Source organism: Limnohabitans sp. JirII-31 (assembly GCF_002778315.1).
Classification (GTDB): domain Bacteria; phylum Pseudomonadota; class Gammaproteobacteria; order Burkholderiales; family Burkholderiaceae_C; genus Limnohabitans.
Genome location: NZ_NESA01000001.1, coordinates 561,513 through 676,855 on the forward strand (window position 1 = coordinate 561,513; position 115,343 = coordinate 676,855).

A 115,343-nucleotide genomic window follows, 5' to 3' on the forward strand; every position below is an offset into this window, starting at 1 on the left:
GGAGGGTGAGTACATCGAAGAGTCGATCGAGTCCTTGCCCATTGGCCGCATTGGCGCCATGGCGGCCAAGCAAGTTATTTTGCAAAAGATCCGCGATGCAGAGCGCGAGATGCTGCTCAACGACTTCATGTCACGTGGCGACAAAATCTTTGTCGGTGCCGTCAAGCGCATGGACAAGGGCGACATCATTGTTGAATCCGGCCGTGTCGAAGGCCGCTTGCGTCGCAGCGAGATGATCCCCAAAGAAAACCTGCGCAATGGCGACCGCGTACGCGCCATGATCATGGATGTGGACCTGACTTTGCGTGGCGCACCCATCATCTTGTCGCGCTCGGCACCTGAATTCATGGTGGAGCTGTTCCGCCAAGAAGTGCCTGAAATTGAGCAAGGCTTGCTCGAAATCAAATCGTGCGCCCGCGACCCTGGCTCGCGCGCCAAAATCGCTGTGGTGTCACACGACAAACGTGTGGACCCCATCGGCACTTGCGTTGGCGTGCGCGGCACCCGCGTGAATGCGGTCACCACCGAGCTCGCTGGCGAGCGCGTGGACATCGTGTTGTGGAGTGAGGATCCTGCACAGTTTGTGATCGGTGCCTTGGCCCCTGCCAACGTCAGCTCCATTGTGGTGGACGAAGAAAAGCACGCCATGGACGTGGTGGTGGACGAAGAAAACCTAGCCATCGCGATTGGCCGTGGCGGTCAAAACGTGCGCCTGGCCTCTGACCTGACCGGTTGGAAGATCAACATCATGGACGCTGCCGAGTCGGCACAAAAACAAGCCGACGAAACACATGGCATGCGTGCCTTGTTCATGGCCAAGTTGGACGTGGACCAAGAGGTGGCTGACATCCTGATTGAAGAGGGCTTCACCAGCTTGGAAGAGGTGGCTTATGTGCCTCTGCAAGAGATGCTCGAAATCGAGAGCTTCGATGAAGACACCGTCAATGAGCTGCGCGCACGTGCTAAAGATGCGTTGCTCACCATGGAAATTGCACGCGAAGAGAGCGTCGAAGAAGTCTCGCAAGATCTGCGCGACTTGGAGGGTTTGAACGTTGACCTCATTGCCAAGTTGGCAGAGGGCGGTGTTCACACCCGTGACGATTTGGCCGATTTGGCCGTAGACGAGCTCACAGCCATCACCGGCCAAAGCGAAGAAGAGGCCAAAGCCCTGATCTTGAAGGCACGCGAACATTGGTTCGCGGGTCAAGAGTAACGGTCATGGAGAGGAACCACGATATATGTCCAGTACGACCGTTGCCGAGTTTGCGAACGAACTCAAAAAATCAACCGACACCTTGCTTGAGCAATTGAGCGCAGCAGGCGTGTCCAAATCTTCGGCCAATGATGCGCTGACCGAAGGCGACAAACAAAAGCTGTTGAGCCATTTGCAAGCCAGCCACGGCACCGTGGCCGCTGATCGTAAAAAGATCACCTTGGTAAAAAAGTCAACCAGCGAAATCAAACAGGCCGATGCTTCGGGCAAAGCCCGCACCATCCAGGTAGAAGTGCGCAAAAAACGCACCTTCGTCAAACGTGACGAGCCCGATACAGTGGAAGCACCGGCACCTGTTGTGCACGAGGTTGAAGCGGCTGCACCCGCTGCACCGCTCATCAACGAAGCTGAATTGGCCCGTCGCGAAGAAGAAGCTCGCCGTCAGGCTGAGTTGATTCGTCGCCAAGAAGAAGAGCTGGCTGAAAAGCGTCGCCAACGCGAAGCGCAAGAAGCCCAAGAGCGCGCGCAAGCCGAAGCGGCCAAAGCTGCTGCCGAAGCTGCAAAAGCCGCAAAAGCTGCTGAGGCACCAGCTTCGGCCGAGCCTGTTGCTGTCGTGGAAGACACTGCAGCTGCTAGCAAAGCCCAAGCTGAAGAAGCTGCACGCGAACAAGCGGCCGCTGCATCCAAAGCACGCGCCGATGAAGAGACTGCACGCGCCAAAGATTTGGATTCACGCCGTCGCAAAGCCTTGGCTGAAGCCGAAGCCATTCGCGCCATGATGAGCACGCCGCAAAAAGTGATGGTGGCTAAAAAGCCCGAACCCACCGCGGCTGAAACTGCCAAAGCTGCCATGAAAGGCACCCTGCACAAGCCGGCGGGAAGCCCAGGCGCCGTGGCACGTCCAGGCGCACCTGCTGCGCCCGGTGCACCCACAGCACCCGGTGGCAACAAAGAAGTCAAGAGCGCCAAGCTGTCATCAAGCTGGGCCGACGAACAAGCCAAGAAAAAAGAAATCAAAACCCGCGGTGACAGCAGCGGTGGTGTGGGGCGCAACAGCTGGCGTGGCGGTCCACGTGGTCGTCGTGAGCAACGTGGGGGTCGTGATGACAACCACAGCAATTCGGCACCCGTGGAAGCACGCGTGATCGAAGTGCACGTGCCCGAAACCATCACCGTGGCCGAATTGGCGCATAAGATGGCAGTCAAGGCCTCTGAAGTGATCAAGCAATTGATGAAGCTCGGCCAGATGGCCACCATCAACCAGCCCTTGGACCAAGACACCGCCATGATTTTGGTGGAAGAAATGGGCCACAAAGCCATCGTGGCAGCCCTGGACGACCCGGAGGCCTTCACCGAAGAAGAAGCCTCGGCACACCACGCCGACGCGGTCACCCGCGCGCCTGTGGTCACGGTCATGGGTCACGTGGACCACGGCAAGACCTCGTTGCTGGACTACATCCGTCGTGCCAAAGTCGCTTCTGGCGAAGCTGGCGGCATTACCCAGCACATTGGTGCCTACCACGTGGAAACACCACGCGGCATGATCTCCTTCCTGGACACACCGGGTCACGAGGCCTTCACGGCCATGCGTGCCCGTGGTGCCAAGGCGACCGATATTGTGATCTTGGTGGTGGCGGCCGACGACGGCGTGATGCCCCAAACGAAAGAAGCCATCAAACACGCAAAAGCGGCGGGTGTGCCCATCGTGGTGGCCGTCAACAAGATTGACAAGCCCGGTGCCAATCCAGAGCGCGTCAAGGGCGAGCTGGTGGCCGAAGAGGTGGTCCCTGAAGAGTTCGGCGGTGAGTCGCCCTTTGTGTTGGTGTCGGCCAAAACCGGCGCAGGCATTGACGAGTTGTTGGAGCAAGTGCTGCTCCAAGCCGAAGTGCTGGAATTGAAAGCACCTGTCGACGCCATGGCCAAAGGCTTGGTGATCGAAGCGCGCTTGGACAAAGGCCGTGGTCCTGTGGCCACGGTGCTGGTTCAGTCGGGCACCCTCAGCGCGGGCGATGTCATCTTGGCAGGTCAAACCTTTGGCCGCGTGCGCGCCATGCTCGACGAGAACGGCAAGCCCATCAAGTCGGCAGGTCCTTCCATTCCGGTGGAAGTCCAAGGCCTCACCGAGGTTCCTCAAGCAGGTGATGAGTTCATGGTCATGACCGACGAACGTCGTGCCCGCGAGATTGCCACTTACCGTGCAGGCAAGGTGCGCAACACCAAGCTGGCCAAGCAACAAGCGTCGAAGCTCGAGAACATGTTCTCGGACATGACCTCGGGTGACGTGAAGATGCTGCCTATCATCGTCAAAGCCGACGTGCAAGGTTCACAAGAAGCCTTGGCCGCTTCTTTGCTCAAGTTGTCGACAGACGAAGTCAAAGTCCAACTCGTGTATGCCGCTGTGGGTGGCATCAGCGAGAGTGACATCAACTTGGCCATTGCATCCAAAGCTGTGGTGATTGGTTTCAACACCCGTGCCGATGCCGGTGCGCGCAAGTTGGCCGAAGGCAATGGCGTGGAGATTCGTTACTACAACATCATTTATGACGCTGTGGATGAACTCAAAGCCGCCATGTCGGGCATGCTCACACCAGACAAAAAAGAAGAAGTCATCGGTACCGCCGAAATCCGCCAAGTGCTGCGCGTCAGCAAGATCGGTGCGATTGCGGGCTGTATGGTCACTTCGGGCTTGGTGCGTCGCACGGCCAAGCTGCGTTTGTTGCGCAACAACGTGGTCGTCTTCACGGGCGAACTCGACAGTTTGAAGCGTTTCAAAGACGACGCCAAAGAAGTCAAAGAAAACTTCGAGTGCGGTTTGACCATCAAGAACTACAACGACATCGTCGAAGGCGATGTGTTGGAGTTCTTCGAAATCAAAGAGGTTGCACGCACGCTGTAAAGCGTCATTGGTATGGCACGTAAACCGAGTAGCAGCCCCAACCGCAGTTTCAAAGTGGCCGACCAGATCCAACGCGATCTGGCCGAGTTGATCGCGCGCGAATTGAAAGATCCGCGCGTGGGCATGGTCACGCTGCAAGGGGTGGAAGTTACGCCCGATTACGCCCATGCCAAAGTGCACTTCAGCGTGCTCAACGGCGACGCCAAAGCGTGTGCCGAAGGCCTCAACCAAGCGGCAGGTTTCTTGCGCAATGGCTTGTTCAAGCGCTTGCACATTCACACGGTACCTACCTTGCACTTTGTCTTTGACCGCACGCCCGAGCATGCCTCAGACATGAACGCCTTGATTGCCAAGGCCGTTTCTTCCAAAGCTAAGGAAGATTGATGAGCACCGCCGGGCCGCCCCAAGGTGCGAAGGCCCCCTTGGGGGGCAGAGAACCACACGAAGTGGGTGAACGTGGGGGCAATGCTCGCGCGCCGCGCACCAGGGTGCAGCGACGCCCTGTGCATGGGGTGTTGCTGTTGGACAAGCCCTACGGACTCTCCAGCAACGATGCCTTACAAAAGGCCAAGTGGTTGCTGCGCGCCGAAAAAGCGGGCCATACTGGCACGCTGGATCCGCTGGCCACCGGTGTATTGCCTTTGTGTTTTGGTGCAGCCACCAAATTTAGCCAACTCCATTTGGATGCTGACAAATCTTACGAAGCCATTGCCGTGCTCGGCATTCAAACCAGCACCGCAGATGCCGAGGGCGATGTGATCGCCGAAAAATCCGTCGACTTCACGCCCGAGCAGTTGCAGGCCGTGCAAGAACAATTCACGGGACCGATCTCCCAAGTGCCTCCGATGCACAGTGCCTTGAAAAAAGATGGCAAAGCCTTGTACGACTACGCCCGTGCAGGCATTGAAGTCGAGCGCGAAGCGCGACCAGTCACCATCCATGCCTTGAGCCTGCAAGAGATCGAACCAGACAACGGCCATCGTCGTTTGAAGATCACCGTGACATGCAGCAAAGGCACGTACATCCGCACCTTGGGCGAAGACATTGGTCTGGCCCTCGGGTGTGGTGCGCATTTGAGCGCGTTGCGTCGCACGGTGACCGGCCCCTTCCTGGCAGACCAGTGCATCAGCCTGAGCGATTTAGAGGCCTTGCCCGAGCCTGATCGACAAGCGCGCTTGTTGCCCGTGGATGCTTTGCTTGGGGGACACACGCCTGTCACCCTGGCACCCGAAGATGCAGGGAAATTTTTAAGCGGCGTGCGCCGTCGTGGTGCTTGGCCCGACTGTGCGCGCACCGCCGTGTACGGCCAAACACCGCGTGCCCTGTTGGGCACGGCGCATGTGACTGCCGGTGAACTGATTCCGGGGCGTTTGTTGAGCCCCATCGAAATTCAATCAATCTTGGAGAGTGAAGTATGAGTAAACAAATCCGCAACATTGCCATCATTGCCCACGTTGACCACGGCAAAACCACCATGGTGGACCAGCTGCTGCGTCAATCGGGCACCTTTGCCGAACACGAAAAAGTGGTCGACACCGTGATGGACAACAACGCCATCGAACGCGAGCGTGGCATCACCATTCTTGCAAAGAACTGCGCCGTGAGCTGGCAAGGTACCCACATCAACATCGTCGACACCCCAGGCCACGCGGACTTTGGTGGCGAGGTGGAACGTGCCCTGTCCATGGTCGACGGCGTGGTGCTGTTGATCGATGCGCAAGAGGGGCCCATGCCCCAAACCCGTTTCGTGACCAAAAAGGCCTTGGCCTTGGGTCTGCGTCCTATTTTGGTGGTCAACAAAGTGGACAAGCCCGGTGCCCGTCCTGACTTTGTGGTCAACGCAGCCTTTGACTTGTTTGACAAACTCGGTGCCACCGACGAGCAACTCGATTTCCCTGTGGTGTACGCCTCCGGCATCAACGGTTGGACCTCGCTCGAAGAAGGCGCACCTGGTGAACAGTGGGGCCCCGACATGTCGGCCCTGTTCGACACCGTGCTCAAGCACGTGCCTGCACAAAAAGGCGACCCAGCTGCGCCATTGCAACTGCAAATCTCCGCACTTGATTTCTCTACCTTCGTGGGCCGCATCGGCGTGGGCCGTATCAGCCAAGGCACCATCAAGCCCATGATGGATGTGGTGGTCATGGAAGGCCCAGATGGCAAGACCGTCAAAGGCCGCATCAACCAAGTGTTGACCTTCCAAGGTTTGGAGCGCGTGCAAGCCAGCGAAGCAGGCCCAGGCGACATCGTGTTGATCAACGGCATTGCCGACATCGGCATTGGTGTGACCATCACCGACCCTTTGAACCCCGCTCCGCTGCCGATGTTGAAGGTGGACGAACCCACGCTGACCATGAACTTCTGCGTCAACACCAGCCCCTTGGCCGGTCGTGAAGGCAAGTTTGTGACCAGCCGTCAAATCTGGGACCGTCTGCAAAAAGAACTGCAACACAACGTGGCCTTGCGCGTCAAAGAAACCGATGAAGAGGGCGTGTTCGAAGTGATGGGTCGCGGTGAATTGCACCTGACCATCTTGCTGGAAAACATGCGCCGCGAAGGCTATGAGTTGGCTGTGTCCAAGCCCCGCGTGGTGTACCGTGACATCGATGGCGAGCGTCACGAGCCGATTGAGCTGGTCACTGCCGACATTGAAGAAACCCACCAAGGGGGTGTCATGCAAGCTCTGGGCGAGCGCAAAGGCGAACTCGTCAACATGGAACCCGATGGCCGTGGCCGCGTGCGTTTGGAATACCGCATTCCTGCCCGTGGTTTGATTGGTTTCACCAACGAGTTCTTGAACTTGACCCGTGGCTCAGGCTTGATCTCCAACATCTTTGACAGCTACGAGCCTCACAAAGGTGAGATCGGTGGTCGTAAAAACGGTGTGCTGATTTCCATGGACGATGGTGAAATTTTCACCTACGCCTTGGGCAAGCTGGACGACCGTGGTCGCATGTTCGTCAAGGCCAATGACCCTGTGTACGAAGGCATGATTGTGGGCATCCACAGCCGTGACAACGACCTGGTGGTCAATGCCACGCGCACCAAGCAGCTTACCAACTTCCGTGTGTCTGGCAAAGAAGATGCGGTCAAGATCACGCCGCCTATTGACCTCACGCTCGAATACGGCGTCGAGTTCATTGAGGACGACGAATTGGTCGAGATCACGCCCAAGAGCGTGCGTCTGCGCAAGCGCTACTTGAAAGAGCACGAGCGCAAGCGCAACAAGTAAACACCCTGGGCTCCAAGGCCCCGGAATGACAAAAAGCCGAAGGTTGATCCTTCGGCTTTTTCACAAGCCTCGACGCATGAGGCCACAGGAGCTTGTATGAATCGCTTCACATCCGATGTATCCCATGCGCGTGTCGGCCACGTGGGCTTGATCACGCTTAGTCGCCCGCAGGCGCTCAATGCCTTGTCACTGGCCATGGTGCGTGAACTTACCCAGGTGCTCATCGACTGGCAACACGACCCGCAGGTGTGGGCTGTGGCTGTAAGAGGCAGCAACAAGCAAGGCCCCTTCGGTGCTTTTTGTGCAGGTGGCGATATTCGTTATTTCCATCAAGCGGCTTTGGCGGGCGATGCCTCGCTGGAAGACTTCTTCACCGAGGAATACAGCCTCAACCATTTGATTCAGAACTATCCCAAACCCTACATCGCGTTCATGGACGGCATCGTCATGGGCGGAGGTATGGGCATCAGTCAGGGGGCTGCTTTGCGGGTGGTCACAGAGCGCACCCTGATGGCCATGCCAGAAACCCAAATTGGTTTGTTTCCAGATGTGGGCGGTGGTTATTTCTTAAGCCGCTGCCCAGGCCACAGCGGTGAATACTTAGCCCTCACTGGTCAACTGTTGCACGGCACCGATGCATTGACCGTCGGCTTGGCCGATGTGTGCCTGCCCTCAGACGCTTTGCCTGCCTTATGGGACGCCTTGAGCAACCCCAACTGGAGCAGTGGCGAGGCTTTGTTGGCAGGTCTGCAAGCGCAAGCAGAAAATTTGCAAGGAGCATGTACTGTGCAAAACGCCGCAAGGCCGAGTTGGCACGACGCGCAGCTCGACAGCGTGTTTGCGTTGCCCAGTGTGGGAGAAATGGTTCAGTCTTTGACGCGCTTGGCGGCTGGTCAAGCCGAGGGCTGGGCTGCACACACCTTGCAGGCACTGCGACAACGCTCGCCGCTCATGCTGGCGGTCAGCCTTGAGCAAATACGCCGAGGTAGGCACTTGAGCTTGGCCGATGATTTGCGCATGGAGCGCGACTTGGTGCGTCACTGCTTTCACACCGATCACCTCCAGCGACGTGGCACACAAACAGAAACCGTGGAGGGCATTCGTGCCTTGGCGATTGACAAAGACCGTCAACCCAAGTGGCAGCCCGAGCGCATCGAAGATGTCACGCCTGAGATGGTGGCAACGTTTTTTGTCAGCCCATGGCCGAGCCAAAGCCATCCGTTGCGTCATCTGGTTTGATCATCAATCACGGATGCCGCCACTGGTGACTTTGATGCGCATGAAGCCATTTGCATCCCGTCCAGAATCTCTCACTACATTGCTAGGCCCCGCTTGTAATAAGGCAACGTTATTTTCTGAAAGATTGGTGTTTGCAGGCGCTCTCACCAATAACAGTCCGCCGACAAATACCTCTGCTTGGACTTGAGGCTGGGCCAAAGGTGCGGACACGGTGATGACAGTGGTCGCCGGTGTTGCCGCTGAAGCTTGAACGGTTGGTTCATCGTTGGTATTGGTGGTGACAGCTGTCGATACCGTTGATGTTTGAACGCTCGATCCACCGCTAGTGGCGGTATTCACAGCTATTGCTGGCGCACTTGCAGGTGTTGGAGCCAGGGGCAAGCCTAGAGTTGGCGCATTAGTCGATGCCGTGCTAACTTTGGCGATTTGTTGTGCGATGGTGATTGAGGCCGTACTGATGGCTGGGCTGACATTAGGGCCTGTGATGGTTGCTAAGTAACTACCTCCAAGGAGCGTGTAATTACTGGCGGTGCCATTGTTACTGTCGTTGAGTGCCAAGCTGCCTAAATTCACCTCTTGCGTTCCAGCCGCGACCAATGGACTTGCTACGGAGCCACTGCCACTTAGCACCAAGTCTTCGTTATTGACCAAATTGCTTAAGCTGAAAATACTGGCCTTGACGACTGTGGAGCCATCATAGGTTCGTGTACCCACCAGACTGATGGGCCGCGCATTGATGGTCAACGTGCCAGCGCTGTAGGTGATGGCGTAGTTGTCGTTGTTGGCGTTTGTGAGACTGCCTTGTGTGATGTCGTAGATGCCCTTGTTACTGGCACTCGTCGCGGCTGTAGTGACTGAGCCGGAAAGGGTTTCAAAAGCACCATCCAAAGAGGCTAAGCCACGACTGGTGGTGTTAGCAACGCCTTGATCGACTTGCACGGTGTAGGTCAAACTGGGATTACTGTCGCCATAGACACGGCTGGTGCTCACGCCAGACACAGTGATGGGACGTGCATTGACAGTGAGCGTGGCCTTGGCGTAGCTCATGTCGTAGTTGGTGTTGCTGCTGGACAAGCTGCCTTGCGCGATGTCGTACGAGCCCTTGCTGCTGGAGGCAGTGGCGTCAGTAACAAGCGAACCACTCAAGCCCAGGCTGTCACCTGCCACCAAGCCACGGCTGGTGCCAGCGGCTTCGGTGGTGTAGGTCAAGCTGGGGTTGCTGTCACCGTAGACACGGCTGAGGCTGTTGGCTGTGACGGTGATGGGGCGTGCATTGACGGTGAGCGTGCCTTTGGCATAGCTCATGTCGTAGTTGGTGTTGCTGCTGGACAAGCTGCCTTGCGCGATGTCGTACGAGCCCTTGCTGCTGGAGGCCGTGGCGTCAGTAACAAGCGAACCACTCAAGCCCAGGCTGTCACCCGCCACCAAGCCACGGCTGGTGCCAGCGACTTCGGTGGTGTAGGTCAAGCTGGGGTTGCTGTCGCCATAGACACGGCTGGCGTTGTTGCCTGAAACGGTGATGGGACGTGCATTGACGGTCAGAGTTCCGTTGGTGTAGCTGATGTCATAGTTGCTGTTGTTGGTGTTGGTCAGGCTGCCTTGCGTGATGTCGTAACTGCCTTTGCTGCTCGCGCTCGTTGCGTTGGTGCTCACAGCGCCGATCAGGCTGTCACCCGCCACCAAGCCACGGCTGGTGCCAGCGGCTTCGGTGGTGTAGGTCAAGCTGGGGTTGCTGTCGCCATAGACACGGTTGGTACTCACGCCAGACACAGTGATGGGACGTGCATGGACGGTCAGAGTTCCGTTGGTGTAGCTGATGTCATAGTTGCTGTTATTGGTGTTGGTCAGACTGCCTTGCGTGATGTCGTAACTGCCTTTGCTGCTCGCGCTCGTCGCGCTGGTGCTTACAGCGCCGATCAGGCTGTCGCCCGCCACCAAGCCACGGCTGGTGCCAGCGGCTTCGGTGGTGTAGGTCAAGCTGGGGTTGCTGTCGCCATAGACACGGCTGGCGTTGTTGCCTGAAACGGTGATGGGACGTGCATTGACGGTCAGAGTTCCGTTGGTGTAGCTGATGTCATAGTTGCTGTTGTTGGTGTTGGTCAGACTGCCTTGCGTGATGTCGTAACTGCCTTTGCTGCTCGCGCTTGTCGCGCTGGTGCTCACAGCGCCGATCAGGCTGTCGCCCGCCACCAAGCCACGGCTGGTGCCAGCGCTTTCTGCGGTGTAGCTCAAAGTGGGGTTGCTGTCGCCATAAACACGGCTGGCGTTGCTGCCCGTGACGGTGATGGGGCGGGCATTGACGGTGAATGTGGTGTTTTGCACGGCATAACCAAGGCTCGCCAAATTGGTGCTGGTGATGCTGTATTGCCCAGCATTGAGATAACTAGATACAGAGTAGCTTGGGGACACCATGCTTAAATCAGTGTTGCTATCCCCATTTTTCGTACCCGTCACAGTTGCTTGAAGTGTGGGTAACGCATCACCGTAAATCGCGGCCTGACTGCCACTCAGTATGACGGTAGGCTTCTCACGATACACGGCATACAAACCGGTGCCTAAAACTGTGCTGTAGTTCGTCTCGCTTTCATCACTGTTGTAGCGATAGTGCCCACTGCCTGAAACTGCCAAGTTGCTCAGACCCGTGCTGTCGTTAACGCTGCCGGTGTACAACACAGCACGTCCACCAGTACCGACGGTGATGGTTTTGCCATTAGCCATCAGTAAGTTGCCGCCACTGCTTGTGCCTGCTATTGCATCCTTGCCCGCGTTGAGTGTGACAGCGCTTGTGCTGCTGTCTGTTGTGGTGATGTTGGCGTTGACGCTCAGATCGCCTGTCCGGGTGCTGATGTTCACCGCTGCGCTAGATGCAACTCCGCTTACCCCGCCTGATTGGCCAATGCTCAATGCGCCATTGTTTAAAAAGTTAAAGGTGCCCACGCCAGTGGCTGCCAATGTATTGACTTGATTGTTTGAATTGTTCAAGGTCACTGTGTTAGCACCCAAAATCACCAGCGTATTACTTACCAGTGCAGCACTTTGCGTGACATTTCCCGCGGCCGTGATCGACAGCGTGTTGTTAGGGTTGGTGATGGCTTGGTTGATGCTGACGTTGCCACCGAAGAGGTTGATATCACCTGTCATGCTCAACGCACGATTGATCGTCAAGTCGGCAGTGTTGCCACTTTTACCAATACGTAAGCCGCCTAAAGAACCAAGTGCCCAACTACTGCTGTCAAAGCTATTAGCAAAACTGCTGTTACTGGACTCGATCACCAATTTTCCGGAGCCAGAAAAGCTACTGCTTGCTGTGCTGGGGTTATCGTTTTGAATGATCAAACTTCCAGCCGTAATGCTCGTGCTTCCTTGATAGGTGTTGGTGCCCGAGAGCGTCTCGCTGCCCGCAGCCACGGTCAAGCCACCGGTGCCACCGATCACGCCAGCGTAATTGCCCGACGCATTGCTCAGCGTGAGTGTTTGGCTGCCAAGCACCACCCCGGTGGCGGCGGTTGAAGTGCCCGTCAAAGAGACCAAGGTTGCACCACTGGTGGTGCCAGAAATATCCAGAACACCAGAGCCGGAGGTTGTCACGCCCGACGAAGCCGCAATGCTGCCTGTGCCAGACAGTGCCAGCGTGCCGTTAGAAATTGTGGTGGTGCCGTTGTAGGTATTGGTGTTGGTGAGGGTGGTGGTGCCCGTGCCCGACTGAGTGAGTGCACCCGTGCCTGAGATCACACCCGAAGCAGTCAGCGTGCCGCTCTGCGCAAAATCAACCGTCCCGTTGTCGATCACCGTATTCGCAAAGCTCGACCCTGTCGCCTCGTTGAGGCGCAGCGTGGCACCGCTGGCTACTGTCACCGCGCTTGTTGCATTGAGCGAGCCTGTTGTGCCATTGCCGACTTGCAGGGTGCCGATATTGACCGTGGTGCTGCCGCTGTAGGTGTTTGCACCGGTGAGTGTTGTGGTGCCTGTGCCAGACTGGATGAGTGAACCCGAGCCCGAAATTGCACCCGAAGCTGTCAAGGTCCCACTTGGAGTGAATGTCACTGTGCCCTGATCAATCACTGTATTCGTAAAGTTTGCACCCGTTGCTTGGTAAAGCAAGAATGTCGCGCCGTTGGCTACCATCACTTTGCTCGACCCAGAGAGTGAACCAGCAGTGTTATTTCCTAGCTGTAGCTTTCCACCATTGATGGTGGTGTCACCGGTGTAGGTGTTTGCGCCGGTGAGGGCTTCTAGGCCCGCAGCCAAAGTAAGGCCGCCTGTGCCAGCTATGACGCCAGCGTAAGTGCCCGAGGCATTGCTCAGCGTGAGTGTTTGGCTGCCAAGCACCACCCCGGTGGCGGCGGTTGAAGTCCCCGTGAGCGAAACCACACTGGCACCACTGGTGGTGCCAGAAATATCCAGAACACCAGAGCCGGAGGTTGTCACGCCCGACGAGCCAGCGATGCTGCCTGTGCCAGACAGGGCGAGCGTTCCGTTAGAAATTGTGGTGGTGCCGTTGTAGGTGTTGGTATTGGTGAGGGTGGTGGTGCCCGTGCCCGACTGGGTGAGTGCGCCTGCGCCTGAGATCACACCCGAAGCAGTCAGCGTGCCGCTTTGCGCAAAATCGACCGTCCCGTTGTCGGTCACCGTATTCGCAAAGCTCGACCCCGTCGCCTCGTTGAGGCGCAGCGTGGCACCGCTGGCCACTGTCACCGCGCTTGTGGCATTGAGCGAGCCTGCTGTGCCATTGCCGACTTGCAGCGTGCCGCCACTGATGGTGGTGCCGCCGGTGTAGGTGTTGGTGCCCGAGAGTGCTTCTAGGCCCGCTGTCAAAGTGAGGCCACCCGTGCCACCGATGACGCCAGCGTAAGTGCCCGACGCATTGCTCAGCGTGAGGGTTTGGCTGCCAAGCACCACCCCGGTGGTGGCGGTTGAAGTACCCGAGAGCGAAGCCACACTGGCACCACTGGTGGTGCCAGAAATATCCAGAACACCAGAGCCGGAGGTTGTCACGCCCGACGAGGCCGCAATGCTGCCTGTACCAGACAGGACCAGCGTGCCATCACTGATGGTCGTGTCGCCTGTATAGGTGCTGGTGCCGCTGAGGGTGACGGTATTGCTGGTCGACTTGTTCAGAGCCGCCGCGCCAGTCAAGTTGGCGCTTACGGTGCCGGCTTGTAAATCAAAACCACTGCTGGCGGTTAACGTGCCGTTGCTCAATGTGCCTGATGTTTGTTTGTAATTGGCGGTGGTGAGGGCGTAGCCACCCAAGTCGAGTGCGCCACCTTGCAGCAAGACAGGGCTGCCCATGCTGCTGGCGTTGATGGTTTGAGACAGGGTGTAGCTAGACGTTGGCGACAACGCCATGAGCTGGAGTTGGTTGGTCGTGCGTATTTGATTGGAATACTCCATCGCTAGGATGGGTCGACCGGCTAGGTTGTTTCCACTGTTGATCGCACCAGCGGTATCGACCATGACCCAGCCACTACCGTCAGTTTGGCTGGTCGTAGTCCACGCAGAATAATTGGCAATGCTTTTGAATTGCGCAGTTGTTAGGCCCGTGCCTGCAGCGCTCGTTGATTTGCCTGAAGTGGTGGTATCCCAATAACTGTTGGTGACTGTTCCACCGTTTATGACAACCAATCCGTTACTGCCAGTCCCGGTCACGGAGCTTATTGAATAGCTATTGGTGATGGCCCCGCTGTTTGATGCAACCAATCCACCTGCCTGGTTGCCACTCACAGAGCCTGTCGAATAAGAGTTTGAAATTTGGGCTGAATTTAGACCAACCAAACCCGCCCCATAACTGGGCTGAGAAGCGGGTGCTGTTACAGCGACCTCTGAATAACTATTGCTTATGCTCGCACTGTTTTGGTTGTAGCCAGCGAGGCCACCGTAAGCGTTGCCACCCGTATTGTTGACAGTTAAAGAACCCAAAGAGTAACTGTTAGAAATAGTTCCTCCGGTATTGTTTCCAACAAGACCGCCAATTCCGTAGTTGGCACCACTATTTACAACTTTGAGGGTGAGGTTTGCGTAGCTTCGTTGAATAACTCCCGTGTTATATCCCACCAAGCCACCAAATCCATTACCCACAGCATTAAGAGTCAAAGACCCTAGGGCGTAGCTGTTGTTGATCGTTCCACCGTTGTTTTTTCCTACTAAGCCAGCTGTGTAGTAAGTGCCAGAACTTGTGACTGTGAGTGCGATGTTGGCGTAGCTGCGATTGATCGTTCCAAAGTTCTCTCCTACGAGCCCAGCGACTAATGTGCCGTTTAACGAATTTAAAGTGCCTATGACGTAAGAGTTGGTGATGGCTCCGTAGTTGGTAGCGACCAATCCTCCGGCCGTGTTATTGGCCGATAGGTTGAGCGAAGTCAGTCCTATATCTTGAACGCTTGCAGTGCTTTCAAGCTTGCCAAAAAGCCCGATGGACGATGAACCAGGGCGGTTGATGGTCAAGTTGCTGACGGTATGCCCCAGACCTGCAAAATTTCCTGCATAACCAGCATTTGTTCCGCTTGTGCCAATAGGGTTAAAGCCTTGGTATACGCCACTGACTAAATTCCAACCAGAAGTCGCGCTGGCATTGATATCCATGCCGATTGCGTAGTTGGTAGACAAGTTGTTGCGGACATTTTGCAAGCTGGCTACATCAGTAATGACGGTGTACGTCTTCTTGTTAGCCGCATTGCTGCCTAGTTGGGTTGAGAAATGGTTGCCCGCGCTGAGCGTGACGGTGCTCCCATTGAGCACGCGGTAGCTGGCGGCAGTGCCGTTGATCGTGCCGTTGGCAGAGCCTTGACCGTATTCAAGGTTGAGCGAGCCGCTACTTGTGTTTTTGATGTTGGCGTTGATGTAGATGTTGTTGTAGGCGCTGAGTGTCAGGTTGCTGGTGCTGCTCCACGTCACATCGCTGTTGACATTGATGTTGCCACTGTCTATTCCATTCACGTTGTCGGTGGCAATCGACACCGAGCCGTTGGCCAAGTTGTTTTGCAGTGTGGTAGCCCCTATGCCAGATGATGTCTGGCCAGTTGTGCCCGCACTGACTGTGAAGTCGGTGGGGTCAATCAGCCAAGTACCGCTGGCAGCGTTGCCACTTGCGAGTGTGGTGACTTTGGTGTTGTCGTTGATGTGTACTTGCGCTGCGCTGGTTTCTACAAAGCCGCCGTCTCCGCCGTTGGGGGCGCTGGCGTCTAAGGTGCCGCCTACGTCAATGCGGTTGGTTTGCTTGCTGCCCATCAAAAAGATTTGGCCTTTTTCCCCTGTGGTCAAGGTTTGTGCGCGGCTGGTGCCTGTGTGCTTGATGCTGCTGGCCACCAAGTCGCCTGCGGCTTGCGCGGTGAGGTAGATCAGTCCGCCATCGGCTTGAATGGCACCGCCTTGTTCAATCAGTGCATCCACACTGCTTTGGCTGACCTTGATTTTGACGGGGCCTCCCAAATCCAGCGTGACGGCATTGCCTGCGCCAATCAATACGTTGCCTTTGTCGGCGGTGATGTTGCCTGTGTTGACCACTCTGGCCGCGATCAAAGCCACGGTTCCCCCCGCGCCCGTTGAATCGCCATTGACGGTGATGCGCCCCTGGTTGATGACCGCACCTGCTGATGTGCTGCCGCTGTTGCTGAACTGGTAGTTGCCGTTGAGGAAGTCTTTGTCACTCAACGATAAGGTAGAGGCCACCAGTCCGCCCACACTGACTTGCGCGGTGGAGGTGAAGAGCACGCCGTTGGGGTTGATCAGAAACACCTGTCCGTTGGCATTGAGCGCACCTTGAATGGTGGACACGTCAGCCCCTGTGACGCGGTTGAGCGCCACAGACGATGCCGAGGGTTGCACAAAGTTGACGGTGTGGTTTTGCCCAATGTTGAATGACTGCCAGTTGGTGGCCAATTTGTCGCTGCTTTGGGTGATGGTCATCGTCTTGCCGCTTTGACTGATGCTGGCCTGGCCCGCCACGATGCTGGCCCCCGTGGGCAAGGTTTGAGCCTGTGTATGGGCACTCAAGCAAGCGATGCTGAACAACAAGACTGAGCGCGCAATGCATAGATTGAGATGCTGAGGGTTCACTGCCGGGGCGGTGCCAGCAGCTTTGACGCAGGTGGACTTGCCACGTGCTGTGGCGGCTTCCGTGACAGCTTGCCATACGCCTTGCGAGGCGTTCCAAATGACGCGATAGATGTGATTCATGGTCTTTTGAGGTGCTTAGAAGTAACGGTTAAGGCTGACCCACAGGCGTGGTCTTGGATCGCTGCTGGTGTCCGCCTGAGGGGTGCCACCTTGGCTGCGCCAGCTCAACAAGGCATCGCCGCTGAATTGCCCATCGGCATAGCGCACGCCAATGCCGCCTCCTGCACGAACTTTGTCTGCGCTGGGTGTGCTGAGCAGCTCAGGTTTGGCGTTGACCTTGATTCGTCCCATGTCATAGAAGAGGAAAGGAGTCCACAGCGCTAGGCCGTAGCGCAGCTCAACCTGTGTGAAGAATCCTTGATCGCCTGGTGCTTCGCCCACTGGATAGGCGCGCACGGACGTTGGGCCACCAAGTGAAAAGTTTTCAGATGAATCGAGGTTTTTGCCTGCCCAAGAGCGATTCAGTCGAGTGAACAAGCTCCACGATTCGGGCAGGTTTTGAACGCGGCTGACGTCGAGCACGACTTTTTTAAAGCTTCCTCTGGTTTGCCCACTGTCGTTGGCTGCTAGGGTGCTGTCCAAATACAACTTGCCCGATGTCCAGGTGAGGTTGCCGTAGGTCACACCGCCTTGTCCCAAACTGTCTCGGTGGTCGAACAGCAGGCTCAAAGGAATGGTTTCGCTGCTTTTGCTGCTGTGTGTGCTGGTGATTTCTGTGTTGTCGTTGAGTCGGCTGTGTTGATAGCTGACGTTGAGGTTGACATTGGATTGTTGAGAGCGCAGCCACGGATAAGTCAACCCAGCGCTGTTGATCTTGGCAGTTCCATAGGCACTCAAACTCGCAAATTCTTTGCCGAGTTTGTAGCTGGTGGTGGCGTAGCCCAGGGTGGCGCGTAAACCACTGCCACCCAAGGGGCGGCTGTAGTTGGCATTGCCAAGCCACATGTCTTCTTGCGTGTAAAGCCCTGAGAGGTTGATTTGATCGCCCAGCGCAAATGGGCTATTGATTGACAGGTTGCCGCGCGTGCGGGCTTGGCCGCTGTAACGGTTGCCGTAGTTGTCTAAGCCAAGGCTGCCGTTGACGGCAGACGCACGTGAGACTTGTACCTCCAAGTCACCCGTACCAGCCTTACTGCCAGGGCTGATGACCGGGCTGATACCGATGCCGGGCAGGTCAGACAAGATCAAGCTAGCCCGCTCCAAGCTGGGCCCATAAATTACCTCACCGCTTTGCAAATCGCTGAGAAAGGGCTGTGCTTGTTCGGCTAATTCTGGTTCAGTGCTCTGAGGTTGAATTTGCCCATAGCGCCCTTCGGTAATGTCGAGACGAACGACACCATCGTTGACCGTTTGCTCAGGAACTTGAGCACTGGCGAAAGGGTAGCCAAGGGCTTGATACAACTGCGTGATCCGAGCGGCTAAGTTGTGCAGGCCGGCAAGGTCTAAGCGCGCACCGGATGTCAGACCTACCGCTTTCGTCAGGCTGTCGTTGTCGATGACGGTGTTGCCTGTGAATGTGATTGCCAGCACTTCAAGTTGTGGTCCGCCAGGTGCTATCGCATCTTGAAGGGGGGGGAGGTGGTAAGAAAAGGACGGACTGGTCGTTGGCTGTGTTGGGCCTGGACGCACTTGCTGCAAGATGCTGCCAATGCCAGGAGCTGTTTGCGCAAACACGGCCCCAATCGAGCATGTCAGCAGTGCTAGCCACACACACAGCTTTTGACACTTCGAATTGTTAAAATTCATAATAGTTAATAAATTGACATTAAAGAATTCATTTTGATGAATTCTAGTCAATAAATAACTATTAAGTTTACTTTTAAGTTTAAATAGTCATTGCCAGCCTTTTAGGCTTACATGGGCAAGGTGTGCAGCGGAATATCTTTGGCATTGGCCAGCCGATCCAGTTGCTGCCGTGTTTGGTTGGCAAAAAATGTTGCCAAAGCTTGGTGGGTGCTGCGTTTGTGCATCTGCTGTGCGGCCCCTTGAGGCAAGCCTGCGGCTTCGCACAAGCGCGCGGCAAAGTGAGGCTCTAGGGCTGCCACAGCCACGCGGCCGTTTTTGCAGGCATAAATACGGTAGCCCGCATGGGCACCGCCCACGTCCCCGTCTGGTGTGGTCAAGCCCCAACTGCGTGGCAGGGCCAAATAAGCCGCCGCATCGCTCAAGGCAATCTCTTGAAACACGCCGCGACCGAATAGACGCCCAGAGCGTTGGCGCATCAGCAGGGCTTGCAACACCGCTTCGGTGGTCAACAAAGAGCCGCCCATGTCGGCATACAGGCTGGCAGGCATGTCCAAGCCATTGACCAAGCCGTTCTCGGCCAAATAGGTCAGGTCGTGTCCGGGTTCTTCGGCCCGCGCACCCAAAGCACCCACCACGCTGACCATGCACAGGGCCGGGTATTGGCGGTGCAGCGCCCTCCAGCCGAGTCCAAGTTTGGTCAGAGCAGAGGGACGAAACGAGGTGATCAGCACATCGGTGCGTGCCAAGAGCTTGTGCAAGCGGGCTTGACCGCGCTCGGTTTTCAAGTCAGCTTGCACCACCTGCACGCTCTGGTGCATGGCCTCGTAGGCCGCCGGTTTGTACAGCCCCATCGGGTCGGCAGTCGCGGCTCCTGTTGGGGCCAACGGTTCGAGCTTGGTGCAGTGGGCACCCATGCCATGCAAGCGCATGAGCGCTGCAGGACCTGGCAGATTGAGCGCAAGACTGAGAATGCGCACCCCCTTCAGAGGGGACAGGGGGCGGGGCTTGGAATCGGCAGAAGTGGGCAGCGTCATGCGCCCAATTATCTGCGGCGAATCAGCGGCTGGCAGGATCGAGGCCGGTCTCACGGACCAGCTTGGCCACCGAGGCAGAGCTCAGAAAACGCACCAAGTGCTTGGCCGCTTCTTGCTCTTGCGAACCTTCGACCAAAGCTGACGAGAAGAAGATGGTTTGCTGCACCGCATCGGGCAAGGTGCCCACGAAGTCGAGTTCTTTGAAGTAAATCAGTTCGCTCACTTGCTGAAAGCCCAGCTCGGCATCGCCGCGTGCCACCACCGCGCCCACGCGCTCGCTCATGATGCGTTTGGCAGTCACCTTCATTTGCTCAGCTACGCCCAGCTTGGGGAACAACTCAGTCGACAAATAGGTGCCACTGGCGCTGGCCGAGTAGGCGATGGATTTGGCTTCGAGCAAGGTTTTCTTCAATGCTTCGACGGTGCTGATGTCGGGCTTGGGCGTGCCTTTGCGCACAGCCACACCGATTTGCGAGCGGGCCAAGTCAACGCGACTGCCTTTGACCAATTTGCCTTGCGCCATCAGGGCTTCCAGGCCACCTTCGGACAAGATCACCAGATCAAACTTTTCGCCACGCGCGAAGCGGCTGGGAATCGAGTCAGGCGCATTGCCCACCGACGCACCGAACGCGCTGATGACTTTGTTGCCGGAAGCCTGTTCGTACATGGGCACCAGTTGCTTGTAGGCCTCGGTGAATGCGCCGGAGGTGATGACGCGAATTTCTGCGGCGTGCACCAGTTGGGCTGCAAAGACAAACAGACCCAGGCCAAGCAGGCCTAAGCGGCGCGTCAACGAAGGAGCAGAGAAAGAACGGAGGTTCATGGTGTGTCTCGATTTGGTCAATGAAAAATTATTCGGCAGTGATCTTGCGCTCGCGAATCACACGGCCCCAGGTGGCTGTTTCTTTGGCCATGTAAGTAGCCAATTCATTGCGCGTACCGGGCAGCGGAGTCAGGCCGTGGCTGTTGAGTTGCTCCACCACATCCGGAGACTTCAGCACTTTGACCAACTCCACATTCCAGCGGTCCAAGATGGCCGTAGGCACTTTGGAGGAAGCAACGAACGCGTACCAGTTGGTGGCGCTGAAGCCTGGATAGCCCGACTCGGCAATGGTCGGAATATTGGGCAACGAACGCAGGCGTTGTGTGCCTGTGCTGGCCAAGGGAATCAGTTTGCCGTTGTCGATGTAGGCCTGTGAGGTGGAGTAGGTCGAGAAGTAAGACGACACGCGACCACCCAACAAGTCTTGCAGGGCCGGCGCACCGCCTTTGTAGGGCACGTGGACGGTCTCGATCTTGGCCATGTCGTCGAGCAGTTCGCCGGCCAGGTGTGATGCGGAACCTGGGCCGGTGGATGCGTAGTCAAGCTTGCCGGGGTTCTTCTTGGCATAGGCAATGTACTCGGCAAAAGTCTTGATGCCTGTGCCTGCGTGGACCACCAGCACATTGGGAAAGTTCACGCCCATGGTGATGGGGGCCAAGTCTTTGACCGGGTCATAAGGCAACTTCACCAAGTGTGGTGCGATGGTGAGTGGGCCGACCGAGCCAAACAAAATCAAGCTGCCATCGGTGGGGCCTGTGGCCGTGTATTGGTGCGCAATGTTGCCACCAGCGCCGCCCTTGTTGTCGATGACGACCGAGGCCCCGATGTTCTCGCCGAGCTTCTTGGCAATGATGCGTGCCGCTGTGTCGGCGGCACCACCAGCAGCGAAGCCGACCACCATGGTGATCGATTTTTTGGGAGGGAAGTCTTGCGCGGTTGCCGAGAAGGCCAGCAGACCGCTGAGCAAGCACAGACTGAGATGGCGACGTGTGGTGGTGATCATGGGAACTTTCGTGACAGTCATGACAGCCGAGAGCTTACTCGCCGCTCAAGCCGATGGTTTTGGGTTGACGTTTTTCCACGGCATAGCGCAGCAGCGCGGCGGTGCGAAACACGCCATGCGCGAACTTGCCGTAGGGCAGGGTGGCAAACAAGGCCATCACCACGCCTAGGTGAGCTGCCAGCAAGGCCGGCAAGGCCGCGCTGTCACGCGCCAACCACAGGGCCAGGCCTGTCAAGCTGGTGAAAAACAACAGGGCGATGAAGCCATAGTCCATGGGTTTTTGTGCGGCGTCCCCGTGCATGGGGTGACGTTGCCATTTGAGTTTGAACAAGCCCACCGTGCCCAGCAGCAAACTCAGCCCGCCCACCACGCCCAAAATTTTGGGCAAGCTGGGCAAGTCATACGGTGCCTGCCAACCCAGCACATAGTGGTACAGCGTGGCCACGCTGGTGGCCGCAAAGCACAACATGAATCCATAGAAGGTCAAGTGGTGGGCGCGTTGACGCGACAGACTGAAGGCGTCGTCTTCGTTGTTGCAACCTTGGCCGTGACCAGCTTCTAAGTACCTCAGACGCAGCACATCGTGTGCGGCTTCGGCGGTGGCGGGTGGTGTGAGCGCCGCGCCGCTGGTGGCTGGGGTGACTTCCCGCCAGAAACGGCGCACACCCAAGCCCAACGCCAGTGCAGCAAACAAGAACACGGGCGCAAACAAACCCACCAACAGGTTGTGCGGGAAGATTTTGTAAAAGTTGCCGCCCAAGCCTTGGGCTGTCAGCGTGCCATTGAACTGCAAGGCCAGCAGCAAGAACAAGGTCAAGCCAGCCGCCAACGCCAACGACAGCGTGAGGCCGTTGCGCTGGTACAGCGCACCCAGGGCCGGTGGCCAGGCGTAGTCGGTGTAGGTTTGGCCACGCAACTGGGCCATGGACTGGGGCACGTTGACGGCAAACACATGGGGCGGTGCGTATTGGCAGGCATGCAAACAGGCACCACAGTTGTGGCACAGATTCGCCAGGTAATGAACATCGGCTTTGCCAAATTCAAGGCGGCGGGTCATCGCAGGAAACACCGCGCAAAACCCTTCGCAGTAGCGACAGGCATTACAGATTTGCAGCTGCCGCGCCACTTCGGCTTCGGCGGTGGACAGGGGCAGAGCACCTTGCGCTAAAGCGCGTGCTTCTTGGGTCAGGGCTTCAAGCGTTTGCATGGTTTGCCCCTTGTGTGTGGCCGAGCGCCGCGCGTGCCGCGTTGCTGCCTGCGATGCGGCCAAAGGCCGTGCCAATGGACATGCCAACACCGGCTGTGTAGCCTTTGCCCAGCACATTGCCCGACATGATCTCGCCCGCGGCAAACAAGTTCTCGCTGGGTTTGTCTTGGAAACGCACAGCGGCCGTCTCGTCGGTTTTTAGGCCCAAATAGGTGAAGGTGATGCCAGGGCGCAATGCGTAACCATAGAAGGGGCCGGTATCGATAGGACGTGCCCAATGCGTTTTGGCAGGGGTAATGCCTTCGGTGTGGCAGTCGTCTTGCACGTTGTGGTCAAAGGTGCCGACGCGGCAGGCTTGGTTGAATTCGGTGATGGTGTGCATGAAAGTGTCTACAGGCAAGCCCAGCAAGGCGGCCAGTTCGGGCAAGGTGTCGGCTTGGATGCCGTCAAATACCGGAGGCATGAAACGACCAATCGCTTTGCTGTCGATGATGGTGTAGCCAATTTGCCCTGGTTGCAGCGCCACCAAGCGGCCCCAGATGGCGTAGCGCTTGGGCCAAAAGTCTTCGCCCTCATCGTAGAAGCGTTTGCCTTCTTGGTTCAGCACCACACCGAGCGACACACAGTCTAGGCGGGTGCAAATGCCGCCGTCGTATTCCGGCGCACGTGCGTCAATGGCCACCATGTGGGCTTGGGTTTTGTCGCCAATCATGTCAGCGCCATGGGCCATGAGGTCTTTGATCATGAGGCCTTGGTTGTAGCGGGTGCCACGGACCAAAAAGTTGTCCGCTGTCCATTCGCCCCATTCGTTTTGACCCCAGGCTTCGCGCAGCCACTCACGGTTGGATTCAAAGCCGCCACATGCCAACACGCAGGCTTTGGCGGTGATGCGTTCTTGGCCCACATAGGCCGCCACAAAACGCCCATCTTCCATCTCGATGTGGTCGACGGGGGCGTTGTAGCGCACCTTCACGCCCAGTTCTTCGGCGCTGCGAAAGTAGGCGTTGACCAGGGCTTTGCCCCCGCCCATGAAAAACGCGTTGGTGCGGGCCACATGCAGCGTGCCTGATAGCGGTGGCTGAAAGTGCACGCCGTGTTGGCGCATCCAGTCGCGGCAGTTAGACGATGCGCGAATCACCAAGCGGGCGAGTTTTTCGTTGGTGATGCCGCCCGTGACTTTGAGCAGGTCTTGCCAATACTCTTCTTCGGGGTAGGCCTCGACCAACACGTCTTGCGGGGCGTCATGCATGCAACGCAAGTTGCGTGTGTGCATCGAGTTGCCGCCACGCCATTCTTTGGGAGCAGCCTCCAGCAAGGTCACGCTGGCTCCCGCTTCTGCAGCCATCAGCGCTGCGCACAAGGCGGCATTGCCGCCGCCTATCACCAGTACATCGGTACTCATCCCTCGTCCTTAAAAGCCAAACAGTCGGGCTGGATTGTCTTGCAGAATTTTTTGCCGCGTCGCGGCATCGGGGGCCCAGTCTTTGAGCAAATTGAACAAGGCCACCGAACCCACTTTGTCAGCGAACGACAAATGCGGGTAGTCGCTGCCCCAGATCACGCGGTCTGCGGCTACGCCCAAGATGGCTTGTGCCATCGGCAGTGCGTCGTCAAACGCAGGGGCCGTGGCCATGCGGTAGGTGCCGGTGAACTTGATCCAGGTTTTGCCAGGGCCGTTTTTCAGCAAATCGAGCAACTGCACAAAGCCGTCTTGCTGTGGGCCTTGCGCACCCAAGAACATGCCCATGTGGGCCAAGCTGTGGTCGACTTTGAGTTGCGCCAAGGTGGGCAACATTTTGTGGGTCAACCAGCCGGGCAGCAAAAAGTCGAGGTGCCAGCCCAGCTCGGCGCAGCGCGCATCCAGGCGCTGAATGCGCGGCAGCATGTGCTCTAGTAAACCTTCTTCGTAAGGGTGCACAGGCGACACGTTGATGCGCACACCCCGCACGCCCAAATCGTTCATGACAGCGAGTTCTGCGTCTGAGATGTGCTCGTCCACATCCACAATGGCGCGTCGCAGCGCAGGGTCCATGTGACGCATGGCGTCAAACATGCAACTGTTGTCACGGCCATAGGCCGAGGGCTGCACAAACACAAAGCGTTTCATGCCTAGCAACTCGGCCAAGCCAAGGTAATCGCTCAGCTCAGCAACGGGTGGCGTGTAGCGCAAGCCACCCGCGTAGGGGTAGCGCTCGGCCGGTCCAAACACATGAAAATGGGCATCGCAAGCAAGTGCGGGAGACTGAAACGCGGGTTCTGCGTCGTGATGTGTAAGCATGCTAATTATTTTACGCAGGCCTTACGCAGTGCCTGAACGTCTTGTCGTGCGGCGGACATCAGATACGCCACGTCGTTGCCAGCAATGATGAAGCGCGCGCCCAGTGCGGTGAGTTGGCTTTGCAATTCCAAGTCACCGCGAATACCGCCAACGCCCAAAAACTTGCCATGCTTGCGACACGCTGCGGCGGTGGTTTCGTAAGCTTCTTTGATCTTGGGGTGCTTGAGCTGTCCGGGGATACCCATCTCGGTACACAAATCGTTGGAGCCAATCAACAGCATGTCCACGCCTTCCACGGCTGCAATGGCCTCGGCGTTTTCAATGCCCTGTGGCGTTTCCAGCATCACGATGACCACCGTGTCATGGTTGAGGCGGCTGTTGTTCTCGGCCAGGGGAATCGCTTGGTAGCCCAAGGCCGGGTTGGCGCCCATGACCGAGCGGTGTCCGATGGGTGGAAATTTGCAAGCTGCGATGATGGCTTGGGCTTGTTCTGCCGTGTTGACGTGCGGAATGATGATGCCTTGCGCACCTCCATCGAGTACGCGGCTCATGTCGCTGGCCAAGTGGCCGGGTACACGCACGAAGGGCGTGATGCCGTGGCCAATAGCGGCCACGCAAATGGCGGAGGTGGTGTCGTGCGAAATGGCGCTGTGCTCCATGTCGACGTAGATGGCATCAAAGCCGCACGAAGCGGCCATCGGGCCGATGTCTGCAGTACGCGCTTGGCGCAAACCCATGCACAACACCAGTTGGTCGGCGAGCAGGGCTTGTTTGGCTTTATTTTGGTAGGCTGGTGTGGTCATGACAGTTTCTTCTTTCGGGTTATTCAACTTTGATGGCAGATTTGGTCACCACGCTTTTCCAGAGGCGTGATTCGTCTTGAACTTTCTTGCTGAAATCTGTACTGCTGCGTGCCACGGCGCGCGCGCCTGTGGCGGCAAACACCTCGATCACTTTGGGTTGCTCCACAGCACGCGCCACGCCTTGCTGAATGCGCGCCAGCACGGCGGGCGGCAAACCAGCAGGGGCCATCAGGCCAAACCAATAGACCATCTCATAGCTGCCGTAGCCGGCTTCGGTGAAGGTGGGCACCTCGGGGATGAGTGGGTGACGCTCCTTGCCCACCACCGCCAGGCCGCGCAACTTGCCACCTTTGATGTGCTGTGCGGCGGAACCTGCGCTGGACAAACCCACATCAATGCGGCCGGCCATCAAGTCGAGCAAGGCGGCGGCGACGCCCCGGTAGGGCACATGGGTGAGTTCTGCATTGGCTTGGATGAAAAAAAGTTCAGTCGCCAAGTGCGCGGAAGAGCCTTGACCGCCTGAGCCATAGGTCAAGGTTTTCGGGCTCTTGTGGGCTTGGTCCACCAAGTCTTTCAAGGTTTTGTAAGGCGCGTCAGCTTTGACCATCAGCACCGCAGGTGCTTCGGCGATGGTGCTGATTTTGACGATGTCTTTGTCCGGGTCATACGGCAGTTTGTCGTAGAGCGCAGACGACACCGCAAACGAGTTGTCGGTGACCAGCAAGGTGTAACCATCGGGGGCTGACTTGGCCACCATGTCGGTGCCTACTGTGCTGCCTGCACCGCCTTTGGTTTCGACAATCACGGGCTGCCCCCATTGGTTGGTCAGTTCCGCGCCGAGCGTGCGCGCCGCTGTTTCGGTGAATGAGCCGGCAGCGAACGGCACGATGATGCGAATGGGTTTGCTGGGCCAGGTGTTTTGCGCCATGGCGCTGTGCATCAGCAGCAGGCCGAGGGCGACATGAAAAACGCGCAACATCAAACGGTGCATGGTGTTCCTGATGATTTAAAGGTGGAGGGTGGCGCGCAACTGTTGGGCAGTGGCCTGGATGGAAGACAACACAGGGCGACCGAATTCGGCGCTCAGGCCCTGCAAGATATCGAAGGTGGGCAGTTGCGAGCAGGCAATGAACATGGCATCGCAACCATCGGTCATGACTTGGCGTGCCATCTGCGCCACTTCGGTGGAGGTGATGCGCCCCAATGCGTCCACGTTGGGGGCGCGCAAGCTGTCAAACGACGCCACATCAATCCCTCCATCGGCCAAGAAGCGTTTGAGCTGATCATTGACTTCGTCGTGGTAAGGAGTGACCAAACCAATGCGTTGGGCTCCTTGCGCTTGCAAGGCTTTCACCATGGCACTGGCTGTGGTGACGACGGGCTTGCCAATCAACTGGGTAAGTTCTGCACACAACTCGGCGTCACCTTGCGCACCAGACAAAAAACTGGCGGCGGTGCAACCGTAGGCCAAAGCCTGAATGGGCTGCCCAACCAAAGTCTGTGCCAGTGCCAGCGCTTGGGCTTTGTAGGCCGGAATGGTCTCACGCGTGAGCAGACCTTGACCGCGCGGAATCTTCAGCGTTTGACAATCGGTGCCTGAAGGCAGCCAGCCCACCAACTCGGTGGCCATGGTGGTGTTGTTGATGGGAACCATCAACGCAATGTGGAGTGGGTTGTTCATACAGGTTCGATACGACGGGTGAGGGAGTGGTCTTGTTGGCGTATGCCTGGACGCAAAGGTCGCCAGTGCAGGGCACGGATTTCGCCAAACTCCTGGGGCAAGCGCTCCCAATGCCAACCGCCATCTTGGCTGGCGAAGACCTGGCCCAAGTTGGTACAGGCCCACAGATGCATGGGTTGTAAGGGATGGGTGGCCACGGTCCAGACCGTGCTGTTGACGGTGCCGGGCAAGAGCACCTCTTGCCAGTGTGCGCCGTAGTCTTCGCTGATCAGCAGGCGTCCCCGGTTGCCCGGAGGGCCATTGCCGTTGGTGAGAAACACCACGCCGGTGTGATCGAGCCGGGGCACGATGGCGCGGGTGTATTGCCAGGGCGAGTCGATGGCTTGGAACTCCCAATGCAAACCGCCATCGGTGCTGCGGTGCAGGCCTTGGTTGGTGGTGGCGTACATCAGGCGTTGGTGATTGGGTTGGTCGAGGATGGCGATGCCATGCACATCCGCAGAAATCAGTCCTTGATCGCGTGCATGCCAGGTGTCACCGTCGTCATGACTGACAAAGATGCCGCCAATTTCAACGCTCAGCCACACCGTGTGAACGTCCAGGGGATCAAACAAAATTTGCGTGACCCGCGTGGCCCCCATGTTGATGGTGGAGAACTGTTGCAAGCCTGGAACTTGGAGCGCTTGCCAAGTTTTACCGCCGTCACGGCTGCGACAAATGCCCGCTGGGCGGCTGCCGACAAACCACAACTGAGGGTCTTGCGGGTGGATGGCGGCCACCCACACGTCTTGCAGCGGCGACGCAATGGCGGTCCACCGCGCACTGGCTTCGTGCCATTGGAACAAACCCATGTCGGTGCCAGCCAGCAGCCAGTCGGGATGCTCTAGGTGACTGGCGAAACTCCACACACGGGCTTCGAGGTACATGCCCGAATGGCTGTTGGGGTGCACCCAGTTCAGGCCACCGTCCTCGCTGAACCAAGCTGAGTGCCCAGCGGTGCCGACATAGACATGCGGTTGCAAATTCATACTCAGTTCAAGCCTTGCACGGGGTGGTAAATTGCGTGCGCTGGATGATAGAGACTATAAAAACTGCAACCGTCATGAAGGAGACAGCCGTGCTGAAGATCAAACAATGGGGAGTTGGAGGGGCCTTATTTTTGGGGTGTGTGCTGGGCGCTTTCGCACAAGCCTTTCCTCAAAAACCGGTGCGCGTGGTGATTGGTTTTCCGCCCGGTGGTGGCATCGACATGGTGGCTCGCTTGATGGCGCCCAAGCTGTCTGAGTCGCTTGGGCAATCGGTGCTGGTGGACAACCGTCCGGGCGCCAACGGTGTGCTCGCGATGGACCACGTGGCCAAATCAGCGCCCGATGGTTACACCTTGTTTTTGGGTACGTTGGGCAACTTGAGCATCAACCCTTCGTTCTATGCCAACTTGCCGTTCAATGTGGACAAACAATTTGTGCCGGTGACCGAGGTGGCTTCGTTGTCGTTTGTTTTGTTTGCGAACCCAGCGGTTCCTGCCAACACTTTGTCTGAGTTGGTGTCGTACGCCAAGGCCAATCCAGGCGTGCTGAATTACTCGTCCAGCGGGGCAGGGGGCTTGCCGCATTTGGCGGGTGAGTTGTTCAGTTCCGCCGTGGGCTCGAAGATGGTCCACGTGGCCTACAAGGGCAGCGCACCCAGCATCAGCGATGTGATGGGCGGGCAGGTGCAGATGACGTTTGAAGCCGCAGCAGCGGGCGCTCAGCAGCTCAAAGCAGGTCGACTCAAGGCCTTGGGTGTGACGGGTAACAAACGCGTCGCTTTTTTGCCCGATGTGCCTGCGGTGCAAGAAGTGGTGCCGGGGTTTGAGGTGCTCAATTGGTATGGCTTGGTGGCACCCGCAGGCACACCCAAGGAGACCATTCGCAAGTTACAGCAAGAGATTGCCAAGGTGATGGCACTGCCCGAGATTCGCGACAAGATGCTGGCCATGGGCACCGACCCGGTGGGGTCAACGCCTGAGGAGTTTGGTCAGTACATCAAGTCTGAGACGCTCAAGTGGGGGCGCATCATCCGCGAAGGCAATATTCGCCCCGACTGACGCTGAACTTGAATTTATTCGCCAAAGTTCAGGGGCAGCCCGACGTAGTTTTCCGCCAATGAGTGAGAGGCGGCCTCGCTGTGTACCAAGTAGTCCAGCTCAGCCTCTTGCACTTTTTGACCAAACCCTGCGGTGTCTGGAAACTGGTGCATGAGTGAGGTGAACCACCACGAAAAACGTTCGGCCCGCCAAATACGACGCAAGCAGCGTTGCGAGTAGTGGTCAATGCCGGCTTCGCTTTTCTCGGCGTAGTACTCGGTCAAGGCGTGGCTGAGGTACTTCACATCGGTGGCGGCCAGGTTCAAGCCTTTGGCGCCCGTGGGGGGCACGATGTGGGCGGCGTCACCTGCTAAAAACATGCGGCCAAAACGCATGGGCTCAGCCACAAAGCTGCGCAGAGGGGCAATGCTTTTTTCAATTGAGGGGCCTGTGACCAAGTTGGCTTGGGCCTCAGGGTCGAGGTGGTTTTTCAAATCAGCCCAGAAGCGCTCGTCTGACCACTCCTCCACCTTGTCGGTCAAAGGCACCTGCACGTAGTAGCGGCTTCGAGTGGCACTGCGCATGGAGCACAGGGCGAAGCCACGGTCGGTGTTGGCATAGATCAGTTCATGAGAGACGGGCGGCACATCGGCCAAGATGCCCAGCCAGCCAAAGGGGTAGACCTTTTCGTATTCGGTGATGGATCCTTCGGGCACGCTGGCACGGCACACGCCGTGAAAGCCATCACAGCCCGCAATGAAATCACACTCTAAGGTGTGGCTTTGACCATCTTTTGTGTAGGTCACACGGGGGTTGGCGCTGTCGAAATCGTGCACATGGACGTCGTGTGCGTCGTAGATGGTGGTCAGCCCTTTGGTGGCCCTGTCATCCATCAAATCACGGGTGACTTCGGTTTGACCATAGACCACCACGTTTTTGCCACCGGTGAGTTTGTTCATGTCGATGCGGTGGCGTTTGCCTGCAAACAGCAATTCAATGCCGCCATGCACCAGACCCTCGTGGTGCAAACGTTTGCTCACACCCACCTCATCGAGCAAGTCGACCGTGACCTGCTCCAACACTCCAGCACGGATACGTCCCAGGACATAGTCACCGCTTTGGCGCTCTAGGATGATGTTGTCGATGCCCGCTTTGTGCAGCAAGGCTCCGAGCAAAAGGCCTGATGGGCCGGCACCGATGATGGCGACTTGTGTACGCATGGTGTGTCTCCGTTTTGAATGCAGCAAAGCATAAAGTGCTGCGGCCTCTTGTGTATGTCATGCAAAGTCAGCTTTGTGCGATGATTGGATTGATTGTGCGATAGTCGCGCAAAGAGGACGGTGTATGTCGATAGCCAAAGCGGATGTGATTGAGGGGATGGTCAAAGGCATGGCTGTGCTGGAGAGTTTTGACACAGAACGCCAGCGGCTGAACGCCACCTTGGCGGCACAACGCGCAGGCATCACGCGCGCTGCTGCACGTCGACACTTGTTGACCCTGCATCACTTGGGTTATCTGGAATCCGATGGCAGCTACTTCTGGTTGGCTGCCAAGGTGATGCGTTTTTCGGGCAGCTACTTGGCTTCGTCACGGTTGCCACGTGTGATACAGCCAACCCTGAACCGTTTGGCGGCCCAAGCGCAACATTCGTTTTCAGCCGTGGTGCTAGATGGAGAAGAGGTGGTCATCATTGCCCGCAGTGACGGGGCCCGTGTGCTGGCGTATGGCTTGCACTTGGGCGCACGTCTACCCGTGCATGCCACGTCCACAGGGCGCGTGTTGTTGGCAGGTAAAACAAAGACGGAGTTCAATGCCTGGCTGAAGGGACGCAGTTTGTCGCGTTTGACAGGCCACACGGTCACAGACCCCAAGACCCTGCGTGAGCAGGTGGCCCAGGCGCAAATCAACGATTACGTCATCAGCTGTGAAGAGCACGAGCTGGGGGTGAGTGCCATGTCTGTGCCTTTGCGCAACGCACAGGGCAAAGTGGTGGCAGCGCTGAACGTGGTGTTGCCGTCCCATGTCATGACAGCGGCCCACATACGGCAGCAATTCTTGCCCTTGTTGCAAGGAGCTGCGCAAGAGTTGCGTGCTTTGTTGTGAGTGATCAGGCGCGCAGCTTGAAGCGTTGAATTTTCCCCGTAGCCGTTTTGGGCAGCTCGTGGACAAACTCAACCCAACGGGGATATTTGTAGGGTGCCAATTGCGATTTGACGTGTTGTTTCAAATCATCGGCGCTGAGCTGCTGCCCCGATTTGAGAACCACAAAAGCCTTGGGCTTGATCAACCCATCGGTGTCGGCCAAGCCCACGACCGCAGCTTCCAAAATGCTGGGGTGCGTCATGAGCGAAGCTTCGACTTCGAAGGGTGATACGTAAATGCCACCGACCTTGAGCATGTCGTCGCTGCGACCACTGTAGGTGTAGTAGCCGTCAGCGTCGCGGATGTATTTGTCTCCGCTGCGCGTCCACTCGCCCGCAAAGGTGGCCTTGGTTTTGGCCCGGTTATTCCAGTACATGAGGGCAGCGCTGGGGCCGCTGATTTGGAGTTCCCCAATGTCACCGTCTTGGCATTCTTGGCCATCTTCCCCCACGATGCGCAGGGCATAACCCGGCACAGCTTTTCCTGTGGTGCCATAGCGCACCTCACCAGGACGGTTGCTCAAAAAGATGTGCAGCATTTCGGTGGAACCAATGCCGTCCAAGATTTCGCTGCCGTATTCAGCCGTCCATTTTTTGCCAATCTCTGCGGGCAAGGCCTCGCCTGCGCTGGTGCACACACGCAGCTTCAAAGCCGATTTGGCCGGGCGTTGTGGGTCTGCCAACAAGGAGGCATACAAAGTAGGCACACCGTAAAAAATGGTCGGTTGATACTTGGTCAAGATGCCAAATACATCGGCTGTTGTGGGGCGGGCAGGCAGCAAGATGGTGGTGGCTCCGACGGCCATGGGAAATGTCAGCGCATTGCCCAGACCGTAGGCAAAAAACAGTTTGGCGGCTGAGTAAACAACGTCTGAAGCTTGGATGCCTAAAACGCCTTTGCCATACAACTCGGCGGTTTGAATCAAATGGCTGTGCAGATGCACGGTGCCTTTCGGGGCGCCTGTTGATCCGCTCGAATAGAGCCAAAAGCACATGTCATCAGCACAGGTGTTCAAGCAAGAAGGTGTGGCATCCGCTTGGGCAATGAGTGACTCCAATGACTGATCTGCGCCAGCATATGTTTCGCCGGACACGATGACAGTTTTCAAGTCGGGGAGTTGGCCGATCAAACCCTCAAACGCAGGGCGAAGAGCACTCGATACCACCAAGACTTGTGCGCGGGAGTCACGCAGCATGTACTCAAAATCTTTGGCTGTCAGCAATGTGTTGGTAGCAACTGGCACCACGCCAGCCAGGATGCAACCCAAAAACACCACGGGCCAAGCTGGTGTATCCAGCATGCACAGCATGAGCCGGGTTTCTGGTGCGAAGCCTTGCGAACGCAGGGCGTTGGCAAAACGGTGAGCTTGTTCGGTCAGTTCGCCATAGGTCAGCGTCTGACCAGACAGGGCGTCGATGAAAGCCACTTTGTGAGGGTGTGAGGTGTTACGCGCCAGCAGATCCTGGGCTGCGTTGTATGAATGAGGTATGTTGACGAGGGGTTGCATGGTGTCTCCTGCACTAAATTGCAACTTTATCTAATTTCGGCAATATATTTCATCGTGGTTTCCCCGTGGTCAACTCAGGCTACAATAGTCAGCTTCGGGGCGTAGCGCAGTCTGGTAGCGCATCTGGTTTGGGACCAGAGGGTCGTAGGTTCGAATCCTATCGCCCCGACCATTCATGAAATAGGCCCCTCACGGGGCCTTTTTTCATGGTAACTGCCCGTAGCTCAGTTGGATAGAGCAACAGCCTTCTAAGCTGTGGGTCGGGGGTTCGATCCCCTCCGGGCAGGCCAAGCGTCTTGATTCAGTTGAACAACCAATCAGGGTTCAACGCGACATAACAGTTCTTTTCACCCAACAGTTGCCCTTCTGGCGAGACGCAAAACGAGCCACGTTGGTATTTGTGCTGATCCGTCAAAACATAAGAACGATAAATCTCTTTGCTGTGTTTGCCGGTTTTGTCCTTGGGGAACAGCATCACAAGACGTGTCGCACCACATTCACCTTTTTGCATGCATTGCACAGCCGCTTTGTCGTCTACATAGAACTCTAGGTAAACCGCCCCTGGAAATTTGGTGTTCGGTTTGGCCACTTTGACCATGCAGGGTAGTTCTTGTGCATGGGGCAAGCCCATGCGGTCGGCGAAGGTGTTCATTTCGCCGAGAACGGTTTTTCGGTATTTGGTGCTCACGACATCGCGACATAAAAAATAGTCAGCGGTCTTGGTCGTGCGAGAAACAGTCGTGAACGGGCGGTTGTTGCCATCGAGCTTGATGATGGCCTTGTCATAGAGCGCACTGACGGTGGGTTCTTCCTTTTTGGCTTCTTTGCCATGTGCATTGCCATGGCCGCCGCCATGACCGTCATCTTTCTTCTTTTCTTCTTTTTTAGGCTCTTTGTGGTCATCCCCGCCATGACCATCGTCTTTCTTTTTTTCTTCTGGCTTGGCGTGCGGATCTTTGCCATGCGCATCTTTGGATTCGGCCTTGGGGGCTGGCTTCGGTTCTTCTTTGGCAACGGGTTTGGGCTCTTCAAAAGCTTCTTTGATCACCCGTTTGTAGGTGTAGCCGCGTCCGGTTTCTCCCTCTTCATCGACGTACTTGAATTTCTTTTCTTCCTTGACAGGCTCGGCCTTCTTGGGGTCGTTGGCCCAGGATGGCGTGCTCAGACAGCCTATCAAAGCGATCAGACAAGAGGCAACAGCAAGGGGGGAGAAATAGGTCGACAACTTCATACCAAACAGGGCTTATCCCCAGAAGATCGACACCTCAAGAGCAGGCTTTAACGCAGGGGATGAATAAAGTGCTCAGTCAACGGTGTAGCAGGTGGTGTCGCTGTGCAATTTGCCCTTGTCCGTCACGCAGTGTTGTGCAATGAGTTTGCGTGACATGTCGGAGAGAAAGTAGGAGCGGTACAAGACTTCACCCTTAGGAATCAAGGTGATGCTGCGAAAGACAGGGCATTGCTCGTTGCGTACGCAAGCCGTCAAGCGCTGATTGTTGGTGTAGAGGTGGATGCTGATACGACCGGGGGTCAAACTCTTCGCAGTCCCAATACTGACCACACAAGCATCGCCTTTGACAAAAGGAATTTCATTGAGTTCTGCAAAGTAGTTCATTTCAGCGACGACAAGCTCGCGAAACCAAGGTGCGACGATGCCCTCGCACTCGAAGTATTCGAGTTTGATGGTGTGGGCGATGGCCTCGGTGTAAGGCCTATTTTTAGGGCCCAGCAGCAGCATGGGTTCTTTACCCGACTGGGGTGGGCGTGCCAGCAATGCGCGCGAGGCAGTGGGCGGGGCCGGCTTGCTGAAATTGGGTTCGGAACTGGTGGACTCCTCTCCCTTTTTGATCGTATAAGGCTTGTATCTAGGTTCGGGTTTGTCTTGTGCGAAGGCAGTTGTCCATACCGTCAGGAGCAAACAGGTCAGCAGGCAAAACTTCTTGAACATAGTGGGAGTTATCGGTTGTAAGAAGGTCAACTTTATCAGCATCGACGCATGTGCCGAGTGCAACTCAAGTAAAGTGATGCCAAACCGATCAACAAGATCATGAATACAAAAATCTGGGGATATGCCTTCTTGCTTCTGGCTTTGGTTGGGTGCGGAGGCGGCGGCGGCGGTGGCACAGTCTCCACACCTGGTGCAACAGGTGCTAGTGTGAACGTGAGTGTGTTTGCTGCTGGCAACTTATTGAGTGAGCCTCGGCACATGGTGTTTGATGGCACCGATCTTTATGTCGCCAATTACGGCGGCAATAACATTGTGAAGATTGACAGCACAGGTGCTCAGTCTGTTCGCATGACAGGTATCTCACACCCATTTGGCGTTGCAACGGATGGTGAGGACTTGTTTGTCACAGGTACGGTTTCGGGAACCGGACTTGGTATTTATCCCTTCACCATCAATGGTGGCAGTTTGCGCGCCTTGATCGCGACTTGTAATTGCTACGGTGTCGCCGCGACTGCTGGCGTCCATTTGTCATCTGGCACAGGTCGGTTGTACGCCGTAGACTTAACCACCCGAAAGGTGAACGTTTATTCAAGTGCAGGCGCTGTCGCAAGCCTGGACGTGGTGGGCGTGCCAACGGGCTTATCGATCAACAACGGTTTTACATACACCACACTGTTTGACAGCAGTGTCAATCCCGTCATTAAAAAAATAGACAACACGACCAACACGGTCAGTGACTTTGTAAATTCGAGCCAACTGGATCGACCCAACGGCATAGCCGTTGATCCTGCAACGGGGAATGTGTATGTCGTGAATCAGGGAACTTCTGGCTCAAGCAGTCTTTTAAAAATCACCCCCGCCGGGGTTGTTTCTCAGTATCTATCAGCGTCGGATGGTCTCTGTGCCGCAACGGGTGTTGCCATCCGTAGCGGCAGCTTGTATGTCAGCAATGGTCCGTGTGTCAGTGCAACGACGCCTGAGACCACCAACTTTATTTTGAAAGCCTCGTTGACTTAACGATTTTCAGCGCGCTTTGTATTGGGTGCTGCCAAACAACACCTCACGCGATTTGTCATCCGTGATGGGTTTGCGCAAATCGGCCAACACCTGAACACCGCGTTGCACGGCAGGACGAGCGCTGATACGGTCAAACCAGTCTTTGAGGTGCGGATAGTCTGCCCAGTCGATGCCTTGGTTTTGCCAGCTGCGCAGCCAAGGGAAGATGGCGATATCGGCAATGCTGTAGCTGTTGCCAGCGATGAACTTGGTTTTTCCCAACTGCTTGTTCATCACACCATACAAACGCTTGGCTTCGTTGGTGTAACGGTTGACGGCGTACTCAATTTTTTCGGGTGCGTAAATTCGAAAGTGGTGTGCCTGGCCCAGCATGGGACCCACACCACCCATTTGGAACATCAGCCATTGCAACACCTCGTATTTGGCGCGGTCACTTTTGGGTAAAAACTTGCCCGTCTTTGCCGCCAAGTACAGCAAGATGGCGCCTGATTCAAAGAGGCTGATCGGTTTACCGTCGGGACCGTGTGGATCGACCAATGCAGGAATTTTGTTGTTTGGACTGATCTTCAAGAACTCCGGCTTGAATTGGTCACCTTGACCAATGTTGACAGGATGGGCCAACCAGTCACGTCCAAGTTTGAGCCCACATTCTTCGAGCATGATGTGGACCTTGTGTCCGTTGGGGGTAGGCCATGAGTAAACGTCGATCATTTCAATTCCTTAACAGCCACGGGTGATGGGCATTTCAACTTCCTGGGGTGCCGAGACAATGTGTCTCGCCAGTTCGAGTTTAGCGATGGCGTTGCGATGCACTTCATCGGGGCCATCGGCCAAACGCAGCGTGCGTTGGTGAGCATAAGAGTAGGCGAGGGGAAAGTCATCTGACACACCCGCAGCGCCATGCGCTTGAATGGCCCAGTCAATGATTTGTGTCGCCATGGTTGGGGCAATGACTTTGATCATGGCGATTTCAGCACGCGCCACTTTGTTGCCCACGGTGTCCATCATGTAGGCGGCTTTGAGGGTCAACAAGCGAGCTTGCTCAATCATGATGCGTGCGTCGGCAATTCGTTCATGCCACACACCTTGCGCCGATACAGGTTTGCCAAAGGCGACACGGCTATTGAGTCGACGACACATCAACTCCAGCGCGCGCTCGGCAGCACCAATGGTGCGCATGCAATGATGAATGCGTCCTGGTCCTAAGCGACCTTGCGCAATTTCAAAACCACGGCCTTCACCCAGTAGTAAGTTGCCCACAGGCACGCGAACATTTTTGAGGACCACTTCCATGTGACCATGTGGTGCGTCGTCGTAGCCAAACACGGTCAGGGGCCGCTCAACGGTGACGCCAGGGCTGTTGCTGGGTACGATGATCATGCTTTGTTGTGAGTGACGTGGGGCCTCAGGGTCGGTCTTGCCCATCACGATGTAAACCGCACAACGAGGATCTCCTGCGCCGGAGCTCCACCATTTGCGGCCATTGATGACGTAGTGGTCACCATCGCGCTCAATACGGCACTGGATGTTGGTGGCGTCAGACGATGCGACCTCGGGTTCAGTCATCAAAAATGCCGAACGAATTTCGCCCCGCAGCAAAGGCTCCAGCCATTGGTCTTTGAGTGATTCACTGGCGTAGCGCTCAAAGGTTTCCATGTTGCCCGTATCGGGTGCCGAGCAATTGAAGACTTCAGCAGCAAAAGGCACCCGCCCCATGATTTCGCACAAAGGTGCGTATTCAAGATTGGACAAGCCTTGGGGTGCGCGCGGGCTGTGCGGCAAGAACAAGTTCCACAAGCCTGCGGCTTTGGCCTTGGGTTTGAGCTCTTCCACAATTTGGGTGGGTACCCAGGCGTTGCCCTTGGCGCGGTTTTGTGCAATCTCAGCATAAAACCGTTTTTCGTTGGGATAGATGTGTTCATCCATGAATGCGAGTAGGCGTGCTTGCATGCCCTTGACTTTGTCGGTGTAGTCGAAATTCATGGTGATTTCCTTGGTGTTGTCTTGTTGTGCGTGATCACGCTTGTTGTGCAAATTTCCAGGCCAACTCGGCCATGGGTCGAGCGCCAGCGCCCGATGCTTTGGCTTGTGTGCTGGAGGCGGTACCAGCTTCCACGCGCTTGGCAATGCCTTGCAAAATGGCTGCAATGCGAAACATGTTGTAGGCGAGGTAGAAATTCCAGTCGGTTTTCAGATCTTGTGGTTTGGCTAACCCTGTGCGGTCGCAATAGCGATGGATGTATTCAGATTCGGTGGGAATGCCCAAGGCGGCGACGTCAACGCCGCCAATGCCACGAAAGGTGCCCGGTGGAATATGCCAAGCCATGCAGTGGTAGCTGAAGTCAGCCAAGGGATGACCAATGGTGGAGAGTTCCCAGTCCAACACAGCCAACACTTTGGGTTCGGTGGGGTGGAACATCAAATTGTCGAGACGGTAGTCGCCATGCACGATGCTGACTTTGCTGGCATCCAAGGCGCTGGCAGGCATGTGCGCAGGCAGCCAAGCCATCAGCTGATCCATTTCTGCAATCGGCTGCGTGACAGAGGCCACATATTGTTTGCTCCAACGACCAATTTGACGTTCGAAGTAATTGCCGGGTTTGCCGTAATCGGCCAGGCCCCGTTCAGCAAAAGGCACAGTGTGGAGTGCCGCGATGACACGGTTCATTTCGTCATAGATGGCGCCACGCTCTTGGCGGTTCATGGTGGGGATTGTTTGATCCCACAGCACGCGCCCTTGCACAAACTCCATGACATAAAACGCCCTCCCGATGATGGACTCGTCTTCACACAACACATGCATTTGGGCCACGGGTACATCGGTGCCATACAGACCGCCCATGACCTTGAACTCACGCTCGACCGCATGGGCTGAGGGCAGTAGCTTGGCCACTGGGCCAGGCTTGGCCCGCATCACGTAGCTTTTGCTGGGGGTGATGAGTTTATAAGTAGGGTTGGATTGGCCGCCTTTGAACATTTCCACGCTCAAAGGACCTGCAAAGCCTTGCAGATGTTGACTTAGCCAAGTTTGTAAGGTGCCCACATCAAAGCTGTGGGCATCGCTGACAGCACGGGTGCCGACAAATGCGTCATCCCGGCTCATACGACGGCCTTATTCAGTGATCGGCTTCGCTGATGTGAAGCAAAGCTTCTCGGTTGCGAATGACCAATCCACCCGCTTCGATGCGAATGGCTTCTTCGCGCTCCATGGCCTTGAGCTCTTGGTTGACACGTTGACGCGAAGCACCCAGCAATTGAGCCAGTTCTTCTTGTGCCAGGTGCAAACCAATGCGCGTTTCTTGTGCGTTGGTCAGGCAAGGCACACCGTAACTGCGAGCCAGGTGCAGCAGTTGCTTGGCCAAGCGCGAACGCAAGGGCAGGGTGTTGAGGTCTTCCACCAAACCAAAGAGTTGGCGAATACGACGCGCTTGCAAACGCAACATGGCTTCGTAGAACTCGACGTGTTGCGTCAAGATTTTTTGGAAGTCGGCTTTGGCCACACACAAGATGGTGGTGTCGCCATGCGCGTACACATCGTGGGTGCGACGATCGCCATCCAAAATTGCCACGTCGCCAAACCAAATGCCAGGCTCCACATAAGTGAAGGTGATTTGCTTGCCCGACAGTGAGGTTGAGCTCACTCGTACGGCGCCTTTGGCGCAGGCCATCCACTCTTCGGGCGCATCGCCGCGCGCTGCGATCAGGTCGCCGTCTTTGCATCGTTTGACGTAAGCGCATCGAAGAATGTCGTGTCGAAGTGAAGGAGAAAGAGATGAGAACCAACGACCTGCGTTGATTGACTCGCGTTCTTCGATATTAAGAATGGGATCGTCCATAAACTGTCTTGTGTGTGACCTAATGTTGATAAATTGTCGCTCGGGCGACCTGTTCAAGATTTGTAGATTGGTTTTTCTTTGTGAAGAAATGCGGCGATACCGATGCCCGCGTTAGCGTGGTGTAAGTTCTTCACGAAGTGATCTCGTTCTTGAGACAAGTGCACCGTCATGTTGTGCGTGCTGGCATCGTTGAGCAATTCCTTGATGCTAGACATGGCGTTGGGTGCGCGTGCATTGAGACGCTCAGCCAATTGCAGCGCCTGATCGAGCGCGTTGCCACTGTCGACCACTTGATTGACCACGCCAAGTGCATGCAAGCGTTCAGCGCCAATGCGCTCTCCCAGCAAGAGCATTTCCGACGCCAATTGGCGCGGCAGTGCCTGAGCCAAGCTCCAGCTGCCGCCACCGTCGGGTGACAAGGCGATGCTGCTGTAAGCCATGACAAAAATACTGTCGCGTGCAGCGACCACCAAATCGCACATCAGCACCAAGGAAAAACCAGCACCTGCTGCCGCGCCTTCAACGGCTGCGATCACAGGCTTGGGGAAGGTGCGGATGGCCTCAATCCAGCTGTGCAAACCTTCAATACTTTGGGCTTGTACTTCAGGCGCTTTGTCGCGGTTGCCTTGCAAGCGTTGCAAGTTGCCGCCTGCGCAAAAGTTGGCGCCTTCGCCCGTGATGATGACGCTGCGTATTTCGGGGTTGGTCTCGGCGACATTGAGCGCCTCTATGCCAGCGGCATACATCTCTGGCCCTAGCGCGTTGCGCAGCGAGGGATCGGACAGGGTCAAGATCAGGGTCTGACCTTGGCTGGTGCTTTTGAGTTGTGCAGTCATCGCAATACAGAGTTCAAGACTCGACGTGGCTCAGACTGAGTCCAATCGCACCGCGTCGACGCAGCCAAGGGCTCGGGCGATAACGTGGGTCGCCGTAGACGGTCTGCACATTGAACAGAACTTCCAAAATCTCGGTCGGACCGAACTTGTCCCCCATCATCAAGGGGCCCATGGGGTAACCCAAGCCTAGTGTGACTGCAGTTTCCAAGTCTTGTGGTGTGCACACGCCTTGTTGGCAAATGTCGCAGGCAATGTTGACGATGGTGGCGACCACGCGTTGGGTCACAAATCCACCACTGTCGCGGATCACACTGACAGGCTTGCCATCGCGCGCGAAGAGGGCGTGCGCGGCGTCGCGCATGTCGGCTCGGGTGGCGGGGTTGGTCGCCAGTACACGGCGCTTGGTGACCTTATCGTCAATCAAGAAATCAATGCCAATGGTGCGGGCTGGGTCAAGCCGCTCGACGATAGCGACTGTGGTGACATCAAAGCCCAGGGGTGCCACGATGGACAGGGCTTGTGCCGAGGGAGATGCACCCGTTTCAATCTTGGCGCCTAAGTCTTTGAGCAATTGCAACAACTCGGCGCGCCGCACGGCGCGGGTAGAGACCCACACAGGAGGCATGTCGGACACGACAGGCACGGCTGGCTCGGGGGGTACTTGTGCCACACCCTCGATGTATTTGTAGAAGCCTTCTCCTACTTTTTTGCCCACAATCCCGCCAGCCAAGCGTTGGGCGGTGATGACGCTGGGGCGGTAACGCGGCTCGTCGTAATACTGCTGGTAGATCGACTCCATGACGGGATGCGACACATCGAGTGCGGTCAAGTCCATCAACTCGAAGGGGCCGAGTTTGAATCCCACTTGGTCTTTCAAAATGCGGTCGATGGTGGCGAAGTCGGCAATGCCTTCGGACACGATACGCAAAGCTTCGGTGCCGTAGCCCCGACCCGCGTGGTTCACGATAAAACCCGGCGTGTCTTGCGCGTGTACAGCTTTGTGGCCCATCTGGGTTGCGTATTTGGCCAAGTCTTGGCAAACAGCGGGCTTGGTTTTGATACCGGCAATGACTTCAACCACTTTCATCAAAGGCACGGGGTTGAAAAAGTGGTAACCCGCAAATTGCTCTGGATGCTTCAGCGCAGAAGCGATGGCCGTGACAGACAAAGACGAGGTGTTGGTGACCAGCACTGTGGTGGGTTGCACCAAAGATTCAAGCTCAGCGAAGAATGATTTCTTGATGTCCAAACGTTCAACAATGGCTTCAATGACCAAATCGCAATCGGCCAAATCTGTCAGTTGCGCGGCGGGTTGAAGTGCTTGTTTGTACTGAGTTGCCTGTTCAGGGCTGAGTCGTTGTTTCTCGACCAGCTTGTCCCATTGAGCCCCTACGGCAGCGATGGCTTTGGATACAGCATCGGCCTGCATGTCAAACAGTTTGACGCGGCTGCCGGCTTGTGCCGCAATTTGCGCAATGCCGCGCCCCATGGCTCCGGCGCCGGCGACGCCTACAGTTTTGTAAATCGGATTCATGCGCAAGATTATGACCGAGCCGACGCCCCTCTCTGCGCTGGAAAAAGAGGCTATGAGCTTGGTCTACCTACCCATCTCCTCTTGATGTCTGTGCAAGAATATTCAAGTAAAAAGTCAATTTTGGAGACATCTATGACCCTCAAGCTGTGCGGCTTTTCAGTCAGTAATTACTACAACAAACTCAAAATTCAGCTTCTTGAAAAAGGCGTTTCGTTTGAGGAGGAATTGGTGTGGGTGAATCCGGTCGATCCAGACACCTATCGTCGATCGCCGATGGGAAAAGTCCCTTTTTTGGAGACGCCTCAAGGCTGCCTGTCGGAGTCGGTGGTGTGTGCCGAATACATTGAGTCGGCCTATCCACAGTCACCTCTGTTGCCCACGGACCCCTTTGCGGCAGCCAAAGTGCGTGAGTTGATTGTTTATTTGGAGTTGCACATTGAGTTGGTGGCACGTGAGCTGTATGGCCAGGCCTTCTTTGGCGGCAAAGTCAATGAGGCAACCCAAGAGCGCGTGCGCAAACAATTGACCAAAGGCGTCGAAGGCTTTGCCAAGCTCACCAAATTTTCGCCTTATGTGGCGGGTGACAGCTTCACATTGGCCGATTGCTCAGCCATCGTGCACTTGCCTGTGGTGTCGTTGGCAACCAAGTTGGTATTGGGCGAAGACTTGTTGGCAGGATTACCTGTCAAGGAATACAGCAAACGCATGGCGGAAAGAACCTCGGTGCAGCAAGTCAATGCAGACAGAAAAATCTGTTCAGAGTTGATGGCTGCACGCTACGCCAAGCCTGCGTCCTGAGAAATCAGCTCAGCGTGTGGTTGTCCGGTGCGCAGCACGTGCGGCTTGAAAGCTCAGAACCAAGGCCAGCACCATGCCGGACCAGCCAAACCAGTGAAGTTGTTCTATGGCGTGGTTGCTGATGAGCCAACCCCCGCCTGCGGCACCAATTGCCTGTCCCAGGTAAATGGCCGAGGTGTTGAGGGCAACAGAGCCGGAAGCCAAAGAAGGTGCAAGTTGAATTAACCGAGCTTGTTGTGCTGAGTTGCAAGCAAACATACCCAAACCCCAGGGCACCAGAATCAAAGCCGCCAACCATACGGTGCTGCCTAACGACCAAAGCAATAGGCTGACCGACATCAAGAGCAAACACAGGTTCACGGCACGTGCGCTACCCATGCGGTCAATGTGACGCGAAATGAGCATGTTGCCCAGCAAGCCACAGGCACCAAAACAAGCAAACAAGGCACTCAACTCGTTGGGGCTGGTTGCTAAAGTTTGTTTGAAATAGGGCGCGAAGTAAGCGGTCAGAACAAACTGCCCGGAAGCGCTCAAGACAGTGACACCAACGGTCATCATCAACGGCATGGAACCGAAGGTTTGGCGCCATGCCGACAAAGACATAACGGGCGGTGACAAGCCTTTGGGTATCACGAGCCAGACCCAAATCGCGCTGACCAAAGCCAAGCATGACTGCAAGCCAAACACGACTCGCCAGCCATAGACTTCGCCAACCCAGGCTGCTGTCGGCATGCCAACCACGGAAGCGACAGACCAACCGATGAAGATGAATGTGATGGCTCGACCACGGTTTGCAGGGCTCGCCAATTGACCGATACATGCCGCAGCTTGAGGGGTGAAGATGGCTGGGGCGACCATGGCCAACACACGCATCCACAAGATGTATTGAAAACTTGGCATGAGCACGCACAGTGCATGGGCGAGTCCATACCAGAACATGACCCAGCCGAGCAGTTGTCGTCGATCACGTTTACCCAAAATGGTGGCAAATACAGGTGCACTCAAACACATCAAGACTGAGCCTGCGGTGATCAGAAAACCGGCCTGCGCCACTGAAATTTGCAGGTCATGGCTGATGTCGTTCAGGGAACCTGGAACCATCAGAACACCCAACCCGATGACAAAATTTCCGAAAAGGAAACACCACAAAACGGCCGGCGTGGCGCGATTCATGGTCAACGCCGAACTTGCAGTGCGCCTGGATTGACGATGTTGGTGGGCGTGCCTTTGATGAAGTTCACCACGTTGTCAAACGCAGTACCGAAATACAACTCGTAGCTGTCTTGTTCCACATAGCCAATATGCGGCGTGCAGATGCAGTTTTCCAAACGCAACAATGCATGGCCTTGCAAAATAGGCTCACTTTCAAACACATCGATGGCGGCCATACCGGGTCGGCCTCGATTGAGTCCTGCGAGCAAGGCATCGGGTTCAATCAACTCGGCTCGTGAGGTGTTGACCAGCAAGGCGGTAGGCTTCATGCGTTGCAAGTCGGCGGCAGTGACAATTCCGCGTGTGGCCTCATTCAGACGCAGATGCAGACTGACGACATCCGACTCGGCAAAAAACTCTTCACGTGAAGCGGCCACGTTCAAGCCTTCTTTCAAACCACGTTCGCGCGAAGCTTCACTGCCCCACAATAAAACGCGCATACCAAAAGCTTTGCCATAGCCAGCCAGTAGTTGACCAATCTTTCCGTAACCCCATATGCCCAGAGTTTTTCCGCGTAACACCTGGCCCAAGCCAAAGTTGGTTGGCATAGAGCCAGCTTTCAGCCCTGCTTGCTGCCAAGCACCATGCTTCAAGTGGCTGATGTATTGAGGAATGCGACGCATCGCGGCCATGATCAGGGCCCAAGTCAACTCAGCAGGCGCAACGGGCGAGCCAAAGCCTTCGGCGACCACGATGCCACGCTCGGTACAGGCGGCCACATCAACATGGCTGCCGACTTTGCCTGTTTGTGAAATGAGTTTGAGGTTAGGCAACTTCTCGATCAATTGACGTGTAATTTGGGTGCGCTCACGGATGAGGACCAAAATTTCAGCATCTTTGAGACGAACGGAGAGTTGGCCGATGCCTTTGATGGTGTTGGTGTAGACCTTGGCTTGATACGGGTCAAGCTTGGACGCGCAGTTCAGTTTGCGGACGACGTCTTGGTAGTCGTCTAGGATAACGATGTTCATGTTGCAATTGTGCCTTGTCACTCGATGGGGCAATTGTCGCTCGGAGTACTCCATGTCTATTTCTATGTCTTCTGCCAGCGTGCCTGTTTTTCAAACGATGTTGACCAATTTGAGCCATTTGCTGGCCAAAGCCCAAACCTATGCGGAAACAAAAAAATTTGATCCCGTTGTTTTGACCCAGTACCGATTGGCTCCAGACATGTTGCCGTTCACGCGACAGGTTTTGATTGCCTGCGATGCCTCTAAGTTGTGCGTTGCGCGTTTGTCGGGCTTGGAAGCTCCGAAGTTTGACGACACCGAGACCACTTTATCTGAGTTGATGGTGCGTATCCAAAAGACCATCGATTGGATCAAAACAGTGCCTGCCTCTGCGCTAGATGGCAGTGAGCTCAAAAGCATCACCTTTCCAGTAGGCAAGGACAAAACACGCACCATGACCGGGGAAGACTATCTCAAGCATTGGGCTTTGCCCAACTTGTTTTTCCATGTCACCACGGCGTATGCGATCTTGCGACACAACGGTGTGGACCTTGGCAAGGCTGATTACTTGCTTGGCCCAAATGCCTGATTGCCGTTGAGTCACACGCTTCTGGGGAGCGCCAAGCTTCATCCCAGTGCGTGAGTGTGTTCAATGTCTGTTTTCTAATTCGGCCAAGCGGTCAAGTTCAGCGCATACATCGGCCATGCGACCAGAAATGACCATGCGGCCTGCGTTGTGGCGGCTTTGTTGGGCTTCCATCACGCGTGCCACGCGCAGTGGTAGAGGACGTTTGGCGGAGGGGGTGCTTTGCAAAGCTTGTGCAGGCAAAAAGCTTCGGACAGTGTTTTGCAGCGGGTTCAGCAGGCGGTAAGCGCCAAAGAGGGCAAGGCTCATGGTAGATCTCTCTTTACATCAACATGGTGTTACGAATCAATCCGACAGCGAGACCTTCAATTTCAAAGGGCTCACCAGGTTCGACCACGATGGTTTGGTAGTCGGGGTTTTCTGCTTCTAGCTCGATGCGAGTGGCTGTACGGCGAAAACGTTTCACCGTGACTTCATCGCCAAGTCTGGCCACGACAATTTGCCCGTTTCTTGCGTCACGCGTAGATTGCACTGCCAATAAATCCCCATCCATGATGCCGGCGTCTCGCATGGACATGCCACGGACTCTGAGCAAGTAGTCTGGTTTGTGCTGGAACAAGCTGCTCTCAACGTAATAAGTTTGGTCCACATGCTCTTGGGCCAAGATCGGCGAGCCTGCAGCAACTCGCCCGACCAAAGGCAGGGCCAGTTGGGCCAAACTTTGCAAGGGCAGGGTGAACTGCTGAGACAAAGAGTTTTGCATGGAGCGCAGGTTTTGGCCTTTCAGGCGAATGCCGCGCGAAGTGCCGCTTACCAATTCGATCACGCCTTTACGAGCCAAAGCTTGCAGATGTTCTTCGGCTGCGTTGGCAGATTTAAATCCCAGCTCGTTGGCGATTTCAGCCCGCGTAGGAGGTGATCCCGTGTTGGCAATAGCCGATTGAATCAGCTCCAAAATTTGTTGCTGTCGTGGGGTGAGTTTTGGCGTGTCATTCATCGATGCGGCTCCTGCACAATGTGAGTGTCTTGAATACAACTGTCTGCATATCCAGTAACTGTATTTTTAACCAGCTTTTTAGGTTTGGCAAGCGATGAATGTGAAAAAAAGCAAAAAAATCGTGGTTTTGGCCACAGGTGGGACGATTGCCGGCTGGGCAGACGATGTCGATCGAGCACAAAACTACCGGGCAGGACAGATCGGAGTGGCTCAATTGCTAGACAAACTCGAGGCGAGTGCTCATACCCTTGTCTCTGAACAACTGGCCCAGATAGACAGCAAAGACGTGGACGATGAGTTGTGGCGCTGCCTGGCTGAACGTGCCGCGCATTGGCTGGCGCAGTCCGATGTGCAAGGGGTCGTTGTGACGCATGGCACAGACACTTTGGAGGAGACAGCTTATTTTTTGCAAACTCTGTTGCGCCCTACAAAGCCGTTGGTATTGACATGTGCCATGCGAGCAGCCAACGCGCCAGACAGCGATGGTCCTCGTAATCTACAAGATGCCATCGCTTTGGCCGCAAGTCCAAGTGCGATCGGTGTGCTGGTCGTATGCGCTGGTGAAGTGCACGCCGGGCAGGAGGTTCAAAAGCTGCACAGCCAGCGCTTGAACCCATTCAGTTCGGGTGAATTAGGACCGATCGGTCGCATGCAAGCGGGACGCTTCGAGCGATTGCGTGATGTGTGCGTGACCGCCGAACAGGGGGCCATGCCCACGCTGAGTGATGTTCTGGCCTGTGCGCCCTGGCCTCGTGTGGTCTTGGTATTGAGTCACGCAGGCGTGACAGGCGAGATGGTGGAGGCTGTGCTTGCCAGCCAGCCGCCCGATGGTTGGGTGGTTGCGGGCACAGGCAACGGCACCGTCCACAAAGCCTTGCAAGCTGCATTGGAAAAAGCACACACCCGAGGAGCCATGGTTGTGCGTGCGTCACGATGTGCATTGGGGGGCGTGCAAGACCGAACGGATGATGTGTTTGCACATGCCGGCACATTGACTGCGGTGCAGGCTCGCGTAGCTTTAATGTTGGTTTTGATTGCCAAGAAAAAGGCCGCTTAAGAGCGGCCTTGAGCGGGGTCAAGCACAGGTTTTAGCTGGCCAAGGCTGCGAACGCACGCTCTTTGATTTCGTCTACTGAACCGATACCGGCAATGGCGCGGTACTGAGGTGCCGCAGCGTCTCCCGTTTTAGCCCAGTTGGCGTAGTAGTCGACCAAGGGGCGCGTTTGGGCACTGTAGACATCGAGACGTTTTTTGACAGTTTCTTCTTTGTCGTCATCGCGCTGGATCAGTGGTTCACCCGTGACATCGTCTTTGCCTTCAACTTTGGGTGGGTTGAATTTGACATGGTAAGTGCGTCCACTGGCGACGTGGGCACGACGTCCGCTCATGCGATCGATGATGGCGTCAAATGGCACATCAATTTCTAGCACGTAATCAAGTTTGACGCCAGCAGCCTTCATTGCGTCAGCTTGAGGAATGGTGCGTGGGAAGCCATCGAACAAAAATCCTTTGGCGCAATCGGCCTGCGTGATGCGCTCTTTGACCAAGCCAATGATGATGTCGTCACTGACCAAGCCGCCAGCGTCCATCACTTTTTTAGCTTCAATACCCAATGGGGTGCCCGCCTTGACGGCAGCACGAAGCATGTCACCGGTTGAAATTTGGGGAATGCCATATTTCTGGCAAATGAAGGTGGCCTGTGTGCCCTTACCGGCACCTGGGGCGCCCAACAAAATCAGTCTCATGCTTCTTCCTAGAATTTGCTTGTTTGTTCTCTGGTGAGGATAGCATGCGATCCCCTTGCAAAGTCTTACGCGGCGCTCTCAAAAAGAGCACGAACGCGAGCCAAGTCTTCCAACGTGTCAACACCCGGTCCAGGTGAGTCCGTGGTGACGTGGACTGCAATTTTGTGGCCGTGCCACATGGCCCGCAGCTGCTCCAAGGACTCCGTAAGCTCAATCGGTGCTTGGCTCAATGTAGGAAATTGGCGTAAAAAACCAACCCGGTAAGCATAAAGCCCCACATGACGCAAAGGTGCGGGATCAGGCAGGCGGGTGATTCCTTGTGCGAAGCCATCACGCCACCAAGCAATGGGGGCACGACTGAAGTACAGCGCCGTATTGCGTGCATCCAGCACTACTTTGACAACATTGGTGTTACGTAAGTCGTCAACAGTGTCGATGGCGTGCGCCAACGTGCTCATGCTGCAATCTGGACGTGATTGGAGAAGGGCCGCGGCGGCATCGACAGAGCTTGGATCGATCAGAGGCTCATCACCTTGCACATTGACAACGATGTCTTGGTCGTGCAGTCCTAACAGCGTACAAGCCTCTGCCAGGCGATCACTCCCAGAAGGGTGATCGTCGCGGGTCAGGATGGCTTCGATGCCATGTGATGCGCAAGCAGACCGAATGCGCTCATCATCAGCGGCAACCACAATCCGTGAAGCACTGGACTGTGTGGCTCTTTGAGCCACACGAACCACCATGGGCAAGCCCGCAATGTCTGCCAAGGGTTTATCGGGCAGGCGTGAAGAGCCCATGCGAGCTGGGATCAAAACACAAAAAGACATTCAGGATTCCAGCTCTTGGTCGGTCAATACGCGTGCTTCATGTTCAAGCAGCACAGGGATGCCATCGCGCACTGGGTAAGCCAATCGGGCACTGCGAGAAATTAACTCTTGTCGCTCGCGGTTGTAGTCGAGTGGGCCTTTGGTCACAGGGCAGACCAGCAGTTCAAGTAGTTTGGAGTCCATGGTGCGATGATAACTTTGAGTCCAAGCGTGCATCAATGGCTTGCAGCAATTCGGGTGGCAAGGTCGTGAGCAGCGGGACGGCCCAAACGGTGGGATGCAAGGGCCATAGCTTGACGGCATCTTTCTCTGTGCACAACACATCACCTAAGCGCTCATTGATAACCACGTCGCGCATGTCAGCGTGATCTGCCAGCGCTTGGGTATTCGTCAACGACAGGCCTTGCGCCGCGAGCATGTCAAAAAAGACCTGAGGTTTGGCAATACCCGCAATGGCTTGCACAGGTGTCATCCGCAAATCTTGCAAGCTGCGCTGCGTGCCGTCTGCGCGTACCGCAAAGTGAGCCAGTTGCTTGCGCACTTGGTAGCGCGGCGAAGAGGGCGTGGCAGCGCTGGTGAGTTCAAACCGATTGACATCAAGCGCAGCAGCACGCGGCCATGGCTCACGCAGAGGGCCGGCAGGCAGCAGCCAGCCGTTGCCGACATCTCGTTCATCAAACACACACACCTCAATATCGCGTGCCAAGGCCAGGTGCTGTAAACCGTCGTCACACACCAGCACTTGGATGTTTGGGTATTTTTGCAACAAGGCTTCGCCAGCTGCTGCGCGGTCAGCAGCGACCCAAACGGGCACGCCACAGCGGCGGGCAATCAGCAGTGGCTCGTCACCCACATCTTGCGCTTGACTACTGGCGTGAACCTCTCGCTGATCGCGTGTTGTGCGTCCATAACCGCGCGACAGTACGCCGACATGGAGACCGCGTTGGCGCAAGTGCTCCACCAGCGCCATCACCACCGGTGTTTTACCGACGCCTCCCACCAAGACATTGCCAACGACCAAGACGGGCACGGGTAAGTGTTGGGATTTGAAAACGCCCAAGCGATAAAGCCACTGCCGACTCCTGACCAGGCATCCAAAACAGGCAGATATGGGCCACAAGATGCAGGCTAAAAGCCCTCGCTTGAGCCATACCTGTGTCAGGACCTTGCGCATGTGGTCTTTAATCGGATTTGCCAGCCAGCTGGGCGGCAAAAGTGAGTTGGCTCAAGCCGTTGCGACGCGCTGCCTCCATGACCAGCATCACAGACTGATGGCTGGCTTGGGCATCTGCACTGATGACGACCATCGGGCTTTCTAAACCTTGCGTTGCTTGCGTGAGTGCTTGGCTCAGGCTTTGCACATCGCGCCCAGGAATTAGGGTTCGGTTCACGCTGTAACGACCATCGCTACTCACTGACACCAAAATTTCGCTAGGACGGTCTTTTTGCAGTGCAGCGTCGGCGACAGGAAGGTTCAACTGCATTTCAGTGAACTTGCTGTAGGTGGTGGACAGCATCAAAAAAATAAGGACCACCAACAGCACATCAATGAACGGGATCAGATTGATCTCGGGTTCGGGAGAGTTAGATCGATGAAATTTCATGCGGCGTTCACGAACTCAACGGAGTTTGTTGCGCAAGGAGAGCAAATGGCGGGCAAAGCGCTCGGCATCGAGTTCAAGCCCTAAGACATAAGCGTCCACGCGCGCACGTAAATATCGCCAAAACATCAAGCTGGGAATGGCCACGATCAAACCAAAAGCTGTGTTGTACAAGGCCATCGAGATACCTTGCGCGAGTTGCGCGGGGTTGCTGCCACCTGGTGTTTGTGCGCCAAAAATATCAATCATGCCAATCACTGTGCCCAACAAACCCAGCAGCGGTGCCGCAGAAGCGATGGTGGCCAAGGCGGAGAGGTTTTTATCCAGTTCGTGCGCAGCTTGACGACCCGCAACCTCCATGCTGTAGCGTAAATCTACATCATTGATACTTTGATTAGCTTGCAAGGCATGCCAACCACTGGCCAAGACCTGGCCCAAAAAGGAGTGGTGCTCAAGCTGAGCCATCACATCGACGCTGGGCAGACTGTGTTGCGAGGCCAAAATAGCTTGGTCGAGTAGCCCTTGCGGTGCCACCAAATGCACGCGCAAACTGAGCAATCGTTCGATGATCAGGGCCAGGGCCACCACGGAACAGCCTAATAGGGGCCAAATCGGCCAACCAGCCGCTTGTATGATCGACAGCAATGCGCAACTCCAATGAAACGACGTCGCGATTATCGCCCACCGTTTCATGCACATTTACTGTGGATAACTTTGTGGGTAAGTTTCAATGCAAGCGCCTACAAGCCGCATGAATGGCCGTTTCCTACAAAATGATTGAATTTTCAGCGCAAAAAATGCCAATGAAATCAAAAACTTACACCGACAGCTCGACATTGTTGGTCGATTTGATCTCTCATCCACTCAAGGTTTCGTTCTGTGGATGAGTTCAGCTTGTCAGGTCCGGAAACCATCGGTTTGACGCCGCGAATTTGGGCGGTTGGCGCGCTGTGCCGCGCCATTGCTGATGCTTTGGAAGCGCGTTTCAATCCAGTTGCGGTACGCGGAGAGATTTCGGGCTTCACACGCGCATCCAGCGGGCATTGCTACTTTTCGCTCAAGGATGGACAGGGTCAATTGCGTTGTGCCATGTTCAAACGCGCCGCCCAGTTGTTGGATTTTTCTCCAGCAGATGGTGAGTTGGTCGAGTTGCGTGGTCGCCTGGGTGTGTATGAGCCACGTGGTGAATTGCAGCTGATTGTGGAAAACATGCGCCGCGCGGGCCAAGGTGCATTGTTTGAGCAATTCTTGAGGCTCAAATCCAAGCTGGAGGCGGAGGGCTTGTTTTCTGTAGATCGCAAGCGTGCGATTGCCAGCCAGCCGCGCTGTATTGGGGTTGTCACCTCGTTGGGGGCAGCGGCCTTGCATGATGTGGCGACAGCCTTGCAACGACGGGTGCCACACATTCCGGTGCTGCTTGCTCCATCGCCCGTACAAGGCTCTGAAGCGGCACTTGGTTTGGTTCGCGCTATTCAAGCCTTGATTGAGCACCCCCAAATGGATGTGATTTTGTTGGTTCGAGGCGGCGGTTCAATTGAAGACCTGTGGGCTTTCAATGATGAAACTTTGGCACGCACCATTGCGCAAAGTCCGATCCCCGTGATTGCGGGTCTAGGGCACGAAACAGACTTCACCATTGCCGACTTTTGCGCTGATTTACGTGCCCCCACGCCGACAGCTGCCGCCGAATTGTGCGCCACCTCACGCCAAGAATTACTGGACAATTTACAAGCTTGGGCAAACGTCATTCAGACCCTGATGGGACGCCAACTGGACACCCAGACACAACGCTTGGACAGGGCGCAAGCTCGTCTGGGACGGCCTTCACAAGGTCTGACACACGAAAAAATGCAATTGCTGGGCATGCAGCAAAGGCTACAAACAGGTTTGCAAAATCATCTACAACGCCAGCAGCACGCCTTGACGAACTTGGCAAACAGTTTCAACCGAAGTCTGGAGCAAGCACCACATCAAGCGCGCGAGCGCTTGCAGCGTGCCGCTTTGCGGCTTGAGCTATTGGATCCTAAATTGGTGCTGCAACGTGGGTTTGCCTGGTTAAGCAACACCGATGGGCGTGCCGTCACATCCGTCAAGCAAACCCAGATTGGGCAGCCCTTGCAAGCAACCCTTGCGGATGGCGTGGTTGAATTGCAGGTCACTGCATCACGTGAGATATAGTTTTTACAATCCGTTTTTTTCACCTCAGAGGACTTCATGGAACATACGCTCCCCGCATTGCCATACGCCATCGACGCATTGGCTCCCCATTACTCTCAAGAAACCTTGGAGTTCCATCATGGCAAGCACCACAACGCTTATGTGGTCAACCTCAACAACCTGCAAAAAGGTACTGAGTTTGAAAGCATGTCGCTGGAAGAGATCGTGAAGAAATCCAGCGGTGGCATTTACAACAACGCCGCCCAAATCTGGAATCACACCTTCTTTTGGAGCTGCATGAAACCACAAGGCGGCGGCGAGCCCACAGGTGCTTTGGCTGCAGCCATCAACGCCAAGTTCGGCAGCTATGCAGCGTTCAAAGAAGCTTTCGTCAAGAGCGCTGTCGGTAACTTTGGCTCAGGCTGGACTTGGTTGGTCAAAAAAGCCGACGGCTCTGTGGACATCGTCAACACGGGCGCAGCAGGTACCCCGCTGACTAGTGCTGATAAAGCCTTGTTGACTGTGGACGTGTGGGAACACGCCTACTACATCGACTACCGCAATATGCGCCCTAAGTTTGTTGAAACCTTCCTCGACAAACTCGTGAACTGGAGTTTTGCTGAGAGCAACTTCGCCTAAATTCTGCGTATTTAGAAACAAAAAAGCCGACTCAAGGGTCGGCTTTTTTGTTGTGGCAACTTATTTCAGGGTTTGAACGGTGTACCACCCAAGCGAGTGCCGGCTTTGAAACCTTTTTTGGCAAACCAGCCTTGGTGCATTTCCAGCACGAAACGCACAGGCTTGGTTGAGCAGTGCGCGTCGGTAGTTTGTGGCTTCATATCAGCCAAGTTCACGATGGTGCCGTCATCGGCGACAAAAGCCGCGGTAAGAGGTAACAGCGTGTTTTTCATCCAAAAGCACTGCGCACTGGGCTGCTCAAACACAAACAACATGCCTTCGTGTGTAGGCATCTCCGCGCGGTACATCAGCCCGATGCTGCGTTGTTCAGGCGTTTGTGCCACCTGCGCGTCAATTTGGTACATGCCTGCCTGCAACTTGATGCGGGGCAAGTTGGTTTGTGGCCCATCTTGGGCCATCGCAACCAAGCTTGTGAAGGTGATCAGGAGAATATGGATGAGGCGTTTCATGTGCTCATTATCTGGTGGTCTAGTGTCGCCAAAGCTGAGTCCTGTAAGTCGATGTCGTGAGTCGTGTCACTAGAATCAGGCCGAAATTTCACCATTCGGAGCGCTATCCATGTCTTACTTGCACATTCAAGTGCCAACCCAAGGTCAAAAAATCACGGTCAACGCCGACATGTCGTTGAATGTGCCTGATCAACCCATCGTGCCTTTTATCGAGGGCGATGGTGTGGGGCAAGACGTCACCCCGGTCATGCGCCAGGTGGTGGATGCTGCGGTGGCGCGTGCCTACGGCGGCAAGCGGCAAATCCATTGGATGGAAGTGTTTGCCGGCGAGAAGTCAACACGTGTGTATGGCGCCGATGTGTGGCTGCCTGACGAAACCACCCAAGTCTTACGCGATTACGTGGTTTCGATCAAAGGCCCACTCAATACCCCCGTGGGTGGTGGCATTCGTTCATTGAATGTGGCCTTGCGTCAAGCCTTGGATTTGTATGTTTGTTTGCGCCCTGTTCAGTATTTCAAAGGCGTTCCGTCCCCATTGAAGGAGCCTGAAAAGACCAACATGGTCATTTTTCGAGAGAACTCTGAAGACATATATGCGGGCATTGAGTACGCAGCCGAAAGCGTAGAAGCCAAGAAATTGATTGCGTTTTTGAACCAGGAGATGGGGGCTACCACGATTCGTTTTCCCAACACCTCGGCCATTGGTATCAAGCCCGTGTCCATTGAGGGCACAGAGCGCTTCATCCGCAAAGCCATCCAATACGCGATTGACCATGACAAACCCAGTGTGACCATCGTGCACAAGGGCAACATCATGAAATTCACCGAAGGCGGTTTTCGTGACTGGGCGCTGGCTTTGGCGCAAAAGGAATTCGACGCCAAGCTGATCGACGGCGGGCCGTGGTGCCGCATCACCAACCCTAAAACGGGCAAAGGCATCATCATCAAAGACGTGATCGCGGATGCTTTCTTGCAGCAAATTCTGATGCGTCCTGCCGAGTACTCTGTGGTGGCAACCTTGAACCTGAACGGCGACTACATTTCCGACGCGGTGGCCGCGCAAGTGGGGGGCATTGGCATTGCGCCGGGCGCCAACCTGTCTGACACCGTGGCCTGTTTTGAAGCGACTCACGGTACCGCGCCCAAGTACGCCGGCAAGGATTACGTCAATCCGGGCTCCATGATCTTGTCGGCTGAAATGATGTTGCGTCACATCGGCTGGACCGAGGCAGCAGACCGCATCATTGACGCCATGGAGGCCGCCATTGCAGCCAAACGGGTGACCTATGACTTTGCGCGACTGATGGATGGTGCCACCCAAGTGAGCTGCTCAGGCTTTGGCCAAATCATGATTGACCACATCTAAACCTTGTGCGTTTTAGCAAAGCAATTAAGCCCTGCCTAGGCGGGGCTTTTTGCCACAGGGGCATCGATAGAATCACCCCATGCCCAGCAAAAAACCAACGCCCAAAGTTCAATTGCCCGACCGCGACGATGGCGGTTCGGTTGTTTTAGAGCGTCGCACCCAACGCACCGAGCCACCCCAAATGTTTCAGGTGGTGATGCTCAATGATGACTTCACACCGATGGAGTTCGTGGTCATGGTGTTGCAAGAGTTTTTCTCGAAAGACCGCGAAAGTGCGACGCAGATCATGCTCAAGATTCACTTGGACGGCAAAGGCGTTTGCGGGGTGTACAGCAAAGACGTTGCGGCCACCAAGGTGGAGCAAGTCATGGATGCCGCCCGCAAAGCGGGTCATCCACTGCAATGTTTGAGTGAGCCTGTTGAATAAATGGCTTTCGTTTCCATATACAGTCAAAGCACAGTTGCAAGCCGGAAGGAAAACACATGATTGCCCAAGAACTTGAAGTCAGCTTGCACATGGCCTTTGTAGAGGCCCGTCAGCAGCGCCATGAATTCATCACAGTTGAACACTTGTTGTTGGCTTTGCTCGACAACCCCAGTGCCGCAGAGGTACTGCGTGCCTGTTCTGCCAACATCGATGACCTGCGCAAGTCGCTAGCCAACTTCATCAAAGACAACACGCCCCAGGTCGCAGGTACCGAAGAAGTCGACACGCAGCCCACCTTGGGTTTCCAGCGTGTGATTCAGCGCGCCATCATGCACGTGCAATCCACGGGCAATGGCAAAAAAGAAGTCACAGGCGCCAACGTCCTGGTGGCTATTTTTGGTGAAAAAGACTCGCATGCCGTGTACTACTTGCACCAGCAAGGTGTCACGCGACTTGACGTCGTGAACTTCATTGCCCACGGCATCAAAAAGACAGACCCGCCCGAGCCAGTCAAAGGCTCAGACATCCCTCAAGGGGAGGGTGAAGAAGGGGGGGCGCCCGAAAGGAATGAAAAAGCATCCCCTTTGGAGCAGTTCACTCAAAACCTCAACCAAATGGCCAAAGACGGCAAGATTGATCCGTTGATTGGCCGTGAATACGAGGTCGAGCGCGCCATCCAAATCCTGTGCCGTCGTCGCAAAAACAACCCCCTCTTGGTGGGTGAGGCTGGCGTGGGTAAAACCGCCATTGCCGAAGGCTTGGCATGGCGCATCACACAAAACGATGTGCCCGAGATCTTGGCTGAAGCCGTGGTGTATTCCCTGGATATGGGGGCACTGCTTGCTGGAACCAAATACCGTGGGGACTTTGAGCAACGTCTCAAAGGCGTGATCAAGTTACTACAAGGCAAGCCCAACGCAATTTTGTTCATCGACGAAATTCACACCTTGATTGGTGCAGGCGCTGCCTCGGGCGGTACTCTGGATGCGTCCAACTTGCTTAAGCCTGCGTTGTCTAGTGGTCAACTCAAGTGCATCGGTGCCACCACGTTCACCGAATACCGCAGCATCTTCGAAAAAGATGCAGCTCTGAGCCGTCGTTTCCAAAAAATCGATGTGGTGGAACCTACCATCGAGCAAACGGTGGACATCTTGAAAGGGCTGAAGTCACGCTTTGAGGAACACCACAACGTCAAGTACGCCGTGGCCGCCTTGCAAGCGGCGGCTGAGTTGAGCGCCAAGTACATCAATGACCGCCATTTGCCTGACAAGGCGATTGACGTGATCGACGAGGCGGGTGCGGCTCAGCGTATCTTGCCTGTGTCTAAACGCAAGAAAACCATCAGCAAGGCTGAGATTGAAGACATCGTGGCCAAGATCGCCCGTATTCCACCGGCCAACGTGTCCAACGACGATCGCGGCAAGTTGCAAACACTGGAGCGCGACCTGAAGAGCGTCGTCTTCGGCCAAGACAAAGCGCTGGAAGTACTGGCCTCTGCGGTCAAGATGGCGCGCTCTGGCCTGGGTAAAAACGACAAGCCGATCGGTGCTTTCTTGTTCAGCGGCCCCACCGGCGTGGGTAAAACCGAAGCTGCTAAGCAGTTGGCCTACATCATGGGTATCGACTTGATTCGCTTTGACATGTCTGAGTACATGGAGCGCCACGCAGTGAGTCGACTGATTGGTGCGCCTCCTGGCTATGTCGGCTTTGACCAAGGTGGTTTGCTGACCGAAGCCGTCACGAAAAAGCCGCACTGCGTGTTGTTGCTCGACGAAATCGAGAAGGCTCACCCGGACATCTTCAACGTGTTGTTGCAGGTGATGGACCATGGCACGTTGACTGACAACAATGGCCGCAAAGCCGATTTCCGCAATGTGATCTTGATCATGACCACCAATGCGGGGGCTGAAACCATGAACAAGGCCACCATTGGATTTACCAACCCACGGCAAGCGGGCGATGAAATGGGCGACATCAAACGCTTGTTCACGCCGGAGTTCCGCAACCGTTTGGATGCCATTGTGGGCTTCAAGGCCCTGGACGAAAACGTCATCATGCGTGTGGTCGACAAGTTCTTGCTCCAATTGGAAACCCAGTTGGCAGAAAAGAAAGTGGATGTCACCTTCAGCGACAAGTTGCGCAAACACTTGGCCAAGAAAGGCTTTGACCCCTTGATGGGCGCCCGTCCGATGCAGCGTTTGATTCAAGACACCATTCGTCGCGCCTTAGCCGATGAACTTTTGTTTGGTCGCTTGACCGAAGGTGGCCGCTTGAGTGTGGACATTGACGACAAAGACGAGGTGTTGCTAGACATTCAGCCTTTGCCCAAGAAAGAAAAAGGCGCAAAAGTTGAGCCTAACTCGTCAGAAGAAACCGCTGCGGGTTGAACCTGGGCGACGCACAACGGATAAGCGGCTGGCAACAGCCGCTTTTTCTTTGCTTTTCACAAGATCTGGTCACGTAAAATCGTACCCAGTTTCAATCTGCAAAGGACATCACGTGGCGGGACATAGCAAATGGGCCAACATTCAGCACCGCAAGGGGCGACAAGACGAAAAGCGTGGCCGCATCTGGACCCGACTCATCCGTGAAATCATGGTGGCAGCCCGCTTGGGTGGTGCTGACCTGGACATCAATCCGCGCTTGCGACTGGCCATTGAAAAGGCCAAAGCGGCCAATATGCCTGCGGACAACATCAAGCGCAATATTGACAAAGCCACCGGCAACCTGGAAGGCGTGAACTACGAAGAGATTCGCTACGAGGGTTATGGCATTGGCGGCGCCGCCATCATTGTGGACACCATGACCGACAACAAGGTGCGCACCGTGGCTGAGGTGCGACATGCGTTCAGCAAACACGGCGGTAACTTGGGCACCGAAGGCTCGGTATCCTTCCAGTTCAAACACTGCGGTCAGTTGATTTTTGCCCCCGGAAGTAACGAAGATCAGATCATGGAAATCGCGCTAGAAGCAGGTGCCGACGATGTGATCACGGGTGATGACGGCGCGATCGAAGTGCTGACGGCTCCTACTGAATTTGAGTCGGTACAAAAAGCGCTAGAGGCTGCGGGTCTCAAGCCCGAGGTGGCTGAGGTGACCTGGCGTCCTGAAAACACGATTGAACTCAACGGCGACGACGCCATCAAAATGCAAAAAATACTGGATGTGTTGGAAGACCTTGACGATGTGCAAGAGGTCTATCACAACGCCGAACTATGAAAATATTGGTCATTGGCGGCGGTGGCCGCGAACACGCACTGGCTTGGAAACTTGCCCAGTCACACAAAGTTCAAGCCGTGTATGTCGCACCTGGCAATGGAGGCACAGCACGCGATAAGCGGCTACAAAACGTGGCCCTGACGGATGTCAAGGCTTTGCGTGAATTCGCTCAGTCAGAACGCATCGAGCTCACCGTGGTGGGGCCAGAAACGCCATTGGCCGCTGGCGTGGTGGATGAGTTTCGCGCCCATGGCCTGCGTATCTTTGGTCCCACGCAAGCAGCGGCCCAGCTGGAAAGCTCTAAAGCTTTCAGCAAAGCCTTTATGAAGCGTCACAACATCCCCACCGCGGAATACGAAACCTTCACAGACCCCGCCGCTGCGCACGACTATGTCAATGCCAAAGGCGCCCCCATCGTGGTCAAGGCCGATGGCTTGGCTGCAGGCAAGGGCGTGGTCGTGGCCATGAATCTGGCAGAGGCCCATGAAGCGATTGACTTCATGCTGGTCGACAACACTTTGGGCGTCACCCACAATGCGGGTGGCGCGCGTGTCGTGATTGAAGAGTTTTTACAAGGCGAAGAAGCCAGCTTCATCGTGATGTGTGATGGTAAAAACGTGTTGCCTTTGGCCACCAGTCAAGATCACAAACGCTTGCTGGATGCCGACGAAGGGCCCAACACCGGCGGCATGGGGGCGTATTCTCCAGCACCTGTCGTCACGCCAGAGGTGCATGCGCGCGCCATGCGTGAAATCATTTTGCCAACCATCCGTGGCATGGAGAAAGACGGCATCGTATTCACAGGCTTTTTGTACGCGGGCCTGATGATTGACGCCCAAGGTAAACCCAAAACACTGGAATTCAACTGCCGAATGGGTGACCCCGAAACCCAACCCATCATGATGCGTTTGAAGACGGATCTGGTGGATGTCTTGATGGCTGCCACGGACCCGAATGCACAGATTCGATTCGACGACTTAGAGCTCGAGTGGGATCGTCGCAGCGCGGTTGGCGTGGTCATGGCAGCACATGGTTACCCCATGCATCCACGCAAAGGCGACGTCATTTCAGGCCTCCCACAAGACGCTGACGATGTGGTGGTGTTCCATGCCGGCACAGAAATGAGTGGTGGTCACGTGCGTACTTCGGGTGGACGGGTGCTTTGTGTGACGGCGTTGGGTGGCACCTTGAAACAAGCTCAGCAGCTTGCGTACGAGACCGCACAAGACATTCACTTTGATGGACAGCAATACCGCCGCGACATTGGCTATCGCGCCATTGCTCGCTGAACTACGCGTAGCCAACGCATGACGCAAACCTTGACTTTGCCTTTGCCCATTCAATTCAAAGGTAGCCGCCTCGCCCGTGCTCTGTTGTGGCTAGGGGGATGGCGCTTTACCTTTGAAGGTCTGCCAAGCTTGCAAGGCGTCATCATTGGTTATCCTCATACCAGCAATTGGGATTTCGTGGTGATGGTCTTGGTGAAATGGGGCATCGGTCTGCCAATTCAATTTTTGGCCAAAGACAGTCTCTTTCGAGTGCCCTTATTTGGTCGATGGCTGGCTTGGCTAGGTGGCGTGGCCATTGACCGCTCTTCATCGAAAGGTTTGGTCGCTCATTTGGTCGCGATGTTCAAGCAGCATCAACAAGACAACCGATACCTCTGGTTGGCATTGTCGCCCGAGGGCACACGCCGCCTCACCGAGGGTTGGCGCAGTGGGTTTTATCAAGTGGCTTTGTTAGCCAGCGTACCCTTGTGTTTGGTGCGCATTGACTACGGCCAAAAAACGGTGCACTTCTCGAACTTTATGCATTTGACTGGCGATGAGGCGGCAGACTATGCACAGATTGCTCGCGTTTACGAGGGTGTGATCGGCTTTCATGCAGCACAAGCTGCACCCATTCAACCGCTCAAGCAGTTGTCTTCCCCCACAACAAGGATTTCTCCATGACTCCCATAGCCGCGACTGTGCGCGAATACCTGATGGGTTTGCAAGCCCGTATCGTCGGCACCATTGCCCAAAAAGACGGCGGTATGTTTGTGTCTGATGCCTGGGAGAAAGGACCGACTGAACAACTCCAAGGCCATGGCATCACCCAAATCCTAGAAAACGGCGCTGCGTTTGAACGTGCAGGTTGTGGCTTTTCTCACGTGCGTGGTCCGAAGCTACCTCCTTCAGCCACCCAACACCGCCCTGAACTTGCTGGCGCACCGTTTGAGGCCATGGGGGTGTCCTTGGTATTTCATCCACGTAACCCCTATGTGCCAACAGTCCACATGAATGTGCGCATGATTGTGGCAACACCCGCCAACGGTGACCCGGTGGCATGGTTTGGCGGGGGCATGGACCTGACGCCGTATTACGGCTTTACAGAGGATGCGGTGCATTTCCACGCGACTTGCCGAGAGGCCTTGCAGCCTTTTGGAGCCGAGCTTTACCCACGTTTCAAGAGCTGGTGTGACGACTACTTCTGCCTGAAGCACCGCAACGAACAGCGTGGGGTTGGCGGGGTGTTCTTTGACGACTTTTCGGAGTTGGGTTTTGACGACAGTTTTGCCATGCTGCGCAGCGTAGGCGATGCTTTCTTGCCTGCCTACATGCCGGTCGTCGAACGGCGTGAGCATATGGTTTATGGCGAGCGTGAACGAGCCCATCAACTTTATCGTCGTGGCCGTTATGTGGAGTTCAACTTAGTGTGGGACCGTGGCACACACTTTGGCTTGCAGTCGGGTGGACGCACCGAATCCATCTTGTTGTCCATGCCTCCCCTGGTCAGCTGGTCCTACCAACACCAAGCCGAGCCAGGCACCCCGGAGCACGCATTGACACATGAATTTTTGGTACGTCGTGATTGGCTGACGTGACACGCATTGGCATCTTTGGTGGGGCATTCGATCCGCCACACATCGCCCATATCGCCCTGGCGCGTGCCGCTGTGGCTCAGTTTCACTTAGACGAACTGCGCGTGATCCCTACGGGATCGGCGTGGCACAAGAGCCGATCACTCTCCAGCGGCACGCACCGCTTGGCCATGGCTCATTTGGCGTTTGATGAGATCGACAAGGTCCACGTGGACAGCCGAGAAATTGACCGCGATGGCCCCACCTACACGGTCGACACATTGACGGCGCTCAAAACCGAGCATCCGCGAGCCATGTTTTATTTGTTCATTGGCGAGGACCAGGCGCTTGCGTTTAAAACTTGGCACCAATGGCCTGCGATTCTTGATATGGCCACGGTGGTTGTCGCTCAACGTGCAGGCTTGTTGGATGCCGAAAAATCTAGCCGCGCAGCTCAATGGCACAATGGAGTACCTGCCAACGTGCAAAGCTTGGATATGCAGCCTATGGCTGTGAGTGCGACCGAGATCCGGTCACACCTTGCCAACGCAGCGCCCATGCCTCCGTGGTTACCTGCCTCTGTGCAGCGCTACATTGACCAACATCGCCTCTATACAACACACGCCAATGACTGAATCCACCGCTAAAAAAGATGTTCAAAAACTCCAACGATGCATCGTCGATGCCTTGGAAGACGTCAAGGCGCAAGGCCTGGCTGTTTTTGACACCGAGCACTTGTCGTCTTTGTTTGAGCGCGTCATCATCGCCTCAGGGACATCCAACCGCCAAACCAAAGCCTTGGCAGCCAGCGTGCGTGACAAAGTGCGTGAGGCGGGTTTTCCCAAGCCACGCATTGAGGGCGAAGACAATGGTGAGTGGATCATTGTGGACTGTGGCGCTGCGGTCGTGCATGTGATGCAGCCCAACATCCGCCAGTACTACAACTTGGAAGAAATTTGGGGCGAAAAGCCTGTGCGTTTGAAGTTTGGTGCGCCTAAACCTGCTGCACCTGTGGTCGAGCCGAAAGTAATTGCGAAAAAGCCAGCGGCTAAAAAAACACCTGCCAAAAAAACCACAGCCAAAAAAGTTGGGGCGTCGCAATCTGTTGCCACCAAAACTGCTAGTAAATCCAGCATCAAACCTATCTCTAAGCCTGTGACCAAAGTGGTGGGCAAGCCTGTTGCGCGAAAAACCACAGCCAAACCTGTAGCGAAGAAATCTGCGGCTAAAAAGACTGTTGCACGCAAGGCATGAAGCTGTGGGTGGTTGCAGTCGGCCAGCGTGTGCCCGACTGGGCGCAAACGGCGTGGGATGACTATGCCAAACGCTTTCCGTCTGAATTAAAACTTGAGCTCAAAGCGGTCAAAACAGAACCGCGTGGCTCCAAAACCTTAGAGACGCTGTATGCGGCTGAACGCGAACGCATTGAAGCGGCCATTCCACGTGGTTGTCGCATCGTGGCGTTGGATGAGCGTGGCACGAATCTCACCACGCTCGACTTGGCGCAAAAACTCAAACACTGGCAACTTGAAGCAGACGACGTCGCTTTGGTCATTGGTGGCCCAGATGGCTTAGATCCTGAATTCAAAAAGATGGCCCACGAGCGCATTCGCCTCTCAGACTTGACTTTGCCGCATGCGATGGTCCGTGTCTTGTTGGTCGAGCAGCTCTACCGCGCTTGGTCCATCAACGCCAATCACCCCTACCATCGCGAGTGATCTGATGTCCGTGCCCCCCTTTGTTTATTTAGCTTCCCAAAGTCCAAGACGTCGCCAATTGCTCGACCAATTGGGGGTGGCCTATGAGTTGCTGTTGCCCGACGATACAGAAGATGCCGAGGCCTTAGAAGCAGTTCTGCCCTCTGAGACCCCAAAGGCTTATGTGCAACGCGTGACATTGCTTAAGCTTGGAGCAGCATTGACTCGCATGAAGCGACGCGGCTTACCAGCCGCACCTGTGTTGTGCTCAGACACCACCGTCGCGTTGGGGCGCACTATTCTTGGCAAACCCGACGATGCCAACCATGCCCAACAGATGTTGGGCTCCTTGAGTGGTCAGACGCATCGGGTCCTGACCTCTGTCGCTATTGGTTCTGCGCGGAAACACGTTCAGGCATTGAGCGTTTCAAACGTGCGTTTTGCAACGTTGACGCGCACACAAATTAAAAGTTATGTTGCCAGTGGCGAGCCCATCGGAAAAGCAGGGGCCTACGCCGTGCAAGGCAGAGCTGCCGCGTACATTGAGCACATCAGCGGCAGCTACTCTGGCATCATGGGACTGCCCATGTTCGAGACCGCGCAGTTGTTGCGTGAGTTCGGTTTCAAGGTGTAACCCTCTAGGCTCGCCATGCAACAAGACATTCTGATCAACTGGTCGCCACAAGAAACCCGCGTCGCCGTGGTGGAGAGTGGCGCCGTGCAAGAGCTCCATGTCGAACGAACCCTGGAACGCGGCCTAGTTGGCAATGTGTATTTAGGGCGCGTTTCACGCGTGTTGCCAGGTATGCAGTCGGCGTTCATCGACATCGGCTTAGAGCGTGCAGCGTTCTTGCACGTGGCGGACTTGATGAGCAGTGTGGCTGCCCGTCATGCAGAAACAGATGGTGGTGCAGTGGCGACCGCTATCCCCATTGAAAAGCAAGTGTTTGAAGGTCAGTCCTTGATGGTGCAAGTCATCAAAGACCCGATTGGCACCAAAGGCGCTCGCTTGTCGTCGCAAATCAGCATTGCTGGACGTTTGCTGGTGTTTTTGCCGCAAGATCAACACATTGGGGTGTCACAAAAAATACCCGCCGAACAGCGTGATAACTTGCGTCGCCGTTTGCAAAAACTGGCCGAAGAAGCATCTCCGAATGGTCAAACTGGTGGCTATATCCTGCGTACCAATGGTGAAGACGCCACTGATACCGAGCTGGGTGAAGACATGGCCTACTTGCGAAAAACATGGAGTCGTATCAAAGAAGCCTCCATGCGCTTACCACCCATGTCTTTGCTGCATCAAGACTTGAGTTTGTTGCAACGTGTTTTGCGCGATTTGGTCAGTGATGTCACACAAACCATTCGCATTGACTCGAACGAACAGTTCAATGCGCTGCAAGCGTTTGGTGCCGAGTTCATGCCTGCTGCAGCGAGTAAGTTGCAACTCTACAAAGGTGAGCGCCCCATCTTTGATTTGTTTGGCATTGACGAAGAAGTCGCCCGTGCGCTGGGTCGACGCGTTGACTTGAAGTCAGGTGGTTATCTCATCATCGACCAAACCGAGGCCTTGACCACCGTGGATGTGAACACGGGTGGTTTTGTCGGGGCACGTAATTTTGACGAGACAATTTTCAAAACCAATTTGGAAGCAGCAGGTGCCATCGCACGGCAATTGCGATTGCGCAATCTGGGTGGCATCATCGTGGCTGACTTCATCGACATGCTGCGAGAAGATCACCGCGATGCAGTTTTGAACGAGTTTCGCAAACAACTCGCCCGTGACCGCGTGAAAACCATGGTCAGTGGTTATTCGGCGCTCGGGTTGGTTGAAATGACGCGCAAGCGCACCCGCGAATCCTTGGCGCACATGCTGTGCGAACCTTGTCCTGTGTGTGAAGGTAAAGGCAGCGTCAAAACTGCACGCACGGTGACCTACGACATTTTGCGAGAAATTTTGCGTGAGGCACGCCAGTTCAACCCTCGAGAATTTCGCATCATTGCCGCACCCAGCGTCATCGATGTGCTGCTGGACGAGGAAAGTCAGCACCTGGCCGGTTTGAGCGATTTCATCGGTAAACCTATTTCCTTGCGCAGCGAAATGGCCATGGCGCAAGAGCAATACGACATCGTGCTGTTATGAGTTCAAGCGTTAGGCTACTAATTTGTAATGTTTTCGGCTGAAATCCCACCCGAACATTTTTTCCAGTTTCATTAGCAATCGATGCCTCCGCTCCCTTGAGGTCAATTGGTAATTAGAAGCGATGTGGAACTCCTTTTCAGCGCTGGTTTCTAACCAGTTTTGAATCAACTTTGGGTGTTGCCCGTTGAAAGGTTGCAAGACACGCGCATCGAAATTGCTATATCTCACAGGCGTCGAGGTTTTTGACCAAAATTTACTGACTTGATCTAATTTCTTTTGCATTGATTCATTGCTGCGAACCCATCCGTAATGGTAGATATAAGCGTTGGCTAAAGCAGCCTGAGGGTTACGGCCTTTTTTGTGTTCCTTAGTCACTAGCCAATACTGACCGTCAGGGGCATAGCTTCGAATGGTGTTACGGATCATCCGGCATTCACGCCGATACCATGCCGGACTATTGGCTACCCATTGTGGTGAGCCATAAAAATGCAGATAGTCAAATACCAATGCTTCTACCTGCGGGTTCTGGTGATGCTTTTCAACACTGGCGCGAATTTTAGGAAGATCGTTTTCATGAATGATCTCATCGCCTTCCAAATAAAACGCCCAATCACCTGTGCATGCGTATTGCGCAATCATTTTTTGCTGTGCATAAACAAATCCGCGATCAGCCATTCGTTCATTCCAAATGGTTTCAATCACCCGAATCTTGGGATCTTTTATTGCATGAATGCGAGCCAAGGTGTCATCAGCGCTACGTCCCACTGCGATGACAAACTCATCGACCAAAGGCAACAAGGATCGGATCGATTCTTCAAAGGGAAAACCCAACTCAACTCCGTTGCGAATAAAGGTGAAGCCGCTGATGGAAACAAGACTCATAGCTTGGTACTTTCTAAAAAGGTTGCCTCTGTAGATTTGCTGGATGTCTGGTAAAGCGCTGTGTACATACCGTTCATGTCTAATAACGTTTGATGTGACCCCATCTCAACCACGCGACCGTGTTGCATCACCACAATCATGTCTGCATGCTCAATGGTTGAGAGCCTGTGTGCAATGACCAATGAGGTACGCCCCTCCATCAGCACTTTGAGCGCACTCTTCACGGCTTGTTCGGATGCCGTGTCCAAAGCCGATGTGGCTTCATCCAAAATCAGAATTGGTGCATTTTTATAAATGGCACGGGCAATGGCCAAGCGTTGACGTTGCCCGCCCGAAAACTGCGTCGCGTTGTGACCCACCCAGGTATTTTCTTGCTGAGGTAGGCTGCGCACAAAAGCGTCTAAGTTTGAGGCCTCCAAAGCCTGCCAGATACGCCCATGATCAATCTTGGCACCCAATGCAATGTTGTGGGCCACGGTGTCATTGAACATCACCACGTCTTGACTGACATAGGCCATGTGCTGACGCAGAGCTGCCAAAGACCATTCCTTGAGCTCCACGCCATCCAGCGTGACACGTCCCGAGCTGGGTTCTAAAAATCGCGGCAACAAATTGGCCAGCGTGGTTTTACCCGAGCCCGATGCACCCACCAAGGCCACGGTTTGCCCGGGCTGAATATGCAGGGTAACGCCGTCCAAGGCGGGCTGCGTCGCCAAAGGGTATTGCAAACGCACGTCGTCGAAACATATCTCGCCTCGAATTTGTGTGCTGGTGTGACGGCCTTGTGATTCGTCAGGGGTGTTGTCCAACAGTTGAAGTCCTCGTTCTAGTGCGGTGACGCCGCGCGTCAACATGCCCGTGACTTCGGACAAATGCTTGATGGGCGAAATCAACATCAACATGCCCGTGATAAACGAAGCAAAGCTGCCCACGGTCACGGCGTCGGCGTGACCACTGGCGGTGCTTTGCCACAGCGCCACTGTGATCACAGTCGACAGTGCCAATGCGGCCAGCATTTGAATCAAAGGTGTCATGACTGAATTGGCGACCACCGCCTTCAACGCTAACTGGCGCAGCTTTTCATTGAATGAGGCAAATCGTTGCGCTTGGTCATCTTGGGCGTTGTGCAGGCGCACCATGCGGTAAGCCAGCACGTTTTCTTCCACCACATAGGCCAGCTCTTCGGTGGCATCCTGGCTGGCGCGGGTCACGCGGTCGAGGCGAGCAGACAGGTGTTTGACCACCCAGGCCACGGGTGGCACGATGGCAAACACAATCAGTGTGAGTTTCCAATTCAAAAACACCAAATAGCCCATCAGGGCAATCAATGTGACCAAATCTTTGGCAAACGACAGCAGGGTCGATACCAGCAACGACGCACCGTTGTTGACTTCATACACCATGGTGTTTGTCAGGCCGCTCGCATGTTGGGTCTGAAATAGCTGCGGATCGGCGCTCAGCAACTTTTCAAACAAACGCTGGCGAATCCGCTCCATCGAGGCATTGGTCACACGTGCCAAACAATAAGCGGCCACAAAACCGGCCACACCGCGCACAGCGAACAACAGCAGCAACACCACTGGAATTTGCCAAAGCGCGAAAGCTCCTTGCTGAAAACCGTTGTCCAACAACGGTTTCATCAACGCTGGAATCGCAGGCTCGGTAGCCGATCCGATCAAAATACCCACAATCGCCAAGGCCATGGTGCCGGGATGTCCTGAAAACCAAGGCGCCACGCGGCGCAATCTTTGCCACAAAGAAGCCGATGCAACGGATGAGGGGGCAAGAGTCATGGTGGGGGTGTTTGTCAGGACAGCAAATTGAGCATTATCGCCACTCGTATAGCCACTAAAATTCAGCCCCATCCTTAAGAAACGCCTTTTAGGCGAATCCAAAATTCACCATGACTTTTTCTCGACGTAATGTTTGGCAAATGCTGCTTGGCGCGCTGCTCTTTGGAATCGCCGCCTTGCCTGCAATGGCGCAGTTTCGTGTGGAAGTATCCGGCGTTGGCTTGACCCAAGTGCCCATTGCGTTTGGTCCATTTCGTGGCGAGGAGTCCTCACCGCAAAAAATAGCCAGCATCGTGCAGGCCGATTTGGAGCGCAGCGGCCAATTTCGCGGCTTGGCTTCAGGCAAAACCATCGATGAAACTGAACGCCCTGATCTCAGTGCCATGCGTCAACTCGGCGCCGATGCGTTGTTAACCGGCAGCGTTGGAAAAATGGCCGATGGCCGCTTTGATGTGCGCTTGCGACTGTGGGATGTGGTGCGAGGCCAAGACTTGGGTGCCATGAGTTACGTGGTGGTAGCCGGCGACTTACGCCTCGCATCGCACCGTATTTCAGACTTTGTGTATGAAAAACTCACCGGTGATCGCGGCATTTTTTCGACACGTATTGCCTACGTGACCAAGGCCGGTGCGCGCTACAACTTGTGGGTAGCTGACTCGGATGGTGAAAACGCACAGTCGGCACTTGCCAGCCCAGAACCTATCATTTCGCCAAGCTGGTCACCCAGCGGCAGTCAGTTGGCCTATGTCTCATTCGAGTCGCGCAAACCCGTCATTTATGTCCACGACGTGTCTTCCGGCAAGCGTCGTGTGGTGGCCAATTTCCGGGGTTCCAACAGTGCGCCAACCTGGGCGCCAGACGGTCGCTCATTGGCGGCCACACTCAGCCGTGATGGGGGTTCGCAACTGTTCATGATCGATGCGCAGGGTGGCGAACCACGCCGGTTGACCCAATCGTCTGGCATCGACACTGAACCGGTGTTTTCGCCAGATGGCAGCGCCATTTATTTCGTCAGTGACCGTGGCGGTGCGCCGCAAATCTACCGCATGCCAGCTATGGGAGGGCCGGCCAACCGCGTCACATTCAACGGGACTTACAACATTTCACCCGCACTGAGTGCCGATGGTCGATGGCTGGCTTACATTTCGCGCGTGGGTGGGGCTTTTAAGCTGTACGTGATGGACTTGGCCAGTGGCAACGCAACCGCCATCACAGACACCACTGCCGACGAACGACCTAGCTTTGCCCCCAACAGTCGTTTGCTGGTCTATGCCACACAACAAGGCGGTCGCGAAGCCTTGATGACAACCACCTTGGATGGTCGCATCAAGGCACGTCTGTCAGGACAAGGGGGGGACCTGCGTGAACCGCACTGGGGCCCTTACGCCAAGGCGCAACCTTAAAATTTTCATCTTCTTCAAACTTCATCACCATGAAAAAATACCTCTTACTTTTTGCTTTAACAGCTCTGTTGGCTGGCTGCGCTTCGGGCGTCAAGCTCGACGACGTGCCCGTGGATGAACGCTCGGGTTCGGGCTCTGCCGCGTCAGGCAATGCCGGTGTCGCTGGGCTGGATGCCCGCGGACTTGGCGGCGTTGGCAACATCGTCAAAGCGGGTCCTGCTGGCGTGGAAACCGTCATTTACTTCGACTACGACAGCTACAGCGTCAAGCCTGAGTTTCAAAGCATGCTCGACGCACATGCCCGTTTCCTGCGCGCGGACAAAAACCGCAAAGCTGCCATTGAAGGACACACCGACGAACGTGGTGGCCGTGAATACAACCTGGCCCTGGGGCAAAAGCGCGCCGAAGCTGTGCGTCGTGCGCTGACCGTCTTAGGGGTGCCTGACAGTCAAATTGAAGCCGTGAGCTTTGGCAAAGAAAAGCCTGCCGTCCAAGGCATGGACGAGTCGGCATTTGCCAAAAACCGCCGCGCTGAGATCAGCTACCGATGACTACACCACGCGCACTCAAGGCCCACGCCATCGGCTGGGCGATCGCCTGTCTGTTGATGCCCAGCGCCAACGCCGCTTTGTTTGAGGACGACGAGGCGCGCCGAGCCATTTTGGATTTGCGCCAACGTGTGGAACGCCAAAATGAAGAAATGCAGCAAGTGCAGCGCAGCTTGCTGGAACAGCAAAATCAATTCGAGGCCGTGCGCTCGGAGATCGCCCGTTTGCGCGGTGAAAAAGAGCAACTCTCTCAAGAGTTGCGTCAACAACAAGAAGCCTCCAAGATCGTCACACAAGTCTTGGAAGAACGCTTGCGCAAGTTTGAACCCGTCAAAGTGAAATTCGATGGCGTGGAGTTTTTGGCTGAACCTGCTGAAATCAAAGCGTACGAGCAAGCCCTGGCTGTTTTCCGACAAGGTGACTTCGTCAATGCCAGCTTGGTCTTTTCAGACTTTCTCAGACGCTATCCCAGCAGTGGTTATGCAGCTTCTGCTTGGTTTTGGCTGGGCAATGCCCAGTATGCCAATCGCGACTACAAAGAAGCCATACGTAACTTCAGTGCATTGCTGAACAAATCAGCCGAGCATCCCCGTGCGCCTGAGTCCATGCTTTCAATTGCCAATTGCCAGCTGGAACTCAAAGACATCAAGTCTGCTCGCAAAACGCTGGACGATCTGATTAAAAACTACCCACAGTCCGAAGCAGCCGGTGCGGCCCGTGAACGATTGAGCAAACTGAAATGAACGACGTCACCACTCTGACCCAACAGGTCCTGCTGGCCTTTTTCATCATCGCAGTCGCCGTTGGGGTCATCAGCCAGCGGACCCACTTTTGCACCATGGGTGCCATTGCCGATGTGGTCAACATGGGCGACTGGACCCGCGCACGGCAGTGGATGTTGGCGATCGGTGTGGCCATGATTGGTTTTGCCGCATTGGTTCAGTTGGACCTGATTGACGCAAGCAAAACCCTCTACGCCAACAACCGCTTCATGTGGTTGTCCTCTGCGGTAGGTGGATTGATGTTTGGTTACGGCATGGTCATGGCTTCGGGGTGTGGCAACAAAACCTTGGTGCGCATAGGCGCTGGCAACCTCAAATCGCTGGTGGTATTTTTGGTCTTGGGGTTGAGCGCCTTTGCCACCCTCAAAGGCATCACCGCTGTGGTTCGTGTCAACACCGTCGACGCTGTGGCGCTGAGCATGCCCAATGGTGCCGACTTAGGCGCCTTGATTGCAGCTGTAACCGGCCACACCTCCAAACTGACGGCCATCTGGAGTGGCTATGCGTTGGGCACTGTGTTGGTGTTGTGGGTACTGCGCCATGCTGACTTCTGGACCGTTGAGAATTTGTTGGCAAGCGTTGGCATCGGTGCCTTGATCGTTGCCATGTGGTGGGTGAGTGGGCATTTCGGTTTTTTACCTGAACACCCTGAAACGCTGGAACCTGTTTATTTGGGCACCAACTCGGGCCGCATTGAAGCCATGAGCTTTGTTGCTCCCTTGGCACACAGCCTCGACTGGTTGATGTTCTTCAGCGACAAGTCCAAAGTGTTGACAGTGGGTGTGATGTCGGTGGTGGGCGTCGTCGTCGGCTCTGCTGCGTCAGCATTGCAGCAAAAAACATTCCGTTGGGAAGGCTTCGCCAACGTGGAGGACTTGTCACAACACCTTTTGGGTGGTGTCTTGATGGGTGTGGGGGGTGTCACCGCAATGGGATGCACCTTCGGTCAAGGGCTTAGCGGCATATCGACCCTGAGCCTCAACTCTTTCGTGGCTGTAGCCGCCATCGTGACCGGTGCGGTTTTGTCCATTCGTCACCAAGTGGCGCGCTTGGAGCGCAGCCTCGCGTGACTGAGGGCGCTGACCTACAGCGCCGCTTTGGCGGCCTTGAGCGTCTCTATGGCGTTGCAGGGGCCCAACGCATTCGTGATGCGCACGTTGCCATCATCGGCATCGGAGGTGTCGGGTCCTGGGCTGCTGAGGCCTTGGCTCGCAGTGGAGTAGGGCGCTTGACCCTGGTCGATCTGGACCACGTCGCCGAGTCCAACATCAACCGTCAAATTCAGGCGCTTGATACCACGGTGGGACAAGCCAAAGTGTTGGCCATGCGCGACCGAATTGCGCATATCAATCCGAGTTGCCAAGTTCAATGTGTGGAAGAGTTTGTCGATCCTCACAACTGGCCCGCGATCTTGGGTGGACCCATCGACGCGGTGATTGATGCATGCGACCAGGTCAAAGCCAAAACAAGCATGGCAGCCTGGGCACTCAAACACAAAGCCTTGTTCATCAGTGTGGGCGCCGCAGGTGGCAAACGCTTGGCGCACAAAGTCGATATCGACGACTTGTCACTCACCACCCATGACCCCTTATTGGCACAACTGAGATATCGTTTGCGTCGTGAGCATGGCGCCGCGCGAGACGGAAAAAAGATAGGCGTGCCGTGCGTCTTTAGCCGCGAATCTGTTGCACCTCCAGATGCCAGTTGCGCACTAGAGGGGGATGGCAGCTTGAACTGTCACGGTTACGGATCTGTGGTCAGTGTGACGGCGACATTTGGTCAATGTGCTGCGGGTTGGGTGATTGATCAAATTTCTTTGGGCGCTCTGGAAAAGTCAAAAAAATAGCGCTATAATTTGAGTCTTCGCGATGCAGTGAACATCACTTGCAAAGCGTGATGGGACCATAGCTCAGTTGGTAGAGCAGCGGACTTTTAATCCGTTTGTCGTGGGTTCGACCCCCGCTGGTCCCACCAAGTTTTAAAGCACTTTGTACGCAAGTACAAAGTGCTTTTTTACTTTAGGCATGCCGCTTGAAATTCAAAGAACCTCTCAATAACGCGCAGGTCAAGCTACCCATGCATGCCAATCATTTCTTCAGTCATTAGAGACGCGTTGAAAGTAGCCATGCCTTCGTCGGTACTTGTCATCATTGACAGAATAAAAAATTAGAGCCTGAGGCACAATAGCTTCAAGCCCATCTTCTGAATCACATCTGTTCAAAGCCACCTTGTTTTCACGCGCAACGTGGCTTTGTGCTTTTGAATTCATACCTCATCCAGGACGCTGCACCATGCTTACAACAAGCCCCGTATCCCTTGTCTCTCATACCTTGGCTCGCAGCTCTCAGTTTGTTGCCTTAGCTGCTGTCATGGCCTTGGTCGCCTGTGGTGCAAAAGAAGGTGCGCCTGCTGGCGCCAACGCAGGGCCACCGCCTGCTGCGGTCGGCGTGGTCACCGTGAATCAACAAGTGGTGGCGCTGCAAACCGAATTGCCAGGGCGTGTCAGCCCCATCCGCGTGGCGCAGGTGCGTGCACGCGTCAATGGCGTGGTGTTGCAACGTTTATTCAAAGAAGGCAGTCAAGTCAAGGCAGGCCAAGTGCTGTTTCAAATCGATCCAGCGCCTTATCGAGCCGCACACGACAGCGCGCAAGCCAGCCTGGTCAAGGCACAAGCCAATTTATTGCAATCCAACGCACAGGTGGTGCGCTACAAACCATTGGTCGAAGCCAATGCGGTGAGTCAACAAGAGTTCACCTCTGTGGTGACGGCACAAAAGCAGGCAGAGGCAGATGTGGCAGCCGCCACAGCAGCACTCCAAAGTGCGCGCATCAACCTCGATTACGCCAGCGTGACCGCCCCCATCTCGGGTCGCATTGGTCAAGCCTTGGTCACTGAGGGCGCATTGGTGAGTCAAACCGAAGCCACCCAACTGGCCTTGATTCAACAAACCGACACGGTCTATGTGAACTTCACCCAATCGACCACCGACGTGTTGAACTTGCGCAAAGCAATTGCAGCCAAGCAGGTGCGCAGCGCCGCCGATGGCTCCGTGGCTGTGCGTGTGGTGTTGGAAGATGGCAGCGAATTACCGCGCAAAGGCAAGCTGTTGTTCACTGACTTGACCGTGGACCCGACCTCTGGCCAAGTCACTTTGCGGGCTGAAGTGCCCAATGGCGATGGGCTGTTACTGCCTGGCCAATATGTGCGGGTGCGTTTGTCACAAGCCGAGTTGCCATCAGGCATTTTGTTGCCTCAACAAGCCGTGACGCGCACGGGGCAAGGCGACACCGTGTTGGTGGTGGGGCCAGATAGCAAGCCTGTGCCGCGCTCGGTCAAAGTGGGTGCTGCACAAAACAACCAATGGCTGATCCTGGAGGGATTGCAAGCAGGTGAACAAGTCATCGTTGACGGCTTTCAGAAAATGATGGTACCCGGTGCACCTGTCAAACCTGTGCCTTGGGATGCAAAGGTTATGTCGCCTGCGACAGCGCCAGTCTCGGCCACCGCATCGGCCGCAGCTTCTGCGGCTAGCAAGTAAAGGGCCGCAGCCATGGCGCAGTTCTTCATCAACCGTCCCATCTTTGCATGGGTAATTTCGCTCTTCATCCTCGGCCTCGGTGGCTTGGCCATCACCCAGTTGCCTGTTTCACAGTACCCACCTGTGGCACCTCCATCGATCTTGATCACCGCAGGCTACCCAGGCGCATCGGCACAAACACTGGAAGACAGCGTGTTCAGCGTGATCGAGCGCGAGATGAACGGCTCACCCGGCATGATTTACATGGAATCGGTCGCACAAGCCAACGGCACCGGCACCATCACCATCAGCTTTGAGCCTGGCACCAACCCAGACTTGGCACAGGTTGATGTGCAAAACCGCCTGTCGCGTGCCGCACCCCGCTTGCCTGCGGCGGTCACACAGCAAGGCGTTCGGGTTGAAAAATCACGCACCAACTTTTTGGTCTTCATCATGCTGTCGTCGGACTCACCCGACTTCGACATCGTGGCGTTGGGCGACTTTGGCTCACGCAATGTCTTGCCCGAAATTCAGCGCTTACCTGGTGTGGGCCAGGCACAGCTGTTTGGCACCGAACGCGCCATGCGCATCTGGATCGACCCAGCCAAGCTGACCGGCTTTAACCTGTCGGCTGCCGATGTCAACAACGCCATCCGTGCACAAAACGCGCAAGTGTCGTCGGGGACCATGGGCGACTTGCCCAACCTCAACACCCAATCCATGTCGGCCACCGTGATCGTGGACGGGCAGCTCAACAGCGTCGAGCAGTTCGCCAACATCATCTTGCGCGCCAACACCGACGGTTCTGCCGTGCGCTTGAAAGATGTGGCCCGCATTGAGCTGGGAGCCCAAACCTATGCCACCTCCGCGCGCTTGAACGGCAAGCCTGCTGCAGGCATTGGCGTGCAACTTTCACCCACCGGCAACGCCATGGCTGCCGCACAAGCGGTGCGCGAGCGCATGGCCGAGCTGGAAGCCTATTTCCCCAAAGGCGTGCACTGGACCATTCCTTATGACAGCTCACGCTTTGTGAAGATCTCCATTGCACAAGTGGCAGAAACCTTGGTCGAGGCCATCGTGCTGGTGTTCTTGGTGATGTACCTGTTCTTGCAGAACTTTCGCTACACCATCATCCCCACCATCGTGGTGCCCGTGGCCTTGATGGGCAGCTTTGCCACCTTGATGGCCTTGGGCTTCTCAATCAACGTGCTGACCATGTTCGGCATGGTGCTGGTCATCGGCATCGTGGTGGACGACGCCATCGTGGTGGTCGAAAACGTTGAACGCATCATGAGCGAGGAGGGGCTGTCACCGCTGGTGGCGACCCGCAAAGCCATGGGGCAAATCTCGGGCGCCATCATCGGCGTGACCGTGGTGTTGATTGCGGTGTTTGTGCCCTTGGCTTTTTTCAAAGGTTCGGTCGGCAATATTTACCGCCAGTTTTCGGCTGTGATGGTCAGCGCCATCGCTTTCTCGGCGTTCATGGCTTTGTCACTCACGCCAGCCTTGTGTGCCACCTTGCTCAAGCCGGTCCAAGCAGGGCACCACCACGCCAAGACAGGCTTCTTTCGCTGGTTCAACCGAGGCTTCACGCGCACTGCCAAAAATTACGAAAGCTGGGTCGGGCGCATGCTGCAACGTGCTGCGCGTTATTTGTGGATTTATCTGGCCATCATCGTCGCTGTGGGCGTGATGTACCTGCGTTTGCCCACCTCGTTCTTGCCCGGTGAAGACCAGGGCAACATCTTGGTCAACGTGCAGTTGCCACCCGGTGCCACCCAACAACGCACCCAGGCGGTGATGGAGCAGGTTGAAGGCTTTGTCTTGAAGCAACCCGAAGTGCAAAGCATGGTCGGCATTTTGGGGTTCAGCTTTTCTGGCCAAGGCCAAAACGCAGGTCTGGCCTTTGTCACACTCAAAGACTGGGCCGAACGCTCAGGCCCTATGCAGTCGGCACAAGCACTCGCAGGGCGTGCGTTTGGTGCGCTCATGGGCGTGCGTGATGCCTTCATCTTCCCCTTGAGTCCGCCGCCCATTCCCGAGTTGGGCACGGCCTCGGGTTTTACCTTCCGCTTGCAAGATCGCGCTGGCAAAGGCCACGAGGCTTTGGTGGCGGCGCGCAACCAACTGCTGGGCTTGGCCGCCAAGAGCCCAGTGTTGACACAAATCCGCCCCGATGGTTTGGAAGATGCCCCTCAGCTGCAAATCGACATTGACCGTGACAAAGCCAACGCCTTGGGCGTGAGTTTTGACGCCATCAACACCACCATCTCCACGGCCTTGGGTTCGGCCTACATCAACGACTTTCCCAATCAGGGCCGCTTGCAGCGTGTGGTGGTTCAGGCCGATACCTCGGCGCGCATGCAGCCGCATGAGTTGCTGCGTCTGAGTGCCCCTAATGCGCAAGGCAAACCGGTACCCCTGTCGGCCTTTGCCAGCACGCGCTGGGTGAAAGGGGCCATGCAAACCGTGCGCTACAACGGCTACCCCGCCATGCGCATTGGCGGTGCCGCAGCGCCAGGTTACAGCTCGGGCGCTGCCATGGAAGAAATGGAACGCCTCATGACCGAACTGCCCGAAGGCTTTGCTTTTGAATGGACCGGGCAATCACGCGAAGAAAAATTGGCTGGCTCGCAAGCCGTCATCTTGTATGGGTTTGCTGTGCTGGCTGTGTTTTTGTGTCTGGCCGCTTTGTATGAAAGTTGGTCCATCCCGCTGTCTGTGATTTTGGTGGTGCCGTTGGGCGTACTCGGCGTGGTGCTGGCCACGTGGATGCGCGGCTATGCCAACGATGTGTACTTCCAAGTGGGCTTGATCACCATCATCGGTTTGTCGGCTAAGAACGCGATTTTGATCATCGAATTCGCCAAAGACTTGCATGCTCAAGGCCACAGCTTGGTGGAGTCAGCATTGGCGGCCGCGCACATGCGTTTTCGCCCCATCTTGATGACCTCCATGGCCTTCATGCTGGGCGTGCTGCCCTTGGCCATTGCCAATGGCGCAGGCTCTGCCAGCCAACGTGCCATTGGTACCGGCGTGATCGGTGGCAGTTTGCTCGGCACAGTATTGGCTGTGTTTTTCGTGCCGGTCTTTTTTGTGGTGGTGCGCAGCGTCTTCAAAGGCAGCGAACGCCAGCATCGGTTCGATGTGGAACATGGTCACCAACTGGGAGTCGACACGCATGAGTAAGGCCAAACCGTTGAGCGGGCACAAACCCGTGCGTTGGATCGCGACACTGGCGGTGATGGGCTTGGCGGGCTGCAGCCTGATTCCCACTTACGAGCGCCCTGTGGCTCCGGTACCCGCCCATTTTTCGTCTGCCAACGACACCGCCCAAGCGGGGTCACAACAGCCTGCCGCCGCTGACATCGCCTGGCAAGACTTTTTCAAAGACACACGCCTGCAACGCTTGATTGAACTGGCGTTACAAAACAACCGCGACCTGCGTGTGGCAGTGCTCAACATCGAGCAAACGCGTGCCTTGCTCCAAGTCAAACGTGCCGATGAGCTGCCTACCGTCAATGCTGGTGTCACCGGTTCACGCGTCCCAAATTCATCGGCCAGCATCACCAGCACGTTCACGGCTGGCTTGAGTGTGACCTCTTACGAGGTGGACTTGTTTGGTCGCGTGCGCGCCTTGAGTCAGGCTGCACAAGCACAGTTGTTGGCCAGCGAAGAAGCGCGCAAAACCGTGCACATCGCCCTGGTCGCCTCAGTGGCCAATGCCTACTTGAATGTGCGTGCCGATGAGGCCTTGCTGCAGATTGCCCGTGACACCGTGGCGTCACGCGAAGCGTCGCTGCGACTCACGCAGCTCAAGTTCAACAACGAAGCTGCGTCGCAGCTTGAGCTGAGCTTGGCCCAATCCTTGTTGGAAGGTGCCAAAGCCAGCTTGGCGCAATTCACCCGTCAGCGCGCGCAAGACGACAACGCACTGGTCTTGTTGCTCGGCCAAAGCCTGCCCGCCGATTTGCCTGAGGGCTTGCCACTGACACAACAAGCTTTGCTGCCCGACTTGCCCGCAGGCACACCCGCAGAGTTGCTGTTGCGCCGCCCCGATGTGCGTCAAGCCGAACAACTGCTTCTGGCCAACAACGCCAACATAGGTGCTGCACGCGCCGCGTTTTTTCCGCGCATCAGCTTGACGGGCAGCGCTGGTTTGGTCAGCGGCGAAATGAACAGCTTGTTCAACAATGGCAGCGCTGCGTGGTCGTTCACGCCACAGGTATTGGTGCCCATCTTTGATGCCGGTCGTAACCAAGCAAACCTGGACACTGCCAAATTGGGCCGAGACATCGCCGTGGCGCAGTATGAAAAAGCCATTCAGGTGGGGTTCCGCGAGGTCTCAGACGCCTTGGTTGCACGTGACACCTACAACGAACAAGTGCGTGCCCAAAGCGCACAACTTGCAGCTGAAGAAACACGCTTGCAACTCACCGACCTGCGCTACACCCATGGTGCCTCCAACGCCCTGGAGTTGCTAGATGCCAAACGTTCGCTGTTTGCCACGCAACAAGCCACTGTGCTGGCGCAAGTCCAACAGGTACAAAGTTTGGTGAACCTTTACAAGGTTCTGGGAGGTGGTTGGACGGCAAAATAGGCCCATGACCGAAGTCTTGTTTGTCGCTTATTTCGTCGTCTTGCTGGCGACGCTGGTATTTAAAACCCCGATCGTCAAAGGCCCGTGGCTGTTTTTGCTACGGGCGTTCTTTCCGAACTGGAAGTTCTTTCACGCTGTCGGGCATGTGCCCCAGCTGTTTGCGCGCGCGGCGGTGCGCACCCAGACAGGCGATACCGTGTGGTCAGAGTGGGGGTTGATTTATCCGCGCCGTACCCGGCGCTGGCACCACCTGCTGCACAACCCCGACACCAACCTGGGGCTCGCACAACAAAATCTGGTCGATCACTTTTGGGCCGATTTGTATGACTTGCCTGAAGGGGCTGACCCACGAGGCTTGGTGACTTACGCCATGGTGTCGCGCCTGGCGCAGCAGGTCCTGCGTGCGCAGCACCCCGACATGCGCCAATACCAGTTCGAGTTGCGCATGGTGTTGTCTGACCGCACCCACGTGGTCGACACCCAAGTGATGATGACCGCACCGGTGGCCACATGCTGATCGACACGCCCATGGCGCTGGCCATTCGGGCCCTGGAAATCTTGTTTGCCTGGAGCCTGGCCATTCAGACACTGGAGTTTTTGCGCATGGGTACAGCCACTGCCAGCGACGGCCTGTGGTCATGGACGCTGCAACGTGCCGACATTCCACAGGGGTGGATGCGGCGGGTACTTGACGGTGTGTTTGCACCTGCGGTGCATCGCGTGCATCTGTGTTTGCGCTTGGCTGCTGCGCTGTGGCTGGCGCTGTCTGGCAGCTCGCTGGGCTTGGTGGCGGGCCTGTTTGCCAGCAACATCTTGGTGTTGATCCGCTGGCGAGGGGCCTTCAACGGCGGCAGCGACTTTTTGACGGTGGTGGTGTTGACGGGTTTGCTGATCGCGCAGGTGGTCGGTGCTTGGGGCGATGTGGTGTTGGGATGGCAAGCCGGGCTGTGGTACATCACCATCCAAGCCATCACGTCGTACTTCATGTCGGGATGGGTCAAGATGCTGCGGCGCGAATGGCGCAGTGGGGCAGCCATGACCATTTTTTTGAACGCCGCCATTTACGGACCTTTGTCACCTCGCCATCCGCTGCGCAACCGTGGCATGGCCCTGTTGGGGTCGTGGGCCTTCATCGTCTGGGAGTGTTGCGCGCCCTTGGCCTTGCTCAACCTCAAGCTCGCCACGCTGTTTTGTGGCGTGGCTGCGGTGTTTCACTTCTTGGTGTTTTGGTTCTTTGGCTTGAACCGCTTTTTCTGGGCCTGGTTGGCGTCATTTCCCGCCATCCTCTGGTGTGCCACCCAGTTTCAGTGAACCGCGCTCTCGAGTTGCTCCATCGCCTCGGTCAGCTCTAGCCAACGCAATTCCAGTGCGGCCAATTCGTCTTCGACGGTCTTGAGGCGTTTGCCTGCTTCGGCAATCTCAGCGGGTGCCAGCGTACTGGCCAGCTTGTCGTGCAGGCTTTGCTTTTCAGCTTCCAGAGTGGCCATGGTTTTTTCAATGCCGTCCTGCTCTTTTTTCAGCGGACGTTTTTTCTCATTGATCTCTTTGCGCTGTTGGGCATCGTCTTTGCGTTGGTCGCGCGAAACGATCGGTGCTTTGGCCTGCGGCGGGGCCACTGCTGCCACCACAGGGGCAGACACGGCCACAGAGACAGGCGCTTTTGCTGCCAAGTTGGCAGCGGCCGTTGCCTCGGCGCGCAAGCGCTTGGCTTCGTCCAACAAATAGCGCTGGTAGTCGTCCAAGTCGCCATCAAAGGGGGCTACGCCACCGCGTGACACCATCCAGAACTCGTCGCACACAGCACGCAGCAAAGCGCGGTCGTGGCTGACCAACATCACCGTGCCTTCAAACTCGTTGAGCGCCATGCTCAAGGCTTCGCGGGTGGCCAAGTCCAAGTGGTTGGTTGGCTCGTCCATCAACAGCAGGTTGGGGCGTTGCCACACCAGCATGCACAACACCAAGCGGGCTTTCTCGCCACCGCTCATGCTGCCCACGGCTTGTTTGACCATGTCGCCGCTGAAATTGAATTGACCTAAAAAGCTGCGCAGGTCTTGCTCGCGGGTGGCTTGGCCCGCAATCTTGCCTTCGCTGGTGAGCTTCTTGACCAAGTCGATCATGTGTTGCAGCGGCGTGTCCGCCGGGCGCAGCACATCGAGTTCCTGTTGCGCGAAGTACCCAATGTTGAGGCCCTTGCCCTCGGTGACTTCACCGCCTAGGGCCGCCAAGTCACGCGCAATGGTTTTCACCAAGGTCGATTTGCCCTGACCGTTGGCGCCCAAGATGCCAATGCGTTGACCTGCCAGCACCGAGCGGCTGACGTTTTGCACAATCACCGTCGGCGGTGTGCCCGCTGGCGCATCGTCGGGCGCTGGGTAGCCAAAGCTCACGCCCTGCATGGACAGCATGGGGTTGGGCAGGTTGGCTGGCTCTTTGAATTCGAAGTTGAAGTCGGCATCGGCCAACAGCGGCGCAATTTTCTCCATGCGGTCAAGTGCTTTGACCCGGCTTTGCGCCTGCTTGGCTTTGCTGGCCTTGGCTTTGAAGCGCGCGATGAACTTTTGCAAATGGGCAATCTTGTCTTGCTGTTTGGCAAATGCGTTTTGTTGCAGCTCCATTTGCTCGGCGCGCATGTCTTCGAACTTGCTGTAGTTGCCACCGTAGCGCACCAGCTTGGCCGCGTCGATGTGCAAGGTCACATTGGTCACCGCATCCAAGAACTCACGGTCGTGGCTGATCACCACCATCGTGCCTTCGTAGCGCTTGAGCCAAGCCTCCAGCCACACCAAAGCATCCAAGTCCAAGTGGTTGGTGGGTTCGTCCAGCAACAGCAAATCGCTGGGGCACATCAACGCGCGCGCCAGTTGCAAGCGCATGCGCCAACCACCCGAAAAGCTGTTGACGGGGTTGTTCAACTCAGTGGTTTTGAAACCCAACCCCAAGATCAAGGCTTGCGCGCGCGAGGCGGCGTCGTGTTCGCCCGCGTCGTACAGCGCCATGTAGGCGTGCCCCATGCGGTCACCGTCGCCGGAGGCTTCGGCAGCGGCCACTTCGATGCGCGCGTCGGTGAGCACGGTGTCGCCTTCAATCACAAACTCGGTGGCGCTTTGGTCGGTCTCAGGCATGTCTTGGGCCACTTGGCCCATACGCCATTGGGCGGGGATGTAGTATTCGCCCGCATCCTCGTGCAAGCCGCCATTGAGCAAAGCAAACAGCGACGACTTGCCCGCACCGTTGCGGCCGACCAAGCCTACTTTTTCTCCGGGATTGAGGGTGACCGAGGCACTGTCGAGCAACACCTTGGCGCTGCGGCGCAAGGTGACATTTTTCAAAGTAATCATTGGGGAAGGGCGCCTTGCGTTAACGCGGTGTGTGTGAGGAGTAAGACCTGGTCGTCACCAGCACTGGTCGATAGCCACACGACATCTAAATGGGGAAAGGCTGCTTCAAAGTAATCGCGTTCGTGGCCAATTTCAAGCACCAAGACCGCGTGTTCACTCATGTGTGCGGGCGCGTCGCGCAGCAATTGTCGGATGAAATCCATGCCGTCGTCGCCACCGGCCAGCGCGAGGGCGGGCTCAGCCTTGAACTCAGCGGGCAGGGTGGCCATGCTTTGGCTGTTCACATAGGGTGGGTTGCACAAAATCAAATCAAACAGTCCCTCGGCCTGACGCAGTCCATCGGACTGGGCCAGTGTCATGCGCGCTTGCAAGCCATGGCGTTCGATGTTGATGCGTGCCACCTCCAGCGCGTCTTGTGACAAGTCCAAACCCATCACGGTGATGTCCGGAAACGCCAAGGCGGCCAAAATGCCCAGGCTGCCATTGCCCGTGCACAGGTCAAGCACGCGGGTTGTGTGCGGATCAAGCCAGGGGTCGATGCTGCCCTCAGCCAGGACCTCGGCAATGAGTGAGCGCGGCACGATGGCGCGCTCGTCAATGTAGAACGACACGCCCTGCAACCATGCTTCTTGTGTGAGGTAAGCCGCAGGTTGGCGCGAATCAATGCGTTGTTGAATCAAGGCTTGCACATCGGCGACTTGCTGAGGCGACAGCGCCACGTCGTAAGCTGGGTCCGCCCAATCGATGTCCAGTGGCAACCCGAGTCGCCACAACACCAGCCATGCGGCCTCATCGTCGGCGTTGGTGGTGCCCTGACCGAACGCGACATGGGCGTCAGCAAGCCGCTGCGCGATAGCTTGTATGAGTTCAGACAGTGTGATGAGGGTCATGGTCACGAGGGTTCAAGGGCAAATCAATTTGATCTTGGGAAAGTAAGTTTTGTAGCGCCCCGCGTCGCGCGTGAGCAGCTTGAAACCTTCTGCTTGTGCATGGGCACCGATGAAAAAATCAGGCAGCACCCCGGTTTTGTTGCCGCCTCGCTGGCGATAGGTACGAAATGCAGAGGCAGCCAGTTGTGCAGCGGGCCGCGTCAAGTCTTGTAGGTCAATCTCCAGCTTGTTCAAAAAAGCGTCAATGTGAGGACCTGCGGTGTTGTGTGTGTGCAGCTCGGCATAGACCACGAAGTTGGTGACCAGTTGATTTTTTTGTTTGGCTTTGCTGAGCTCCCGCAAGGACCAATTGAGCCAGATGGGATCGTGATGGATCACATCTACAAAGACGTTGGTGTCCACCAAGATCATGGTTTGTTCCAGTCTTCACCACGCGTCATTCGCATCAACTCGTCAGTGCTCATGCCGTCTTTGGCAATGCCAATGAATGCACGAATCGGGTCATCCGGTGACAAAAATGACAAGTCATCAGCAGCGGGGGGAACTTGGGTTTTGGCCGTGTTGAGCCATTTCTCAACAGCTTCTTGCACCACCTGCGATTTGGTCATGTGCATGTGTTTGCAATAAGCGTTGAGGTTTTTTTCAATGTTGGGGGAAAGGCGAACCGAGAGCATGGCGACTCCTTGTCATACAAAACATCTTGATTGTATGACAAGGTTGAATTTCCCAGCGTCAAGGTTTATAGCTGGTGCAGCTGCTCCAGCACGCGGCGGTAAATGTTTTTCAGGGGCTCGATGTCGGCCACGGCCACGCATTCGTCGATTTTGTGGATGGTGGCGTTGCAAGGGCCCAACTCAATCACCTGCGGGCACACCTGAGCGATGAAGCGACCGTCGCTGGTGCCGCCGGTGGTGGAGAGTTCGGTCTCAATGCCGGTTTCATCTCGGATGGCGGTTTGCACCGCGCCCACCAAGTCGCCACGCGGGGTGAGAAAGGGCAGGCCACTGATGGTCCAGCTCAGGTCGTACTGCAAGCCATGCTGATCCAGCACGGCTTTGAAGCGTTGCTGCAAGTGCTCGGGGGTGGACTCGGTGCAAAAGCGAAAGTTGAAGTCAACCACGCAAGTGCCTGGAATCACGTTGCTCGCGCCCGTGCCTGCGTGGATGTTGCTGACCTGCCAACTGGTGGGCGGGAAAAATTCGTTGCCCCGGTCCCATTCGATCGCCACCAACTCAGCCAAAGCCGGTGCCAACACATGGATCGGATTTTTGGCCAGTTGCGGGTAGGCGATGTGACCTTGCACACCTTGCACCGTGAGCTTGCCGCTCATGCTGCCACGGCGCCCGTTTTTGATCATGTCGCCCGTGCGTTGCACCGAGGTGGGTTCGCCCACAATGCACCAGTCCAAGCGTTCACCCCGGGCTTTCAACGCCTCGCAGACCTTGACCGTGCCGTCCAACGCAGGGCCTTCTTCATCGCTGGTGAGCAAGAAGGCGATGTTGATCAAAGGCGCTGGCTGCGCGGCCACAAACTCTTCAGACGCCACCACCATGGCGGCCAGCGACGCTTTCATGTCGCTGCTGCCACGGCCATACAACATGCCATTGCGGTGGGTGGGCGTGAACGGGTCGTGGGTCCACTTTTCAATTGGCCCGGTGGGCACCACATCGGTGTGACCGGCAAACACCAGGGTTTTGGCGTTCGGCTGTGTGCTGCGTCGAATCGCCCACAGGTTGCTCACCCGAAAGCTCTCGGGCCCGCTGTCGATGCGCTCAAGGGCAAAGCCCAACGGACTCAGCCGTGCTGCGATCAGCTCCAAACACCCGGCATCCTCGGGGGTGACCGAGGGACGGGAGATCAGGTGTTCGGTGAGTTGCAGCGTGCGGGACATGGGAGCGCTTTGTCAGAACAGTCGATCAGTCGCGCAACAAGTCGTTGATGCTGGTCTTGGAACGGGTTTGTGCATCCACGCGCTTGACCACGATGGCGGCATACATGCTGTAAGGCGCACCGTTGGCCGCTGTTTTAGGCAGGTTGCCGCTGACCACCACGGAACCGCTGGCGACACGCCCATAGCTGATCTCGCCGGTGGCGCGGTCAAAGATAGGCGTGCTTTGGCCGATGAACACGCCCATGCCCAGCACAGAGTTTTCTTCGATGATGACGCCTTCCACCACTTCAGAGCGCGCGCCGATGAAGCAGTTGTCTTCGATGATGGTGGGGTTGGCTTGCAGGGGTTCGAGCACGCCGCCAATGCCCACGCCGCCCGACAGGTGCACGTTCTTGCCAATTTGTGCGCAAGAACCCACGGTGGCCCAGGTGTCAACCATGGTGCCGGAGTCCACATAAGCGCCGATGTTCACGTAAGAGGGCATCAAAATCGCGCCTGAGGCAATGAAGCTGCCACGACGCGCCACAGCAGGTGGCACCACGCGCACGCCAGCGGCTTTCATGTCGTCGTCGCTGAGGTGAGAAAACTTGGTTTTCACTTTGTCGTAAAAGCCCAGCTCGCCCGCCTTGATGATTTCGTTGTCGTTCAAACGAAAGCTCAACAACACAGCCTTCTTGAGCCATTGGTGTGTGGTCCATTGGCCCACGCCATCACGGGTGGCCACGCGCAGGCGACCGGCATTGAGTTCGGCAATCACATGCTCCACGGCGTCGCGCACTTCGGCGGTGGCGTTGGCACCGTTGATGTTGGCACGGTTGTCCCAGGCGTTGTCGATGATGTGTTGGAGTTGGTGTTGAGCCATGGTTGTCTTCTCTTGGATGGATTAAGGATTGGAATTTCGGATGAACGCCACAATGCGTTGCGCAGCTTCCAGGCATTCGGCGGTTTCGGCCACCAGGGCCATGCGAATTCGGCCTGCACCAGGGTTGAAGCCCTTGGCATCGCCAATGAAGTGACCTTCGCGCGCCAAGTAGCTGCCCGGCAAAACGGTCACATTGTATTGAGCCAGCAAATCCCGTGCGAACGCCACGTCATCGCCACCCGGCACTGCGGCCCACAGATAAAAGCCTGCATCGGGCAAACGCACGTCCATCACCTGCGCCAACAAGGGCGTGACGGCGGCAAATTTGTCACGGTACATGGCCCGGTTGGCCACCACATGGGCCTCGTCGTTCCAGGCGGCCACGCTGGCGGCTTGCACCATGCCGCTCATGGCGCTGCCGTGGTAGGTCCGGTAGAGCAAGAACTGTTTCAGGATGTTGGCGTCACCCGCCACAAAACCGCTGCGCATGCCCGGCACATTGCTGCGCTTGGACAAGCTGGTGAAAGCCACCAGGTTCTTGAAGTCAGAGCGCCCCAACTTGACGGCTGCTTCCAAACCGCCCAAAGGTGGCTCGTCGCGGAAATAAATTTCGCTGTAGCACTCGTCACTGGCAATGACAAAACCGTAGCGGTCGCTCAGCGCAAAGAGTTTTTCCCAGTCGGCCATGGGCACGACTGAGCCAGTGGGGTTGCCCGGTGAGCAGACAAACAGCAACTGGGTATTGGCCCAGACCGCTTCTGGCACGCTGTCCCAGTTGACGTTGAAGTTCAGGGCCGGGTCGCTCGGTGCGTAATAAGGTGTCGCTCCGGCTAACAAGGCAGCACCTTCGTAGATTTGATAGAACGGGTTCGGGCACACCACGGTGGCCTGCGCACGGGTCGGGTCAATCACGGTCTGAGCAAAGGCAAACAGGGCTTCACGCGAGCCATTCACCGGCAACACTTGGGTGGCGGCGTTCAAGACCACACCGTAGCGGCGTTGCATCCAGCCGGCACAGGCATCACGCAAGGCCGGCAGGCCAGCCGTGGCGGGGTAAGCGGCCAAGGCTTGGGTGGCATGGGCCAGCGCATCCAGCACCAACGCAGGCGTGGCATGGCGCGGCTCACCGATTCCCAAGCTGATGGGAGGGTAAGCCGGGTTCGGTGTGACAGGGGCAAACAGCTGTTTCAGCCGCTCAAAAGGATAGGGCTGGAGACGAGAAAGCAGGGGATTCATGGCTGCTATTATCTCTGGGCCAGCCTATGAATACCCACACCACACCTCCTTCTTCCTTCCTTGACTTGAGCGGGGCCAAAGAGTTCGCGATGGACGATGTCCAAATGCGCGAACTGATGGCCACTTTCCTAGAAAGTTTGACCCAAGAAATCGCCACGATTCAAACCGGCTTGGGACAGAACGAAGCGGTGAAGGTGGAGCATTCTCTGCACGCGCTCAAAGGTTTCATGCCTTTGTTCGCACATCCCATGTTGGCTCAGGCAGTCACCGAGCTGTACCAAAACAGCCGCCACCAGCCTTTGGACACCACGCGTGGCATTTTTGAGTCGATCTTGCCCCATCTAGAGGCCTTGCTGGCCGAGGTCCGCGCCTGGTCCAGCCGTTTATGATCCCCCCTCTGTTTCAAGAGGCTTTTCGGTGCGTCTGAATTCCATCAAGTTATCGGGTTTCAAGTCCTTCGCGGAACCCACCAATTTCCTGTTGCCTGGCCAGTTGGTCGGTGTGGTGGGCCCCAACGGTTGCGGCAAATCCAACATCATGGACGCCGTGCGCTGGGTGCTGGGCGAAAGCCGAGCCAGCGAGCTGCGCGGCGAGTCCATGCAAGACGTCATCTTCAACGGCACCACCACCCGCAAAGCGGCCAGCCGATCCAGTGTGGAACTGGTGTTTGACAACGCCGACCACCGCGCCGGCGGCCAGTGGAGCCAGTTTGCAGAGATCGCGGTCAAGCGCGTGCTGACCCGCGACGGCACCAGCAGCTACTACATCAACAACCAGCCAGTGCGTCGTCGCGACGTGCAAGACGTGTTCTTGGGCACCGGTTTGGGCCCACGCGCCTACGCCATCATTGGCCAAGGCACCATCAGCCGCATCATTGAATCCAAGCCAGAAGAACTGCGCTTGTTTTTGGAAGAAGCCGCTGGCGTGTCCAAATACAAAGAGCGCCGCCGCGAGACCGAAAACCGCCTGAGCGACACGCGGGAAAACCTGACCCGGGTGGAAGACATCCTGCGCGAACTCAACGCCAATTTAGAGAAGCTGGAAAAGCAAGCCGAGGTGGCCAACCGTTACCACGCGCTGCAAGCCGATGTGACCTTGAAGCAGCAACAGCTGTGGTTCTTGCGCCGTGCCGAGGCCGAGGCTGACCAAGTGGGCCTGAAAACCCAAGCCGACAAAGCCGTCAACGACTTGGAGTCGCGCATTGCCGATTTGCGCCACATCGAGGCTGACTTGGAAACCGTGCGCCAAGCGCACTACGCCGCTGGCGACCAAGTCAACCAAGCCCAAGGTGCGTTGTACGAAGCCAGTGCCGAAGTCGGGCGCTTGGAGGCTGAGATCCGCTTTGTGGTGGAAGGACGCCAGCGCGCCGAAGCGCGTTTGGTGCAAATCAAAGAACAAACTGCCCACTGGGCCCAGCAAAGCGAGCAGGCACAGCAAGAAATCGAAACCTTGGCCGAGCACGCCTTGAACGGTGAAGAGCAAGCCATGCTGCTGGCCGCGCAGGTGGAAGAGCAGGCCATGCAACTGCCCGAGCTGGAAGAGGCCCTGCGCACCGCCCAACAACGCAGCAACGAGCAGCGTGGCAGTGTGGTGCAAGTCCAGCAGCAAATCCAGGTGCTGGCCGCTGACCAGCGCAACATCGAAGAGCAATCGCGCGCACTCAACGCCCGTCATGAGCGTCTCAGCGCCGACCGCAACGCCTTGGCGGCTCCCGACGACGCCCGTCTGAGCAACTTGCAAGCGCAGCTGCAAGAAGCACAAACCCAGGCCGATGTCACCGCAGCGCAACTCGAAGAGTTGCAGTTGAGCGTGCCTCTGTTGGACGATGCGCGTCGCCAAGCACAGCAGGCCGTCAACGCCGAGCAAACCAAGCAAGCCGATATTTCGGCCCGCCTGGAAGCCCTCAAGGCGCTGCAAGAAAAAGTACAAACCGACGACAAGCTCAAGCCCTGGTTGGCCAAGCACGGCTTGGATGGTCTCCAAGCGTTGTGGAGCCGCATCCACATCGACACAGGTTGGGAAAACGCCCTTGAGGCCGCCTTGCGCGAACGCATGGCCTCGCTGGAAGTCAGCCGTCTGGACATGGTGCGGTCGTTCAGCAACGACGCCCCTCCCGCCAAACTGGCGTTCTACACGCCCCCGCTGGCCGCCGTGCCAGAAGCTGCGGGGTCCTTGCCGCGTTTGTCTGATTTGCTGCGTCTCAACGACGCCGGTCAAAAAGCGCTGTTGACCGATTGGCTCAGTGGATGCTTTACCGCACCCAACCTGGACGAAGCGCTGGCCAAGCGCAGCAGCTTGCAACCTGGCCAAGTGATTTATGTGCCCACGGGCCACGCCATCAGCGCCCACAGCGTGAGCTTTTACGCGCAAGACAGCGAGCAATCGGGCTTGTTGGCGCGTGCCCAAGAAATTGAAAACCTCGACAAGAGCACCAAGGCCCAAGCCCTGATCAGCGACGAAGCCCGCCACGCCCTGGTGCGTGCCGAAGCCGCCTACAGCGACGCTTCGCAACGCCTGGTGAGCATCCGCAACGAAGCCTCGGCCGCACAAACCAACGCCCACGCCTTACAAGTAGAGACCTTGCGTTTGTCGCAACTGGCCGAACAAACCCGCGCCCGCAGCGAACAAATCAGCGGGGACTTGGGCGAAGTCGAAGCGCAACTGGCCGACCTGCAAGAGCGCCGCGTGGATGCCGAAGCGCGCTTTGAAGAACTCGACATGCAGTTGGCCGACAGCCAAGAGCGGCATGCCCAGTTGGACGAAGCCGTCATTAATGCCGAGCGCCGTTTGAACGACAGCCGCGAACAACAACGCAGCTTAGAACGCCAGGCCCAAGAAGCCCAGTTCACACAACGCAGCTTGGCCACGCGTGAGGCTGAGCTCAAACGCATCATCGATACCGCCACCCAACAAATGGCCAACGTGTCGGTGGAAGAGCAGCGCGTGCAAGAAGACTTGACGCGCTTGACCGACGCTGCGGCACAAGCGGGCTTGCAAAACGCTTTGAACATCAAGCTCGAACGCGAAGCCACCCTGGGCGCCAAACGCAGCGAGTACGACGACTTGACCACCAAGCTGCGTGCCAGCGATGAACGCCGTTTGCAGCTGGAACGTGAGCTTGAGCCTTTGCGTCAACGCATCACCGACTTCCAGCTCAAAGAGCAAGCGGCACGCTTGGGGCTGGAGCAATACACGCAACTGCTGGCCGATGCGCAAGCAGACTTGGAGGCAGTGGCCGCGTCTATCCAGCTCAACAATGTGCGCTTGGGCGGCTTGCAAGGCGAGATCGACCGCCTGCACCGCGAAGTGGCCGCCTTGGGCGCAGTCAACCTGGCTGCGCTGGACGAATTGGCCTCGGCCACCGAGCGCAAGACGTTCTTGGACTCCCAATCTGCGGACTTGAACGAGGCCATGAACACCCTGGAAGATGCGATCCGCAAGATCGACGGCGAAACCCGCGAACTGTTGGGCGGCACCTTCAAAATTGTCAACGAACACTTTGGCAAGATGTTCCCCGAACTGTTTGGCGGGGGCAATGCGCGTTTGGTGATGACCGGCGAAGAAATTTTGGATTCCGGCGTGCAGGTGATGGCGCAGCCACCGGGCAAGAAAAACCAGACCATTCACCTGTTGTCAGGCGGCGAAAAAGCACTCACCGCCATTGCGCTGGTGTTTGCGATTTTTCAACTCAACCCGGCACCGTTTTGCTTGCTCGACGAGGTGGACGCGCCGCTGGACGACGCCAACACCGAACGCTATGCCAAGCTGGTGTCGAGCATGTCCAAAGAGACCCAGTTTCTGTTTATTTCACACAACAAGATCGCCATGGAAATGGCAGAACAACTCATCGGCGTGACCATGCAAGAACAAGGTGTTTCTCGCATCGTGGCCGTCGATATGGAGTCGGCCGTGTCCATGGTCGAAGCCGCTTGATCTCAAAGTAACCCATGAGCAGTCTTCAAATTGGTTTAGCCATCGCCGGGGGCGTGGTGCTGGCAGGTGTGGTGGCCCACAGCACCTGGACGTCGCGCAAAAACAAACCACGTCAAGCCGAGCCGCTGGTCGATGCGAGCCCATCGCCGAGCGACCATGCCGGCCCCGCCGAACGTGGCCATCCCCAAGAGCCCACGTTTGACGACCATCACCACGCAGGCCACGACGAGCCCGTGGCCCAGCCTCACAGCGACGATCCTGTGGCAGACATGGCCCGCGTGATGATGCAGCAAGCCACCCAGCACGCCCAGCGTGTGCCTGATGAAGCGGAGTTACAACGACTGGCCGCAGAAAAAGCCGCTGACCGCGCGGCCGACGCACGCGTGAATGCGCAGCGTGCCATGCAGCACACCGCCGACACCCACGACCAAGGCCTAGCCCCCATGATTGCCAAAGTCATGGATGACGCCTCGTCCATGGCATTGCCCACTGACAAGCGCCTCAGTCTGGACGCGCTGATCGACGTGCTGGCACCGGTTGAAATTGACAGCCCTGTGTCGGGTGAGGCCACACTGGCTGCATTGCCTCCCAGCCGTCGCGTGGGCAACAAGCTGTTCACCGTGGAAGGTTTGAATGCCGAGACAGGTTTGTGGGAGCACCCCCGCAATGGTCAACGCTACAGCGCTTTCCAGGCCGGTGTGCAATTGGCCAACCGCATGGGCCCGCTCAATGAAATTGAGTTCTCAGAGTTCGTGGTCAAAACCCAAAGTTTTGCCGACGCCATCAACGGCGCACCTGAGTTTCCCGACATGCTCGAAGAGGTGGCGCGTGCACGCGAACTCGACAGCTTTGCCAGCGCCCATGATGCGCAACTGAGCTTCACCCTCAAGGCCACCAAGGCGGCGTGGAGTCCGGGCTATGTGCAACAAAACGCCGCGCGCTTGGGCTTTGTGGCGGGCGTCATTCCTGGCCGCATGGTGGTACCCGCACCTGCGGTGGGATTGCCCCCTGTGCTGGGCTTGATGTTTGACACCCAAGCAGCGATGGCCGAAGACCCAGCGCAGTCGGCCATTCGTGAGCTCACCTTGTCTTTGGATGTGCCTCAGGTCGACCGGCAAGAAGAGCCGTTTGCCCGCATGGTGCAAACCGCCCACGAGTTGGCCCGCGTGATGGATGGCACGGTGACCGACGACAACGGCCAGCGTTTGTCAGAAGCCGCCATTGGGGGCATTGCCCGCGATTTGCAGGCCTTGTACGACACGCTGGATGCGCGCGACTTGTCGGCGGGATCGCCGCAGGCGCGACGCTTGTTCAGTTAAGCCCGCTGCGGGCCTATGACAACCACTCCCCCCGCTGCCCGAGCTGCGCAACTGCGAGCGCAGTTGCACCACCACGGCCATCTGTACTACGTGCTGGATGCACCTACGATTCCTGACGCTGAATACGACCGCCTCTTCAAAGAGTTGCAAGCCCTTGAAGCGGCTCACCCAGAGCTAATCACCCCCGACTCCCCCACACAACGCGTGGGCGGCAAGCCTTTGGATGCGTTTGTCAGCGTGCGTCATGCCATGCCCATGCTGAGCATTCGCACCGAGACCGACACCGAAGCCTCTGGGGCCGAAGCATTTGATGCCCGCATTCGCAAAGAGCTGTCCCTCACCGAGTCAGACCCCTTGGTGGACTATGTGGCCGAGTTGAAGTTTGACGGCATGGCCATGAGCCTGCGTTACGAACAGGGCGTGCTGGTGCAGGCGGCCACGCGCGGCGACGGCGAAATGGGCGAGGATGTGACGCAAAACATCCGCACCATTGGGCAAATTCCGCTCAAGCTGCACACCCCGCCGCCCAGTGATTCGTTGTTTGACGATGTGGATTTGCGAGTCCCTGATGTGCTGGAAGTACGCGGTGAGGTCTACATGGCCCGGGCCGACTTTGAGGCGTTGAACGAGCGCCAACGCGCACGCATTGCACAAGGTATAAAAGGTGAAAAAACCTTCGTCAATCCACGCAATGCCGCAGCCGGTGCCGTGCGTCAGCTGGACCCGGCCATTGCCGCTGAGCGGCCTTTGAGCTTTTTCGCCTATGGGCTGGGCGAAGTGACGCCCGAGTCCCAAGGTGGCCCCCACTTTGACACCCACTACGAGTTGCTGATGGCGCTGCGTGACTGGGGCTTTCCGGTGGCCGAACAAACCAGCACGGTGCAAGGTGCGGCGGGCTTGGTGGCGTTTCACCAGCGCATGGGGCAAGCGCGTGATGCGTTGCCATTCGACATCGATGGCGTGGTCTACAAGGTCAACCGGCTCGACTGGCAGCGCCAACTGGGCTTTGTCACCCGCGAGCCACGTTGGGCGGTGGCCCACAAATACCCGGCGCAAGAACAACTCACCACCGTGCAAGCCATTGAAGTGCAGGTGGGGCGTACCGGCAAACTCACCCCCGTGGCCAAGTTGGCCCCGGTGTTTGTGGGTGGCGTCACCGTGACCAATGCCACCTTGCACAACGAAACAGAAGCACGCCGCAAAGACGTGCGGGTGGGCGACACCGTGGTGGTGCGACGTGCCGGAGACGTGATTCCAGAGGTGGTGTCTGTCATTGCCGAAAAGCGCTTGCACGAAGCCCAAATCTTCACCATGCCCCACACCTGCCCGGTGTGTGGCAGTGCCGCCGTGCGTGAAGAGGGCGAAGCCGATCACCGCTGCACGGGAGGTTTGTTTTGCAGCGCACAGCGCAAGCAAGCCATCCTGCATTTCGCCCACCGTCGCGCGGTAGAAATTGAAGACCTGGGCGACAAGCTGGTGGAGCAACTGGTGGATGCAGGTGTGGTCAACACCTTGCCCGACCTCTACCGCTTAGGGTTCACCGCGTTGGCAAGCTTGGACCGCATGGCTGAAAAATCGGCCAACAACGTGTTGGCCAGCATTGAGAAATCCAAACACACCACCTTGCCCCGTTTTTTGTTTGGCTTGGGCATTCGCCATGTGGGCGAAGCCACGGCCAAAGAACTGGTGCGTCACTTTGGCAAGCTCGACGCCATCATGGATGCCACGCTCGATCAACTGCTGCAAGTGGCCGATGTCGGGCCAGTCGTGGCGCAAAGCCTGCGCACCTTTTTTGACCAAGCACACAACCGCGAAGTGGTGGAGCAACTGCGCGCCTGTGGCGTGCACTGGGAGGAGGGTGAGGCCACGGCGGGTGCCAGTTTGCCGCTGGCAGGCCAGACCTTTGTGCTGACCGGCACCTTGCCCACACTCAGCCGCGACCAAGCCAAAGACATGCTGGAAGCGCTGGGCGCCAAAGTGGCTGGCAGCGTGAGCAAAAAAACCCACTGCGTGGTGGCCGGTGCAGAGGCGGGCAGCAAACTCGACAAAGCGCAAGCACTGGGCATTCCTGTGCTCGATGAAGCAGGCTTGCTGGCGTTGCTGGCATCGCATGCCCCCGCTGCCAGCGACCACGACACACCGAATTGAAAGACACCGCCATGGCCGTGCAAGAGATCTTGAAAATGGGCGACCCGCGCTTGCTGCGCGTGGCCCAGCCCGTGACGCACTTCAACACGCCTGAACTGCAAGGCTTGCTACAAGACTTGAGCGACACCATGCTCGCGGCCAACGGTGCCGGCCTGGCCGCCCCGCAAATTGGGGTGGACTTACAGGTGGTGATCTTTGGCTCGGGCGAATTCAACCCGCGCTATCCAGAGGCACCCGTGGTGCCGCGTACCGTGTTGATCAACCCGGTGCTCACCCCGCTCGGGGACGAGCAAGAAGACGGTTGGGAGGGCTGTTTGTCTGTGCCCGGTCTGCGCGGTGTGGTGCCGCGCTTCAAACGTTTGCGCTACCAAGGCTTTGACCCGCAGGGCCAGCCGATTGACCGCACCGTAGAGGGCTTTCACGCCCGTGTGGTGCAACATGAGTGCGACCACCTGATGGGCGTGCTCTATCCCATGCGCGTGCGTGACTTTGCACGCTTTGGCTTCACTGAGGTGCTGTTTCCAGGCCTAGACGCAACCGACGATTGAGCCCCAACGCAGCGAGACGATTGCTTCGCTGCATCGTCGCACTCAAGCCTGTTGCAAGGCGTTCAACAACTCGGTTTCAATTTCCAGTTGCGCCCTGTTTTGTTGCAAGGCGGCACCGTCAATCAGGAAGGTGTCTTCCACCCGCTCGCCCAAGGTGCTGATCTTGGCCAGAAACAAGTTGACCTTGTGGTTGGCCAGCACCCGCGCCACGCTGTAGAGCAAGCCGACGCGGTCGCTGGCCGAGATGCTGAGCAGCCATTTTTGCGCCCGCTCGTCAGGTTGCAACGAAACACGCGGGGCAATCGGAAAGCTTTTCACACGACGTGACACACGGCCACGCCCTGGTGCTGGCAAGGGGCCCGCAGCTTCGATGGTTTGCGACAAACCCGACTCCACCATGTTGATGAGTTCGCGGTAATGGTCTTGCAGGCGTGAAGCCACCACTTGGAAAGTGTCAATCGCATAGCCGTTGCTGGCCGTGTGGATCTTGGCATCCAAGATGTTGAAACCGGCTTGGTCAAAGTAGCCACAAATGCGGGCAAACAAATCGGCTTGGTCAGGTGCGTAGACCATCACCTGCAAGCCTTCGCCCACGGGTGACATGCGCGCACGCACCATCACCCCCACAGATTTTTCTTGGGCTTTTGCCTGCGACAGACTGCGCGACAGCTGGCGTGTGTGCCAAGCGATGTCGGACGCGTCATGGCGCATGAAATAGCCCACATCCAAGGTGTCCCACAGGTCTTTGTGCGCGCCAAACGGCAGGGCGTACAAGGCCAGCATGGTCAAGGCTTCGCGCTTGCGGGCTTCCACTTCGGCATCCGGGTCGGGCGCGCGGCCACCCAAGGCACGCAAGGTGTAGCGGTACAGGTCTTCCAGCAGCTTGCCTTTCCAGGCATTCCAGACTTTGGGGCTGGTGCCACGGATGTCGGCCACTGTCAGCAAGTACAAGGCGGTCAGGTTGCGCTCGTTGCCCACACGTTTGGCAAAGCCTTGAATCACATCGGGGTCGCTCAGGTCTTGCTTTTGCGCAATGTGGCTCATGGTCAAGTGCTCGGCCACCAAAAACTCGATCAAGTCGGCATCGTCTTTGCCGATGCTGTGGTCTTTGCAAAAGCGCCGCACTTCAGCGCGCCCGAGTTGCGAATGGTCGCCGCCTCGGCCTTTGGCGATGTCGTGAAACAGCGCACCCGCGTACAAAATCCACGGCTTGTCCCAGCCTGCGGCGAGTTGGGAGCAAAACGGGTACTCGTGGGCATGCTCGGCCATGAAAAAGCGCCGCGCATTGCGCAGCACCATCAGGATGTGTTGGTCTACGGTGTAGACGTGAAACAAGTCATGCTGCATCTGACCCACGATGCGACGAAACACCCACAAATAGCGCCCCAGCACCGACGTTTGGTTCATCAAGCGGATGGCATGGGTGATGCCCTCTGGCGCTTGCAAAATCCGCAAAAAGGTGGCGCGATTGACCGGGTCAGCGCGAAACGCGCCGTTCATCACCTTGCGTGCGTTGTACAACGCGCGCAAGGTGCGTGCTGACAGGCCATTGATGCCCACGGTGGACTCGTACAGCCAGAAGGTCTCCAAAATGGCGTGCGGCTCGCGCAGGTACAAGTCATCGCTGGTGACCTCCAACATGCCCGCTTTGTCGGCAAAGCGTTCGTTGATGGGACGCAAGGTCTGGGTGTCGCCATTGAGCCGCTCTTCGATGTTGAGCAACAAAATTTGGTTCAACTGGGTCACGGCCTTGGCGGCCCAGTAGTAGCGCTTCATGAGCGCTTCGCTGGCAGCACGCGCGTCCAACGTGCCATCTTCTTGAAATCCCAGGCCAATGCTTTGTGCCACCGCGTGTTGCAGGTCAAACACCAGCCGGTCTTCTCGCCGTTTGGCAGCAATGTGCAGGCGCGTGCGAATGAGCGCCAGAGTGTCTTCGTTGCGCTGAATTTGGCGCGCCTCAAACGAGGTGGCCAAACCTTTGCGCGCCAACTCATGCCAGCTGTTGCCAAAACCAGCCGCTTTGGCCACCCACAAGATCACTTGCAGATCGCGCAAGCCACCGGGCGATTCTTTGCAGTTGGGCTCCAGCGAATAGGGTGTGTTTTCAAACTTGGTGTGGCGCTGACGCAGCTCCAAGGTCTTGGCAACAAAGAAGGCCTTGGGGTCCATCGCCGCATCGAAACGTTGCTGAAAATGGTGAAACAACGCGGCACTGCCAACCACCAGACGGGCTTCCAGCAAAGAGGTTTGCACGGTGATATCGGCACTCGACTCTTGGATGCACTCGTCCACACTGCGCACGCTGGAGCCAATTTCTAGGCCTGTGTCCCAGCAACTGCCGATGAAGGTTTCAATTTGACTCTTGAGTTGGGCATCGCTGTCCGCCGATCGCCCCTCAGGCAGCAACAGCAACACATCCACATCAGAGTAGGGGTAGAGCTCGCCGCGTCCGAACCCACCCACGGCAACCAGGGCCAAGTCGTCGTCAAAGCCAGCGTTGCGCCATAACTCGACCAGCATATGGTCGGTCAAATGGCTCAGATTTTTCAACACGCCGCGCACACCCCGGGTGGCAGCTGGACGGTCAGACATGGCCTGCAGCAGGGCGGCCTTGTCCGAGCGATAGCGTTGGGCCAAGGCATTCATGGCAGAGCCTTCAGCAACAGGTGGTGGTCACAAACTCGGGCAGGGCGGGGCTGCCACCGGACAGGGTCAACACTTCGTATCCGGTCTCAGTGACCAAAATGGTGTGCTCCCATTGCGCCGACAGCGAGTGGTCGCGCGTGACGATCGTCCAGCCGTCACCAAGCTCTTTGATATCTTTGCGGCCCGCGTTGATCATGGGCTCAATGGTGAAGGTCATGCCCGTTTTGAGCTCTTCCCCCGTGCCGGGTTTGCCGTAGTGCAGCACTTGCGGCTCTTCGTGGAACACCTGACCAATGCCATGACCACAGAACTCTCGCACCACCGAAAAGCCGTGGCTTTCAGCGAAACGTTGAATGGCAAAGCCAATATCGCCCAAGCGTGCGCCAGGCTTGACTTTGACAATGCCGTGCCACATCGCCTCATAGGTCAATTTGCACAAACGCTTGGCGGCAATGGACGACTCGCCAACCAAAAACATGCGGCTGGTGTCACCATGCCAACCGTCTTTGATGACCGTGATGTCGATGTTGACGATGTCGGCTTTTTTCAGCGGTTTGTCGTTGGGAATGCCGTGACAGACCTGATGGTTGATGGAGGTACAGATCGACTTGGGGTAAGGGTTGTCGCCGCTCGGGTTGTAGTTCAGCGGGGCAGGAATGGCACCTTGCACCTGGGTGATGTAGTCATAGGCCAGCTTGTCCAACTGGTTGGTGGTGACCCCGGCCACCACGTGCGGGGTGAGGAAATCCAGAACTTCGGAGGCCAGTTTGCCTGCGACACGCATGCCCTCAATACCTTGGGCGTCTTTGTAAGTGATCGTCATGTTGGAATTATCCCATTGGGGCACAAGCCCTTGCTGATCGCAGTTTTTCCTTCTAATGCTCACATGCGGTTTGGCTCAAACACCTAAGCTCAAAGTTTCGACAAAACTCATACTTTTCGTATGTACAATAAGTTAAGAATTGTTTTTGATCCAGAAAAAGACAAACAGAATCAAATCAAACATCAAGGCGTGTCGTTGATTGAAGCCGTTGACTTTGATTGGTGTGAAGCGGTTTACATCAAAGATAAACGTCGTGACTATGGTGAGCATCGAGTCATTGCTTTTGGCATTTTGAACAACCGTTTGTTTGTTGTCGTTTTTGTAGACCGTGAAAATGAGCGAAGGGTCATCAGCCTACGCAAAGCTAACTTCAGAGAGGTAAAACGTTATGCCCAAACTTAAACTTGGCCATATCAGCCCCACACCCAAAGAAGATGCCCAGATTCAAGAAGGGATCGATGCAGACCCTGACACGTGGTTTTTAACGGATGAAGAGTGGGAGAAAGTCAAACCCACTGCGCGCATAGGGCGTCCGCCAGCTGAAGTCACCAAAGAGCGCATCACGATTCGCTTGTCGCGAGACGTTGTCACTCAATTTCGTGCCACTGGAGAAGGTTGGCAAACACGCATAGATGCAGCGCTGAAGCAATACATTCTTGAACATCCGATTGGATCCCCTGGTCAGTGAAAACGGACGCTCATCACGTGGGGCGATTGTGTACAACCTGTGGCCAGTGCCCACGTAAAATCCAACCAGTGCCGACCAGCCCCAGTCAGCGGCCCGGCGTAACGATTTCCCCGTCTTTTTCTCAAGGCCATCCGTGTCCCTGCACCTCAGCATTTTCGAAGGCGGCAACGCCCTCAGCGATTTCCGTGTTCAACAACTCTTGCCCCGACTCGCCGCCATCGCGCCACAGATCAAAGGCTTCAATGCACGCTTTGTACATTTGGCCGCCAGCGAAGAAGCATGGGATGCCACCCAGCAGCGCACCCTGGCCGCACTGCTGACTTACGGTGAGCCGGCACACCCTGGGACAGATGGTGTCGCGCTGGTGGTCACCCCACGTTTTGGCACAGTATCGCCCTGGGCTTCCAAAGCCACAGACATTGCGCACAACTGTGGCTTGGGGCTGAAGCGCATCGAGCGCATCACCGAATTTCGCATCTTGCTCAAAGACGGTTTGCTGAGCAAAGGCAGCCTGAGCCCTGAGCAATTGGCGGCGGTGGCCGATGTGCTGCATGACCGCATGACCGAGTCGGTGATGCGCACCCGCGATGAAGCGCTCAACCTGTTCACCGAACTGCATCCAGCCCCCATGGAGCATGTCGATGTGCTGACCGGAGGGCGCGCCGCACTGCAAGACGCCAACACGCGTTGGGGCCTGGCTTTGGCCGATGACGAGATGGACTATCTGGTGACCGCGTTTGCCCAGTTGCAACGCAACCCCACCGATGTGGAGTTGATGATGTTTGCGCAGGCCAACAGCGAGCACTGCCGCCACAAAATCTTCAACGCCGAATTCACCATCGACGGCGTGGCGCAGCCGCACAGCCTGTTCGGCATGATTCGCCACACCCACAAGACCCACCCGCAGTACACCGTGGTCGCGTACTCGGACAACGCCTCCATCATGGAAGGCCATGCGGTGGAACGCTTTGTGGCCACGAACAACGGCACCGACTTGCCCCACTACGACAAAGTGGCCGCGACCCACCATGTGTTGATGAAGGTGGAAACGCACAACCACCCCACCGCCATTTCGCCGTATCCCGGCGCGTCCACCGGCAACGGGGGCGAAATTCGCGACGAAGGCGCCACCGGACGTGGCTCCAAACCCAAAGCGGGCATGTCGGGCTTCACCGTGTCCAAGTTGTGGGACAGCAGCTTGGGTCGTCCCTCGCACATGGCCAGCCCACTGCAAATCATGACCGAAGGCCCACTGGGTGGCGCGGCCTTCAACAACGAGTTTGGCCGTCCCAACCTATTGGGCTATTTCCGCGAGTACGAACAAGAGGTGGCGGGCGTGACACGTGGCTATCACAAGCCCATCATGATCGCCGGTGGTTTGGGGGTGATTGACAGCACGCAAACCCACAAGATCGAATTTCCTGCGGGCACCTTGCTGATTCAACTGGGTGGCCCCGGCATGCGCATTGGCATGGGAGGCGGTGCCGCCAGCTCCATGGCCAGTGGCACCAACGCGGCTGAGCTGGACTTTGACTCGGTGCAACGCGGCAACCCCGAGATCGAGCGCCGGGCGCAAGAGGTGATCAACCATTGCTGGACGCAGGGCAAGAACAATCCGATCCTGGCCATCCACGACGTGGGGGCAGGCGGCTTGTCCAACGCGTTTCCAGAGTTGACCAACGACGCCGGACGCGGTGCCCGCTTTGATTTGCGTGCCGTGCCCCTAGAAGAATCAGGCCTGGCCCCAAAAGAGATTTGGTCCAACGAAAGCCAGGAACGCTATGTGCTGGCCATTGCGCCCGAGTCGCTGGCGCAATTCAAAGCCTTTTGTGAGCGTGAGCGCTGTCCGTTTGCCGTGGTCGGGGTGGCCACCGAAGAACGCCATCTCATCGTGGCCAACGAAGACGCTGCGGTCACCGCAGAGAGCCATCTTGCCAGCGCCGATCGCGCCGTGGACATGCCCATGAACGTGCTGTTGGGCAAGCCGCCCAAGATGCACCGTGACGTACAACGCGTGCAGCGCGTCAGCCCCGCGATGGATTTGACCGGTGTGCGCCTGCAAGACGCGGTGATTCAGGTGCTCAGCCACCCGACTGTGGCGAGTAAGCGCTTTTTGGTCACCATCGGCGACCGCGCTGTGGGTGGCCTGACCCACCGTGACCAAATGGTGGGCCCCTGGCAAGTGCCGGTGGCCGATTGCGCGGTGACCCTGGCTGACTACCAAGGCTTCAAAGGCGAAGCCATGAGCATGGGCGAACGCACGCCCTTGGCCGCCTTGCATGGCCCGGCTTCGGGTCGCATGGCGGTGGCTGAAGCCATCACCAACCTGCTGGCGGCCCCCATCGAGTTGCCCCGTGTCAAGCTCAGTGCCAACTGGATGGCGGCCTGTGGCGAGCCCGGCGAAGATGCTGCGCTTTACGACACGGTGCAAGCTGTGGGGCTGGAACTGTGCCCCGCTTTGGGCATCTCTATCCCGGTGGGCAAAGACAGTTTGTCCATGCGCACCCAGTGGCGCGAGGGTGACGCCACGAAAAAGGTCACCTCACCGGTGAGCTTGATCGTCAGTGCGTTTGCCTCCATCGCCGACGTGCGTGGCACGCTCACCCCCCAACTCAACGCCACCGAAGAAGACACCACCTTGGTGTCGGTCGACCTTGGCCGCGGCCAGCACCGTATGGCGGGCAGCATCTTGGGCCAAGTGCTGGGCCAAGCAGGCGACACCGTGCCTGACCTGGACCACGCCCAAGATTTGGTGCAACTGGTCCACGCGGTCAACGACTTGCGTGCGCAAGGAAAAATCTTGGCCTACCACGACCGCAGCGATGGCGGCTTGATGGCCACCGCCTGTGAAATGGCCTTTGCGGGCCAAGTGGGCGTGGCGCTGAATGTGGACATGTTGATCACCGAGGGCGACGGCATCAGCGACAGCCGCGCTGAATACGGGGACACCAAGAACTGGACCGCTCAGGTGAGCGCACGGCGCGAAGAGTTGACGCTCAAGGCACTGTTCAACGAAGAGCTGGGTGTGCTGTTGCAAGTGCGCACGTCCGAGCGCAACGCGGTCATGCAAACGCTGCGCGCGCATGGGCTGTCCAAACACAGCCACTTTGTGGGCAAGACGCGTCCTGCGTCGTCGGCCATCGCCAAGGGCCAAGGCGAGGTCAGTGTCTGGCGCGATGCCAAAGAGGTGTTCAGCGCCAAACTTGCCGACCTGCACCAGGTGTGGGACAGCGTGAGCTGGAAGATTTGCCAGCAACGTGACAACCCCGTCTGCGCCGATGCCGAGCACGCCAGTGCGGGCGACCCGCTCAACCCCGGCCTGCATGTGCATCTGCCTGCGGGCGTGTGCGACAACGTGGCAGCTCCGTTCATCCACAGTGCCAAACCCAAAGTGGCTGTGTTGCGCGAGCAGGGCGTCAACTCGCACGTGGAGATGGCCTATGCCTTCACCGAAGCGGGTTTTGAAGCCTATGACGTGCACATGACCGACCTGCAAACCGGGCGTGCCAAGCTGCAAGATTTCCAGGGCTTGGTGGCCTGTGGTGGCTTCAGCTACGGTGACACCTTGGGTGCTGGCATTGGCTGGGCACGCTCCATCACCTTCAACCCCGTGTTGTCTGAACAGTTCCAGCAGTTCTTTGGCCGTACCGACACCTTTGGTTTGGGCGTGTGCAACGGCTGCCAAATGTTTGCCGAATTGGCCGACATCATTCCGGGCACTGCGGCTTGGCCGCGCTTCACCACCAACCAGAGTGAGCGCTTTGAAGCACGCTTGTCGATGGTGGAGGTGTTGCCGTCTCCGAGCCTGTTTTTGCAAGGCATGGCAGGCAGCCGTTTGCCCATTGCCGTGGCACACGGCGAGGGCTATGCCAACTTCAGCCAACGCGGTGACGCCGCCCAGGTGGTGGCCGCGATGCGCTTTGTCGACAACTTCGGCGTGGCGACACAAACCTACCCCTTCAACCCCAACGGCAGCGCGGGCGGTCTGACCGCCGTGACCACCGCCGATGGCCGCTTCACGGCCATGATGCCGCATCCTGAACGCGTGTTCCGCAACGTTCAAATGAGCTGGACTGATTTGGGTGCCACAGGGGGCATCGACGCCTTCAGTCCATGGATGCGCATGTGGCGCAATGCGCGCAAGTGGGTGGGTTGATAGCCAGCAAGTGAGTTGCTAAGCTTGACGTCCATCAACAAGTCTTCGGACTGAGGAGATCACCATGCGATCAGTTCTTCAATTGCTGTGCGTGCTGACATTGCTTTTGGTGGGATGCACAAGCTTTGCGCCGGACCGCAGTTTGCTCGGGCGAGATCGAGCCGCCGTGATTGCAGACATGGGCCCGCCTTCGCGTGAAAGACAATTACCCGGCGGGTCACGCCTGGAGTACCCTCGTGGCCCATTTGGCAAGAGCACTTATTTCGTCTTCTTGGACGCGAGTGGCAAAGTCACAGCTTGGGAGAATGTGCTCAAGACCGAGAATTTCGACAAAATCATCGCTGGCATGCCTGTGAGCGAGGTTGAGTTTCTGATTGGCGAATCCAAATCCGCTTTTGGTGTCGGCTCTCAAAACCACCGGGTATGGAACTACCCATTCAACAACTCAATTTGCCGCGTCTTCCAGGTAGAGGTCACCCCCGATGGCAAAGTGGACTCCACAGGCTACGGGTACGCGCCGGAGTGCGGTAACACGTGGTAACTCATCAATCTCATGCTTAACAAAAACTCTCTCAAACTCTTTTCTTTTCTGGTGCTTTTTTTCTGTGTGCTTGGGGTGTCACAAGCCCAAGCACCGGCTAACGCTTACCCCACCAAACCGATTCGTCTGATCGTGCCTTTCCCGCCGGGTGGGGGCACCGACATCTTGTCGCGCTTGATCGCGACCAAGTTGAACGAACAGCTCAAGTGGACCGTCATTGCGGACAACCGTGCGGGCGCTGGCGGCACCATTGGCATCACAGAAGCGGTCAAGGCTGCCCCAACGGGCTATGACCTGGTCATGGGCCAAAAAGACAATTTGGTGATTGGCCCGTGGCTGTACAAAAACTTGCCCTGGGACCCGACCCGCGACTTGGTGGCGGTGGCGCACATCGCTTACACGCCCGTGGTGATTGCCACCAGCGCCAACTCCAAGTTCAAAACCTTGGTAGACGTGATCCAGGCCGCACGCAACGCGCCAGGCAAAGTGAGCTACGGCTCGCCTGGCAACGGCACATCGATTCATTTGGCGGGCGAGTTGTTTGAAAAAGCCGCCAATATTCAACTCAGCCACATCCCCTACAAAGGGTCTAACCCCGCCATGATGGATGCGCTGGCAGGCAACGTGGATTTGCTGGTGTCATCGGTGCCCTCAGCCATGAGTCAAATCAAGTCGGGCAAGTTGCGTCCACTGGCTGTGACCTCGGCCAAACGCAGCTCCTCCATGCCAGATGTGCCAACGGTGGCAGAGTCAGGATTCAAGGACTTTGATGTCAGCACCTGGTACGGGGTATTGGCCCCAGCAGGCACCCCAGCCCATGTGGTGGCGACACTGAATGCCGAGGTGAACAAACTGTTGGGCAGCCACGAGGTGCGTGACGCCATTCATGCCCAAGGTGCTGAACCTGAAGCCATGACCCAAGCCAAGTTTGCCAACTTGCTCAAGGCTGACTATGCCAAGTGGAAGGGCATCGTCGAATCTTCAGGGGCGAAGATCGACTGAGGATTGACGGGTCAACGCGCCCCAGCAGTGGGGCGTGTTTTGTAGAACGTCATCGGTGTTTCAGCCATGTCGCGCACGCGCTGGTTGAGCACCGATTTTTTCATGTGGCCCACCACATGCATTTCGCAGGGCTTGCAGTCAAACCGCAACGTGAGCTTTTCGCTGCCGTTGATCAGGGTGAGAGGTTCGGCCTTGACCGTGCCTTGCACGCCTGTCACGCCCTTGGCTTGTTTGGGGCACAAGCTCATGCTGAAACGCACGCAGTGTTTGGTGATCATCAAGCTGACTTCGCCCAACTCTTCATGGCTCTCATACGCCGCCGCCACCATCTGCACGCCATGCTTGGCATAAAAACTTCGGGCTTTGTCGTTGTAGACATTGGCCAGGTAGGTCAAGGTGTCTTCGGGGTAGCTGGCGGGCGGCTCCACAGCGTGGGCGCGGGAAGGGCGCTGGTAGGCTTGTTCGCGTACCCGTTCTAAGTTTTGCACCGCTTCGCGACGCAAGGCATTGAGCGATGAAGCGGGCACAAACCAGGGCTGACTGAGCGAGACCTGCTGATTCAGCACCTCAAAAGCGGTGGCGCCAAACTTGCCCAGGTGTTCACGCAAGCTGGCGTCGTTGCGCACCGGGTCTTTGGCCAGCGCTTTGTCGCAACTCAGGAACGCACTGGCGCTGTTGCCTTCTTCATCGGTCAAGGTGAGGGAGAAGCCTTGGGCTGTATCGGCAAACGCCAACCAGACGCCGATACGACGTTCGCTGGAGGTTTTCTCCAGGCCTCGTACCCAGTCCATGTCGCGGTTGCGGTTGAGCACCGTGCCGGCACGCAGGTCTTTGAAACCCGCCATCGGGTCTTTGGGAAACACGCGCCACACACCCTTTTTGGCCGTGGCTTCGGCGCGGTTGATGGCGACGCCCACCAATTCTTTGTGCAGGTCGTAGTAGCACAGCCCATCGCCGTTGTGCAGCACAGCGGCTTTGTCAAAGGGTTGCAACTCAATCCAGTTGGGGCCTGTGGCAAGTACCTCGCCCAAGGCGATGCCAGGGTTCTTGGGCGAGTCAAAGGCACCAATGTCCTCTTTGCGCCCTTGCACAAAGTAGTCGGTGAATTCGCGGTTGAAGTTCTGGTTGGGGTCGGGTGTGAAAAACAGCGTGGTCTGGCCGCTGGACGCGCGGCTCAAGGGAGGGCGCATCGGGTCGGTCGAATGCTCACGCGCTTCGAGCAATTCATCGATCAACACCCGGTAATGCGCTGTGATGTTTTTGACATAGGCCATGTCTTTGTAGCGGCCTTCAATTTTGAAGCTGCGCACACCGGCATCAATCAGGGCTTCCAGGTTGTCGCTCTGGTTGTTGTCTTTCATCGACAGCACATGTTTGTCGTGCGCGATGAACCGGCCTTGGCTGTCAGTCACGTGATAAGGCAGGCGGCACGCTTGACTGCAATCCCCTCGGTTGGCACTGCGCCCCGTGTGGGCATGGCTGATGTAGCACTGGCCGCTGTAGGCCACGCACAAGGCTCCGTGCACAAAGAACTCCAGCTTGCAACGCTCGGCATCCAAGGCTTGGTGGATGTCACGAATTTGCGGCAAAGTCAGCTCACGGGCCAACACGATTTGCGAGAAACCCACATCTTGAAGAAAGCGGGCTTTCTCGGGCGTGCGAATGTCGGTCTGGGTGCTGGCGTGCAACTGGATGGGCGGCAAGTCAATTTCCAACAAACCCATGTCTTGCACGATCAACACATCGGCGCCAGCGTTGTAGACGTCCCAGGCCATTTGGCGGGCACCTTCCAACTCGTCATCGCGCAAGATGGTGTTGAGGGTGATGAAGATACGGCTGTTGAAACGGTGGGCTTCGCGGCACAAGCGCTCAATGTCGCGTACGGTGTTGGTGGCGCTGGCACGGGCACCAAAGGCAGGCGCGCCGATGTAGACCGCATCTGCCCCATGGTGGATGGCGGCGATGCCTATATCGGCGTCGCGGGCCGGGGCGAGAAGTTCAATTTGATGAGACAGCAGTGACATGGCCGTATCCATTAAAAAAAGCGGCCCGCAGGCCGCTTTGTGCTGAACTGATGAAAGCGTTATTCAACTTTCGCTTTGGCGCGCATTTCTTGCTGGAACGTGGCCATGCGTTGTTGCTGAAGTTGCTGGGTAATTTGAGGCTTGACCTCTTCTAGCTTGGGCAACTGGGCATCACGCACATCATCCAGACGGATGATGTGAAAACCAAATTGGCTCTTGACTGGTTTGGCCGTGGTTTCGCCTTTTTTCAGGGCAGCCATGGCGTCCGAGAATTCTCTGACGAAGTTGCCAGGCGCGGCCCAATCGAGGTCGCCACCTTTGGCACCCGAACCTGGGTCTTTGGATTGCTTCTTGGCGAGGTCTTCAAACTTCGCACCTTTTTTCAAGCTGGCCAGAATGGCATTGGCTTGGGCTTCGGTTTCCACCAAGATGTGGCGTGAGCGGTACTCTTTGCCACCGTTGGCCGCCACGAACTTGTCGTACTCAACTTTGACATCGGCGTCGGTGACTTTGGCTGTCTCTTGGAAGTTGTTGAACAGTTCACGAATCAAGATGGTCTGACGTGCCAGTTCCAGCTGATTTTTGTAGTTGTCCGTTGTGTCCAGGCCGCGCTTTTGGGCTTCTTGCATGAAGATTTCGCGGGCAATGACTTCTTCTTTGATTTGGGCTTCAACTTCCGGTGTGATGGGGCGTCCCGAGCGAGCCACTTGCTCAGCCAGTGCTTCGGCACGTACCTTGGGCACTGCTTTGCCGTTGACGATGGCAATGTTTTGTGCCGACACCTGAATGCTCAACGAGGCCAACACCGCAGCTGCCACCACGCTCCAAACCATTTGCTTCTTCATGAAATCTCTCTCGATGGGGTTTCTAAAACTTCAATGGCCAAGGCATGTAAACCTTGGTCTATGTATTCTTGCAGCGCATCATACACAAGCCGATGGCGCGCCACGCGTGGCTTGCCCGTGAATTGGACGCTTTGAATACGCACCCGAAAGTGGGTACCTTGGCCTGTGCCGTTGGCCCCGGCATGCCCCGCATGACCGGCACTCTCGTCCAGCACTTCCACGAAAGTGGGCGACAGTTGTTCTTGAAGACGTGCTGTGAGTAAGGCGGCTGTGATCTGCATCACGCTTGTTCCTTGTCTTCTTGCATGAATCGACTCAAATAAAAGCCCTGTACCAGCACAAACACCAGCATCAGGCCCAAACCACCAAACAGCTTGAAGCTAACCCAGGTGTCAGTGTCAAAGTGATTGGCAACCCACAGATTCAAAAAACCCATGCCTGTGAAAAACACTGCCCAGCTGTGCAGCAGTACGCGCCATGCATGGTCGGGCAGGGTGAGTTGGGCACTCATGAGTTGACGCAACAAATTGCGCTTGAACACCAGGTGCCCCACCCACAACGCCCCGCCCATCAGCCAATACAACACGGTGGGCTTCCATTTGATGAAGGTTTCGTCTTGGGTGATCAAGGTAGCGCCACCAAACACCACGATCACACCCAGGCTCACCCATTGCATGGGCTCGACAAATCCGTTTTTGCGCCACAGCCAGGCAATTTGTCCAATGGTGGCGACGATGGCCACTGAGGTCGCGGCATAGATACCCCATGTTTTGAACACGGCAAAAAACAAAATGATGGGGAAGAAGTCAAAAAATATTTTCATGATGTGGCGTTCAATCTTTAGGCACAAAGTCCAATGACGCCGAGTTCATGCAATAGCGCAAGCCTGTAGGGGCTGGGCCATCGGGAAACACATGACCCAAGTGCGCGCCGCATTGGGCACACACAGTCTCTACCCGCACCATGCCGTGGCTGATGTCGCGGTGTTCAGCAATCGCCGATTCATCAGCCGCTTGACTAAAACTGGGCCAACCGCAACCCGCGTCAAACTTGGTCACAGAGTCGAACAATTTGGCGTTGCAACAGATGCAGTGGTACGAGCCGTCAGCCCAATGGCTTTCATACTTGCCCGTGAAAGGGCGCTCGGTGGCCGCACGGCGGGTCACATCAAACGCCACAGATTCCGCCTGTTTGGCGGCCAAAATTTCACGCCATTCGGCGTCGGTTTTTTTCAAGGTCATGAGGAACAACTGATTTCAATGGATGACGCCCATTCTGGCGCAAGACCGGCCCACCCCTCGTGGGCTGGGTGTTCGTCGTAGGGGCTGTGCAGCACATTCAACAAAGCTTGCACCATGCCAAAGTCGCCTGCTTTGGCTTGGCGAATGGCCATTTCGCCCAAGTGGTTGCGCAAAATGAATTTGGGATTGGTGCGCAGCATCTGTTGACCCACGCTGCGGCGATCTGCGCTGCCGAGTCGTGCTTCGTATTGGATGCGCCAAGCATCAAACACCTCACGGTGCATGAACAAATCACGCACCGGTTCAAACGCATGGCTCAGGTGGGCCGACTCGTACACGGCGTGGCTCAAGCGACGCCACAGTACGGTGAAGTCCACGCGGTCTTGCTGCATGGCTTGCAACAGCGCTTCCACCAAAGCGCGGTCGCCATCGTGTGCATCTGCCAAGCCGAGCTTGGCGCGCATGCGTTGGTCCAAAGTCTCTGGAAACAAAGTTTTGTAGGTCTCAAGTGCAGCCAGTGCAGGCTCTTGCGCGTCAATCAGGGGCATCAAGGCCTGGCCCAAACAAAACAAGTTCCAGTAAGCCACTTGAGGTTGGCGCGCATAGGCGTAACGGCCCGACGTGTCAGAGTGGTTGCAGATATGCCCCGGATCAAACCCATCCATGAACTGAAAGGGGCCGTAGTCGAGCGTCAAACCAAGCACGCTCATGTTGTCGGTGTTCATCACGCCATGACAAAAGCCCACGGCTTGCCATTGCGCCATCAGACCTGCCGTGCGTCGCGTGACCTCTTGCAACATGGCACAGTAACGCGCAGTGTCTTGCAAAGGCAACAACTCAGGGAAGTGGCTTTGCACCACATGGTCTGCCAGCGCCCTCAGTTCTTGTGTTTGCCCGTTGGCAGCAAAGTGCTCGAAATGGCCAAAGCGCACAAAGCTGGGAGCCACACGCGTGACCACGGCGGCGGTCTCCGGTTCTTCGCGGTAGACCGGTGTAGGCGAGCCAGTGACACACAGGGCGCGGGTGGTAGGAATGCCCAAACCATACATGGCCTCGCTGGCCAAGAACTCGCGAATGCTGGAGCGCAGCACGGCGCGACCATCGCCACGGCGTGAGTACGGCGTAGGCCCGGCGCCCTTGAGCTGAATGTCTTGCACCCCCAGCAGCGTGTCGATTTCGCCCAAACTGATGGCCCTGCCGTCTCCCAACTGTCCTGCCCAGACGCCGAACTGGTGGCCGCTGTACACACTGGCACGCGGCGTGCTGCCCGGCAACAAAGCATTGCCACTGAGTGCATCCAACGCGTCTTGTGACAACCAGAGTTCGGCGGGCAAGCCCAGTTGCGTCAACAAGTGGTGGTTACACGCCACCCAATGAGAAGGCGCCAAAGGCGTGGGTGGACACAGGCGCTGAAAAGCGTCGCCCAATCGACCAAAGCTCGGATGCCAAGGCCAGTGATAGGCGGCGTTGGTCGGCAAAGGGAGGGCACTGGTGTTCATAAGTCAAGATTGTCTGGGGAAATCCATAGGCCTGTTTTTCATAAGTCTTCGCAATTCGTCAGCAAGTTGTTGGCACAATGCTTTGAGACAAATAGCACGACCGTGCCAAAACGATAAACACACAGGAGCTTGCCATGCTGGGCTTGATGCAAAACCAACCCTTGTTGATCTCAAACCTGATCGACTTTGCCGAACACCACCACGGGGACGGCGAGATCGTGTCACGCCGTGTGGAAGGCGATATCCACCGCTACACCTGGGGCGATGTGGCGCGACGCGCACGGCAAGTGGCCAATGCACTGGACGGTTTCAAGCTCGACATGAGCGACCGTGTGGCCACGTTGGCCTGGAACGGCTACCGCCATTTGGAGCTGTACTTTGGTGTCAGCGGCAGCGGTCGGGTGTTGCACACCATCAACCCACGCTTGCACCCAGAACAAATTGCCTGGATTGCCAATCACGCCGAAGACCAGGTGCTGTGCTTTGACATGACGTTCTTGCCCATCATCCAGGCGGTGCATGCCAAGTGCACCACCATCCGCCATTGGGTGGCAATGTGTGATGCGGACAAGCTGCCCTCCGACAGCGGCATCCCCAACCTCATCAGCTACGAAGCGTGGATGGGCCAACAGTCCAGCACCTACACCTGGCCCTCGATGGACGAAAACTCGGCTTCCAGCATGTGCTACACCAGCGGCACCACGGGCCACCCCAAAGCGGCGCTGTACAGCCATCGCTCCACCATCTTGCACGCCTACGCAGCAGCCTTGCCCGATGTGATGTGCATCTCGGCACGAGACGCCATCTTGCCGGTGGTACCGATGTTCCACGTCAACGCCTGGGGCATTCCGTACAGCGCTGCCATGACCGGTGCCAAGCTGGTGTTTCCTGGCCCGGGCATGGATGGCAAATCCATTTACGAATTGATCGAAGGTGAAGGCGTGACCTTTGCGGCCGGGGTACCCACCGTGTGGCAAATGTTGCTGGGTCACATGAAGCCCGCTGGATTGCGCTTTTCCAATCTGACGCGCACCGTCATTGGCGGCTCGGCTTGTCCGCCCGCGATGATTGATGCCTTCCGCGATGAATACAACGTCGACGTGTTGCATGCCTGGGGCATGACCGAGCTCAGCCCCTTGGGCACGCTGTGTACCTTGAAGAACAAGCACCTCAAGCTGCCAGCCGAGGAGCAAATGAAGATTCGCCTCAAACAAGGCCGAGCCATTTTTGGCATTGACATGAAGATCGTCGACGACGCGGGCCATGAACAACCACATGACGGCAAAGCCTATGGCGATCTGTTGGTCAAAGGGCCTTGGGTGGTGGCCGATTACTTCAAAGGCGAGGGCGGCAGCCCCTTGGTGAAAGACGCTGATGGTGTGGGTTGGTTCCCCACGGGTGACGTGGCGACGATTGACCCGGACGGCTACATGCAAATCACCGACCGCAGCAAAGACGTCATCAAATCAGGCGGTGAGTGGATCAGCTCCATCGACATTGAAAACATTGCAGTGGCGCATCCTGCGGTGGCGATGGCGGCGTGCATTGGCGTCAAGCACCCCAAGTGGGACGAACGTCCGATCGTGGCCGTGGTCAAAAAGCCCGGGGCCGAAATCAGCCGCGAAGACTTGCTCAAGTTCTACGAAGGTAAAACCGCCAAGTGGCAAATTCCAGACGATGTGGTGTTTGTCGACAGCATCCCCCTTGGGGCCACCGGCAAGATGCTGAAAACCAAGTTGCGTGAACAGCTCAAAGACTATGTGTTGCCCGGTGTCTGAGGGCTGGCTGCTTGTGCCACCACGTTAAGGGCAATCCCTGAACGTGGGTGTCACCAAAGTCGTTACGCTTGAATGTCAATAGAAATCCAAAGGAGACAGACATGAAGTTCAAACAACAACTGGTGAGCCTGGCTATCCTGGCCGCAGTCGGGAGTGCGGCATTTGCGCAAAGCGGCGAAACGGTGAAGATTGCGCTGATTGACCCGCAAAGCGGGTTGATGGGACCCTTGGGTTTGAACCAACTCCGAAGCTTTCAATTCTTTGCCGACACCTTCACCAAGAGCAATGCCGCGGGCGTGAAGTACGAGGTGGTGGGCTTTGACAACAAGCTCAGCCCCGCCGAGAGTTTGAATGCGCTGAAAGCAGCGATGGACCAAGGCATTCGCTACATCGCGCAAGGCAACGGATCTTCTGTGGCGGGGGCGTTGATCGATGCCGTCAACAAACACAACGAGCGCAACCCTGGCAAAGAGGTGCTGTTTTTGAACTACGCCGCGGTGGACCCCGATTTCACCAACAGCAAGTGCAGCTATTGGCACTTCCGCTTTGATGCGGATACCTCGATGAAGATGGAGGCCATGACCACCTTCATGAAAGACCAGCCCGACATCAAGAAGGTCTACCTGCTGAACCAAAATTACTCGCACGGCCAACAAGTGGCCAAGTTTGCGAAAGAAAACCTCAGCCGCAAGCGTCCTGACATTCAAGTGGTGGGCGAAGACCTGCATCCGCTGGCCCAGGTGCGTGACTTCTCGCCCTACATTGCCAAGATCAAAGCCTCTGGGGCCGACACAGTGATCACGGGCAACTGGGGCTCTGATTTGGCCTTGCTGGTCAAAGCTGCCAACGAAGGCGGTTACAACGGCAAGTTCTACACCTACTACACCGGCGTCACTGGCACGCCCACAGCCTTGAGCACGGGTGGTGCGGGGCGCGTCTACCAAATTGCTTACCAACACTACAACATGGGTGGCCCCATGGAGAAGTGGATGGCCGACTTCAAGAAACGCTACAACGACGACATGTTCACCGGCTCGGTGCCGCACATCTTCACCGCGTTGTCCATCGCCATGAAAAATGCCAAATCAACCGATCCGGTCAAAGTGGCTGCTGCTTTGGAAGGCTTGAAAACCAACAGCTTCAACGGCGAGATCGAGTTGCGTAAAACCGACCACCAAATTCAACAGACTTTGTTCTTGACGGTCTGGCAAAAAGCCGACAAAAAATACCCTTATAGCCCAGAGAACACAGGCATGACCTTGGCGCCCGTCAAAACCTTTGAGCCCTATGTGGCCAGCACACCCACCAGTTGCCAAATGAAACGCCCAAGCTAAGCGTGGGGATAAGGTGCAAGGCGGTGTGCCTCCAACACACCGCCTTGATTTTTAAGATGCGGCAAAGACAAGGTAATTGATGGAGTTTTTCTTGATCTCCATGCTCAATGGTTTGAGCTATGGTCTGTTGTTGTTCATGCTCAGCTCTGGGTTGACCTTGATTTTCAGCATGATGGGCGTGCTCAATTTCGCCCATGCCAGCTTTTACATGGTGGGGGCTTATCTGGGCTATTCGCTCAACGGCGTACTGGGGTTTTGGGCCGCCTTGTTCATCGCGCCTTTGCTGACCGGCGCATTGGGTGCCATTTTCGAGCGTCTGAGTCTGCGCCGAGTTCACAAATTTGGTCACGTGCCAGAACTGCTGGTGACCTTCGGTTTGTCCTACATCGTGCTTGAGTTGGTGCAATTGGTCTGGGGCCGGACGGCTTTGGAGTTTGTGCCTCCGCCTCAGTTGCAGGGGCCTGCATTCACACTGATTCAAAACTCCTTGCATGGTTTGTCGCTGGTATGGGGGGCCGCCGCCCCCGAGCTGTGCAACGCCAGCGATGCCGCGGTGCGCGTGGTCTGTTCGCCGTTTCCCGCCACACGCGGCTTCATGATGCTGGTGGCTTTGTTGATGATGGTCGGCTTGTGGGCTCTGCTCACCCGTACCCGCGTGGGGCTGGTCATTCAGGCGGCACTCACGCATCCAGAGGCCGTGGAGTCACTGGGTCACAACGTGCCACGTGTCTTCATGATGGTGTTTGGTGTAGGCACGGGCCTGGCAGGCCTGGCCGGGGTGATTGGCGGCAGCACGTTTGTCACCGAACCGGCCATGGCGGCCACGGTGGGATCGGTGATTTTTGTGGTGGTGGTGGTCGGTGGCATGGGCTCGTTGGCCGGGGCTTTTTTGGCCTCGCTGTTGATTGGCGTGGTGCAAACCTTTGCGGTGGCGTTTGACTATTCGGTCTTGCTGCTGCTACAAAACCTGGGGCTGCAGGTGAGCAGCGCCATGCGCGACAACTCGGTGCTCAAACTCACCTTGTCTCAGGTCGCGCCCATCTTGCCGTATTTGTTTTTGGTACTGATCTTGATCTTCCGCCCCAAAGGGCTCTTGGGCACACGGGAGAGCTGAGCCATGCGTGCATCCAACACCCATTACGTATTCAAGCCCTACAACGTGGCGCGCTGGCTGATTTGGGGCGCCTTCATCTTGGTGCTGCTGTTAG

General features: G+C 56.6%; 100 protein-coding genes and 3 tRNA genes (2 of these 103 cut by a window edge). 53 read left to right on the plus strand and 50 right to left on the minus strand.

The genetic code is table 11. The features are described from left to right. The 6 genes from nusA to B9Z41_RS02745 all read left to right on the plus strand — a co-directional run. Positions 1-1,213 carry the 3' portion of a transcription termination factor NusA gene (nusA, locus tag B9Z41_RS02720; RefSeq protein WP_100144716.1) on the plus strand. The gene continues 272 nt to the left of window position 1, outside the view, so the window shows 1,213 of its 1,485 coding nt (coding positions 273-1,485); its start codon lies beyond the left edge, outside the window; its stop codon occupies positions 1,211-1,213. Positions 1,214-1,238: 25 nt separating this feature from the next. Next, a complete protein-coding gene (gene infB / locus B9Z41_RS02725; RefSeq protein WP_100144718.1) occupies positions 1,239-4,109 on the plus strand; it encodes a translation initiation factor IF-2 in 2,871 nt (956 codons plus the stop codon). Positions 4,110-4,121: 12 nt separating this feature from the next. Continuing rightward, complete coding sequence (gene rbfA / locus B9Z41_RS02730) at positions 4,122-4,493, plus strand: 30S ribosome-binding factor RbfA (RefSeq protein ID WP_100144720.1); 372 nt, start codon at positions 4,122-4,124, stop codon at positions 4,491-4,493. After that, positions 4,493-5,527 (plus strand): tRNA pseudouridine(55) synthase TruB, encoded by a 1,035-nt coding sequence (gene truB / locus B9Z41_RS02735; protein WP_100144722.1) that lies wholly within the window; start codon positions 4,493-4,495, stop codon positions 5,525-5,527. Before rbfA ends, truB begins: the two co-directional genes overlap by 1 nt. Further along, entirely contained in the window at positions 5,524-7,341 is a 1,818-nt protein-coding gene (typA, locus tag B9Z41_RS02740; protein WP_100144724.1) for a translational GTPase TypA, read from the plus strand. The genes truB and typA overlap by 4 nt, the downstream gene beginning before the upstream one ends. A gap of 96 nt (positions 7,342-7,437) precedes the next feature. Beyond that, positions 7,438-8,580: an enoyl-CoA hydratase/isomerase family protein gene (locus tag B9Z41_RS02745; RefSeq protein ID WP_100144726.1), complete on the plus strand. Its 1,143-nt coding sequence runs from the start codon at positions 7,438-7,440 to the stop codon at positions 8,578-8,580. 3 nt (positions 8,581-8,583) lie between these two features. Here B9Z41_RS02745 and B9Z41_RS02750 read toward each other — a convergent pair whose 3' ends face one another. From B9Z41_RS02750 to B9Z41_RS02805, 12 genes are all read right to left on the minus strand, one after another. Next, positions 8,584-16,755 carry an MBG domain-containing protein gene (locus B9Z41_RS02750; RefSeq protein WP_100144728.1) on the minus strand — a complete coding sequence of 2,724 codons (8,172 nt, stop codon included), beginning with the start codon at positions 16,753-16,755 and terminating at the stop codon, positions 8,584-8,586. Between the two features lie 15 nt (positions 16,756-16,770). After that, on the minus strand, positions 16,771-18,225 hold the full coding sequence (locus B9Z41_RS02755; protein ID WP_199172917.1) for a ShlB/FhaC/HecB family hemolysin secretion/activation protein: 1,455 nt from the start codon (positions 18,223-18,225) through the stop codon (positions 16,771-16,773). A gap of 323 nt (positions 18,226-18,548) precedes the next feature. Then, the gene (locus B9Z41_RS02760; protein WP_100144732.1) at positions 18,549-19,475 is read right to left on the minus strand and encodes a CoA transferase; all 927 of its coding nucleotides are present in this window, start codon (positions 19,473-19,475) and stop codon (positions 18,549-18,551) included. A 22-nt stretch (positions 19,476-19,497) separates the two neighbouring features. Further along, the gene (locus B9Z41_RS02765; RefSeq protein ID WP_100144735.1) at positions 19,498-20,298 is read right to left on the minus strand and encodes a substrate-binding domain-containing protein; all 801 of its coding nucleotides are present in this window, start codon (positions 20,296-20,298) and stop codon (positions 19,498-19,500) included. Between the two features lie 28 nt (positions 20,299-20,326). Further along, complete coding sequence (locus B9Z41_RS02770) at positions 20,327-21,301, minus strand: tripartite tricarboxylate transporter substrate binding protein (protein WP_100145118.1); 975 nt, start codon at positions 21,299-21,301, stop codon at positions 20,327-20,329. Positions 21,302-21,335: 34 nt separating this feature from the next. After that, on the minus strand, positions 21,336-22,508 hold the full coding sequence (gene tcuB / locus B9Z41_RS02775) for a tricarballylate utilization 4Fe-4S protein TcuB (protein WP_100144737.1): 1,173 nt from the start codon (positions 22,506-22,508) through the stop codon (positions 21,336-21,338). After that, complete coding sequence (gene tcuA, locus B9Z41_RS02780; protein ID WP_100144739.1) at positions 22,495-23,910, minus strand: FAD-dependent tricarballylate dehydrogenase TcuA; 1,416 nt, start codon at positions 23,908-23,910, stop codon at positions 22,495-22,497. Before tcuA ends, tcuB begins: the two co-directional genes overlap by 14 nt. 9 nt (positions 23,911-23,919) lie before the next feature. Further along, entirely contained in the window at positions 23,920-24,786 is an 867-nt protein-coding gene (locus tag B9Z41_RS02785; protein ID WP_100144741.1) for an amidohydrolase family protein, read from the minus strand. A 5-nt stretch (positions 24,787-24,791) separates the two neighbouring features. Beyond that, positions 24,792-25,589, minus strand: coding sequence for an HpcH/HpaI aldolase/citrate lyase family protein (locus B9Z41_RS02790; RefSeq protein WP_100144743.1), 798 nt, complete (start codon positions 25,587-25,589; stop codon positions 24,792-24,794). A gap of 19 nt (positions 25,590-25,608) precedes the next feature. Next, a complete protein-coding gene (locus B9Z41_RS02795; protein ID WP_100144745.1) occupies positions 25,609-26,580 on the minus strand; it encodes a tripartite tricarboxylate transporter substrate binding protein in 972 nt (323 codons plus the stop codon). Between the two features lie 15 nt (positions 26,581-26,595). Continuing rightward, positions 26,596-27,270 carry an aspartate/glutamate racemase family protein gene (locus B9Z41_RS02800; RefSeq protein ID WP_100144747.1) on the minus strand — a complete coding sequence of 225 codons (675 nt, stop codon included), beginning with the start codon at positions 27,268-27,270 and terminating at the stop codon, positions 26,596-26,598. Continuing rightward, complete coding sequence (locus B9Z41_RS02805) at positions 27,267-28,298, minus strand: sialidase family protein (RefSeq protein WP_100144749.1); 1,032 nt, start codon at positions 28,296-28,298, stop codon at positions 27,267-27,269. Before B9Z41_RS02805 ends, B9Z41_RS02800 begins: the two co-directional genes overlap by 4 nt. Positions 28,299-28,387: 89 nt before the next feature. Between B9Z41_RS02805 and B9Z41_RS02810 the strand changes: the two genes are divergently transcribed. Beyond that, entirely contained in the window at positions 28,388-29,356 is a 969-nt protein-coding gene (locus B9Z41_RS02810) for a tripartite tricarboxylate transporter substrate binding protein (RefSeq protein ID WP_158236126.1), read from the plus strand. Positions 29,357-29,370: 14 nt separating this feature from the next. Here the strand turns inward: B9Z41_RS02810 and pobA are convergent, their stop codons facing one another. Continuing rightward, a complete protein-coding gene (pobA, locus tag B9Z41_RS02815; RefSeq protein WP_100144753.1) occupies positions 29,371-30,555 on the minus strand; it encodes a 4-hydroxybenzoate 3-monooxygenase in 1,185 nt (394 codons plus the stop codon). Positions 30,556-30,679: 124 nt separating this feature from the next. On the opposite strand from pobA, the gene B9Z41_RS02820 reads away from it, so the two are divergent. Further along, a complete protein-coding gene (locus tag B9Z41_RS02820) occupies positions 30,680-31,438 on the plus strand; it encodes an IclR family transcriptional regulator C-terminal domain-containing protein (protein WP_100144755.1) in 759 nt (252 codons plus the stop codon). Between the two features lie 4 nt (positions 31,439-31,442). On the opposite strand, the gene B9Z41_RS02825 is transcribed toward B9Z41_RS02820, so the two are convergent. Beyond that, positions 31,443-32,984: a benzoate-CoA ligase family protein gene (locus tag B9Z41_RS02825; RefSeq protein ID WP_100144757.1), complete on the minus strand. Its 1,542-nt coding sequence runs from the start codon at positions 32,982-32,984 to the stop codon at positions 31,443-31,445. Positions 32,985-33,079: 95 nt separating this feature from the next. Between B9Z41_RS02825 and B9Z41_RS02830 the strand changes: the two genes are divergently transcribed. Beyond that, a tRNA-Pro gene (locus tag B9Z41_RS02830) sits at positions 33,080-33,156 on the plus strand. A 41-nt stretch (positions 33,157-33,197) separates the two neighbouring features. Next, positions 33,198-33,274: transfer RNA gene (locus B9Z41_RS02835), tRNA-Arg, on the plus strand. An 11-nt stretch (positions 33,275-33,285) separates the two neighbouring features. Here the strand turns inward: B9Z41_RS02835 and B9Z41_RS02840 are convergent. Together B9Z41_RS02840 and B9Z41_RS02845 are read right to left on the minus strand one after the other, a co-directional pair. Then, positions 33,286-34,215 (minus strand): hypothetical protein, encoded by a 930-nt coding sequence (locus tag B9Z41_RS02840; RefSeq protein ID WP_100144759.1) that lies wholly within the window; start codon positions 34,213-34,215, stop codon positions 33,286-33,288. 72 nt (positions 34,216-34,287) lie between these two features. Beyond that, a complete protein-coding gene (locus B9Z41_RS02845; protein WP_158236127.1) occupies positions 34,288-34,758 on the minus strand; it encodes a hypothetical protein in 471 nt (156 codons plus the stop codon). A 273-nt stretch (positions 34,759-35,031) separates the two neighbouring features. On the opposite strand from B9Z41_RS02845, the gene B9Z41_RS02850 reads away from it, so the two are divergent. Beyond that, on the plus strand, positions 35,032-35,949 hold the full coding sequence (locus B9Z41_RS02850) for a hypothetical protein (RefSeq protein ID WP_143474139.1): 918 nt from the start codon (positions 35,032-35,034) through the stop codon (positions 35,947-35,949). Positions 35,950-35,955: 6 nt separating this feature from the next. Here the strand turns inward: B9Z41_RS02850 and B9Z41_RS02855 are convergent, their stop codons facing one another. Genes B9Z41_RS02855 through B9Z41_RS02880 form a run of 6 tightly spaced genes read right to left on the minus strand, consistent with a single transcriptional unit; the run spans position 35,956 to position 42,155 of the window. After that, a complete protein-coding gene (locus B9Z41_RS02855) occupies positions 35,956-36,660 on the minus strand; it encodes a glutathione binding-like protein (protein WP_100144765.1) in 705 nt (234 codons plus the stop codon). A gap of 9 nt (positions 36,661-36,669) precedes the next feature. Continuing rightward, the gene (locus B9Z41_RS02860) at positions 36,670-37,932 is read right to left on the minus strand and encodes an acyl-CoA dehydrogenase family protein (RefSeq protein WP_100145120.1); all 1,263 of its coding nucleotides are present in this window, start codon (positions 37,930-37,932) and stop codon (positions 36,670-36,672) included. A gap of 34 nt (positions 37,933-37,966) precedes the next feature. Beyond that, positions 37,967-39,052: a phosphotransferase gene (locus B9Z41_RS02865; RefSeq protein WP_100144767.1), complete on the minus strand. Its 1,086-nt coding sequence runs from the start codon at positions 39,050-39,052 to the stop codon at positions 37,967-37,969. Positions 39,053-39,065: 13 nt separating this feature from the next. Next, positions 39,066-39,785: a Crp/Fnr family transcriptional regulator gene (locus tag B9Z41_RS02870; RefSeq protein WP_100144768.1), complete on the minus strand. Its 720-nt coding sequence runs from the start codon at positions 39,783-39,785 to the stop codon at positions 39,066-39,068. A 53-nt stretch (positions 39,786-39,838) separates the two neighbouring features. Next, entirely contained in the window at positions 39,839-40,621 is a 783-nt protein-coding gene (locus B9Z41_RS02875; protein WP_100144770.1) for an oxepin-CoA hydrolase, alternative type, read from the minus strand. A 13-nt stretch (positions 40,622-40,634) separates the two neighbouring features. Continuing rightward, entirely contained in the window at positions 40,635-42,155 is a 1,521-nt protein-coding gene (locus B9Z41_RS02880) for a 3-hydroxyacyl-CoA dehydrogenase (protein ID WP_100144772.1), read from the minus strand. 132 nt (positions 42,156-42,287) lie between these two features. Here B9Z41_RS02880 and B9Z41_RS02885 point away from each other — a divergent pair, with 132 nt between their 5' ends. Then, on the plus strand, positions 42,288-42,953 hold the full coding sequence (locus B9Z41_RS02885) for a glutathione S-transferase (protein ID WP_100144774.1): 666 nt from the start codon (positions 42,288-42,290) through the stop codon (positions 42,951-42,953). Positions 42,954-42,962: 9 nt separating this feature from the next. Here the strand turns inward: B9Z41_RS02885 and B9Z41_RS02890 are convergent, their stop codons facing one another. Both B9Z41_RS02890 and B9Z41_RS02895 read right to left on the minus strand, forming a co-directional pair. Continuing rightward, complete coding sequence (locus B9Z41_RS02890; RefSeq protein WP_100144776.1) at positions 42,963-44,126, minus strand: MFS transporter; 1,164 nt, start codon at positions 44,124-44,126, stop codon at positions 42,963-42,965. A gap of 2 nt (positions 44,127-44,128) precedes the next feature. Next, positions 44,129-45,136 carry a D-2-hydroxyacid dehydrogenase family protein gene (locus tag B9Z41_RS02895; protein ID WP_100144779.1) on the minus strand — a complete coding sequence of 336 codons (1,008 nt, stop codon included), beginning with the start codon at positions 45,134-45,136 and terminating at the stop codon, positions 44,129-44,131. 52 nt (positions 45,137-45,188) lie between these two features. On the opposite strand from B9Z41_RS02895, the gene B9Z41_RS02900 reads away from it, so the two are divergent. Continuing rightward, positions 45,189-45,704 carry a DUF1993 family protein gene (locus B9Z41_RS02900; RefSeq protein ID WP_100144780.1) on the plus strand — a complete coding sequence of 172 codons (516 nt, stop codon included), beginning with the start codon at positions 45,189-45,191 and terminating at the stop codon, positions 45,702-45,704. Positions 45,705-45,764: 60 nt separating this feature from the next. Here B9Z41_RS02900 and B9Z41_RS02905 read toward each other — a convergent pair whose 3' ends face one another. Further along, on the minus strand, positions 45,765-46,010 hold the full coding sequence (locus B9Z41_RS02905) for a hypothetical protein (protein WP_100144782.1): 246 nt from the start codon (positions 46,008-46,010) through the stop codon (positions 45,765-45,767). 13 nt (positions 46,011-46,023) lie between these two features. Then, the gene (gene lexA / locus B9Z41_RS02910; protein ID WP_100144784.1) at positions 46,024-46,698 is read right to left on the minus strand and encodes a transcriptional repressor LexA; all 675 of its coding nucleotides are present in this window, start codon (positions 46,696-46,698) and stop codon (positions 46,024-46,026) included. Between the two features lie 94 nt (positions 46,699-46,792). Here lexA and B9Z41_RS02915 point away from each other — a divergent pair, with 94 nt between their 5' ends. Next, complete coding sequence (locus B9Z41_RS02915; protein WP_100144786.1) at positions 46,793-47,755, plus strand: asparaginase; 963 nt, start codon at positions 46,793-46,795, stop codon at positions 47,753-47,755. 31 nt (positions 47,756-47,786) lie between these two features. On the opposite strand, the gene adk is transcribed toward B9Z41_RS02915, so the two are convergent. The 6 genes from adk to B9Z41_RS02945 all read right to left on the minus strand — a co-directional run bounded on the left by adk (position 47,787) and on the right by B9Z41_RS02945 (position 51,516). After that, positions 47,787-48,443, minus strand: a complete 657-nt coding sequence (gene adk / locus B9Z41_RS02920; RefSeq protein WP_100144788.1) for an adenylate kinase — start codon at positions 48,441-48,443, stop codon at positions 47,787-47,789. Positions 48,444-48,508: 65 nt separating this feature from the next. Then, positions 48,509-49,270, minus strand: coding sequence for a 3-deoxy-manno-octulosonate cytidylyltransferase (gene kdsB, locus B9Z41_RS02925; protein ID WP_100144790.1), 762 nt, complete (start codon positions 49,268-49,270; stop codon positions 48,509-48,511). After that, positions 49,271-49,453: a Trm112 family protein gene (locus tag B9Z41_RS02930; protein ID WP_100144792.1), complete on the minus strand. Its 183-nt coding sequence runs from the start codon at positions 49,451-49,453 to the stop codon at positions 49,271-49,273. Then, complete coding sequence (gene lpxK / locus B9Z41_RS02935; RefSeq protein WP_100145123.1) at positions 49,434-50,444, minus strand: tetraacyldisaccharide 4'-kinase; 1,011 nt, start codon at positions 50,442-50,444, stop codon at positions 49,434-49,436. The genes B9Z41_RS02930 and lpxK overlap by 20 nt, the downstream gene beginning before the upstream one ends. 7 nt (positions 50,445-50,451) lie before the next feature. Next, positions 50,452-50,874 carry a biopolymer transporter ExbD gene (locus tag B9Z41_RS02940; RefSeq protein ID WP_100144794.1) on the minus strand — a complete coding sequence of 141 codons (423 nt, stop codon included), beginning with the start codon at positions 50,872-50,874 and terminating at the stop codon, positions 50,452-50,454. A gap of 15 nt (positions 50,875-50,889) precedes the next feature. After that, positions 50,890-51,516, minus strand: coding sequence for a MotA/TolQ/ExbB proton channel family protein (locus tag B9Z41_RS02945; protein ID WP_100144796.1), 627 nt, complete (start codon positions 51,514-51,516; stop codon positions 50,890-50,892). A gap of 234 nt (positions 51,517-51,750) precedes the next feature. Here B9Z41_RS02945 and xseA point away from each other — a divergent pair, with 234 nt between their 5' ends. Then, a complete protein-coding gene (gene xseA / locus B9Z41_RS02950; protein WP_233202477.1) occupies positions 51,751-53,049 on the plus strand; it encodes an exodeoxyribonuclease VII large subunit in 1,299 nt (432 codons plus the stop codon). A 36-nt stretch (positions 53,050-53,085) separates the two neighbouring features. After that, positions 53,086-53,667 (plus strand): superoxide dismutase, encoded by a 582-nt coding sequence (locus B9Z41_RS02955; protein ID WP_100144798.1) that lies wholly within the window; start codon positions 53,086-53,088, stop codon positions 53,665-53,667. Between the two features lie 65 nt (positions 53,668-53,732). Here the strand turns inward: B9Z41_RS02955 and B9Z41_RS02960 are convergent, their stop codons facing one another. After that, positions 53,733-54,176 (minus strand): DUF192 domain-containing protein, encoded by a 444-nt coding sequence (locus tag B9Z41_RS02960; RefSeq protein WP_100144800.1) that lies wholly within the window; start codon positions 54,174-54,176, stop codon positions 53,733-53,735. Between the two features lie 109 nt (positions 54,177-54,285). Here B9Z41_RS02960 and icd point away from each other — a divergent pair, with 109 nt between their 5' ends. From icd to rng, 12 genes are all read left to right on the plus strand, one after another. Beyond that, positions 54,286-55,542 carry an NADP-dependent isocitrate dehydrogenase gene (gene icd / locus B9Z41_RS02965; protein ID WP_100144802.1) on the plus strand — a complete coding sequence of 419 codons (1,257 nt, stop codon included), beginning with the start codon at positions 54,286-54,288 and terminating at the stop codon, positions 55,540-55,542. Positions 55,543-55,621: 79 nt separating this feature from the next. Continuing rightward, positions 55,622-55,969 (plus strand): ATP-dependent Clp protease adapter ClpS, encoded by a 348-nt coding sequence (gene clpS / locus B9Z41_RS02970; protein ID WP_100144804.1) that lies wholly within the window; start codon positions 55,622-55,624, stop codon positions 55,967-55,969. A gap of 56 nt (positions 55,970-56,025) precedes the next feature. Further along, positions 56,026-58,356 (plus strand): ATP-dependent Clp protease ATP-binding subunit ClpA, encoded by a 2,331-nt coding sequence (gene clpA / locus B9Z41_RS02975; protein WP_100144806.1) that lies wholly within the window; start codon positions 56,026-56,028, stop codon positions 58,354-58,356. A 112-nt stretch (positions 58,357-58,468) separates the two neighbouring features. Then, positions 58,469-59,188: a YebC/PmpR family DNA-binding transcriptional regulator gene (locus tag B9Z41_RS02980; RefSeq protein WP_100144808.1), complete on the plus strand. Its 720-nt coding sequence runs from the start codon at positions 58,469-58,471 to the stop codon at positions 59,186-59,188. Then, on the plus strand, positions 59,185-60,477 hold the full coding sequence (gene purD, locus B9Z41_RS02985; protein WP_100144810.1) for a phosphoribosylamine--glycine ligase: 1,293 nt from the start codon (positions 59,185-59,187) through the stop codon (positions 60,475-60,477). The genes B9Z41_RS02980 and purD overlap by 4 nt, the downstream gene beginning before the upstream one ends. 18 nt (positions 60,478-60,495) lie before the next feature. After that, positions 60,496-61,140, plus strand: a complete 645-nt coding sequence (locus B9Z41_RS02990) for a 1-acyl-sn-glycerol-3-phosphate acyltransferase (RefSeq protein WP_100144812.1) — start codon at positions 60,496-60,498, stop codon at positions 61,138-61,140. Beyond that, a complete protein-coding gene (gene hemF / locus B9Z41_RS02995; protein ID WP_100144814.1) occupies positions 61,137-62,054 on the plus strand; it encodes an oxygen-dependent coproporphyrinogen oxidase in 918 nt (305 codons plus the stop codon). Before B9Z41_RS02990 ends, hemF begins: the two co-directional genes overlap by 4 nt. Then, a complete protein-coding gene (gene nadD / locus B9Z41_RS03000; protein WP_100145127.1) occupies positions 62,051-62,665 on the plus strand; it encodes a nicotinate (nicotinamide) nucleotide adenylyltransferase in 615 nt (204 codons plus the stop codon). Before hemF ends, nadD begins: the two co-directional genes overlap by 4 nt. After that, positions 62,658-63,284, plus strand: coding sequence for a ribosome silencing factor (gene rsfS, locus B9Z41_RS03005; RefSeq protein WP_100144816.1), 627 nt, complete (start codon positions 62,658-62,660; stop codon positions 63,282-63,284). The genes nadD and rsfS overlap by 8 nt, the downstream gene beginning before the upstream one ends. Continuing rightward, positions 63,281-63,748: a 23S rRNA (pseudouridine(1915)-N(3))-methyltransferase RlmH gene (rlmH, locus tag B9Z41_RS03010; protein WP_100144818.1), complete on the plus strand. Its 468-nt coding sequence runs from the start codon at positions 63,281-63,283 to the stop codon at positions 63,746-63,748. Before rsfS ends, rlmH begins: the two co-directional genes overlap by 4 nt. Before the next feature lie 10 nt (positions 63,749-63,758). Next, the gene (locus B9Z41_RS03015; RefSeq protein WP_100145129.1) at positions 63,759-64,361 is read left to right on the plus strand and encodes a nucleoside triphosphate pyrophosphatase; all 603 of its coding nucleotides are present in this window, start codon (positions 63,759-63,761) and stop codon (positions 64,359-64,361) included. A gap of 15 nt (positions 64,362-64,376) precedes the next feature. After that, positions 64,377-65,867, plus strand: a complete 1,491-nt coding sequence (rng, locus tag B9Z41_RS03020) for a ribonuclease G (protein WP_100144820.1) — start codon at positions 64,377-64,379, stop codon at positions 65,865-65,867. A 9-nt stretch (positions 65,868-65,876) separates the two neighbouring features. Here rng and B9Z41_RS03025 read toward each other — a convergent pair whose 3' ends face one another. Together B9Z41_RS03025 and msbA are read right to left on the minus strand one after the other, a co-directional pair. Further along, positions 65,877-66,749, minus strand: a complete 873-nt coding sequence (locus tag B9Z41_RS03025; RefSeq protein WP_100144822.1) for a glycosyltransferase — start codon at positions 66,747-66,749, stop codon at positions 65,877-65,879. Then, the gene (gene msbA / locus B9Z41_RS03030; protein ID WP_199172918.1) at positions 66,746-68,542 is read right to left on the minus strand and encodes a lipid A export permease/ATP-binding protein MsbA; all 1,797 of its coding nucleotides are present in this window, start codon (positions 68,540-68,542) and stop codon (positions 66,746-66,748) included. The genes B9Z41_RS03025 and msbA overlap by 4 nt, the downstream gene beginning before the upstream one ends. Positions 68,543-68,682: 140 nt before the next feature. Here msbA and tolB point away from each other — a divergent pair, with 140 nt between their 5' ends. From tolB to B9Z41_RS03085, 11 genes are all read left to right on the plus strand, one after another. Beyond that, positions 68,683-69,945, plus strand: coding sequence for a Tol-Pal system beta propeller repeat protein TolB (tolB, locus tag B9Z41_RS03035; protein ID WP_233202493.1), 1,263 nt, complete (start codon positions 68,683-68,685; stop codon positions 69,943-69,945). Between the two features lie 29 nt (positions 69,946-69,974). Beyond that, on the plus strand, positions 69,975-70,496 hold the full coding sequence (gene pal / locus B9Z41_RS03040) for a peptidoglycan-associated lipoprotein Pal (protein ID WP_100144828.1): 522 nt from the start codon (positions 69,975-69,977) through the stop codon (positions 70,494-70,496). Then, positions 70,493-71,236 (plus strand): tol-pal system protein YbgF, encoded by a 744-nt coding sequence (gene ybgF / locus B9Z41_RS03045; protein WP_100144830.1) that lies wholly within the window; start codon positions 70,493-70,495, stop codon positions 71,234-71,236. Before pal ends, ybgF begins: the two co-directional genes overlap by 4 nt. Further along, positions 71,233-72,345, plus strand: a complete 1,113-nt coding sequence (locus tag B9Z41_RS03050) for a YeeE/YedE family protein (RefSeq protein ID WP_100144832.1) — start codon at positions 71,233-71,235, stop codon at positions 72,343-72,345. Before ybgF ends, B9Z41_RS03050 begins: the two co-directional genes overlap by 4 nt. Beyond that, positions 72,342-73,121 (plus strand): ThiF family adenylyltransferase, encoded by a 780-nt coding sequence (locus B9Z41_RS03055; protein WP_100144834.1) that lies wholly within the window; start codon positions 72,342-72,344, stop codon positions 73,119-73,121. The genes B9Z41_RS03050 and B9Z41_RS03055 overlap by 4 nt, the downstream gene beginning before the upstream one ends. A gap of 52 nt (positions 73,122-73,173) precedes the next feature. Beyond that, positions 73,174-73,249: transfer RNA gene (locus B9Z41_RS03060), tRNA-Lys, on the plus strand. Between the two features lie 395 nt (positions 73,250-73,644). Then, complete coding sequence (locus B9Z41_RS03065) at positions 73,645-74,814, plus strand: efflux RND transporter periplasmic adaptor subunit (RefSeq protein WP_304441789.1); 1,170 nt, start codon at positions 73,645-73,647, stop codon at positions 74,812-74,814. 12 nt (positions 74,815-74,826) lie between these two features. Beyond that, on the plus strand, positions 74,827-77,982 hold the full coding sequence (locus B9Z41_RS03070; protein WP_100144838.1) for an efflux RND transporter permease subunit: 3,156 nt from the start codon (positions 74,827-74,829) through the stop codon (positions 77,980-77,982). Beyond that, the gene (locus B9Z41_RS03075; protein WP_100145131.1) at positions 77,975-79,393 is read left to right on the plus strand and encodes an efflux transporter outer membrane subunit; all 1,419 of its coding nucleotides are present in this window, start codon (positions 77,975-77,977) and stop codon (positions 79,391-79,393) included. Before B9Z41_RS03070 ends, B9Z41_RS03075 begins: the two co-directional genes overlap by 8 nt. Before the next feature lie 4 nt (positions 79,394-79,397). Then, positions 79,398-79,910, plus strand: coding sequence for a hypothetical protein (locus tag B9Z41_RS03080; protein WP_100144840.1), 513 nt, complete (start codon positions 79,398-79,400; stop codon positions 79,908-79,910). Then, positions 79,904-80,704 (plus strand): hypothetical protein, encoded by an 801-nt coding sequence (locus B9Z41_RS03085; RefSeq protein ID WP_100144843.1) that lies wholly within the window; start codon positions 79,904-79,906, stop codon positions 80,702-80,704. The genes B9Z41_RS03080 and B9Z41_RS03085 overlap by 7 nt, the downstream gene beginning before the upstream one ends. Here the strand turns inward: B9Z41_RS03085 and B9Z41_RS03090 are convergent. The 7 genes from B9Z41_RS03090 to dapC form a co-directional block, all read right to left on the minus strand. Then, the gene (locus tag B9Z41_RS03090) at positions 80,698-82,731 is read right to left on the minus strand and encodes an ABC-F family ATP-binding cassette domain-containing protein (protein ID WP_100144845.1); all 2,034 of its coding nucleotides are present in this window, start codon (positions 82,729-82,731) and stop codon (positions 80,698-80,700) included. The two genes, B9Z41_RS03085 and B9Z41_RS03090, sit on opposite strands and share 7 nt — an antisense overlap. After that, on the minus strand, positions 82,728-83,621 hold the full coding sequence (gene prmB / locus B9Z41_RS03095; RefSeq protein WP_100144847.1) for a 50S ribosomal protein L3 N(5)-glutamine methyltransferase: 894 nt from the start codon (positions 83,619-83,621) through the stop codon (positions 82,728-82,730). The genes B9Z41_RS03090 and prmB overlap by 4 nt, the downstream gene beginning before the upstream one ends. Before the next feature lie 12 nt (positions 83,622-83,633). Beyond that, the gene (locus B9Z41_RS03100) at positions 83,634-84,032 is read right to left on the minus strand and encodes a type II toxin-antitoxin system VapC family toxin (RefSeq protein WP_100144849.1); all 399 of its coding nucleotides are present in this window, start codon (positions 84,030-84,032) and stop codon (positions 83,634-83,636) included. After that, on the minus strand, positions 84,029-84,295 hold the full coding sequence (locus tag B9Z41_RS03105) for a hypothetical protein (RefSeq protein ID WP_100144852.1): 267 nt from the start codon (positions 84,293-84,295) through the stop codon (positions 84,029-84,031). Before B9Z41_RS03105 ends, B9Z41_RS03100 begins: the two co-directional genes overlap by 4 nt. 65 nt (positions 84,296-84,360) lie before the next feature. Continuing rightward, the gene (dapE, locus tag B9Z41_RS03110; protein ID WP_100144854.1) at positions 84,361-85,512 is read right to left on the minus strand and encodes a succinyl-diaminopimelate desuccinylase; all 1,152 of its coding nucleotides are present in this window, start codon (positions 85,510-85,512) and stop codon (positions 84,361-84,363) included. Between the two features lie 25 nt (positions 85,513-85,537). Continuing rightward, positions 85,538-86,374 (minus strand): 2,3,4,5-tetrahydropyridine-2,6-dicarboxylate N-succinyltransferase, encoded by an 837-nt coding sequence (gene dapD / locus B9Z41_RS03115; RefSeq protein ID WP_100144856.1) that lies wholly within the window; start codon positions 86,372-86,374, stop codon positions 85,538-85,540. 21 nt (positions 86,375-86,395) lie between these two features. Continuing rightward, positions 86,396-87,610, minus strand: a complete 1,215-nt coding sequence (gene dapC / locus B9Z41_RS03120) for a succinyldiaminopimelate transaminase (protein WP_100144859.1) — start codon at positions 87,608-87,610, stop codon at positions 86,396-86,398. Positions 87,611-87,636: 26 nt separating this feature from the next. Here dapC and B9Z41_RS03125 point away from each other — a divergent pair, with 26 nt between their 5' ends. Genes B9Z41_RS03125 through def form a run of 5 tightly spaced genes read left to right on the plus strand, consistent with a single transcriptional unit; the run spans position 87,637 to position 95,558 of the window. Then, positions 87,637-87,999: an Hpt domain-containing protein gene (locus B9Z41_RS03125; protein ID WP_100144861.1), complete on the plus strand. Its 363-nt coding sequence runs from the start codon at positions 87,637-87,639 to the stop codon at positions 87,997-87,999. A gap of 28 nt (positions 88,000-88,027) precedes the next feature. Continuing rightward, positions 88,028-91,543 (plus strand): chromosome segregation protein SMC, encoded by a 3,516-nt coding sequence (smc, locus tag B9Z41_RS03130; protein ID WP_100144863.1) that lies wholly within the window; start codon positions 88,028-88,030, stop codon positions 91,541-91,543. A gap of 14 nt (positions 91,544-91,557) precedes the next feature. Then, on the plus strand, positions 91,558-92,862 hold the full coding sequence (locus B9Z41_RS03135; RefSeq protein ID WP_233202479.1) for a cell division protein ZipA C-terminal FtsZ-binding domain-containing protein: 1,305 nt from the start codon (positions 91,558-91,560) through the stop codon (positions 92,860-92,862). Positions 92,863-92,877: 15 nt separating this feature from the next. Beyond that, the gene (gene ligA / locus B9Z41_RS03140) at positions 92,878-95,010 is read left to right on the plus strand and encodes an NAD-dependent DNA ligase LigA (protein ID WP_100144865.1); all 2,133 of its coding nucleotides are present in this window, start codon (positions 92,878-92,880) and stop codon (positions 95,008-95,010) included. An 11-nt stretch (positions 95,011-95,021) separates the two neighbouring features. After that, positions 95,022-95,558, plus strand: coding sequence for a peptide deformylase (gene def / locus B9Z41_RS03145; RefSeq protein ID WP_100144867.1), 537 nt, complete (start codon positions 95,022-95,024; stop codon positions 95,556-95,558). A 42-nt stretch (positions 95,559-95,600) separates the two neighbouring features. Here the strand turns inward: def and B9Z41_RS03150 are convergent, their stop codons facing one another. Both B9Z41_RS03150 and map read right to left on the minus strand, forming a co-directional pair. Beyond that, the gene (locus B9Z41_RS03150) at positions 95,601-98,204 is read right to left on the minus strand and encodes a [protein-PII] uridylyltransferase (protein WP_100144869.1); all 2,604 of its coding nucleotides are present in this window, start codon (positions 98,202-98,204) and stop codon (positions 95,601-95,603) included. Positions 98,205-98,214: 10 nt separating this feature from the next. After that, positions 98,215-99,027, minus strand: coding sequence for a type I methionyl aminopeptidase (gene map, locus B9Z41_RS03155; RefSeq protein ID WP_100144871.1), 813 nt, complete (start codon positions 99,025-99,027; stop codon positions 98,215-98,217). A gap of 120 nt (positions 99,028-99,147) precedes the next feature. Between map and B9Z41_RS03160 the strand changes: the two genes are divergently transcribed. The 5 genes from B9Z41_RS03160 to B9Z41_RS03180 all read left to right on the plus strand — a co-directional run bounded on the left by B9Z41_RS03160 (position 99,148) and on the right by B9Z41_RS03180 (position 105,414). Continuing rightward, positions 99,148-99,429 carry a BrnT family toxin gene (locus tag B9Z41_RS03160; protein ID WP_100144873.1) on the plus strand — a complete coding sequence of 94 codons (282 nt, stop codon included), beginning with the start codon at positions 99,148-99,150 and terminating at the stop codon, positions 99,427-99,429. Then, positions 99,416-99,715: a BrnA antitoxin family protein gene (locus tag B9Z41_RS03165; RefSeq protein WP_100144875.1), complete on the plus strand. Its 300-nt coding sequence runs from the start codon at positions 99,416-99,418 to the stop codon at positions 99,713-99,715. The genes B9Z41_RS03160 and B9Z41_RS03165 overlap by 14 nt, the downstream gene beginning before the upstream one ends. Before the next feature lie 133 nt (positions 99,716-99,848). After that, positions 99,849-103,871, plus strand: a complete 4,023-nt coding sequence (purL, locus tag B9Z41_RS03170; protein ID WP_100144877.1) for a phosphoribosylformylglycinamidine synthase — start codon at positions 99,849-99,851, stop codon at positions 103,869-103,871. Positions 103,872-103,935: 64 nt separating this feature from the next. Next, positions 103,936-104,412, plus strand: coding sequence for a hypothetical protein (locus tag B9Z41_RS03175; RefSeq protein WP_143474140.1), 477 nt, complete (start codon positions 103,936-103,938; stop codon positions 104,410-104,412). 12 nt (positions 104,413-104,424) lie between these two features. Continuing rightward, complete coding sequence (locus B9Z41_RS03180) at positions 104,425-105,414, plus strand: tripartite tricarboxylate transporter substrate binding protein (RefSeq protein WP_100144881.1); 990 nt, start codon at positions 104,425-104,427, stop codon at positions 105,412-105,414. An 11-nt stretch (positions 105,415-105,425) separates the two neighbouring features. On the opposite strand, the gene B9Z41_RS03185 is transcribed toward B9Z41_RS03180, so the two are convergent. Genes B9Z41_RS03185 through B9Z41_RS03210 form a run of 6 tightly spaced genes read right to left on the minus strand, consistent with a single transcriptional unit; the run spans position 105,426 to position 111,023 of the window. After that, the gene (locus B9Z41_RS03185; protein WP_100145135.1) at positions 105,426-107,438 is read right to left on the minus strand and encodes a U32 family peptidase; all 2,013 of its coding nucleotides are present in this window, start codon (positions 107,436-107,438) and stop codon (positions 105,426-105,428) included. Between the two features lie 59 nt (positions 107,439-107,497). After that, entirely contained in the window at positions 107,498-108,283 is a 786-nt protein-coding gene (locus tag B9Z41_RS03190) for a peptidylprolyl isomerase (protein ID WP_100144883.1), read from the minus strand. After that, positions 108,280-108,564, minus strand: a complete 285-nt coding sequence (locus tag B9Z41_RS03195) for a BolA family transcriptional regulator (RefSeq protein WP_100144885.1) — start codon at positions 108,562-108,564, stop codon at positions 108,280-108,282. The genes B9Z41_RS03190 and B9Z41_RS03195 overlap by 4 nt, the downstream gene beginning before the upstream one ends. Beyond that, positions 108,564-109,106: a septation protein A gene (locus B9Z41_RS03200; RefSeq protein WP_100144887.1), complete on the minus strand. Its 543-nt coding sequence runs from the start codon at positions 109,104-109,106 to the stop codon at positions 108,564-108,566. The genes B9Z41_RS03195 and B9Z41_RS03200 overlap by 1 nt, the downstream gene beginning before the upstream one ends. A 10-nt stretch (positions 109,107-109,116) precedes the next feature. Continuing rightward, positions 109,117-109,524, minus strand: coding sequence for a peptide-methionine (R)-S-oxide reductase MsrB (gene msrB, locus B9Z41_RS03205; RefSeq protein WP_100144889.1), 408 nt, complete (start codon positions 109,522-109,524; stop codon positions 109,117-109,119). Further along, positions 109,521-111,023 carry a YdiU family protein gene (locus tag B9Z41_RS03210; protein WP_100144891.1) on the minus strand — a complete coding sequence of 501 codons (1,503 nt, stop codon included), beginning with the start codon at positions 111,021-111,023 and terminating at the stop codon, positions 109,521-109,523. The genes msrB and B9Z41_RS03210 overlap by 4 nt, the downstream gene beginning before the upstream one ends. A 134-nt stretch (positions 111,024-111,157) precedes the next feature. Here B9Z41_RS03210 and B9Z41_RS03215 point away from each other — a divergent pair, with 134 nt between their 5' ends. The 4 genes from B9Z41_RS03215 to B9Z41_RS03230 form a co-directional block, all read left to right on the plus strand. After that, positions 111,158-112,801, plus strand: coding sequence for a 3-(methylthio)propionyl-CoA ligase (locus tag B9Z41_RS03215; protein WP_100144893.1), 1,644 nt, complete (start codon positions 111,158-111,160; stop codon positions 112,799-112,801). Positions 112,802-112,902: 101 nt separating this feature from the next. Continuing rightward, positions 112,903-114,135 (plus strand): branched-chain amino acid ABC transporter substrate-binding protein, encoded by a 1,233-nt coding sequence (locus B9Z41_RS03220; RefSeq protein WP_100144895.1) that lies wholly within the window; start codon positions 112,903-112,905, stop codon positions 114,133-114,135. Positions 114,136-114,214: 79 nt separating this feature from the next. Then, complete coding sequence (locus B9Z41_RS03225) at positions 114,215-115,249, plus strand: branched-chain amino acid ABC transporter permease (RefSeq protein WP_100144897.1); 1,035 nt, start codon at positions 114,215-114,217, stop codon at positions 115,247-115,249. 3 nt (positions 115,250-115,252) lie between these two features. Then, positions 115,253-115,343, plus strand: partial view of a branched-chain amino acid ABC transporter permease gene (locus tag B9Z41_RS03230; protein WP_100144899.1) — the start only. The gene runs 1,208 nt beyond the window's last position; the window shows 91 of its 1,299 coding nt (coding positions 1-91); it begins with the start codon at positions 115,253-115,255; the stop codon falls past the right edge of the window.

Coding starts and splice junctions, on each gene's coding strand:
- B9Z41_RS02750 (WP_100144728.1), bottom strand. CDS start 16,755: ATGAATCACATCTATCGCGTCATTTGGAACGCCTCGCAAGGCGTATGG.
- dapD (WP_100144856.1), bottom strand. CDS start 86,374: ATGGCTCAACACCAACTCCAACACATCATCGACAACGCCTGGGACAAC.
- B9Z41_RS02855 (WP_100144765.1), bottom strand. CDS start 36,660: ATGATCGACGTTTACTCATGGCCTACCCCCAACGGACACAAGGTCCAC.
- ligA (WP_100144865.1), top strand. CDS start 92,878: ATGACAACCACTCCCCCCGCTGCCCGAGCTGCGCAACTGCGAGCGCAG.
- lpxK (WP_100145123.1), bottom strand. CDS start 50,444: ATGCGCAAGGTCCTGACACAGGTATGGCTCAAGCGAGGGCTTTTAGCC.
- B9Z41_RS03165 (WP_100144875.1), top strand. CDS start 99,416: ATGCCCAAACTTAAACTTGGCCATATCAGCCCCACACCCAAAGAAGAT.
- B9Z41_RS03180 (WP_100144881.1), top strand. CDS start 104,425: ATGCTTAACAAAAACTCTCTCAAACTCTTTTCTTTTCTGGTGCTTTTT.
- B9Z41_RS02940 (WP_100144794.1), bottom strand. CDS start 50,874: ATGAAATTTCATCGATCTAACTCTCCCGAACCCGAGATCAATCTGATC.
- icd (WP_100144802.1), top strand. CDS start 54,286: ATGTCTTACTTGCACATTCAAGTGCCAACCCAAGGTCAAAAAATCACG.
- B9Z41_RS02850 (WP_143474139.1), top strand. CDS start 35,032: ATGAATACAAAAATCTGGGGATATGCCTTCTTGCTTCTGGCTTTGGTT.
- B9Z41_RS02915 (WP_100144786.1), top strand. CDS start 46,793: ATGAATGTGAAAAAAAGCAAAAAAATCGTGGTTTTGGCCACAGGTGGG.
- B9Z41_RS02955 (WP_100144798.1), top strand. CDS start 53,086: ATGGAACATACGCTCCCCGCATTGCCATACGCCATCGACGCATTGGCT.
- B9Z41_RS02770 (WP_100145118.1), bottom strand. CDS start 21,301: ATGATCACCACCACACGTCGCCATCTCAGTCTGTGCTTGCTCAGCGGT.
- ybgF (WP_100144830.1), top strand. CDS start 70,493: ATGACTACACCACGCGCACTCAAGGCCCACGCCATCGGCTGGGCGATC.
- rng (WP_100144820.1), top strand. CDS start 64,377: ATGCAACAAGACATTCTGATCAACTGGTCGCCACAAGAAACCCGCGTC.
- B9Z41_RS02745 (WP_100144726.1), top strand. CDS start 7,438: ATGAATCGCTTCACATCCGATGTATCCCATGCGCGTGTCGGCCACGTG.
- dapE (WP_100144854.1), bottom strand. CDS start 85,512: ATGTCCCGCACGCTGCAACTCACCGAACACCTGATCTCCCGTCCCTCG.
- purD (WP_100144810.1), top strand. CDS start 59,185: ATGAAAATATTGGTCATTGGCGGCGGTGGCCGCGAACACGCACTGGCT.
- B9Z41_RS03075 (WP_100145131.1), top strand. CDS start 77,975: ATGAGTAAGGCCAAACCGTTGAGCGGGCACAAACCCGTGCGTTGGATC.
- B9Z41_RS02930 (WP_100144792.1), bottom strand. CDS start 49,453: ATGGACTCCAAACTACTTGAACTGCTGGTCTGCCCTGTGACCAAAGGC.
- clpA (WP_100144806.1), top strand. CDS start 56,026: ATGATTGCCCAAGAACTTGAAGTCAGCTTGCACATGGCCTTTGTAGAG.
- tolB (WP_233202493.1), top strand. CDS start 68,683: ATGCTGCTTGGCGCGCTGCTCTTTGGAATCGCCGCCTTGCCTGCAATG.
- B9Z41_RS02885 (WP_100144774.1), top strand. CDS start 42,288: ATGACCCTCAAGCTGTGCGGCTTTTCAGTCAGTAATTACTACAACAAA.
- B9Z41_RS02800 (WP_100144747.1), bottom strand. CDS start 27,270: ATGAACAACCCACTCCACATTGCGTTGATGGTTCCCATCAACAACACC.
- truB (WP_100144722.1), top strand. CDS start 4,493: ATGAGCACCGCCGGGCCGCCCCAAGGTGCGAAGGCCCCCTTGGGGGGC.
- pobA (WP_100144753.1), bottom strand. CDS start 30,555: ATGCGTACACAAGTCGCCATCATCGGTGCCGGCCCATCAGGCCTTTTG.
- B9Z41_RS03080 (WP_100144840.1), top strand. CDS start 79,398: ATGACCGAAGTCTTGTTTGTCGCTTATTTCGTCGTCTTGCTGGCGACG.
- hemF (WP_100144814.1), top strand. CDS start 61,137: ATGACTCCCATAGCCGCGACTGTGCGCGAATACCTGATGGGTTTGCAA.
- B9Z41_RS03150 (WP_100144869.1), bottom strand. CDS start 98,204: ATGAATGCCTTGGCCCAACGCTATCGCTCGGACAAGGCCGCCCTGCTG.
- B9Z41_RS02870 (WP_100144768.1), bottom strand. CDS start 39,785: ATGGACGATCCCATTCTTAATATCGAAGAACGCGAGTCAATCAACGCA.
- B9Z41_RS02990 (WP_100144812.1), top strand. CDS start 60,496: ATGACGCAAACCTTGACTTTGCCTTTGCCCATTCAATTCAAAGGTAGC.
- B9Z41_RS03185 (WP_100145135.1), bottom strand. CDS start 107,438: ATGTCACTGCTGTCTCATCAAATTGAACTTCTCGCCCCGGCCCGCGAC.
- B9Z41_RS02760 (WP_100144732.1), bottom strand. CDS start 19,475: ATGACGCTGCCCACTTCTGCCGATTCCAAGCCCCGCCCCCTGTCCCCT.
- B9Z41_RS02890 (WP_100144776.1), bottom strand. CDS start 44,126: ATGAATCGCGCCACGCCGGCCGTTTTGTGGTGTTTCCTTTTCGGAAAT.
- B9Z41_RS03085 (WP_100144843.1), top strand. CDS start 79,904: ATGCTGATCGACACGCCCATGGCGCTGGCCATTCGGGCCCTGGAAATC.
- B9Z41_RS03220 (WP_100144895.1), top strand. CDS start 112,903: ATGAAGTTCAAACAACAACTGGTGAGCCTGGCTATCCTGGCCGCAGTC.
- B9Z41_RS02820 (WP_100144755.1), top strand. CDS start 30,680: ATGTCGATAGCCAAAGCGGATGTGATTGAGGGGATGGTCAAAGGCATG.
- tcuA (WP_100144739.1), bottom strand. CDS start 23,910: ATGAGTACCGATGTACTGGTGATAGGCGGCGGCAATGCCGCCTTGTGC.
- prmB (WP_100144847.1), bottom strand. CDS start 83,621: ATGACCCTCATCACACTGTCTGAACTCATACAAGCTATCGCGCAGCGG.
- B9Z41_RS02840 (WP_100144759.1), bottom strand. CDS start 34,215: ATGAAGTTGTCGACCTATTTCTCCCCCCTTGCTGTTGCCTCTTGTCTG.
- B9Z41_RS02765 (WP_100144735.1), bottom strand. CDS start 20,298: ATGAACCTCCGTTCTTTCTCTGCTCCTTCGTTGACGCGCCGCTTAGGC.
- B9Z41_RS03160 (WP_100144873.1), top strand. CDS start 99,148: ATGTACAATAAGTTAAGAATTGTTTTTGATCCAGAAAAAGACAAACAG.
- pal (WP_100144828.1), top strand. CDS start 69,975: ATGAAAAAATACCTCTTACTTTTTGCTTTAACAGCTCTGTTGGCTGGC.
- B9Z41_RS03070 (WP_100144838.1), top strand. CDS start 74,827: ATGGCGCAGTTCTTCATCAACCGTCCCATCTTTGCATGGGTAATTTCG.
- B9Z41_RS03215 (WP_100144893.1), top strand. CDS start 111,158: ATGCTGGGCTTGATGCAAAACCAACCCTTGTTGATCTCAAACCTGATC.
- B9Z41_RS03225 (WP_100144897.1), top strand. CDS start 114,215: ATGGAGTTTTTCTTGATCTCCATGCTCAATGGTTTGAGCTATGGTCTG.
- B9Z41_RS02900 (WP_100144780.1), top strand. CDS start 45,189: ATGTCTATTTCTATGTCTTCTGCCAGCGTGCCTGTTTTTCAAACGATG.
- B9Z41_RS03100 (WP_100144849.1), bottom strand. CDS start 84,032: ATGATCTTGGTGGACACCAACGTCTTTGTAGATGTGATCCATCACGAT.
- B9Z41_RS03125 (WP_100144861.1), top strand. CDS start 87,637: ATGAATACCCACACCACACCTCCTTCTTCCTTCCTTGACTTGAGCGGG.
- kdsB (WP_100144790.1), bottom strand. CDS start 49,270: ATGTCTTTTTGTGTTTTGATCCCAGCTCGCATGGGCTCTTCACGCCTG.
- B9Z41_RS02875 (WP_100144770.1), bottom strand. CDS start 40,621: ATGACTGCACAACTCAAAAGCACCAGCCAAGGTCAGACCCTGATCTTG.
- msrB (WP_100144889.1), bottom strand. CDS start 109,524: ATGACCTTGAAAAAAACCGACGCCGAATGGCGTGAAATTTTGGCCGCC.
- infB (WP_100144718.1), top strand. CDS start 1,239: ATGTCCAGTACGACCGTTGCCGAGTTTGCGAACGAACTCAAAAAATCA.
- tcuB (WP_100144737.1), bottom strand. CDS start 22,508: ATGCAAACGCTTGAAGCCCTGACCCAAGAAGCACGCGCTTTAGCGCAA.
- B9Z41_RS02805 (WP_100144749.1), bottom strand. CDS start 28,298: ATGAATTTGCAACCGCATGTCTATGTCGGCACCGCTGGGCACTCAGCT.
- B9Z41_RS02790 (WP_100144743.1), bottom strand. CDS start 25,589: ATGACCACACCAGCCTACCAAAATAAAGCCAAACAAGCCCTGCTCGCC.
- B9Z41_RS03210 (WP_100144891.1), bottom strand. CDS start 111,023: ATGAACACCAGTGCCCTCCCTTTGCCGACCAACGCCGCCTATCACTGG.
- B9Z41_RS03200 (WP_100144887.1), bottom strand. CDS start 109,106: ATGAAAATATTTTTTGACTTCTTCCCCATCATTTTGTTTTTTGCCGTG.
- B9Z41_RS03050 (WP_100144832.1), top strand. CDS start 71,233: ATGAACGACGTCACCACTCTGACCCAACAGGTCCTGCTGGCCTTTTTC.
- B9Z41_RS03065 (WP_304441789.1), top strand. CDS start 73,645: ATGGCCTTGGTCGCCTGTGGTGCAAAAGAAGGTGCGCCTGCTGGCGCC.
- B9Z41_RS03190 (WP_100144883.1), bottom strand. CDS start 108,283: ATGAAGAAGCAAATGGTTTGGAGCGTGGTGGCAGCTGCGGTGTTGGCC.
- B9Z41_RS03195 (WP_100144885.1), bottom strand. CDS start 108,564: ATGCAGATCACAGCCGCCTTACTCACAGCACGTCTTCAAGAACAACTG.
- rbfA (WP_100144720.1), top strand. CDS start 4,122: ATGGCACGTAAACCGAGTAGCAGCCCCAACCGCAGTTTCAAAGTGGCC.
- B9Z41_RS03105 (WP_100144852.1), bottom strand. CDS start 84,295: ATGCTCTCGGTTCGCCTTTCCCCCAACATTGAAAAAAACCTCAACGCT.
- B9Z41_RS02795 (WP_100144745.1), bottom strand. CDS start 26,580: ATGCACCGTTTGATGTTGCGCGTTTTTCATGTCGCCCTCGGCCTGCTG.
- B9Z41_RS03175 (WP_143474140.1), top strand. CDS start 103,936: ATGCGATCAGTTCTTCAATTGCTGTGCGTGCTGACATTGCTTTTGGTG.
- lexA (WP_100144784.1), bottom strand. CDS start 46,698: ATGAATGACACGCCAAAACTCACCCCACGACAGCAACAAATTTTGGAG.
- typA (WP_100144724.1), top strand. CDS start 5,524: ATGAGTAAACAAATCCGCAACATTGCCATCATTGCCCACGTTGACCAC.
- B9Z41_RS02865 (WP_100144767.1), bottom strand. CDS start 39,052: ATGAGCCGGGATGACGCATTTGTCGGCACCCGTGCTGTCAGCGATGCC.
- B9Z41_RS03025 (WP_100144822.1), bottom strand. CDS start 66,749: ATGAGTCTTGTTTCCATCAGCGGCTTCACCTTTATTCGCAACGGAGTT.
- rlmH (WP_100144818.1), top strand. CDS start 63,281: ATGAAGCTGTGGGTGGTTGCAGTCGGCCAGCGTGTGCCCGACTGGGCG.
- msbA (WP_199172918.1), bottom strand. CDS start 68,542: ATGACTCTTGCCCCCTCATCCGTTGCATCGGCTTCTTTGTGGCAAAGA.
- B9Z41_RS02860 (WP_100145120.1), bottom strand. CDS start 37,932: ATGAATTTCGACTACACCGACAAAGTCAAGGGCATGCAAGCACGCCTA.
- B9Z41_RS03135 (WP_233202479.1), top strand. CDS start 91,558: ATGAGCAGTCTTCAAATTGGTTTAGCCATCGCCGGGGGCGTGGTGCTG.
- map (WP_100144871.1), bottom strand. CDS start 99,027: ATGACGATCACTTACAAAGACGCCCAAGGTATTGAGGGCATGCGTGTC.
- adk (WP_100144788.1), bottom strand. CDS start 48,443: ATGAGACTGATTTTGTTGGGCGCCCCAGGTGCCGGTAAGGGCACACAG.
- clpS (WP_100144804.1), top strand. CDS start 55,622: ATGCCCAGCAAAAAACCAACGCCCAAAGTTCAATTGCCCGACCGCGAC.
- dapC (WP_100144859.1), bottom strand. CDS start 87,610: ATGAATCCCCTGCTTTCTCGTCTCCAGCCCTATCCTTTTGAGCGGCTG.
- B9Z41_RS02895 (WP_100144779.1), bottom strand. CDS start 45,136: ATGAACATCGTTATCCTAGACGACTACCAAGACGTCGTCCGCAAACTG.
- B9Z41_RS02825 (WP_100144757.1), bottom strand. CDS start 32,984: ATGCAACCCCTCGTCAACATACCTCATTCATACAACGCAGCCCAGGAT.
- rsfS (WP_100144816.1), top strand. CDS start 62,658: ATGACTGAATCCACCGCTAAAAAAGATGTTCAAAAACTCCAACGATGC.
- B9Z41_RS02960 (WP_100144800.1), bottom strand. CDS start 54,176: ATGAAACGCCTCATCCATATTCTCCTGATCACCTTCACAAGCTTGGTT.
- B9Z41_RS02785 (WP_100144741.1), bottom strand. CDS start 24,786: ATGCTTACACATCACGACGCAGAACCCGCGTTTCAGTCTCCCGCACTT.
- B9Z41_RS03090 (WP_100144845.1), bottom strand. CDS start 82,731: ATGATTACTTTGAAAAATGTCACCTTGCGCCGCAGCGCCAAGGTGTTG.
- def (WP_100144867.1), top strand. CDS start 95,022: ATGGCCGTGCAAGAGATCTTGAAAATGGGCGACCCGCGCTTGCTGCGC.
- B9Z41_RS02905 (WP_100144782.1), bottom strand. CDS start 46,010: ATGAGCCTTGCCCTCTTTGGCGCTTACCGCCTGCTGAACCCGCTGCAA.
- B9Z41_RS02880 (WP_100144772.1), bottom strand. CDS start 42,155: ATGAATCCGATTTACAAAACTGTAGGCGTCGCCGGCGCCGGAGCCATG.